Raw genomic sequence first — 115,343 nt, forward strand, 5'->3', positions numbered from 1 at the left:
TTGAATTTGTTCATGACTTTCGTTTGTCTACTCGTCACGCTTACATGATTGTGTTTTCTTAAAGAACTTTTCTCGCTTCAACTTCCGTATCCGCTTTATTCCGATAGGCATTGCGCCCCTCTTTATCGTTTTGTTTTTCCCTTCGTTTCCGTTGGGACTGCAAAGGTAGAAATCTTTTCTGAACTTCCAAAAACTTTTTGAAGTTTTTTTTCTTTTCCCTTTTTTCGATTTCCGCGTTTAAAATAAACTGAGCGGGATTTTAAATCCTGCCAGACTTCTCTTAAACCCTTCTTTTTTCATGGCTCCTTCTCTCGAAGTAACCGTCCCTCCCTTGCGGAGTGGTGCAAAGATAGGGAGTTTACTAACAAACTTCCAAGCCTTTTGTTTATTATTTTTTAATATTAAAGTTAACTAACTGTAACATTGAACGATTCATTTAAGATAGCTATGCTTTAAACCGTCCTATCAGGTAAAATTAACCAATTAAACGGCCAAGCTGCTTGCTATAAATTTCAGTTCGCCCCCTTCCTTAACAAGCAATTTCACCGCTAAAAAAGCAAGCTAAATATATTTTACGACCTTCTTCAATATCATATAAGGTCGTTATCGAAACAAAAAAGGTCCAGACGAATGTCTGGACCTTCCTATATAAAATAATCGAGTAACGATTAATCTTCTTCTTTCGAAGCCAACAATTGATCGTACTCCTCGCGAGAGCCCACGATTAAATTGCTGTATTGACGGATACCTGTACCAGAAGGGATCAAGTGACCAACAATTACGTTTTCTTTCAAACCTAATAAGTTATCACGTTTACCTGCGATAGCAGCCTCGTTCAACACTTTTGTAGTCTCTTGGAAAGAGGCAGCAGAGATGAACGATTTCGTACCCAATGAAGCTCTGGTAATACCTTGCAACAATGGACTTGAAGTAGCCGGAATTGCTTCACGAACTTCAACAAGTTTTAAGTCACGACGTTTCAGACTAGAGTTCTCTTCTCTCAACTTACGTAAAGAAACAATTTGTCCCGGACGTAAATTATTAGAGTCCCCTGCATCAACAACAACTTTCTTGTCAAACAAAGAATCATTTTCTTCCATGAAATCCCATTTGTTAACGGCTTCTTTTTCTAAGAAACGAGTATCTCCTGGATCTTCGATGTTAACTTTTTGCATCATTTGGTGAACGATCGTCTCGAAGTGTTTATCGTTGATCTTCACACCTTGCAGACGGTATACCTCTTGGATACCATTCACAATGTAATGTTGCACTGCTGATGGACCTTTGATCGACAAGATATCCGCAGGAGAGATCGAACCATCTGATAATGGCATACCAGCTTTCACAAAGTCATTATCCTGAACAAGGATATGTTTAGAAAGAGGTACCAAGTATTTCTTGATTTGACCATCACGAGACTCGATAGACATCTCACGGTTACCACGTTTCACACCACCCAATGTTACCACACCGTCGATTTCTGTTACTACAGCAGGGTTAGAAGGGTTACGTGCTTCGAATAACTCCGTTACACGTGGTAGACCACCTGTGATATCTCGCGTTTTACCTGTAGAACGAGGGATTTTAACGAGGATACCACCTTCTTTCACTGTTACACCATTAGCAACTGCAACGTGGGCGCCTACCGGGATATTGTAGGTACGAATAACCTCTCCCGATTTATCAAGAATCTTGATGGATGGGTTTTTCGTTTTATCACGTGTTTCAATAATTACCTTCTCTTTGTGACCAGTTTGCTCATCTGACTCTTCACGGAAGGTAACACCTTCGATAATTGCGTCAAATTCAACTTTACCAGCAAATTCAGAAATAATTACTGCATTATATGGATCCCATTCGACCAATTTATCGCCTTTAGCTACTGTACCGCCATCCTCAACGAACAACTGTGAACCATAAGGGATATTTTGTTGGAATACGATTTTATTATGTGCATCAATGATCTTAACCTCACCAGAACGTCCTAAGACTACCTGATGTGTGCCATTATCGTTTGTTTGAGAAACAGTACGTACGTTTTCAAATTCGATTTTACCATCGTATTTAGAAATGATACTTGAATCAGCAGCAATGTTCGATGCCGTACCACCCACGTGGAATGTACGAAGTGTCAACTGTGTACCTGGCTCACCAATTGATTGAGCGGCGATAACACCCACAGCTTCACCTAACTGAACACGCTTACCTGACGCCAAGTTACGTCCGTAACAACAAGCACAAACACCACGCTTAGACTCACAAGTTAATACCGTACGAATCTCAATTCCTTCGATACCTGCTTTTTCGATAGTTTCGGCAATTTCCTCAGTGATATCTTCATTTGCAGAAACGATCAATTCGTCAGTATCCGGATGAAGAACATCATGCAATGGTGTACGACCCAAAATACGATCGAACAATGGTTCAACAACATCATCATTATCTTTCAATGCTGTTGTATAAATACCACGTAAACCACCACAATCTTGTTCCACAACGATCATATCTTGCGCTACGTCATGTAAACGACGTGTCAAGTAACCCGCATCCGCTGTTTTCAATGCTGTATCGGCAAGACCTTTACGCGCACCGTGGGTAGAGATAAAGTACTCCAATACGGACAAACCTTCTTTAAAGTTTGACAAGATCGGGTTTTCGATAATCTCACCACCAGAAGTACCTGATTTTTGAGGTTTCGCCATCAAACCACGCATACCACATAACTGACGGATCTGCTCTTTCGAACCACGGGCTCCAGAATCCAACATCATGTAAACTGAGTTGAATCCTTGGTTATCATTCGAAAGAATATCCATAACGTGTGCCGTCAATCTGTTGTTGATACGCGTCCAGATATCGATGATTTGGTTGTAACGTTCGTTGTTTGTAATGAAACCCATGTTATAGTTATTCATTACTTCTTCAACCTCGTTAGTTGCTTGTTGAATCAATTCAGCTTTCGCAGCAGGAATGTTCAAATCTTCCAAGTTGAACGAAAGACCACCTTTGAAGGCCGTTTGATATCCCAATTCTTTCATATCATCCAAGAACTGTGCTGCACGGGCCATACCCGTAGTCTTCACAATTTCACCGATGATATTACGCAAAGATTTTTTCGTAAGCAATTCATTGACAAATCCCATTTCGTCAGGAACAACTTGGTTGAAGATCACACGACCTACAGTTGTTTCTAATAAGGTATCAACGATGCTACCATCTTTTTGTCTAACTTTTGTTTTTACTTTAATCCAAGCGTGAAGGTCAATTTGCTTCTCATTTAAAGCGATGATAACCTCTTCAGCCGAATAGAAAGTCATATCTTGACCTCTTACGATGTGATCGCCAGCAGTTCTACGGCCTTTAGTAATATAGTAAAGACCCAATACCATGTCTTGAGATGGCACTGTGATTGGAGAACCATTCGCAGGGTTTAAGATATTGTGCGCACCTAACATTAAGATTTGGGCTTCCAAAACTGCAGCATTACCAAGCGGTAAGTGGACTGCCATCTGGTCACCGTCAAAATCGGCGTTGAACGCTGTACACACTAATGGGTGTAATTGAATAGCTTTACCCTCTACTAATGTAGGTTGGAAAGCCTGAATACCCAAACGGTGAAGCGTAGGTGCACGGTTTAGCAATACAGGGTGACCTTTCAATACATTTTCAAGGATATCCCATACCACAGGATCTTTACGATCAACGATTTTTTTAGCTGATTTTACTGTTTTTACAATACCACGCTCGATCATCTTACGAATGATAAACGGTTTGTAAAGTTCTGCAGCCATATCTTTAGGAAGACCACACTCGTGTAATTTCAAGTGAGGACCTACAACAATTACCGAACGAGCCGAATAATCCACACGCTTACCTAACAAGTTTTGACGGAAACGACCTTGTTTACCTTTCAAAATATCAGATAAAGACTTCAATGCACGGTTACCTTCTGTCTTAACAGCGTTCACTTTACGTGAGTTGTCAAACAAAGAGTCTACCGCTTCTTGAAGCATACGTTTTTCGTTACGTAAGATTACTTCAGGAGCCTTGATTTCGATCAAACGTTTTAGACGGTTGTTACGGATAATCACACGACGATATAAGTCATTCAAATCCGAAGTCGCAAAACGACCACCATCCAAAGGCACTAAAGGACGTAATTCAGGTGGAATGATTGGAACGATTTTCACAATCATCCATTCTGGACGATTCTCGATATTTTCACGTGAACTACGGAAAGCCTCAACCACATGAAGGCGTTTTAACGCTTCATTTTTACGTTGTTGAGAAGTTTCGTTAGCAGCTTGGTGACGTAAATCGTATGACAATTGATCCAAATCAATACGTTTCAACAAATCTTCTAACGCCTCAGCACCCATCTTGGCAACGAATTTTTGAGGATCGTTATCGTCTAAATATTGATTTTCTTTTGGTAAGGTATCTAAAATATCTAAATATTCTTCTTCAGTCAAGAAGTCCATAAAGTTGATACCATCTTCTTCTTTAATACCAGCTTGGATAACCACATAACGTTCGTAGTAAATGATCATATCCAATTTCTTGGTAGGAAGTCCCAATAAATAACCAATTTTATTAGGAAGAGAACGGAAGTACCAGATGTGTGCAACAGGAACAACCAAATTGATGTGTCCCATACGCTCACGACGTACTTTTTTCTCAGTTACTTCAACACCACAACGGTCACATACGATACCTTTATAACGGATACGTTTGTATTTACCACAGTGACATTCGTAGTCCTTCACAGGACCAAAAATGCGCTCACAGAATAAACCGTCACGTTCTGGTTTGTAGGTACGATAGTTAATCGTTTCCGGTTTTGTAACTTCACCACTTGAGCGTTCCAAAATAGTTTCTGGAGAAGCCAAGCTGATCGTAATCGAAGTGAAGTTGCTTTTAATTTTATTATCTTTTTTGTAAGACATACTTATTCAAAAGTTAAAGCTTTATAAAGAAGCTTTGAAGGACTGAGCCCTTCAAAGCCCTATTTGCTTAATTAATCCAATGTGATATCTAGACCCAATCCACGTAACTCGTGTACCAATACGTTGAACGATTCTGGTACCGATGGTGTCGGAAGGTTGTTACCTTTTACGATTGCCTCGTAAGTTTTGGCACGACCAACCACGTCATCCGATTTCACAGTCAAGATTTCTTGAAGGATGTTAGACGCACCGAATGCTTCCAATGCCCAAACCTCCATCTCACCGAAACGTTGACCACCGAATTGCGCTTTACCACCCAGAGGTTGTTGTGTGATCAATGAGTACGGACCGATTGAACGTGCGTGCATTTTATCATCAACCATGTGACCTAATTTCAACATGTAGATTACACCCACTGTCGTCGGTTGATCGAAACGGTCACCTGTCAATCCGTTGTACAAGTATGTACGTCCAGATTTTGGTAGGCCAGCTTTCGCAACCCAATCTTGTACTTGATCCATTTCAGCACCATCAAAGATAGGTGTAGCAAATTTCACACCCAATTTTTGACCTGCCCAACCCAATACGGTTTCGTAGATCTGTCCCAAGTTCATCCGTGAAGGTACCCCTAGTGGGTTCAACACGATATCAACTGGTGTTCCATCTTCTAAGAATGGCATATCCTCATCACGTACGATACGTGCAACGATACCTTTGTTACCGTGACGACCGGCCATCTTATCCCCTACTTTCAACTTACGTTTTTTAGCAACGTAAACTTTAGCCATCTGCACAATTCCTGATGGAAGTTCATCACCGACAGATACTGCGAATTTATCACGTTTGAATGAACCTAACTCTTCATTAATCTTGATATTGTAATTATGAAGAGCCATTTTGATCAACTCGTTTTTATCTTCGTCAGTTGTCCATCCCATTGGGTTGATGTTGTTGTAATCTAATTCAGCCAGGATTTTTTGCGTAAACTTAGCTCCCTTAGCAACCAACAACTCTTTATAGACATTGTATACCCCTTGGCTTGTTTTACCATTCACGACAGTGAATAATTTTTCAACCAAACGATCTTTCAATGATTTAACTGCTCTATCGTGAGCAACCTCTAGTTTCTCTAAAGTTTTACGTTCAACCTCTTTAGACATTTTCTTCGCACGCGAGAATAACTTCGTATCAATAACAACACCTTTTAATGATGGTGGAGTTTTCAATGAAGCATCTTTCACGTCACCAGCTTTGTCACCAAAGATTGCACGTAATAATTTCTCTTCTGGAGAAGGATCTGACTCACCTTTAGGTGTGATTTTACCAATTAAGATATCACCACCACCAACTTCAGCACCGATACGGATAATACCGTTTTCGTCTAAGTCTTTTGTCGCTTCTTCAGATACGTTAGGAATATCAGCTGTTAACTCTTCTTCACCACGTTTTGTATCACGAACTTCAAGTTCGAATTCTTCAATGTGAAGAGAAGTAAACCAGTCTTCTTTCGCTACACGCTCAGAAATTACGATCGCATCCTCAAAGTTATATCCTTGCCAAGGCATGAATGCTACTTTCAAGTTACGACCTAATGCCAATTCACCATTTTCAGTTGCATAACCTTCACATAATACCTGTCCTGGTTCAACTCGTTGACCTTTCTTAACGATAGGTTTCAAGTTCATACATGTATTTTGGTTGGTTTTCTTGAATTTGATCAATTTATACGTTTTGACATCATCATCGAATGATACAAGACGATCATCGTCGTTTCTGTCGTAACGGATTTTGATTTCATCAGCATCTACATATTCTACTACACCATGACCTTCCGCATTGATCAATGTACGTGAATCTTTCGCTACACGACCTTCAAGACCAGTACCTACGATAGGAGCTTGTGGACGCAATACAGGCACGGCCTGACGTTGCATGTTCGATCCCATCAATGCACGGTTGGCATCATCATGTTCCAAGAAAGGAATTAATGAAGCCGCAATAGATGTAATTTGGTTTGGAGCAACGTCCATATAATCAAGCATATTAGGCTCGATAATTGGGAAGTCACCCTCATATCTGGCTTTCACTTTCGCATCTTCGAAATTACCTTTGTCATCATACAAAGCATTCGCTTGTGCGATTGTTTTACCATCTTCATCCTCAGCAGATAAATATACTACTGGCTCGTCAACCACAACAACCCCACCTTTTACCTTACGGTAAGGAGTCTCGATAAATCCTAAGTGGTTAATTTTCGCATGTACAGCCAATGAGGAGATCAAACCGATGTTTGGACCCTCAGGAGTTTCAATTGTACAAAGACGACCGTAGTGTGTATAGTGAACGTCACGAACCTCGAAACCTGCACGCTCACGGGAAAGACCACCTGGACCTAAAGCTGACAAACGACGCTTGTGCGTAATTTCAGCAAGAGGGTTAGTTTGGTCCATGAACTGAGACAACTGGTTTGTACCAAAGAACGAATTGATTACGGACGAAAGTGTACGAGCATTAATCAAATCGGTCGGCGTAAACACCTCATTATCACGAATGTTCATACGCTCACGGATTGTACGGGCCATACGAGATAGACCTACACCAAATTGAGCATATAATTGTTCACCTACAGTACGTACACGACGGTTTGACAAGTGGTCAATATCATCTACTTCAGCTTTAGAGTTGATCAAATTGATCAAATACTTCACAATCGCAATGATATCCTCGCGGGTTAATACTTTCGTATCATCCGGAGTTCCCAACTTCAACTTACGATTGATACGGTAACGACCTACATCACCTAAATCGTAACGTTTGTCAGAGAAGAATAAACGATCGATGATACCACGAGCAGTTTCCTCATCTGGTGGTTCAGCGTTACGCAATTGACGATAGATATGTTCTACCGCTTCTTTTTCTGAGTTGGACGTATCTTTTTGTAAAGTGTTATATATAATAGAATAGTCCGCATTGTTTGATTCATCATCTTTCGCTAAGATAATAGACTTAACGCCAGCTTCGATAATCAAATCAATGTGATCTTCTTCTAGAACAGTTTCACGCTCAAGGATAATTTCGTTACGGTCGATAGATACAACTTCACCTGTATCCTCATCCACGAAATCTTCTACCCATTTTTTCAATACCCTAGCCGCAAGACGACGACCAACATATTTTTTAAGACCAGATTTACTAACTTTTACTTCATCCGCTAAATCGAACAATTCTAAGATATCTTTATCCGAATCGTAACCGATAGCACGCAATAAGGTCGTAACTGGGAATTTCTTTTTACGGTCGATGTACGCATACATGACGTTATTTACGTCAGTTGCAAATTCGATCCAAGATCCTTTGAAAGGAATTACCCTTGCAGAATAAAGTTTAGTACCATTTGTGTGTCTACTTTGACCAAAGAAAACGCCTGGTGAACGGTGTAATTGCGATACGATGACACGCTCTGCACCATTTACCACGAAAGTACCTTTAGGAGTCATATAAGGGATAGTCCCTAAATATACATCCTGAACAATAGTTTCGAAATCTTCGTGTTCTTCATCATTACAAGATAACTTTAACTTAGCCTTTAAAGGAACGCTATAAGTCAAGCCGCGCTCGATACACTCTTGGATATCATAACGTGGTGGATCAATGAAATAATCCAAAAACTCTAGCACAAAAATGTTTCTTGAATCAGAAATAGGGAAGTTTTCCGAGAATACCTTGAACAGCCCTTCCTGATGGCGGTTGTCAGAAGTAGTTTCTAATTGAAAAAACTCCTTGAAAGATTCCAATTGCACATCTAAGAAATCTGGATATTCCAATACTTTCTTACTTGTCGCAAAGTTTATTCTTTCTTGTTGAATATTATTGTTTGCCAAGGGAATATGAATTTTAGTTTTAAAAAAACTGCGCTTACACTTATGCTGTAAACCACCTTTCCACTGTGCCCAGCATATACACAGCATAGTGGCGTATTGATATAAATAGGAATAGACTCTGACGAAAAATCGTCAGAGTCTAAACCTTTTCGGGCTAATTAGTTGAGATTATTTAATCTCAACAACAGCACCAGCTTCTTCTAATTGTTTTTTCAAAGCTTCTGCTTCGTCTTTAGATACACCAGCTTTTAATTCTTTAGGTGCACCGTCAACTAAATCTTTAGCTTCTTTCAAGCCTAATCCAGCTAAATCTTTAACCAATTTAACTACAGCTAATTTTTGACCACCAGCTTCTTTCAAGATAACGTCAAATGAAGTTTTCTCTTCTGCAGCAGCAGCACCACCTTCAGCTGGAGCAGCAGCTACAGCAACAGCAGCAGCAGCAGGCTCGATGCCATACTCGTCTTTTAAGATATCAGCTAATTCTTTAACTTCTTTTACTGTTAAGTTAACTAACTGTTCAGCAAGTTGTTTTAAATCTGCCATTTTATTTTGAATTTTTGAATGTACTTTATAAAAATTGTTAATTAAATTGTAACGAATGTTTCTGTTCTAGAGGATTCGTTAACCTCTTTCTTCTAAAGCCTTTACTAAGCCAGCAACAGTATTTCCTCCAGATTGAAGAGCTGAAATAACATTTTTCGCAGGTGACTGCAATGCAGCGATAACATCAGCGATAAGTTCGTTTTTAGATTTAAGATTAACTAATGCAGTTAATTGATTATCTCCAACGAATGCGGTTTGCTCAATGTAAGCAGCTTTCAATACTGGTTTATCACCAGCTTTGCGAAGCTCTTTGATCAATTTTGCAGGTGCATTTGCAACTTCAGAAAATAACATTGTAGAAGCACCTTTTAGTGTTCCAAAAATATCTTCTTCGTCAACACCAGCTTCGATCAATGCTTTTTTGATCAACGTGTTTTTTACCGCTTTAATTTCGATACCTTGCTCGAAACATTTGCGACGGATGCCATTTATTTTTTCAACTGTTAAATCAGCAGTATCGGTAATGTAAAAGTTACCGTAAGATTTAATCTGTTCGGCCAAAGCTAGAACAATTTCTTGTTTTTCTTCTTTTCTCATGATTAAATACCTGCTACTGATTTAGTCTCAATATGAATACCAGGACTCATAGTTGAGGAAATGTGAATACTCTTAAAGTAAGTTCCTTTAGCTGCAGATGGTTTCAAACGAGCTAGAGTTTGTAATACCTCTAGTGCGTTATCATATATCTTATCTGCATCGAACGACGCTTTACCAATAGAAGTATGGATGATACCGGTTTTGTCAACTTTGAAATCGATCTTACCACCTTTTACATCTGTTACAGCTTTACCAACTTCTGTTGTAACTGTACCAGTTTTAGGGTTAGGCATCAAGTTTCTTGGACCTAAAATACGACCCAATTTACCAACTTTAGCCATAACACTAGGCATAGTAATAATGATATCAACGTCAGTCCAACCACCTTCAATTTTGCTGATGTAATCATCTAAACCTACGTAGTCTGCACCTGCCGCTTTAGCTTCTTCTTCCTTATCAGGAGTACACAAAACTAAAACACGAACAGTTTTACCAGTACCGTGAGGTAATGTTGCAATACCACGAACCATTTGATTTGCTTTACGAGGATCTACGCCCAAACGAACGTCGATATCCACAGAAGCATCAAATTTGGTCAATGAGATTTCTTTAACTAAAGCCGAAGCTTCTTTCAAAGAGTATGCTTTACCAGCTTCAATTTTGGATAGTGCCGCTTTTTGATTTTTTGTTAATCTAGCCACTTTTCTTAAATTGATTTCTTAATTAATTGTTCCAAGGAGCATTACCTGATACAGTAATACCCATACTACGTGCTGTACCAGCCACCATTCTCATAGCAGCCTCTACAGTAAATGCATTTAAATCAGGCATTTTATCTTTAGCGATTGTCTCAACTTGTTCCCAAGTGATAGCCGCAACTTTTTTACGGTTAGGCTCGCCAGATCCACTTTTTAATTTAGCAGCGTCTTTCAACTGAACTGCTACCGGTGGAGTCTTGATGATAAAATCGAATGATTTATCAGCGTAAACTGTAATGACAACAGGTAATACTTGACCTGGTTTGTCTTGCGTACGAGCGTTAAACTGCTTACAGAAATCCATGATATTCACACCTTTAGCACCTAATGCAGGTCCTACTGGAGGTGAAGGATTCGCAGCTCCGCCCTTAACTTGTAATTTTACTAACGCACTGACTTCTTTTGCCATTTTGTTTTGAATTTAATTTTGTTAAATGTCTGTTAGTAAGTTGGAAGCAAATAACGTAACATTCATCGGCCAGGACGTAACACCCCAACCGAGGTGCAAAGTTAATAAGAAGATTTGAATCCTGCAAGTATCTAACTTTTAATTTTTCAGGAATTTATGTTTTTTTTATCCCTACCTAGATCCGACATCCTATTACAAAAAATAATCTTAGCACTTTTCTAAAAATTAAGGCTAAAAAAATCGGTTTTAACGAAGTCACATCAGCTCTACTGCCTTTTAATAATCTTCAACACCTTATCCAATACCGGATCTTTCCCTTTGAATACATCATCAACATTTCGTACAATGGAAACATCCGGCATAACACCCCGTCCAGCTTCGCTTACATGATAATAAGGCTTCACGTCCATTAAGCCAAAGCGCCACCTTAAATGGGAGTTTGGCAGTTTCAGTACAGGAAGAACTCCCGCAACAGTACCACTAGCAGCCCCGCCAGTCTCTTCACCAAAGAAAACAGCACGTTTCCCAACTTTCAGATTTGTAGCAATCAAACTCGCTGCAGAAAAAGTCCCGCCATCGATCAATACAAATAAATCACCGCGATAGCGATTCGCCTTTGATTTTTCAATTTTGCTTCCCGTAAGATGGGTATAATTTATCCCATCTTTGGAAAACGTCTTTGCCCAAGATACTACAGCACTTGGTATAATAAATGGTGATAAAACGGGATAAGACCAGCCTGGCAATCCTTTTACCTGATAAAACGGCAAGTTGAACTTTGAGGTGATCACTGCCGGCTGAACAAACTGGAATTTATCCGCTTCTACCAGATAGCTATATAGTTCACGAACATCGGACAAACGTCCGCCCAGATTGCCACGAAGATCCAAGATCAGGTATTGAACCGAATTAAGCTCCAGTCGATCAAAAATCCTTCTATAGGCTTCTTTTGGACGCCCATAGGAAAAATCGACCACCTTCAATAAAGCAATACTGCTATCGCCTTTGACAGGGAAAGAGAGCTGTTTGCTCATTCTTTTTAGATTGGTATTATAGCCGAATATCTTGCGCTGCTTTTTCGTATCGGACTTCTTTTCGATTTGCTTATCCTTCTTTTCCGAAGGCTTTTTATTCGGTTTTTCCGTAGCCGCATGGTTTGTCCCGACCTTTCCCTTCTGTTCAGGTGCTTCAAATCTTCTGACAACAAACCGCTCATACGTACTATCAGCACAAGAAAACACCACAGCAATAGAATCTCGATACCCCAATTCCAATTGGTAATACCGCGGTAATAAACGTTCAAAAGCCTGATCTATAAATGTTGTATTATACCCATCCGAGGTAAAGCTTGGGCGATATTTTGTGTACAAATTTTGTGGCTGTATCCCTTCAATAGCTAGAATTTTTGAACCGACAATCAGCGTTGAATCTGCCGTTCCATTTTTTGAAAGATACAATGTATTTTCTTGCCAATGAAATCCCAATTGTGAGAAGGGGCCCTTACTTTTTTGGTAACGTACTTTATCCTTACCTTTCGGGTCAAATTTGGAAATAAGTGGGCTTAAGGTCATATGTCCCTGCCGAACTTGAGACAGAACAGCTGCTAATGCCAGCTGAAACTGGTTGGGCAGTAAGGGTTGGCGGATCGTAGAACGGAGGCTATCAAACTTAGTCTTTAATTGATCTTCCCCTATATACAAAAAAAGGTCCGGATGCATTTTCCATAAGTTACGCTCAACATAGTTGATATCTTGCTGCATAGCTTCCACTGCCAGGGGAGTCTCGATAAATCGATTATACTTCTCGACATTTGCACAGCTCAGCAATGTCAGCACATAAAACAATGCGAATAGATAAATACCTAGCCTTTTCATTTATGGTAAGATACAAAAAAAAGCCTTCCAATTTTCATGAAAAGCTTTTCTCTATCGTTAATTACTAATCTTACTCTTTTTCTACTTGCATGTAGTTCAGTTCAAGTGGAGTCTTACGACCGAAGACTTTCACCATGACGATTAATTTCTTTTTATCTTCGTGGACTTCTTCGATCTCTCCAGTAAATCCGTTGAAAGGACCATCGTTTACTTTCACTGTTTCACCCACATAGTAAGGAACGTTAATGGTTTCACCTTGTTCTGCCATTTCATCCACTTTACCTAAGATACGATTCACTTCTGCTTGGCGTAAAGGGACAGCATTACCAGCTTTATCTCCCAAGAAACCAATGACGCTATTGATATTTTTGATGATGTGCTCCAACTCACCGTCAAGAGCTGCTTCCAATAAAACATAACCAGGGTAGTAGTTACGTTCTTTAGCAACTTTCTTTCCATCGCGCATCAAGTAGTATTTTTCCATTGGAATCAACACCTGAGGAATCAAGTGCTCAATACCTAAACGGCTAACTTCGGCATCAATATATTGCTTTACTTTCTTTTCTTTACCACTTACAGCACGAACTACGTACCACTTTAAACCTTGATCTGCCATAAATAAATACGATTGAAAAATTAAGAAGCAATACCGTACAAGAATTCTAACCCTACACTTGAAGCTTTATCCATTACAAAGACAACCAATGCAATAAGAAGAGACGCAACAAGCACAATAACAGCTGAACTTTGTAACTGAGACCATGTAGGCCAAGTCACTTTCTCAGTGATCTCTACATAAGAGTCTTTAAAAAAATCAAGTACTTTTGCCATTTTAGTTTATCTGTTTTTATAAGCACGGGCACCAGGACTCGAACCCAGACCAAAGGTTTTGGAGACCTTCGTTCTACCTTTAAACTATGCCCGTGTATTTCTTATTTTGTGATGCAAATATAGTGTTTTAAACCACTTTCTGCAAATCTTTTTTTACTTTTTTTTATTTTAATCCGATAAATCGCTTATCGAAAAAATAAGCTAATCAACCTCAGTCGATTAGCTTATTCTATGTGATTCTAAATCTTTATTAAAGACTAGATAATTTCAGTTACCTGACCAGCACCTACTGTACGACCACCCTCACGGATAGCGAAACGTAGACCTTTTTCCATTGCAATAGCAGAAATTAATTTCACGCTGATTGTAACGTTATCACCTGGCATAACCATTTCAGTACCTTCTGGTAAAGAGATCTCTCCAGTTACGTCAGTTGTACGGAAATAGAATTGAGGACGGTATTTGTTGAAGAATGGAGTGTGACGACCACCTTCAGCTTTTGACAATACGTAAACCTCAGCTTTGAAATGATCGTGAGGAGTTACTGAACCTGGTTTACAGATAACCATACCACGTTTGATATCAGTTTTCTCAATACCACGTAACAATAAACCTACGTTATCACCAGCCTCACCGTAATCTAAGATTTTACGGAACATCTCAACACCTGTTACTGTAGATTTCAAGTTCTCAGCACCCATACCTAAGATCTCAACTGGATCACCAGAGTTGATTACACCTCTTTCGATACGACCTGTAGCAACTGTACCACGACCTGTGATCGAGAATACGTCTTCTACTGGCATCAAGAAAGGTAAATCAGTCAAACGTGGAGGAATTGGAATGTAGTTATCTACAGCATCCATTAATTCCATGATTTTCTCAACCCACTCAGGCTCACCGTTCAATGCACCTAAAGCAGAACCTTTGATTACAGGGATATCATCACCAGGGAATTCGTAGAATGATAATAACTCACGAACTTCCATTTCAACTAAGTCTAACAACTCAGGGTCATCAACTAAGTCAGTTTTGTTCATGAATACTACTAACGCAGGAACACCTACTTGGCGAGCCAACAAGATGTGCTCACGAGTTTGAGGCATAGGACCATCAGTCGCAGCAACTACGATGATAGCACCGTCCATTTGAGCAGCACCAGTTACCATGTTCTTAACGTAGTCAGCGTGACCTGGACAGTCAACGTGTGCATAGTGACGGTTAGCTGTAGAATATTCTACGTGTGCAGTATTGATTGTGATACCACGCTCTTTTTCTTCAGGAGCAGAGTCAATTGAATCAAATGAACGAGCTTCTGACAAACCTTTATCAGCCAATACTTTAGTGATAGCAGCTGTAGTTGTAGTTTTACCGTGGTCAACGTGACCGATAGTACCAATGTTTAAGTGTGGTTTACTACGGTCAAATTTCTCTTTTGCCATGTTTATGCGAATTAGTAATTATAAATTATTTCTATTTGTTATATACTCTTGCTTAACTTTTACACAAGTACGAGCCAAAGATGGGATTTGAACCCACGACCTCTTCCTTACCAAGGAAGTGCTCTACCCCTGAGCTACTTCGGCTTACTAAAAAACCTTATTTACGTATTAATGCCCCCACCTTTAGATACATTATTATCAAAGAAGATAGAGACTAAATTTAATACTTGAAAAATTTGAGCGGAAGACGAGGTTCGAACTCGCGACCTATAGCTTGGAAGGCTATCGCTCTACCAACTGAGCTACTTCCGCTTAATAATTAGAAACTAGAGTAAATCTAACACCCTAATTAAAATAAAGTGTGGAGGGAGAAGGATTCGAACCTTCGAAGCCGAAGCAACGGATTTACAGTCCGTCCCATTTGACCGCTCTGGAACCCCTCCAGACCTGTAACTTTCGTTACATTTAGAGCCTCTTATCGGAATCGAACCAATGACCTACTGATTACAAGTCAGTTGCTCTACCAGCTGAGCTAAAGAGGCTTCTAATATCTTTATTTAAACTTACATTCTATCAACGTCTGACCAAGTATTTCTACCTTTTCAGCGAGTGCAAATATCGAATTTACTTTTGATTTCTGCAAGTTTATTTTTTATTTTTTTTCATTTAAAGAACTAAGCAAACTTTCGTTGTTTTGAACCGTTGTTCCCTTGTTTGCTGATGCAAAGATAGACACAAAACTCACTTTACAAAAATATTTGTCAAAAAAAAAAGACAGTTTTTGGCAATTATACTGATATGCAGCACAATAATTTTTGATTGCATATTTACCTGTTTTGGTTATTTGGCTAATATACTATCTTTGGGCATGCAAATTTTACCGCAATCACTTTCAAAACTTACCCGATACTCCGTACTATTTACGGTACTTTTAATGGGATCGGCCGAATTGAAAGCTCAAAATATTATTCAAAAATTGAGTAAAAAATTTCTTTCCGCTGAAAGAGATTCTACACGTTCCGGTAGTTTTATGGTTTTACCGGCCGTTGGTTATGCGCAGGAAACGGGCGTTGAATACGGCCTGGCGAGCGCTTATAATTTTTATCTGGACAAATCTGATCCCAAAATCCGCACCTCCACGGTCATGGTCATGGGAACCTTTACATCCAATAGTCAGTCCAATTTCAAACTGCAGACAGATCTTTGGACTAAAAACAACGACTACCATCTGATTAGTGAAATGCGTTACCGTAATTGGCCCTTTAACTATTATGGCGTCGGTATGGACACCTGGAAGGCAGATGAAGAACGCATTGATCAAAAATTATTTCGCGTCAAACTCGAAGCTGAGAAAAAAATCAGCAACAACCTCTATTCGGGCATCAACATTCAATACGACAACTTCACCATTCGTAGCGATAGTGCCGATCGTATTTTCAATCATTCCGATCTTATTGGAAAGCATGGCGGGCAACAGCTACTTGTAGGTATTTCGCAATTGTTTGACAATAGGGATAACGTTTCTTATACAACAAGGGGGTATTATGCTAAATTGCGACTGGCCTATGCTCCAAAGTTATGGACAAGTACTGATTTTACGGGGGCAAACCTCGACGTGGATCTGCGTGGCTTTATTCCCCTGCACAACCAAGTCACACTGGCCCTGCAAGGAATCTTTCGTTCCACATTTGGAAAAACCGTCCCATTTTACAACTACCGTGAGCTCGGTGGAGACATGATGATGCGCGGATATTACCTCGGACGTTACCGGGACAAGAATTACCTTGCCTCCCAAGCTGAACTGCGTTATCGCTTTCATCCACGCTTTGGTATTGTTGGTTTTTCAGGGCTAGGATCAACCTTTTCCAAGGAAAATAGCAGCCGATATGTCGCAAGTTATGGCGGTGGCTTAAGATATTTCTTTAGTCTCGAACACAATAGCAGCATACGCTTTGATTATTCCTTTGGCGAACAAAGACCTGGAGAAAAACGACAATCGGGTTTCTATCTGTCCCTAAGTGAAGCTTTTTAATAAACAAAAGCATCCATAAATATATGGATGCTCTTGTTTATTCTTGCCGAATGACAGCTACCTGTTCCTCTTCGCTCTCCTCTCCTGTATCCTTAAACTTCAGATAAAATATTTAATGCCTTAGGGAACGTGGCCCATGACTGCCTATCGACAGCCAAAAAATGGTCGAAACAGTAGCCTAAAATCGTATCAGAAAATGCTCTTTTCGTTGTTCTTTTCTAAAGTAAACCAACCCAATTCGGTATAGATCTATGGTAACCACAACACGATTATCCTGTTTCAGCTTGTTCCAGTAGGCTTCCCTTTTCGCTGACACATGGGGTTCGTTTATAATCAATAGATCTCGATCGCCAACATTTCCCAAAAAATTCAGGTCAAGATCGTCCAGGTCGATATAATAAATATGTCGGTACGCATAGCTTCCGCATTGGTCCTGCAGAAGACTCTGATAACTTTCGATCGGACGATCGGCCCAATAACTAAAATTGTCGTAAGCGAATGTGTTTAATAACCGATCGATTAATGCATACTTTTTCTGCTCTACCTTGCTTCCGTTTTGAATAGTTTGCGGTAATTCCGAAACGCTCTCCTTGGATGTCTTTTGATAGATCACTTCGTCTACCAATTTATAAACAAAAGGAGAATGGGTCCCATGGCGACTATGGGATACAAAATAATGCCGCCAATACTTAAGCATGTAGTTCATTTCGCTGCAAACATCGCTAAATTTTATGATTTTTCACATGGAACATCAGGTTTAATTCCACTGAATACATACGGTTAAATTAGCTAGGCTACATAATATCTTTAAAACTGGAGAACAAAAACACTCCCTTTTCCTTCCGTACTATTGAGGAAAATAGTACCCTTGTGCAAAAGCATGATCTGTTTACTTAGGGTCAAGCCGACTCCTGTACCCGTCTTCTTTGTTGTAAAAAATGGTGTAAAGATCTGCTCCTGAAGATCGGCAGGAATTCCTGCCCCGTTATCTTCAATCCTAATCTGCACCTTGCCGTCCACTTCAAGAGCAGATAAACTAATATAGGCTTCTTCCCTATTTTTAACCGCATCTATCGCATTCAACATTAAGTTAATAATAACCTGTTCGATCAAATTGACGTCGGCAGATAAAATAAGCCTTGTATTTTTTAGGATAATATCGACATCAATATTTTTCTGGATCAAGGTTGGTTCAAGCAGTTGATAGATATGTTCAAACAGCTGTGAAATTTGAATCGGTGCTAGCTGAGGCTGATCGACTTTATTGATCATGCGATAACTCTTCGCAAAATGCAAAAGTCCTTCGCTACGACGTTTGATGGTGGAAATGCCTGTTTTTAGATCATCAATATCTTCAGTTCCTTTGAAATGGTCCAAACGACCGTTTAAGGTTTCAGCCAGTGAGCTGATCGGAGCAATGGAATTCATAATTTCATGCGTCAGTACGCGCAATAATTTGTGCCATGCCTTTGTCTCAGTTTCATCAATTGCTTCATTGATATTTTGGTATACAACAATGCGAAACAAAGCATCCTGTGTCTCAAAGCTTGAGCTTTGAATCAATAATTTAATCTTCCCTTTACTTGACTGAACGGACTCCATCTGCTGCTGTCCGTTTTCAAGTAACATGGTTTTTTCATAAAGATCATTGTTTTTTTTCTTCAGTCCCGTGATGTTTCCAAGATGTGGCAAATGAAATAGCTGCTTGAAAGCATCATTCACCCACATGACCTTACCGCTATCCATCTCATAAAAGATAATCGCCGAATTCAGCATATTGATCACACGGTCCAGGTATTGATGCTGAATTTCCTGCTTAATACTGATCTCCTTATATGTTTCGTTGATCTGATTAAAGGCAAGGAAAAGCTTTCCTTCTACTGATTTTGTGTTTTTCACCAAAAAACGTCTGGTAAAATCACGGTATTTGACCGCTTCGGAAAATTCAATCAACTGCTTGGCCAAAAAATTATATTGTGCATATAGGTTAAAACCCAGGTAAAGCATCACACAGAAGATCAAAGCCGCCTGTACGTATTCACGTTTTAGTAGAAAATAAGCACTCACAAGAGCAGCTATCAACAGTAATATAATCTTGATCGCATTTAAGATTTTTCCGTGCCTCATCGACTAAATATCATATTTCTCCAAACGTCTATAAAGCGCAGCTCTTGTCAGTCCCAATTCCTTTGCTGCCTTACTGATATTTCCGTTGTAACGCTCAATCGCAGATTTGATTGCTTTACGTTCCAATTCTTCCAAATTTTGACTGCTAGCGCTAGTTTCAACAACGTGGTTATCTACTTGCTGTTCGATCGGTGAGAAGAAAAGGTCATTTCCGGCGATACTAAGCTGATCTGCCATAATAACAGCACGCTCGATGCTGTATTGAAGTTCCCGGACGTTGCCCGGAAAATGATATGCGCACATTTTTTTAACCGCATCCGGTTCAAAGCCTTCAATCCGTTTATTGTATTTTTTCGAATAGATATCGAGAAAATGATCAGCCAATAGCTTGATATCCTCTCCCCGTTCACGCAATGGTGGTACCTGAATTTCCACGGTATTGATCCGATAAATTAAGTCTTTTCGAAAACGGCTTTCATCTGCAAGCTGTTTCAACGGCACATTGGTTGCTGAGATTAAGCGAATATCCACCGGGATCGGTTGATAGGAACCCAACGGTGTCACCTGTCTATTCTGGAGTACGGTCAACAATTTAGCTTGTTGCTGCAAAGAGATATTTCCAATTTCGTCGAGGAACAATGTCCCTCCATTTGCCGCTTCAAATCGCCCTTGACGGTCTTCACGTGCATCCGTAAATGCCCCCTTTTTATAACCGAAAAGCTCACTTTCAAACAATGTTTCTGTCAGCGCCCCAACATCGACCTTGACATAAGTCCGATCTGAACGCAAGGATCTTCGCTGAATGGCTTGAGCAATGAGGTCTTTCCCTGTCCCATTTTCACCTAATATTAAAATATTGGCATCTGTCGGCGCTATTTTCTCCAATTTATATTGCAGTTCGTCCATAACAACAGAGTTACCAATCAAATCAGGACTGTTCGCACTACTGAGCAGGGAACTTTTACTTTTCTTTTCTTTGTTTTTTGATTCAGCAAGCGTGCTTTCGATCGTCGCCAATAAATGCTCATTTTCCCAGGGTTTCACGACAAAATCTGACGCCCCCTGTTTCAGCGATTTTACAGCGAGATCTACAGCTCCATAAGCGGTAATCATAATGACATGTACCTGTGGAAACTTTTCTTTAACCCGGGACAACCAATATAATCCCTCATTACCAGTATTAATTGTACTTTTAAAATTCATATCTAAAAGTACCAGATCATAAGGTGTCTTCTCCAGATGTGCGATTAAGTTCTCCGGATTGGGTTCAACTTGAATATGACTAACTTTAGGTTTAAGCAAGATTCTTGCCGCAGTTAATAAATCCTGGTCATCATCAACGACTAAAATAGATGCTTTTTTCATACTTACTGACTTCATTGAAGATACTAAGATAATTATAAATTCAATGAGCCTGCGTAATAATCATTGATATATTTTTGCAGCAGCCATTCATACTGCTTGACGACCAATTGAATCTGACTGTTGTCGAATTTCGTTTTTGCGGTCAAAAAAATCACTGAATTACTGTTTCCCAATTCGAAAACGACTTTGGCTATGCGAAAAGACTCCGCGTAGTTTTCATTTTGACTACGTAATTGTGTAATCATGTTACTTGCGTTCTGCAAATTAAAAACCGCATTGGACGTCGCCGACCGTAAAACATTTTGTTGGATCTCTTTCTGAAATTTAGCAGCTTGTAGATCTAATTTTGCCAGGCGGACGTTGTTATATACTTGCAAATGATTAAAAATGGGAATTGAGAGATTTAGAGAAATAGATTTTCCCACGTTATTACGCATTTGGGACCAATACGTTCCTTGAATCCCCAATTTTGAATAATTTGATCCTAAGCCAGCGCTCAGACTCAAAGACGGGTAATAGTATGATTTCGCAATCTTAATATCCCGCTCCGCCACTTTTATCCGATAATCCAAAGCTTTAATATCAGGCAATTGGTCGACAGCCATATCATATAACTGCTTCTCATCCAAACGCTGTCCTGTCTCATTTATTCCGATATTGTCCAATTCCCCTAATTGATTTTCCGCCATATTCAATAAGGCCGCCAGTTTCACCCGGCTACTGTATAGTAACTGACGATTATTTTCAATCGTGTTGACATCATTTGCCAGTTGTCCTTTCAAATCAAAATAATCCCCAGGGTTAATTGCGCCTTCCTTATGCATGCTCTCCGCACGTCTGACCTGCTCTCGGGTTACTTCAGTCTGCATTTCGGATTGCCGCAATATATCCTGGGCAGTCAAACTTTGAATATAAGCGGTAATAACATCTAGTTTTAGGTTATTAATCTGCGTATCAAAAGTCAATTTACCAGCTGTCTTTGCATCAGCACGCATCCGAATTTCGTTAAATAGACGAAACCCTCTAAATAACGGCAGGCTGGCTCCCAAAGAAAAATTCCCTGTTGAGTTGTTGGATGAAATATATTGAAGGGTCGAGTTATCCTGCGATCTACCTGAGGTCAGGCTATGTTGTAGGCTCGCATCGACATCGGGAAGTCTATTCGCTTTAGCCTGTGCCAAATTCACCTCGGCACGCTTCACATCGAGTTCATTCTGCAATAAGGTTGGATTGGCCTTTATGGCCAACTGGATACACTCAGCTAAGCTTCGCTTGGCAATTTGTTTATCGTCGACCGCTGCAATTGTTGCTGTCCCCGACACTCTTTCCGTTAGTTGCTGCTCCGTCTGTTGCGCCCCTGCCTTAGCATAACTCAATAAAAAGCATAATGTACTATATATATAAACTCTCTTCATATCCAGTTTTTATTTTCTTGCTGACCATCGCCATGCCAAACAACAAAAACACTAACTATCAAACAGATACAAAAAACATATTTTCAAAAATGTTCATTAATGAACAGTCGGTGTGCGTAGTTGGACAATAAAAATCCACAAGAGTATAAGTAGGAACATGATGGAAATCAAGTTCAGTATTTATTCGTTTATTCAATGGATATACATCGGAGTTTATTCGGTTTTTATTCGCTTTCATCCGAATGAGGTCCGAATAAGGTCCCTATAAAGTCCGTATTAGTTCCGTGTAAATTAAGAGAATTGATATATTTAAATTGAAGATTCTTCTCCGTTGCAACTTAATAAACTATACATAAATCAATGTGTACTCCAATAGAACTAACGTACCTTACCACAACCTGTGGTTATATTTGCTCAAAGCACTTCAGTTGCCACAATAAACAGCGAAAAACTTCCAGTTGTACGTCTTCGTACAAGAAGTGTCCGCTATCGAACACCGAGCGCCAAACAAAACAAAATAAACAACTATAAATCAGTAAATTAAATTATTGGCACAGCTTTCATAGTTACATACAAAATTGATATTAAATTATGGACAGACCTTTAGAAAAGAAGAAGTGGAATAGCAAACGTATCATGACTATTGTGGGGGTTGCTGGCTTAGTTGGCTTAATCAGTGCCAGTTTCTATTTTACCTCCGGCAAAAGCAAACTGAATGTTGAAGCTGACCGCATCTCTATTGTCGAAATAAAAAATGGAAACTTTCAAGAATTTATCCCGATAAATGGCACCGTGCTTCCTATTAGTAGTATATACCTCGATGCTTCTGTTGGCGGACGCGTCGAAGAAAAATTTGTAGAAGACGGGGCTATCTTAAAAAAAGGGGATGCAATCATGCGTCTTTCCAATACCGATCAGGAGCTTACCCTGGTACAACAAGAAACGCAAGTGCTCAATCTATTGACACAGTCACAAATTGCGCAGACCAATGCACAACAAGCATCAATTAACAACCGCAACCAAATGGCTGATGTAGAACAGGCCTATCGGGAAGCGGAGCGGATCTATAATCTAAACAGAAAATTACTTAACGAAAAAGCCATTGGTACACAAGAGTTCGAAAAATCAAAGAACGAATACAACTATCAAAAAGAACGGGTCAACTTGACCAAACAGATCCTGAAACAGGACGAAATCTCCAATGCACAAAAAACCAATCAGGACAAACAAACTTACCAACGCACGCAGAGTGCATTGGAACTGATGAAAAGGAAAATTGGCGACTTGATTGTTAGGGCACCTGTTGACGGGCAATTGACCGCCTTCGATGCAGAGATCGGGCAAAATAAAAACGCCGGGGAACGATTGGGACAAATCGACGTCTTAACAGGATTCAAAGTGCGCGCTGACATCGATGAACATTATATCAACCGTATTTTCCCAGATCTACAAGGGGAGTTTTCTATCGGTGAAAAAACCTACAAACTCCGTATCAAGAAAGTCTATACACAAGTCACCAATGGCCGATTCCAGGTTGACATGGAGTTTATCAATGATGTTCCCAAAGGGATCCGACGTGGACAGACTTTACAAATACGTTTGGCATTAAGCGATGAAACCAAAGCGTTATTGCTGGCAAAAGGCGGTTTTTATCAACAGACCGGTGGTAACTGGATCTTCAAATTGGATAAAAATGGAAGTACAGCATATCGTGTCGATATCCAATTAGGAAGACAAAATCCGGAATATTATGAGGTTATCAAAGGTCTACAACCGGGCGATAAGGTTATCGTATCGAGCTATGAGACCTACGATAAGGTGCAAGAGCTAAATATTAAAAAGTAACATCCTAGCGGTTATCGAGCACATCATATCTCTCGATAACCGCTTTTATCATACGACTTAATTATGATTAAAAACTTTATTAAAACCGCACTTCGCAACCTTTGGAAAACCAAGGGGTACAGCTTTCTTAATATTTTTGGATTGGCGGTCGGTATCGCTGCGGCATCGTTGATTTTTTTATGGGTTGAAAGCCAGTTGGGCTACAACGATAATTTCGCCAACAAAAAGAATATCTATGTTGTCAAATCAAAACAGACTTACGATGGCGCTACTTATGTATTCGAATCGACACCTGGACCATTTGCCCAAAGCGTAGCAAAAGAAATACCCGGTATTAAGCATGCCGTTCGCATGAGCTGGAATTCGCCCATGTTATTTTCTGTAGGAGACAATAATATATTTCAGACAGGGGTATATGCCGATGGCTCCATTGCAGATGTGCTTTCCTTGGATTTCTTGGAGGGTGATCGAAATACCGCCTTCGATCAGGTCAACAATATCGTGTTATCAGAAACAGCTGCCCATAAATTATTTGGTAACCGCCCGGCATTGGGAAAAACCGTCAAAACAAACAATACTGAGCCATTTATTGTTGCAGGGGTAATCAAGGACCTACCCAAAAATAGCAGCTATGATTTTCAATGGCTGATTCCTTTCAAAAAGTTTGAAGCTGGTCAGGATTGGTTGGAAAACTGGGGAAACAATGGCGTACAAACATTGGTTCAGGTCGAAGATAATGCCAATGTTGACCAGATCAACAAACAGATGATGGATTTTGTCAAACGCAAAACCAATGGTGAAGTCACGTTCTCACAAAATTACCTCTATCCAATGGAACGTTGGATTACGTACAACCAATTTGACAATAGCGGAAATGAAATAGAAGGCGGTATTAAAAATATACGTCTATTTACCTTTATTGCTTGGGTTGTTCTATTAATTGCCTGCATCAATTTTATGAATCTCGCAACAGCAAGGTCAGAAAAAAGAGCAAAAGAAGTGGGTATGCGTAAAGTTGTTGGCGCAAGCCGCAAATCTTTAGTGACGCAATTCCTAGGGGAATCGCTCGTATTGGCAACCATCTCTTCCTTGGTAGCCTTGTTGCTGATTTACATCTTTATCGGTCCTTTCAATGCAATGATAGGCCAAGAGCTGAAGGTTAATTTATCGGCACCTTTACACCTCCTTTTTCTGTTGGTAATTACCCTTGCCTGTGGCCTATTTGCAGGTAGCTATCCCGCATTTTTCCTATCCGCATTCAAACCACTAACGACAATTAAAGGTGCGAAGCAAAAAGCCGGAAGCGGAAGTCTTGTACGCAAAGGATTGGTGATTTTACAATATACGGCATCCGTCGTTTTGATTATCTGTACCATTATTATCTACCAACAGATTCAGCACAACAAGAACAGGGATCTCGGATTTGATAAGAGTCAGGTGTTGACAACAGCGCTACAAGGCGATATGGCCAAACATCTCCCACTGATTAAAAATCAATTATTGGCAACAGGAGTTGTGCAAGAGGTCGGTGTCAGTGATATGAGTATACTCAATATCAACTCCAATACGTCCGGTTTTAGCTGGGATGGAAAAGATCCAAATGCTAGTATTTTGATTGGCATGTTACGTTCTGATGAAGGTCTTATTCCAGCTTTGGATCTAAAGCTTTCTGACGGTAGAAACTTCCATCAAAATTTTGTAGGTGATAGCACCTCGGTTATCATCAACGAAGCATTTGCAAAACTGATCAAAAAAGATGGCCTTGTGGCCGGTAGTATCATCAGTTACGGTGAAGAAAAGTTCACCATCGCCGGTGTCGTCAAGAACTTCGTTTATAACAATGTGTATGCCGATCCTGAGCCGATGCTATTTCTACCGATGAATAGAGATAATGGCATCATGACCATCAAGACAAAGGCTGGAGTAGATTTACCAGATGCCATTCAACAAATCGAGAAGGTCATCGTCAAAAATAACCCGGGCTTCCCCTTTGACTATAAATTTTTAGATGATAGTTTCAATAATAAGTTTAAAGCTGAGCTTTTTGTACAGCAACTATCCAGTGTATTTGCACTGATGTCTATCATTATATCCTGCCTAGGCCTGTTTGGTTTAGCCGCCTTTGCAACAGAGCAACGCGCAAAAGAAATCAGTATTCGTAAAGTCCTGGGGGCCTCTGTTTCGGGACTTATCCAAATGCTCAACCGTGAATTTGTTACGCTTATAGCGATCTCCTGTATCATTGCCTTTCCTATTGCATGGATGATTATGAGCAAATGGTTAACCAACTATGCACATCATGTAGAGATTTCCTGGACCATCTTTGTCATCAGTGCTGTAGCAGCAATTGTAATTGCCCTACTGACGATCAGTTCACAGGCATTTAAAGCAGCGATAGCCAATCCGACGAAGACTTTAAGAGATCAATAAACAATTAAATAAACAGAATTTAATAACAGAAATAATAACTGTCCAAGGCAATATCGCCAAGGATCCAAAACATAAAAACCATGAGCACAAAAAATATGATCAAGATCACAAACCTTCAAAAGTATTACCGCACTGAAGAAGTTGAAACCGTCGCATTAAACAACCTAAACATTCATGTCAAAGAGGGCGAGTTTGTTGCCGTAATGGGTCCTTCGGGCTGTGGAAAATCGACTTTACTCAATATTATCGGATTGCTGGATGATTTGGATGAAGGAAGCTATCTGTTCAACGAGATTGAAGTTGCCAAATTCAAAGAACGTGGTCGCTCAGATCTCCGCAAACATAACATTGGTTTTGTATTCCAGAGTTTCAATCTAATCGATGAACTAACAGTATTTGAAAACGTGGAACTTCCACTGGTTTATACCAATGTTCCAGCTGCAGAACGCAAAAAGCGTGTAGAAGAAGTTTTGGAAAAAGTCCAGATCATGCACCGCCGAAATCACTTTCCACAACAGCTCTCCGGAGGTCAGCAACAACGTGTGGCCGTTGCTCGCGCTGTCGTGAATAATCCAAAATTGATTCTTGCCGATGAGCCTACGGGTAACCTCGATTCCAATAATGGTAACGAAGTCATGCAACTCCTGACTGAATTGAACGAAGCCGGCACAACCATCGTCATGGTAACACATAGTGAACACGATGCAAAGTTTTCTGACCGTGTAATCCGCATGCTAGACGGGCAAGTGATTATGGAAACAACTTCGGTATAAAAACACACATATATAACCAAGATATTTATCCTAATAACCTGTAAATGATGAGCACGATTAAATTAATTTTCAGACAACTATGGCGTAACCGTCTTTTCACATTTTTAAATGTATTTGGGCTTGCCATCGGAATAAGTGCCTGTTGGCTTATTTTCCGTATCGTCAATTATGAATTTAGTTTTGATCAGCATCATCCGAAAAGTGAGCAGATTTACAAGGTCCATACCTCCTATGAAGAAAAGGATAAATTAGATCATTTCGATGGTGTTCCCGCACCATTACCGGCATATATTAAGGAAAACTTTGTTAGTGTTGAACTGACTGTACCCATCTTTAAACAATACTTCGAACGTGTCAGCAATATTGGCGGCACGCAGAAAATAGAGTTTGAAGATCAACCCGATATCATCGGTACCACGGGAGACTATTTCAAAATGACACCTTATGTTTGGTTAGCTGGCGACCAAAGGAATATACTAAAAAATAGCCATGAAGTCATCCTGACAGAATCGCGGGCTAAATTGTATTTCCCAAACAGGTCAATAGACCAAATCATAGGACAGACTTTGTCCTATGATAGTACATTATACAATGTCACCGGCATTGTAAAAGATCTAGCCCATCCAAGCAGCTTTTTGGGTAAAGAATTTATCCAGATTCCAGAAAAGGAATGGAATAGCACAAACTGGAACAATTCAAATTCAAATTGGCAGCTCTTTATTAAGGTAAAATCATCGGCTTCCCTTCCTAACCTCATAAAGACAGCCGATAAAAAGGCCTATGAGATGACGCATGCCGAATTTGACAAGTTTGGGTTTAAAATGCATGTAAACACAGTACCTTTAAAAGACTTACATTTTACTTCTTACGCGCAAAATAATGTTAATAAGAAAATAATGTATGGCCTAATCGGCATAGGTATATTTTTGCTTCTACTCGCCTGTGTCAATTACATCAATCTCGCTACCGCCCAAATCCCACAACGCGCGAAAGAGATTGGTATCAGAAAGACATTAGGAGAAAGCCAGAAAAGAATTACAAAGTCCTTTTTGTTGGAAACATTTTGCATTACGGCTTTTTCGGTACTTTTATCATGGCCTTTACTTATTCTCATTCAAACAGTTTTAGCCACTTATATTCCCGATCAGCTCAAGTTGTATCCCGATCCATGGGGAGTATCGCTATTTTTAGCAACACTTACAATCACGATTACCTTAATTTCCTCAGGTTACCCGATTTTACTAACAAACAAAGTCAAGATTGTTGAAGTCATTAAAATCTCAAATGCGCAAAGTCTCAAATTTGGCAATCTTTCTTTTCGGAAAATGCTCATTATATTTCAATTTTTGATTGCTCAGCTGTTTGTTATTTCAACTTGCATCATTGGTCTACAGTTGAAACATGCGCTACAGAATAACTCCGGCTTCGATAAGGATGCGATCATTACCCTACGTTTCCCGAGCAAAAGCTACCAGGACAGTAATGTTGATCCTTTTGTTTTTAAGCAAGCGATTAAGCACATCACAGGTGTAGAGCAGGCTTCCTTGGGGCATCTGCCCATGAGTAACGACCATTGGGGAAATGCCTTGTTTGCGAAAAGTGATACGGGACAGGTACAGGCAGATGTACAAATGAAATTTGTCGACCAAGATAACTTTAAGCTCTATAATTTTAAAATGCTTGCTGGCCGCCCGCTGCAGTTGGCCGATACGAGCACTGGCATCGTGTTAAACTTAGCCACCGTTCAAAAGTTAGGCTTTAAATCTGCTGAAAATGCTGTAGGTAGCTTTGTCACGTACACAGACAAACAGCGGCAGATTGTGGGTGTAACCGACAATTTTCACACAAAAAATCTCCATGCAGCCATTCAACCTGTTGTCATGCTGAGCTCTATTAAAAAATGGGAATTAAACAGACTAAGCGTCAAACTCAATAGTAATTCAACTACCTGGACGGAAACTTTAAAACAGATTGAGAAAGAATGGAAAAAATATTATCCAAAAGCCCCATTCAAATATGATTTCTATGATCAGCAAATCAAAGAACTCTATAGCAGTGATCTAAAATTCTCGAAGATTATCAATCTATTTACATCGACGACAATTCTCATCAGCTGCCTGGGATTGATCGGTCTGGTTACCATCACCACGGTACAACGTACCAAAGAAATTGGTATTCGAAAAGTGTTGGGAAGCACGGTATTGGGGATTATTGGATTATTATCAAAAGATTATATCAAACTTATACTCATTTCTATTTTGATTGCTACCCCAATTGCTTGGTGGGCGATGCACAAATGGTTGGATGATTTTGCGTATAAAATAGAGCTATCCTGGTGGATGTTTATTATTCCGGCTGCCGCAACCTTACTTATTGCATTTTTTACGATGAGCTACCAATCCATAAAAGCGGCACGTGCAAATCCAGTACATAGTTTAAGAGATGAATAAGATGATAAAGAAGCTCATTAATGAACAATACAACTAACACCTGTCCCTATGATAAAGAATTATTTAATAACCGCAATTAGAGAATTAAGGAAAAGAAAATTCTATACCGCTATCAATATATTAGGTCTGTCGGTCAGTCTTACTGCAGCGATATTAATTATTTTTTGGGTACAGGATGAACAGAGCTTTGATAAATTTCACCCAAACTATGAGGCAATATATACCGTAAATTCCCATTTGGATCCAGAACATAACGGCGCAATTTGGGGCATAACTCCCGGTCCTATAGGCAACTATGCCAAAAATGCACCCGACGTAGAATTTGCAACGCGCGTTTCACAGGATTATAATGTTACCTTGGTCAACGATAAGCTGAAACGCCCTGTAACGGATATGAGTATCTATTATGTTGATGGCAGTTTTTTTAATATGTTTCATTTTCCCTTACAAGAGGGCTCGCTTGTAGGTTTTCAGGAAAATTATAAACAGGCACTGGTCACAGCATCAACAGCAGAAAAACTCTTTAGCAGCCAGCAGGCCATTGGAAAGACCTTCCGTTATGGTGCAGATCTGTTCACCGTAGCCGGTATCTTAAAAGATGTTCCACAAAATTCCTCGATGCAATTCAATGTGATCATTCCATTAGGTTATCATGCACAACGGTTTACAAATTGGGGCGGTAATGGAAAATGGAAAACAATCGATGAAGACTTAGGCAATTACAGCTTCGCTACCTACGTCAAAGTAAAACCAACGGCTTCTCCTACCCTCATTGGAAAATTTATCTCGGAGAATTATACCAAAGCCCGCGATGGTGAAAATTCAACCATCTTTGTTTTAGATCCTTTAAAAACCATGCACTTAATCGCCCCGGACGGCAATAAATCGACACTTTGCATGGTGCAAATTTTTGGGATCATTGCAATCTTATTATTGGTTATTGGTGCAGTAAATTATGTCAATTTGAGTACTGCACGGGCATTGGACCGGGCCAAAGATGTTGGCATCCGAAAGATAATCGGTGCTAATCGTCTCCATCTATTCTTACAGTTTATCACCGAAACGGTTGTTGTATTCTTTTGCTCGCTCGTAATAGCTTTCATTCTTATCCTTGTACTTCATACTGGATACAATCAAATTGCACAAAAATCAATCAGCTACTCCTTCCAAAACAGTACAATATGGTTATATATAGGTGTTGCGATTATCGGCACACTAGGCTTATCCAGTATATATCCTGCGATACAACTTTCCTCATTCAATCCCATTCATTCGTTAAAAGGAAAATCAGTTAAAGGAGTTTCCTCAACGACCATGCGTAAAATATTGGTGGTTTTTCAATTTACACTTTCTGTAACACTGATTGTATGCACCTTGGTTATCCGCAATCAACTGGATTTTATCCAAAAGATCAACCTCGGATACGACCGAGATCATGTCATTACACTTGGTCTTCCTGAGGAGGCCTACAAACATATGGACGCCATACAGACCGAACTCAAAAATAACGACGCAATACAAGGAGTCTCTCTTTCAAGTGTTTACAACATGACGGATTTCGGAAATGCCACGGGCGATATAGATTGGCCTGGCAAATCCAAAGACAACAAGCTAATCGTAGCGCAAGCCAAAATTGACAAGGATTTTATTCCGTTAATGAATATACAGTTCGTTGAAGGGAAAAATTTCACAGGCCTGCCAGCGGATTCTTCCGGATATATTATCAACGAGACCTTAGCAAAACAAATGGGGTTAAAGCCGCCATATGTGGGATCCAATATGAGTTTCCACGATTTCCCTGGACAAATTATCGGTGTGGTGAAAGATTTTCACTTCAAATCCATCAAAGATAAAATAGGTCCAATGGTCTTCTGGACGCGCTGGGGATCGGGCACGCTTTATGTAAAAACAAGTACCACAAAAGCCGCTGAGGCTATCAAAGCCTTAGAGAAGGTTTATAACCGCTATCCATCAGACGCTCCTTTCAAATATACTTTCATTGATCAACAATTTGATAGTCTATACAAATCCGAACAGCGTACAGGTTTGTTGTTCAATGTTTTTGCAGGTATTGCCATTTTTATATCTGCTTTAGGTCTGTTTGCATTGGCAACTCACGAAGCGCAAATGCGTATAAAAGAAATCGGCATCCGTAAAGTTCTTGGAGCTAGCACCTTTGGTGTCGTCCGGCTATTGGGAAAAAATTTCGTGCTACTCGTTTCCATTTCCATTCTGATAGCCTGTCCCATAGCGGTTTACCTGATGAAACAATGGTTAAGCAATTTTGCATATAAAACAGATCTAGAGCTGCAAACATTTGTCTTCGGTGGTATTTTGGCCTTGCTGATCGCCATTGTTACCGTCAGCTACCAGGCTGTTCGGGCAGCTTTATCCAATCCCGTAGATAGTTTAAGGGACGAATAAAAACGAATATAAGAAAGTGGATGATTGGCATGTATACACTGGCACTTAAGAAATAAAGCTATGATCAAGAATTATATAAAAATAGCCTGGCGCAATATCCAGAAAAACAGAGGATACTCGACCATCAATATCATTGGCCTTGCAATAGGTTTGGCCTGTTGCCTATTGATCGCAATTTATGTTCAGAACGAACTTTCCTACGATAAATATCACGTAAACAAAGAGCGGATTTACCGCATCGTACACGACTATAAAGATGTTAGCAGCACAGAGCAGCATCAAATCTGGGGCAATGGACCTATTGGTGAAGCTATCAAAGCAGACTTTCCAGAAATCGAGAAAGTTGTTCAATTCTCGGGTCAAACATCTATCCTGCTCAAACAGGGCGATAAAAGATTCCAGGAGGAAAATGTATTTTTCATGGACTCCACTGCATTTGATGTCTTCAGTTGGAAGGTTTTGGCCGGCGATCCTCATACAGCTTTAAAAAATGCCTATTCTGTTGTATTAACAGAAAGTACCGCAAAGAAATATTTCGGAGATCAAAATCCCATTGGCAAGACGCTGGAGGGAGGTTTAGCTGCGGGCCGTGCTGACGCAGATCTATATACTGTAACGGCAGTAATGGCCGATGTACCTGCTAATTCACACTTTACGTTCGATGCATTGCTTTCGATGAGTACATTCCGAAAAGCACGGCCAGACGTATTTAATAAAGAAGGCTGGGATTATGTAGACTTCTACACGTACTTTCTCGCTTCAAAAGACTTTGATCCTGTAAAGTTCGACCAGAAAATACCGGAGTTTCTCAAGCGGCATCTCCCAACAAATGAAAACCCAAATGCAAAATACAATTTCCATATCGAGCCACTTCTGCAAGCTTACATGCACTCGTCTGCAGATCGTCAACCCGGTACCAATGGAAGCTATCAGAATTTATACATATTCAGCATTATTGGCGGATTCATCTTACTGATCGCCTGTGTGAACTTTATGAATCTGGCTACATCTAGGTCAATGGAAAGAGCAAAGGAAGTAGGCGTACGAAAAACCATAGGAGCAAGCAAAAGCAATCTGATCTTTCAGTTTATGTCTGAATCATTGGTTCTTGTATTCGTCAGTAGTATTTTGGCTATACTGCTCGTTATGGCCTTTCTCCCCTTTTTGGAAGCATTCTCGGGCAAACACCTCAATTATTCATCCCTGAAAAATGGGACGACCTGGGCAATATTCCTATTCACTACCATTTTTACGGGACTTCTTGCCGCCAGCTATCCCGCGTTGATTCTAGCAAATTTCAAACCGATTGCAGTACTTAAAGGAAGTTATAGCAACAGCAAAGGTGGTACATTATTACGTCGCGTATTAGTTGTTTTCCAATTTTGCCTTTCTATTGCGCTCATTGCAGGTACAGTCGTCGTCTTTTCTCAACTAGATCAATTACAGCACCGAGATCTTGGATTTCAAAAAGATCAACGGCTTGTGATAGATTATAATTTCGATGATAAGGTAAACAATAACCTGGAAGCGATAAAATCTACACTAGCAAAAGATAAAGATGTTTTGTCTGTCACTGCATCACGTACGGTACCGGGAACATTTTTTCCAAATGCAGGAACAGAAATCATGTCAGCAAACGGAACGATGAGTCAATTCGCTCCTTTCTTATATGAAGTCGATGTTGACTTTATTCCTAATATTGGTCTGCAAATGGCCGCAGGACGTGCCTATTCCAGAGATTTCCCAGCGGATACGGCCCATTCACTTGTTATCAATGAATCTGCTGCAAAACAATGGGGCTATTCAAATCCACAAGATATTATTGGCAAACAATTTCGTCAATGGGGAAGAGAAGGAACGGTTATCGGTGTAGTGAAAGATTTCAATTACCTTTCTTTACACCGTAAGATTGAGCCTTTAGCTTTGCGACTTGAACCAAGCAGCAGCCGGTATTTAACCTTGAATATCCAACATGTAAACCAGCCTGAGACCGTTGCCAGAATCGGCAAGCTGTGGAATGAACTTGTACCAAACCGTCCATTTTTATATAGCTTTCTCGACGACAATTTCAATCGACAATATGAAGCGGATTTTAATTTTAGAAGACTTTTTACAGCCTTCTCCGGACTGGCACTTTTTATTGCCTGTTTAGGTTTATTGGGACTTGTTACGTATACAGCCCAACAGCGTACCAAAGAAATCGGTGTACGGAAAGTTCTCGGTGCATCCATCTATAATTTAATCCTCCTGCTCTCTTCCGACTTCATCAAGTTATTGGCTGTAGCGCTCCTCATCGCGACACCGCTATCTTGGATGGCGATGAAAAAATGGCTTGACAACTTTGCATACCATATTGAACCACAATGGTGGATGTTTGTCTTTGCTGGTTTTGCTACAATCACTATCGCATTAGTAACGGTGAGTTTTCAAACACTCAAGGCTGCCAAGGCAAATCCTGTAGATAGTTTAAGAGACGAATAACAATATAATTTAATCCCATCACGATATTCCAGCTATGAACAACCTCCTATTAAAATCGGCAATTCGACAACTTTGGAAGAATAAACTATTCTCCCTATTAAATATTATTGGACTAGCCATCGGTATTACGTCATGTTGGGTCATATTTAAGATTGTCAATTATGAGTATAGTTTTGAAGCTGGAGTTCCTCAGCTTGAACGAACCTATAGGATCATTTCTCAGTTTAAAAATGATGGCAAGGATAATTACAATGGGGGATTGGCCAAGCCGTTTTATCAGGCCATCCGAAAAGAAATTCCGGGCGTGGAACTGGTCGCTCCAGCATTCAGAAATTATCAAATGGAATCTGTCACAATCAACAAGGGACAAAAAAATCAAAAACTTGTCGAGGACTTTGATGAGGCTGAAGGCAATGTGACGGAGACTACCAGCGACTACTTCAAGCTCGTTGGCTACAAATGGTTAGCAGGTTCACCAGAGAAAGCATTTTCAACTGCCAACGACATCGTATTGACAAAAAAAAGGGCAGCCATTTATTTCCCAAACCAGGCTGTCCAGGGCTTAATCGGCAAAACCATCTTTTATAACGACAGTATACCCAAAACAGTAACTGGCATTGTTGATGACCTTGGCTTCAACACGGAGTTCAATGGCACAGAATTCGTCTTGCTTAAAGAAGAAGTCTACCCACTGAATGTCTGGACGAATACCAATGGTACTGACAGACTTTATATCCGATTAAAAGATGGTGTAAAAGACCTTCCAATCCAGGCAGCTATCAATAAGATCGGACAAAAAAAATGGCAGGAATTCAGCCAGGAAAAAAAACCGAAGTTTGACTACAACCGTAAGGTCGTAGTCATGCCACTAAAAGATTCCCATTTTGCAGTACACATAAAAGAATGGTACGCCGAAAGAACAAGCAAAACCGTTATTTATGGGTTAATTGCCGTAGCTGCTTTTCTGATGCTTTTGGCCTGTATCAACTATATCAATCTTAGTACGGCACAAATACCAGCGCGGAGTAAAGATATTGGTGTCCGTAAAACATTGGGAAGTAGTCAGGGAAAATTGGTTAGCCAAATTATTTTTGAATCGCTTTTAACCATTGCTATTGCACTTGTTTGTTCGGTCTTTCTGACGAAACTGGCCTTTTTCTATTTTCAGGAAATGATTCCGGAGAAAGTAAAGGATTTTACAAGTTCGACGACATCCATGCTGTTTATCGCAATTTTACTGACCGTAACGACTTTAATTTCCTCGGCATATCCTTCTTGGTTAATTAAAAAGGTACAGCCTGTCAACTTATTTCGTGCCGGCAAGCAGTTCCAAATCGGAAAAACACAAATCAACCTTCGGAAAACATTGATTGTATTCCAATTCTTTATTGCTCAATTTTTTACGGTTTCAGCACTCATTATCGGCCAACAACTCTCCTATACCCTCAACAAAGATATGGGATTCGACAAAGATGCTGTTGTTACCTTCGATCTACCTTCCAAGCTCATCAACAAATTTTATGAGGAAAAACTGGATCAAAGTAAGAAACAAACACTCCTACATGAGATCCAAAAAATAAAAGGTGTTTCGGCAGCGTCAATCGGCAGCAAGCCCTTATCAAATAATTATTCATCATCTTGGTTTCATCGACAAGACCCTACGTTAAAAGAGAAAATTTCATCCGATATTTTCTTTAAAAATGCGGATGCGAATTATATCGCTGTCTATGACATGAAGTTAATTGCGGGCACCAATCTACCACAATCCGATACTGTCAATGCTTATATTATTAATGAATCTGCTGTCAAGGCGTTCGGTTTCAATTCGCCTCAAGATGCTATTGGGAAGTCAATTGGTCAAGAAGACAGTACCTTCCCGATCGTTGGCGTTATTAAAGATTTTCATGCCCAGGAATTCTATAAAGAGATCACACCTTTGGCTTTGCGCAGTTTTAGCCGTGGTGCCTATACCTTCAATATAAAACTATCGGGAAACAGCAAAGAATGGAAAACCAGTATTGAAGCGATCAACAAAGTATATACGCAGTTTTTTCCGGAACTCCCCATAGAAATAAAGTTCTACGATGAAACGATTGCGTCACTCTATCAAAAAGAGCAAAATCTGGCCAAATTAATTAACGTGAGTACAATTGTTGCTGTTTTGATCGGTTGTTTGGGCCTCTTTGGGCTGATTACCCTTGCGGCTTTCCAACGCAGCAAAGAGATCGGTATCCGTAAAGTTTTGGGTGCAAGTATTCCAAGTATCTTTCATTTATTGGCTAAAAACTTTGTACAGCTTATTTTAATCAGCATTCTTATTGCCGCACCCTTGACCTGGTGGACCTGTAGCAAGTGGCTGGAAGATTTTTACTACCGCATCGATCTTACGGCAACACCTTTTCTATTAGGCGCTGGGCTAGCACTATCTGCGGCGGTACTGACCATTAGTTTTCAATCGATCAAGGCAGCTATCCAAAATCCCGTAAATAGCTTACGGGACGAATAGCAACACTAGAATATCAAACTGGGGTTAACAAAAAACGAAATAACAATGATTGGAAATTCACTTAAAACAGCCTATCGTTTTTTAAAAAAACATAAGTTGATCACGTTTATCAATATCACCAGTCTCGCGATTGGCATTACGGCGACGCTGGTTATTTTCTTAATGATCCAATACGACTACAGTTTTGATAAACACGTTCCAAATCAAGAACAGGTCTATCGTGTTGTCAATAATGGTGAATTTAAAAATGCCGGTGTTTACGTACCATTGGTTCGTACCATGGAATCGGAATTACCGAACTTAGAAGCAGTAGCCCCCATTTATCGAAGCCATATTCCCAAACTAAAAGTTTCAACCGCGACGGATAAATTCCAAACTTTTCCAAAAGAGCAAAAGATGGCTTTTACCAACAGTCAATACTTCGATATTTTCCCTTCGAAATGGTTGGCTGGAAGTCCTAAGGCTTTGAATTCATCCGGAAATATTATCCTTACACAGAAAACACTAGAAAAGTTTTATGGAAAAGAACTGCCTGCAAATGTAATTGGCAAAACCATCATCTATGCAGATAGTATCCCACTTCAGGTCGCTGGTGTAATCGAAAATCCACAACATAATTCGGATTTTAATTTTGATAGTTTCATCGCTGATGCGACCATCGTCCAAGACAACAACCTAAAGAAGATGTATAGTTGGGAAGCTTGGAACAGCATCTCTGATTCACATCAGGTACTCATCAAGACAAAAGCACACAGCAATCCGCGTCTTCTGGAACGGAATATTGCTAATCTCCTTAAAAAATACAAATACAAAGAAGGTGAAAAAATCAACGATAAACTTGAATTACAAGCCTTATCTGATGTTCATTTCGACACGCGATTTAATTATGAAGCGACTCATCCAGAAGCACTTCGCAACCTCATTTTACTGGCATTCTTCCTGTTAGCCCTAGGGGCGGTAAATTTTATCAATTTATCCACAGCACAATCCATCGAAAGAGCTAAAGAAGTGGGTATTCGCAAGACATTGGGTAGCTCTAAGGCAACATTAATTAAACAATTCTTACTAGAGACATTTCTGATTACCTTATCGGCGACAATACTCGCGGTTTTATTGCTTCCTTTGTTCTTACATGTTTTTGAAGGATTTATTCCCAAAAACTTAAGTTTAGACCGTTTAGACAAAACCGTTATTCTTTTATTCTTATTCGGACAGCTTATCGTGGTCACCATTCTTGCGGGGTTTTATCCAGCTTGGGTATTGACAGGATACGCTCCTGTATTGGCACTCAAAAACCAGCTTGGAAAAAACACCAATCTTTCCCGAAGCGTATGGGTCCGCAAAGCACTGACTATTTTCCAATTTGTCTTAGCTCAGGCTTTTCTGATTTGTGTACTCGTTGTCGTGCGGCAGATCAATTACGTCTCCCATCGAGACATGGGTTTTCAGAAAGACGCGATCGTCAACATCAATATTCCTGGAGCTTTCCAAAATTCTACGAAAGGTCTCGTGCTTAAAAATGAGCTCAAAAAATTGCCGGATATCAAAGCGATTAGTTTTGGGAACATTGCACCCGCGATGAACGGCTGGATGACCACAGGAATCACTTATGATCAGTCGCCAACAAAGGAATCGCTAACATTCGATAGCCGCTCAGGTGATGAAAATTATTTGGAAGTCTATCAAATTCCACTTCTGGCAGGAAGGAATATACGTTTACTGGATTCAACCAGTGAAATGCTGATCAATAGAAAAGGACTTGAGCTACTGCATATCAAAGATCCCCAGGATGCCATTGGTAAAACTTTCGAAAATGGGCAGAATATCATCGTTGGTGTAATGGAGGATTTTGATCTAGCCTCTGCCCGACAGGCGGTTAAACCAGTCTTGTATACAGGCAGTAAGGAAGGATACGTACTCCATATTGCATTGGACCAATCGCATCCCGAAAACTGGAAAAATACCATTGATAAAATAACGGCTAATTATAAATCGGTCTTTCCAGACGACGAACTGGATCTGAAATTTTTGGATGATGTCGTCCAAAATTTCTACACCCAAGAAAAACAGCTTTCTAAGCTTCTATCATGGGCAGTAGGGCTTTCAATCCTGATTGCTGGCCTAGGTTTATTTGGATTAGCCATATTTACGGCAAATCAACGCACAAAGGAAATTGGAATCCGTAAAGTATTGGGGGCATCTGTTTTCCAGATAACCTTTCTACTGCTTCGGAATTTGCTATCATTGGTTGCAATAGCCTGTCTAGTAGCCTTTCCAATTGCTTATTATTTTATGCAGAGCTGGCTCAATGAATTTGTTTATCGAACCACGATAAGTCCCTGGATTTTTGGACTGTCTGCACTGGGCTTGATTGCATTTGCAAGTCTTGTATTATCAACCAAAAGTGTCTTTGCAGCAAAAGCAAATCCGATCAATAGTCTAAGGGATGAATAAATCAGCGGGTAAAAGCAATAAGCGTACTCCTGTGCATAACATATATTAAGAACTTAAAACCCCATAACAATGATAAAGAACTTCATCAAAACCGCGTGGCGAAGTATTTTTTCTAATAAATTCTACAGCGCCATTAATATTTTAGGATTAACAGCAGGAATGGTTGTGGGGATATTCTTATTGCTGTGGATACAAGACGAGTTGTCCTTTGACCGGTTCCATAAAAATCAGCATTCCATCTACAAAATTGGAATAGAAGGAGGAACTGGGATATCAAAACGAATCTTTGGATCCATCATTGCTCCCGTAGGAAGTTTCGCAAAAAAGGAAATTCCTGAAGTCCAGGATGCAGTCCGTATTTTCAAAATTGGAGATGCTGCACTTAAATATAAAGAGAAGAGATTTAATGAAAAGAACTTTGCATTTGTAGACCCCAGTTATTTTACGGTTTTCGATTTTCCACTACTACAGGGCAATTCAAAACAACCCTTCCCCGACAACAATTCCATTGTACTTACGCAACGTACGGCACGTCGGTACTTCGGTGATGAAAATCCAATTGGAAAAACTGTGACATTGGGTATCGAGGACCTTTGTGTTGTATCAGGTGTCATTGCTGATTATCCAGAAAACTCTACTTTTCAATTTCAGGTTCTGCTCCCCATTTCGAGATTTAACGAACAGGCTTACATTAAAAACAAAACGACCTATGATAATAAGACCTTTTTATCTTCCATGGATGAAGATTGGTCCAATTTTTCATTCGAAACTTATCTCCAACTGAGGCCTGATGCAAATCTTGCCACAGTTTCAAAAAAGCTACAGGCGATACACGAAAGGAATAAACCTGAGGATGCCCCTGTCCCCTACGTTACACAAGCACTCGCAAAGGTGCATCTCTACCAAATGGATGGTAGTGATGCAGGAATTGACAATGTTCGAGTTTTTATAGGCGTAGCGATTATGATTCTTGTTATCGCAAGTATTAACTATATCAATCTTTCTACTGCACGGTCGTTGTCGCGCGCAAAAGAAGTGGGGATACGTAAAGTTATCGGCGCTGGTAAAAAGGAACTTTTTTTCCAATTTATATTGGAAACAACCATACTATTTGTCATTGCATCAACATTGGCACTTGCGCTAGTATTTATTGGCCTCCCTTTGTTTAATAATTTCTCGGGGAAGCAGATTTCCCTACAGCTCTTTAATCCTACGTTATGGATAAGCGTACTGCTCATGCTTTTAGGAACACTTGTACTTACAAGTGTATATCCTGCCCTGCTTTTATCGAGATTTGATCCGATTAAAGTACTTAAAGGCCGGTTTACCATAAAAAATTCCAGTGCACGAAAAATACTGGTTGTCCTGCAGTTCACTGTTTCCATCATCCTTATCACTTTAACAATTGTTATCGGTCGCCAATTGGATTTTATAAAACATCAAAATTTAGGCTACGAAAAGGATCATATTATTTCCGTTGCTATGGCACCAAAAATGTCCAAACATTTTGATGCTGTCAAAACCGAACTTCTAAAAAACAAGGATATTGATGATGTTATCCGTCTTGGCCGGGATATGGTTTATGGTGGAGCTTCAACTGGAGACAACGATTGGGAAGGAAAGCCCAGCAAATCCAATCTCTGGTTCAATATGACCTATTCTGATCAATCTGCACTCAACTTTTTTAAGATAAAACTAACACAAGGTCGTAATTTCACAGGCTCCATAGCAGATTCAACACATTTCATTCTTAATGAAACGGCAGTACGGGAAATGGGTTTAAAAGATCCTATTGGCACACGTTTACGCATTCGAACAGTTCCGGGAACTATTATTGGGGTTGTAAAAGATTTTAATTATGCGAGCGCTAGACAAAAGATCGAGCCGATGGTCTTTCAATATAGCCCAAAAGATTGCTGGCAGCTATACATCAAAACAACAACTTCTGGTACAAAATCCGCATTAAACTCCTTGCAACACATCTGGAAAAGTTATTATGATGATATGCCTATGAACTACAGCTTCCTGGACGAAAGCTATCAAAAGCAATATACGAATGAGCAGAAACAAGGCTCTTTATTCAATTTTTTTGCCCTGATCGCCATCGTCATCTCCTGCTTAGGACTCTTAGGACTATGTACCTATACTGCACAAGTTAGGACCAAAGAAATTGGTATCAGAAAGGTCCTTGGCGCAACGGTATTTAGCATTATACAATTATTAAACAAGGAATTTCTACTCTTAGTCATTTTGGCCAATGTCATCGCAATACCAATTGCTGTATATTTCAGTATAAATTGGCTCGATGGTTTTGCCTTTAGAACGACGCTCCCATTCACCATATTTCTATATGCGGCGGGGATAACCATTGCTATTGCATTATTTACGGTGAGTTTCCAATCCATTAAAGCGGCATACGCCAATCCTGTGAAAAGTTTGCACGATGAATAGTTTATATTTGAGAACCAAAAACAACAGCATAAAATGATTCGATTATTCCTAAAAACAGCGCTGAGAAATTTGAAGCGCAGTCCCTTAAACACAACAATAAATATTTTGGGGTTAGCACTGGGGTTTACTGTTGCCCTGATAAGTACATTATGGGTACTGAAACAATTTTCTTTTGATAAGCATTACAGCAATTATCAACATATTTATCAGGTCATGATGACTGGAACCTTCAATGATGAGAAATCTACTGATCGCTCCACCCCTATTCCCTTGGTCAAAACAATCGCGTCTGATTTCAAAAATGAGATGGCAGATGCCACTTTGGTCACCAATATGGAAAGCAACAATCTTAAAGTAGGTGATAAAAAGCTTAATGCACCGGGATTCTATGCCATGGGAAAATTCGCCGAATTATTTTCCCTCGAATCTTTAGAAGGAAATAGTACCACACCGGGCAATCCATCGACCATCATAATTTCCGAATCCTTAGCAAAACGACTGTTCAATCAGACAAGTGTTATCGGGAAAACGCTCCAATTGAATGGTAAAGAACAATATACTGTTCAGGGCGTTTATAAAGATATTCCTGAAAACAACACTTTTTATGGCTTAGATTATGTATTGCCGTTTGTCGATTATCTTGCTAAAGACCAAGGTATTGAAGAAAGCTGGTCCAGCTGTTATTTCAGCACTTTCGCTAAGATCGAAAATGCTGCCTTTGTTCCCGCTTTGGAAAATAAACTAACAAATATCATCAACAAAAAACTGACGGATATAAAACCTGAAATCCTGTTACATCCGATGTCCAAATGGCATTTATACGATTCATTTAAAAATGGAAAGAACGTCGGCGGGCAGATTCAGTATGTATGGATGTTTGTTTGGATAAGCGTATTCATTATTTTATTGGCCAGTATTAATTTTATTAACTTGAGTACGGCGAGAAGCCTGAAAAGAGGAAAAGAAATCGGGGTTTTAAAATCGGTTGGTGTCAACCGCCGGCAGCTTATTGCAGGCTTTCTTGTTGAGTCAATCCTAGCGGTAGCCTGCGCATTTTTGATCGCTGTTCTATTCGCTACATTGCTGTTGCCTTGGGTCAAAACGATTACACACACTTCATTGCATATACCTTTTGCGGATATTCGTTTTTATGGCTATTCTTTATTAGGAATAGGCGTTATAGGGCTTTTAGCGGGTATGTATCCGGCATTATTTCTATCGGCCTTTAATCCTATTCTTGCACTTAAAGGTAAGATCAACAACCGAAAAGGCGGATCAAGAAGTAGAAAGGCAATGGTCATCGTGCAATTTGCGATTTCTATTTTCCTGATGATATCCACTTATCTGGTGATTCAACAACTGCATTATACCAAGGACCGCCCAATAGGTTATAAAGGTTCAAATTTGATAAACATTACTTCATCCAATTCAACTATCGTCAAAAACTTTGATGTCCTTAGAAAAGAGTTGATCGGTCAGCGTTTAGTTAAAGATGCTTCCCTTTCTTCCAACTTTGTCAACCACCTATCCTTAACGGGTGGTGGCTTTAATTGGCAGGGCAATGATACCAGGGACGGTGCGATCATGGGGATCTTCACCGTGGATGAAAACTTTGCTAATACTGTACAATGGAACTTTATAAAAGGACGCAATTTTTCAAAAGATTTCAAAACAGATTCAACAGCTGTTATTCTGAACGAAGCTGCGGCCAAATTTATGGGAGTTACCGACCTAAACAGCAAACAACTTTCACGTGCCGGTATTGATTACCATATCGTGGGTATTATCCAGAACACGCTGTCCGAATCGCCGTTCAAATCCATTACACCGACGGCTTATTTTCTAAAATTTTTACCAAAGAATAAAATCACGCTTCAACTGGATGAAAATCAAGATGTCAAACAAAACCTAAAAGCTATTGCCACAGCATTCAACCGCATAGATCCTGATCTTATTTTTGATTATACCTTTACGGATCAGGAATATGCCAAAGAGTTTCAACAGATGGAAATGATCAAGAGCTTAACCAGTTTATTTACAGGGTTGGCCATACTCATTTCATGTCTTGGTCTCTACGCGCTGGTTTCCTTTCTTACGGAGCAACGATAAAAAGAAATTGGCATTCGTAAAGTATTGGGCGCATCAGAACTTGGCTTGTGGCGACTACTTTCCACAGAATACATTTGGCTCACAGGCATTGGCTTTTTACTCGCAGCCCCTTTAGCCTATCTGCTAATGGAATCATGGCTCGAAGATTATGTCTACCGCATATCAATTACATGGACGGTCTTTGCTATCACAGGCTTAACCGCCCTAATCATCACCTTATTAACCGTTAGTTACCAAGCGATTAAAGCAACATTAGCAAATCCTGTAAAAACCTTAAGAAGCGAATAATACCAATTTGTTCGGGGACGGACACTATACTGTCCGTTTCCGAACATTTAAAACCGCTATAAAAACACAACAAAAACCTAAAAATCAATACATTATATTTATGGCAAACGAATTGAACTACTTGGCTTTGCTATTTTTCGAATAACGGAGCCTTCTACTAAAGCGAGCTAAGTGACAAGAATATAGCCTAATTAACAGTATAAATGCTCATAACCATGTTAAAGAACTATTTTAAAATTGCTTGGCGGAATATCAGAAAAAACAAAGGATTTTCTCTTTTAAATATGTTTGGCCTCAGCATCGGAATAACATGTTTCCTATTGTTGGCAGCGTACATCTATCATGAATCCAGTTATGAGCGTTTCCTTCCCAATGCGGACCGCCTGACTTATATTAGCCTCACCTATAAAGCACCCAATAGCACGGAAGAAGTAAATTCTGCCGTAACACCGACAGGCTTAGCTCCTACGTTGCAGGCTGAATTTCCGGATGTAGAACAGGCAACCAGATTATACGGCTATTCCAAAGGCGGCAAAATAGAATCCAAAGAGGCACTAATAACTGAAAAAGGCCTACTGTATGCTGACCAGAATGTTTTTAAAACTTTAGGTTATACCTTTCTCGAAGGTGATTCACGATCAGCCTTAGTAGAACCAAATCAGATTGTCTTAACAAAAAAACTCGCAGCGAAATATTTCCCCAATCAGTCGGCCATCGGTCAGACACTATCCATTGACAAAGTCAACTGGAAAATCACAGGTATCATCGCAGACTTGCCCACAAATACACAGTTGAACTTCTCTGCGCTCCTTTCCAACAAAGGATTAGAACGCTACAAAGAAATGGCTTGGTCATCTGCAAATGATATAACCATAGCGCTCCTAAAAAACAAAGATCAGGTCGGTTCGATCCAACAGAAATTGGACCAAATGACAAAATCAAAATTCGCCGAAGCAACAAAACAAGGCTATCAATTTCGATTCGTCCTGGAAAAGCTGACCGATATCCATCTTCACTCCAAAGCAGCAGGTACGGGAAACATCACTTATATCTATATTTTATTGGCATTAGGTGCTGCACTTATTATTTTAACCTGCATCAATTTTACAAATTTGGTCTTAGCACATGCGCTTGAACGCAAGAAAGAAATCGGTGTCAAGAAAGTTTTGGGTGCAGCAAAGAAAACGATATTCTTCCAGTTCTTTTTTGAATGTAGCCTGATGGTTTTTCTAGCTGTTGTATTTAGCCTTCTGACTACGGTACTCTTGTTGCCCGTGTTCAGTTCATTTATGGGGGCCGAAATGAAATTAACCATATGGACAGACCCTCGGTTTTATACAATTTTACTTGTTTTCATAGCCTTGCTGACGCTTTTGTCAGGTGGCTGGCCAGCCTATTCAATTGCCAGTTCAAAGCCTATTTCTATTTTCAAGCGAAAATTAACTGAAAAACTACGTGGCCTATCTTTAAGCAAGGTGCTCGTTACTTTTCAATTCAGTATCTCTATATTTTTTATTATCTGTACCTTATTTGCGAGTAGACAGATGGATTTTATCCAGTCTAAGAATACCGGGTTAGATCGCTCTGATATGCTTGTCATCGATGGCCGAGGATGGCAAGATAAAGAAAGGCAGCTATTAAAAGAAAAGTTAATGCAGCTCAACAGTGTCCAGGGGGTTACCGCTTCGTATGACAACCCCGTCAATATCCAAGGTGGCTACAGCATCAGTGAAGTAGAAGGCCAACCCAATGATTTTGATATGAATGTCACTGCAATTCCGATTGAAAAAGATTTCGTATCCGTTTTCCATATTCCATCTGTTGCCGGTGCACCGTTGTCAGACGCGGACATTTTGCGCGCAAAAGACACTATTTCACCAGAATATGGTTTTATAGTGAATACACTTGCTGCATCCGCCATGGGTTTTACTCCTGAACAGGCTATTGGAAAGAAAATCAACTTGAATGGGCGTAAGGGCAGCATCAAACAAGTCGTTGCGAGTTTTAACTTTGCGTCATTACATAACGAAGTCAAACCAATTGTGCTTTTTCCTGAATATGATTATTTCGGTAATATTTTCATTCGACTCAATCCGACGTCGCCTATAAAAGATGCTCTTGCGCAGATAAGAGCTGTCATCAAAGATATTGATTCAAAAAACAGCTTTGAATATCATTTTCTCAATGACGACTATAACAAATTATATCTCAAAGATCAGCAAACAACACGGGTAATGCAGTTATTTTCCATCATTACAATTGCTATCGCTTGTATGGGCCTTTTTGCCCTATCAGCTTATGCTGTACAACAACGCTTTAAAGAGATCGGTATCCGTAAAGTATTAGGTGCTTCAACGATCAAGATTGTCAACATATTGAGTGTTGACTTTATGGCCCTCGTCCTGTGTGCTGTATTGATCAGTGTACCCTTAGGCTGGTATGCCATGCACCGCTGGGTAGAGAATTTTGCTTACCACATCACGCTAGACTGGTGGGTATTTATTGTGGCGGCGATAAGCGCATTATTGGTATCATTTATCACCATTAGTTTTCAAACCATAAAAGCTGCGATTCTAAACCCGGTTGATAGTTTAAGAGATGAGTAATTGTTTTAGTAGCTATTAAAAATAAAGACACCTGATAAATAACAAGCTGGACCTTTAAAATTCAAGTTTTTTCTATTTAGCAATAACCAATACGACAAATATGCTTAAAAATTATATCAAAATAGCATGGCGCAACCTGATGAAAAACAAATCCTTCTCTTTGATTAACATCATCGGATTGGCGATCGGCATGGCCGGAGCATTACTTATAGCACTTTGGTTGCAAAACATGTTAACCATGGACCGCTTTCATGAAAAGGGTGATCGCCTGCATGTATTGAGTAATCGAGACGAATTTCAGGGCGATAAATCAGCTTGGGCCTTCACTCCTAAAATATTAGGTCCCTCCTTGTCCGCCGATTTTCCAGATATAGAAACTTTTACCAGATATAATGAGAGCGGCCAATTTCTAACGACATTCAAGGATAAAAAACTGATCGCAAATACTGTTTTCATCGATCCTGGTTTTTTCAAGATGTTTTCTTTGCCTTTTGTGAAAGGAGAACAGAATATTAGATTTGATAACCCTAAAGGCCTTGTTCTCACAGAAAGCTATGCCAAGGCTTTATTTGGCAGCGAAGATCCTATTGGAAAATCAGTTCGGATAGACTCTGTTAATCAGGTTTCCGTACAGGCGGTACTTAAAGACCTTCCGAGTAATTCAAGTTTCAAATTTGATATTCTCCTACCATTTGAATATGCAAAAATAATTGGTTACGTGGATGATAACTGGAGCAATAATTCATTAACCACCTATGTGCTCCTAAAAAAAGGTGTCTCACTTACCGCGTTTAACAGCAAAATCAGAACCTATCTGAGAGATCATATCAATGCAAGTAATAAGGCTGCCGGTTACCAATCGGCTAGAAATACGGGTGAGATCTTTGCTTTTCCCTATCCCGATTCGTTTCTTTACAATAGCGGAAAAGGAGGAAATTATACGTCCGGACGTATCGATATCGTCAAGCTATTTGCTTGGATTGGTGTATTTATTTTATTGGTGGCAAGCATCAATTTTATGAATTTGAGTACGGCACGTTCCGAACGCCGTGCGAAAGAAGTCGGTGTCCGCAAAGTAATTGGCGCAAATAAGACAAGCCTAATGGCGCAGTTCCTCGTTGAAAGCATATTGATCAGCCTAATCGGCATGGTACTCGCGACGATACTTGTTTTTATTGTCCTGCCATTCTTTAACGAGCTTGTCGGAAAACAGCTTAGCCTATCGTTATTAAACTTACCAACCTGGCTATTTTTAATTGGCTTTGCTTTATTTACAGGTATATTAGCCGGCACCTATCCCGCCTTTTTCCTTTCTTCCTTTCAACCTATCAAAACGTTGAAGGGGAAATTCGTTTCTAAAACGAGGGGTCTTAGTATTCGCTCCATCTTAGTGGTCATTCAATTCAGTCTCGCGATTATATTGATTATCGCAACGGTCATTGTCGCCAAACAAATCCAGTACACTAAACAGCGCGACCGTGGTTATAATGAAAATGGGTTGCTTTATAGCAGTATCAAAGGTGACATAGAAAAGAATTATAAAATTTTACGCGACGAATTACTAGCCAGCAACGCAGTTGTTTCTGTATCAAAAAATATGTCGCCAGTAACCGATTTCTATAGCAATGGCTGGGGATTTACGTCTGGGACACCAACGGAACAGGACAAACGCATTTCCTATAACCGTTTTAGTACCGATGCAGATGCCGTAAAAAATCTAGGCCTAACTCTTATACAGGGGCGGGATATCGATATTTACAAGTTTGCGACAGACAGTACTGCTTTGATTTTAAATGAATCCGCGGTAAAAAGTTTGCACCTCAAAAACCCGGTCAATAGCATTGTGGATGGTGATGGAACAAAATGGACCGTAGTTGGGGTGGTCAAAGATTTCATTATGGGATCGCCATTTGGAGACAATAAACCCATGGTGATATTAGGACCGCAAGCCTGGTTTACAACGATCCATTATCGTTTAAATCCAAACAATGACATCGGAGACAACTTAAAAACGATTGAGTCCATCTTTAAAAAGTTCAACCCAGACTATCCTTTTGAATATCAATTCATTGACAAGACCTACGAAGAAAAATTTAAAGAGACAAAAGCTATAGGTACGCTAGCCATGATCTTTGCAGGATTGACGATCTTTATATCCTGTCTTGGTTTATTGGCATTAATCGCCTATATGGCCGAAACGCGCATGAAAGAAATTGCTGTCCGCAAAGTTCTTGGAGCAAGTGTCACCCAAGTAACTTCTTTACTTTCAATCGATTTTATTAAGCTTGTTGTGGTCGCAATTTTTATCGCCACACCTATCGCTTGGTGGGCCATGGATAAATGGTTACAAGATTACAGCTATCGAATTGAGATACAGTGGTATTACTTTGTCATTGCTGGACTATTGGCTATTCTGATCAGTATGGCCACGATAAGCTATCAAGCAATTAAGGCTGCACTGGGTAATCCTGTCGATAGCTTACGTGAAGAGTAGCTTAAAGTCAAACAACATTTTTTTCGATAGCTTAAAACCAGATAGAAGACTATGAATTCATTCAAACTTGCTCTTCGCAGCATCATTGTCAACCGACAATATACCTGGATCAATATCTTGGGTCTAAGTATTGGGTTCTCCTTGTGTCTTCTTGTATTCGCTCTTGTCATTGAGGAAAATTCGTACGACAAAAGCTGGAAAAATGCGGATCATCTCTTTCGGATTGTCACGATAGATTCAACGGCTGGCCTTGAACGCCAAATGTCCAGGACATTCGTTAATTTAAGTACGGAACTCAAACAAGTATTTCCGGAGATTCAAAATGAGGCTCGGATAGAATCCAGAAAATATTATTTAAAACCGCATGCAAGCTCAGCACAGCCCATAGGCATACAGGTTTTGGAGTCGGAAATAAATATCTTGGATATGTTGACCATCAAGGTTCTCGAAGGCAATCCCAAACAGCTGGTCCAAGGAACAACAAACTTGCTCATCGGCAAAGAATTCAAAGAAAAGTACTTTAAGAACGAAAATGTCATCGGCAAAGTCATCCAAAGTGCCGACCCCTATACCGATAAGCCATCCGATTATATCATCACGGGTGTTATGGATATTCTTCCTTATAATTCAACGCTCAGAGCTTCCGCCATTGCTTTAGTCCCCAAAATATCGATGGAATTAAGCAAAGATGGCTCAGGCTACTACACCGAACAATTTGTACAACTAAAACCCGGGACACCAAGAATAGATCTCGAGCAGAAACTAAATCATTGGTATAAAGGATACCTCAGTCCTAACACAAAACATGTGACTTCATTTCGCCTGCAGCCTATTCAGGATATATATATGGAGCCATTAGGCAGTGCAGATATCAGCGGCAACCAAAAAACAACAAACATATTTGTGGGTGTTGCCGTTTTGGTCTTTATTATTTCCTGTATCAATTTTATTAATATTTACGCTGTAAGAACAGTTAAAAAATTAAGAGCACTTCATATACATAAAGTATTGGGGGCCAGCCGAGCCCAGATGATCAGACGAATGCTGTTAGAAACAATCCTACTGTTTTTTATTTCTGCGTTATGTAGTTTGGTACTTTTTAGACTTGGATTGTCCCAACTGGAACACTTTATAGGCTATGATCTCGCTTATATTAAATCCATACAGCTCCCGTTGCTATTGGCCTTTATGACGACATCAATCGCCCTCGGCCTGCTAATTGGTTTTTATCCTGCATGGCTGATCTCTGGTATTAAGAGTTCAGATGCCTTAAAAAATAAGCTATCAAAAATTCCCCATGCGGAAGTCTTTATCAAAAAAATGCTTATCACTACACAGTTTAGCATTGCCATTATCGTCATCATTGGCCTTATAACAATCAAGTCCCAACTCAGTTATATGCAAGCAGCACCCTTGGGAATGGAAGTCAAAAATGTGCTAAACATCGACTATTTCAATAAGGGTACACAAAATACAAATATAAAAGATCGAATTGGTCAACTTACTGGGGTTGAATCGGTCAGCGTCGCTGCCTGGACGCCGACAATCGGGTCAGGCTACCTTGCCAAGACAATCGTTGACAAGGACGATCCAGGGAAAAATATCCAAGTCAGTTTCATCGGTGGCGATGTCGATTTGCCCAAGACTTTGGGAATCCAGCTGGTTAAAGGTCGATTATTGACTCCTGAAGATTATACGCATGTTGAAATGGATCTGGGAGAAGATGAAGGTATCAATAATGCCCTTGTGACCGAAAGTACGGCAAAAAAGCTTGGGATAAACAAACTCGGTATCCTGTATAAAGACCTTCAAATTATCCCCGTCGGAATCATTAAAGATTTCCATAGTGAGTCTTTTCGTAGCAAAATAGTACCAACAGTAATTTTGGCAAAAGATTTTAACGGAAGCGGCAATATTCTGATAAAAGTAGGGAAAGGACAAGAACAACAAATCTTTCGATCGGTATCTCAAATTATACAAAATACCTATCCTGATAAACACGTTTCCTTCCATTGGATAGATGAGTTGATTGCAAAACAATATGAAAAAGAGAACAAGCAAGTGCAATTATTTATCCTATTCAGTGCATTGACATTGTTGATCTCCGCCTTAGGAATTACAGGATTGATTATGCAAAATCTCGAACAGCGTACTAAAGAAATTGGCATACGCAAAGTACTAGGCGCTACAGTGCTTGACATATCACGTCTCTTTTCAAAAGATTATCTCATCTTATCCACCTTGGCTATTTTTATTGCCAGTCCAATAGCGGGGTATTTTTCAAAAAAATGGCTTGAAGATTATGCGTACAATGTGGGCGTGCAATGGTGGTTCTTTATCCTTGCCGCGCTTGCCATCTTTTTGATCAGCATCATTACTGTCAATTTCCAAACAATACGTGCCGCACTAAACACTCCAGTAGATAGCTTACGAAACGAGTAAATATTCATTTATAGTAATAGAGGGGGCCTCAATATGATCAAGAATAATTTAAAAATAGCATGGAGAAATTTAACCCGCAATTTCTCTACCTCGTTTATCAACATCGTTGGGTTGGCCATGGGCATTGCAACCTGCCTTCTGATCAGCTTATATGTGACCGATGAATTTAGTTTTGATCGTTACAACGAGCATGCAGACCGTATTGTACGTGTTGTTTTCAGAGGAACGGTTAAGGGCGGAACGATCAATGAGGCACATGTAATGCCACCTGTAGCTTCGACGATGAAGTCAGAGCTGCCCGAAGTTGAAGAAACTGCACGACTAAGAATAGGTGGATCGCCTCTATTTGTCGTCAATAATAAAGTTTTCCACGAAGAAAAAATGGCTTTCGTGGATGCTTCTTTCTTCAAAATTTTCACACTCCCTTTTATTAAAGGGAATTTGTCTACAGCTATTTCTTCCCCTAATTCTGCAGTGATATCCGAATCCACCGCCTTAAAATACTTCGGCACAAACGATGTTGTCGGTCGAGACCTCATCATCAAAGACAATACAAATATTCTCAAAATCACTGGCGTAATTAAAGATGTTCCTCAAAACTCCCATTTTCATTTTGATGTATTTACCTCTTTGGATGCACTGGAAGATTCACGTTCAGATTCATGGATGACCTCCGAATACTATACGTATGCGCTTCTTTCAAAAAATGCATCACGTGAAAAGCTCGAAAAAAACTTAGCCACCCTATTCGACAAACATGTTGCCACACAATTTATGGCCGGTTTTGGCATGAGTTACCAAGAATTCAAAAAAACGGGAAATAAGATCGGTCCTTACCTACAACCGCTCACAGATATCCATCTACATTCGAATTTCAACTATGACCTCAGTGTCCCTGGGGATATACGGTACGTTTACATCTTCAGCGCTATTGCACTTTTTATGCTATTGATAGCCACCATTAATTTTATGAATTTATCTACAGCCAGTGGTTTTAAGCGATGTAAGGAAGTTGGCGTACGAAAAGTACTGGGTGCTGACAAGCAAAACCTGATGCGACAATTTATGCTAGAGGGTGTCCTCCTGACTTATATTTCCTTAGGAATAGCTCTGGGAATTGTTTTACTTGCCCTCCCCCTATTTAATCAGATTTCCGGAAAAGAGATTGATATTCAAAAACTTGAAATATCTAAAATCATCCCCATCTTACTAGGTTTTGGTCTAATTGTCGGTCTATTTTCCAGTAGCTATCCCGCGTTATATCTATCCTCATTTAATCCGCTACGGGTATTAAAAGGGAAAATAAGCCGCTCGACTAAAGGCTTTAATTTACGTAGCGGACTTGTTGTATTTCAATTCATCATTTCTGTCGGGCTTATCTTTGGAACCGTGGTTGTTGTTCAGCAGCTGGATTATATGCGTCATATTAAACTTGGATATAACAAGGATAATGTCCTTATTATACCGAGCTGGCCTTTGGGAAAAAACGAAAAGACATATTATAATTTATTGATGCAAGACAGCAGGATCAAGCATGTCTCTCATTCGTCCTATCTTCCTGCTGGAGAAAGCAACAACAACAATTTTTTCATTTATCCAGATGGCAATACTGATCAATGGGTCAAAACAATTCGTTACGATGTTGATGAAGAATATATTCCTGTTATGGGTATGCAACTTAAAGAAGGACGGAATTTCGCAAAAACATTTGGTAATGATAGCCTTTCTGTTATCATCAATGAAACCGCAGCAAAAGATCTGGGTTGGAACAATCATAGCCTTGGTAAAATATTAACCAATAAAGACAACAAAAGCTATCGTGTTATTGGTGTCGTTAAGGATTTCCACTTTCGTTCTTTGCATGAGCAGATCTCTCCGCTTGTGATGGTTCTTAGCGATCAAGCCGGGAGTTTGATTCTTAAAACACAAACAACCGATATGGAGAAGCTCATTCAAAAATTAGCGTCTCTCTATCGTTCCTTTCCGACAGACATTCCATTCAGCTATTCCTTTCTGGATGAGCGATACGCACAAACCTATCAAGCAGAAGTGAAAACGGGTAAGTTACTGAGTATCTTTGCGGGGCTGACTATTTTTGTAGCTTGCCTCGGTTTATTTGGCTTGGCTATTTTTACCGCCAATCAACGCAAAAAGGAAATAGGGATCCGGAAAGTTGTTGGAGCTACAGTTCCCGACATCACACGCATGCTTTCCACTGAATTCGTCAAACTCGTTCTCATTGCCATTGTCATTTCTTCTCCCCTAGCTTGGTGGATGATGCACAAATGGTTAGAAAATTTTGCATACCGTATTGAGATGCAATGGTGGATGTTTGTACTAGCAGGCGCGCTAGCCGTTTTTATTGCTTTAATTACAGTAAGTTCACAAGCGATACGCGCAGCCCTAACAAAACCTGTCGACAGTCTACGTGATGAATAAAATAGACTCGTCTGTTCAGCTATGGACAAAGCACTGTCCGATATCGAACAGCGAGTAAAAGAATCAGGAATGCAATCCGTTAATGATCAACAGGATAATTACTTGGCCAAACATTTGTATTTTTAATTTTTTAAGTAGAGCACAAGCTATCAGCAGCTCCACGACCAAAATAAATTCATATTTTAAGACAATGAACTTTACAAACTTCAAGATTGCTTGGCGAAATATCGGAAAGAAAAAAGTACAAAATCTGATCAATCTAATTGGATTGACCTGCGGTATTACTTTTCTATTACTTGTAGGTGCTTATGTATGGGATGTACATCAAGTGAATAGCAATATCAAAAATATTGATCGGCAATTTTTGTTGCAAAGCAAGTATAAGAAAGAAGGATTTGGTATTGACTTAACTACATTAGGGGCACTCCCCAAAGCTTTACATGAGGAGTATCCCAACCTGGTCTCCAATTATTATCGGATTGATGGGTTGACCGGTATCGTAGCGAACGGAGCAACAATCCATGAAGAAGGCATGTCTCTTGGAGATCCCAGTCTATTGACGATGTTCGGATTCCAGATTTTAGCAGGCAATGCCAATACCGCTTTGAATAATCCCTTTTCAGTAGTCATCAGTGACAAAGCAGCCATAAAATATTTCGGAAATGAGGATGTACTTGGCAAATCGCTACAAATAAAAAATTTCAAGGGTGAAAAACATGATTTTGAAATTACAGCAATCATTAAATCTGATGTCCAAAACGCCATTATGGATCTCACAAAGAATATGCATGCAGACATATTTTTACCGATCATCAACGAGCAATTCTTTGGCCGATCGATAGACAATTGGGATAACCCTTATATTGCCGGTTATATCGAATTGAAACCAGGTGTAAGTGTGGAGCGCGTAGATGCCGCCATCGAAACGCTGGTAAGAAAGAATACCGATAAAGAGTTTTCCAATCAATACAGCCCTAATTTAAAACCATTGAAAACCTATTATTTGGATGACAACCAAGGGGCCGTCCGCAAAATGATACAGACGTTGGTTTGGACTGCCATTTTCATCTTGATCATGGCCATCATCAATTTCATCAATTTTAGTATCGCTCAGCACATTACGCGATTAAAGGAAATCGGTGTTCGCAAGATGATGGGATCATCTCGCATGCAACTTATTAGACAACTGATGACCGAATATATCCTGATTGTGGCCATAGTAGCATTGATCAGTCTTCCAATTTACATCATCACGAGTCCAATCTTCGAACATGTCTTGATGCGTAAGCTACCCTCGTTGGTGGAATTGCCTATTTACTTTTTTGGTTTACTGATTATAATGACGTTGTTCATTGGTCTACTAGCGGGGCTCTATCCAGCCATTAAACTTTCCAATGTCGCGATACTTCCGGCAGTCAAAAGCCAGTTTTCGACGCTGGGGGGCAAACAACTGGTGCGAAAAATTCTTTTGTTTTTTCAATTTGGAGTAGCCTTGCTCCTGCTTGTCTGCACATTGATTATTTCCAAACAGGTGGATCTATTTCTCCATAGCAATCTAGGGTACAACAAAGATTACTTATTAACCGTTCAGGTACCTAGGGATTGGTCCGAAAATGGTGTTCGCAAAATGGAGACTTTACAACAGGAACTCAGCCAACAGCCAGAAGTAAAATCAGTAAGCTTATCTTATGAAACTCCTGGATTGCTGGGGTCCAATATGCAGCCTGCATTCGGGACGACAGACGACAGAGAAATCCAGGTACAACGGATTACAAGTGATAGTCACTTTTTGGAAACTTACGAGATACCGCTAATTGCAGGAACTTTTCTTCCTAAACATTATGCAACGAATGCGGATAATAGACCAGTTGTCATCAACAAGAAGGCTATGGATGATTTTGGCTTTAAAAATGCCGAGCAAGCAATTGGTCAGCAAATAGCAATAAATGATCCTAATTACAAAATCACTATTGTGGGCGTTGCTGAAGATTTTGTAGCCAACTCACTGCATCAGGCATCTCCGCCTATTATCTGGATGGATGTACATGAGAGTCTTCAATATCGATACCTTAGCATTCGATTGAAGCAGGGACCTCTTTCCAATGCAGTACAACAGCTCGAAAAAAAATGGAAAACGTTGCTACCTGATGCACCATTCGAATATAAATTTATGGATGAACGCATCAAAAATCTATATGAAAATGAGCTGCAGCTGCATCGCGCTTCCCAGATTGCTACGTTTGTTTCGCTGCTGATTGTTGTATTGGGACTTACCGGATTAATATCGCTTTCCATCCATCTGCGCAATAAAGAAGTCGGCATTCGTAAAGTACTAGGGGCTTCACTAGCACATTTGATGTTGCTCTTTTCAAAAGAGTACTACGGAATCTTCCTATTTGCTGCGTTTACGACAGTTCCACTGAGTTATCTATTGATGCAATACTGGCTACAAAATTACATCATCCGCGTAGAAATCAATGCATTTACTTACTTGTTACCATTGGGTACATTGATTGGATTGCTGAGTTTATTGGTTGGCATTATTGTATTTCGATCAACTCGGTTTAATCCCGTTGAAAAATTAAGAGATGAATAGAAAAATGAGCGTTGTACCCATCCAGTTGGTGTTCGTTGCGAACAGCTACTGGATGGGTAACTCCTTATTCCTTTAACCTTCATAGCTTTTCGATAGATAAACAAATCCATATTTTGATTCTTTCCGAATAAGTTTAAGCTCATCAGACCGATTGAGCAAATCTTCAAGTATCTTCATCAAGTTTTTAGGTTTTACATATGTATCGAGTATCATACAAACCAATTTATGTATCTCATAAGGACTCCTATTTTTATTAAAATATCCCGTGCCAACCTGCGCTTCGATGATTCTCTTGACCTTCCGAAGCTCATTCAACGTAGAAGGTTCATTTGGATCAAAATTATGGCGGATGTCCATTATCTTAAATTCGATCTCCTGTACCCCTTCTTCAATGGATAATCTATATAAATGGTAAATAACCTCCTCAGCCAATGTATTAACGTGCAACTCATAAGCATACTTTTGCTTGGATAAATTCATCCCTAAAGGCAACATGGCATGTATACTCCCCACTTCTAACACACGACAAAAAATATAGTAATCAATAGCAAGAATCGTTTTAATTTTGAAAGACTCAACTTTGCTTATAAAATCCAGTGCTTTTCCCATTAAAAAAGATACTTCTTCGGGTGAGAGACCATTTGAAATACGCTGTAATATCATCCGATAAAAGAACTGCATTTCCAACGGTTGACAACGATGCTTATACACCCGTTTGAACACTTTAAAATTATTTCTCATTATAGCTCATATAGTTATTCCATACAAAGAAATAGAAATAATTTAAAAATTTAAAACATTTGTATAAATAAAAATAACATTTTGTATATTTATCTATACAAAAAAAAGAGCATACTAAATCATAACTATGACAAAACTAGGTGAATTTTTAGAGAAGAAATCCGTTAATAAATCGCGAATTGCGCGAAAAACGGGTTTAAGTAAGGCAAGAATCAATGAGTTAACGATGACCGAAACGGCCAAATTACGTTTGGATGAAATGTACCTGATCGCATTGGCTATTGATACAGATCCAGCTAAAATGATGTTCGAATTATGTGATCATCTCCAGTTGAAAGAGATTGAAGAGTAAGCAATTCTCTATTTTTCGCCAGTGCCTAGCTCGTCTGTGCGATACTGAACGCCAAACTGTTCGATATCGTACAGACGAGCTTTTCAATTTTAAACCAAGAAACTAATTATCAATACATTAGCAAAATGGCAACGCAATTGATTTCAGCTTAAACGCCTGTTTTGATTATAACTACCAATCATTCAGGCTTAAAAAAAATCTGCTATGATAGGAAATAATCTCAAAATAGCTTGGCGGAATATGGCAAAAAACAAGCTATATTCATTCATCAAGATTGGCGGCTTTGCCTTTAGTATTGCCATCTGTATTCTTATTGTTTTATATATAAAACATGAGACGAGCTATAATAAGTTTTATCCGGCGATGGATAGAGTTTACCGTTTGGTCGTTCAGTTACCTATTGAGCATAAAATCGAGCGCTGGGTTTCACTTTCTGCCCCTGTGGCGCCGACCCTGAAAGCAGAAATCCCGTCCGTTGAGCAAACGGGACGCATTCTACCAAACCCTTTATTCGGTGCGGGCAGTAACCAATTGTCATTAAATAACAGCCCTGATAGCCATTATGATGATGGATTTGTCTATGTCGATCAGTCCATTCTCGACATGTTTCCTATGCCCATGGTTTCGGGCCAGCTGTCCCACGCACTTGACAAGCCCAACACATTGGTAATCACCAGAAGCAAAGCCGAAAAATATTTTAAAAATAATCCAATTGGACAAACGATCTATCTCAACAACAATAAGTCGAAAGCCTATACCATCACTGGGGTAATTGAAGATATGCCCAACAATTCGACCCTTGCCGGTTATAGTTTTTTTATGTCGCTCGCTGGAGAGCCTTTTTATCAAGGTGAACAGACTGCTTGGCTCAATAACAATTATACCGTCTATGTCAAATTAAAACCCAACGTAAATGTTGCACTGGCAGAAAAAGAAATTTCAAAGAATTACTTAGAAATACATTATCTCCCTGAATATCTAAAATCTGGACGTAAACTTAATCCACTTTTCAAGCAGGCAAAAATAACCCTACAGAATGCCCTCGATATGCATCTAAAATCTGCGGATGTAAGCGACGATAAAGTGAGTACATTGAACAGAGGGGATATTCGCATGGTTTGGACCTTCGCAACTATAGCCTTTTTTATTTTGTTCATTGCCTGTATTAACTTCATCAACTTATCGACAGCAAATGCAGCAACAAGAGCAAAAGAAATTGGTATCCGTAAGACTATTGGCTCCTCCAGGAAGCTGCTTATTGGACAATTTCTTGTTGAAGCAATCTGTTATAGTGTACTGTCACTGATTATCGGGCTCTTTCTAAGCTGGCTACTACTACCCGTATTCAACCAACTAGCCAACAAATCCTTGACCATTCCCTGGATAGCGGCATACTTCTTTCCTTCTCTTTTGGCGGCTATATTGGTGATCGGCGTCCTTGCCGGAATCTACCCAGCATTGTACCTATCCAAATTTAAACCAATCACTGCACTGAAAAATAACGTCATTGGTGCCAAATCTTCGCTTTTTAGGAATAGTTTGGTTGTCTTTCAATTCGCAACCTCAATAATCCTTATCGTTGGCGCATTGGTGACCAATAAACAGATAAACTACATATTAGACAAAGATCTGGGATTTGACAAGGACCAAGTTGTTGTGCTTCGCGGAATTGGAACATTATCGAAACAGCTTCCAAGTTTAAAAAATGAGCTAAAAAGCCTCCCAGATGTTGCTTCAGTTTCCCTGAGTGATTTTCTCCCTGTACCCATCGATGGTGCCAAACGAAATGGCAATCCGTTCTGGATTGATGGTAGAAGAGATCTCGATATGGCTACACAGGGCCAATTTTGGGAAATCGATCAGGATTATCTGAGCACATTCGGTCTTCATTTAAATAAAGGACGAAATTTTGATCCCACGAGAGCCACCGATAGCAGTTCGGCTATTATCAATCAAAAGTTGGCCGACGAACTTCAATTAAAGAATCCCATTGGTGCAAAAATCACCAATGGCAATACCTGGACGATCATTGGCGTAGTAGATGATTTTATTTTTGAGTCGTTGAAGGAGAAGGGGTATGCAGGACTTTGTATGACATTACAAGGCAATCCTTCCCTACTCTCTATTAAGGTAAAATCGCAAAATCTCAAAGAGACAATCGCTGATATCACAGCAGTATGGGACAAATTTGCACCAAATCAACAAATTAACTACAGCTTTTTGGACGAAGGTTTCGAGGCCCTTTATCAAGATGTGGAACGGACCAAGAATATATTTACTTGTTTCGCTCTTGTTGCCATTTTTGTCGCTGCACTCGGGCTTTTCGGCCTTGCAACTTATGTGACACAACAACGAACCAAAGAAATTGGCGTACGTAAGGTACTTGGAGCCAGTGCGATCAGATTACTCCGATTATTGTCTGGAGATTTTATAAAATTGGTGTTTGTAGCCTTGGTCATTGCCACACCTGTTGCGTGGTGGGCAATGAACCAATGGCTTACTGATTTTAACTATCGAATCGAAATAAATTGGCTATACTTCATTCTTGCAGGTATGAGTGCCATTTTAATTGCTTTAGGCACAATCAGCTATCAGACTTGGAAAGCCATTCGCGCCAATCCGGTGGATAGCCTGCGTGATGAATAAATACAAAAACTGTAAAAGAACTTTATTATGATAGGAAATAATTTAAAGATCGCTTGGCGAAATATGGCCAACAACAAACTTTACTCGATCATCAAGATCGGCGGGTTCGCTTTTAGTATTGCCATTTGCATTCTTATTATACTGTACATTCGCCATGAAACCAGTTATGACAAAATGTATCCCGACATGGACCGTGTTTTCCGTCTTATCGTTTCGGCACCCGATGGTGATAAAGTGAGGCAAACCTTTGCCTTTCCTGCCCCAGCAGCTAAAACCTTGCAAGAGGAAATCCCAAGTGTAGAATTAGCCGGCCGCATTTTACCCAATACCTTATTTGGTGCCGGAAGCAATCTATTTACGGTAAATGGCCGCGCAGAGAATTACCTTGATAAAGGATTTGTTTATGTCGATCAGTCCATTTTGGAAATATTTCCACTTCCGGTCGTACAAGGACAGCTATCACATGCGCTGGACAAACCCAATGCGATAGTCATTACCAAAAGTAGGGCTGAGAAATATTTCAAAGGAAATGCTGTAGGGCAGACGATCTATCTCAACAATAATAAAAGTATTTTATATAACATAACGGCTGTCATCGATGATGTTCCGAACAATTCCAGCCTCTATGGTTATGATTATTTTATATCCCTTGCAGGCGAACCATTTTACCCGGGTGAACAAAACAATTGGGGCGCAACAAATTACATTACCTATGTAAAACTGAAGGAGAATGCAGCTATTGCCAACGCACAGGGTAGCATTTCAAAAAACTATATTCAGGACCATTATATTCTGATTAATAAAAAAAATGGAATAAAAATATCGCCCGAAATGATGCAGTCAACCGTCTTACTTCAAAACGCCCTCGATATGCACCTGCGTTCTAAGAATGTGTCGGAATATGGCATGGCTACGCAATATCAAGGTGATATTAAGATGGTCTGGATATTTGCTGGCATCGCATTTTTTATTTTATTGATCGCTTGTATTAACTTCATCAACCTATCCACAGCGAATGCAGCAACGCGGGCAAAAGAAATCGGAATTCGCAAAACCATTGGATCCAATCGAAAGACACTGATTATCCAATTTATGACCGAAGCGATATGTTACAGTCTTATTTCACTTCTTATAGGGTTATTATTAGCCTTCCTGTTATTACCACTATTTAACAATCTAGCCAACAAAGCGCTGTTTATACCGTGGACAGTGTGGTACTTTGTGCCTTCGCTGATTTTGAGCATGTTGTTCATCGGTATCCTCGCTGGCTTATACCCAGCGTTCTATTTATCAGGATTTCAGCCGATCAACGCATTAAAAAGCAAATCGGTTACGAATCCTAAATCTTCATTATTGCGCAATGGACTGGTTATTTTCCAGTTTGCAACATCTATTATATTGATCATCAGCGCACTCATTGCAAATCAGCAAATCAGTTTTATGCTTAATAAAGACATTGGCTTTGATAAGGATCAGGTCATTGTACTTCGTGGTGTAACGGGAATTGCCTCCCAGGCGAAAGAATTAAAAAATGAATTAAAAGCCATTCCAACAGTTCGTGATGTCTCTATTGGCGACTATTTACCGGTTCAATTGGATGGTGCAAAAAGAAATGGAAATCTTTTTTGGGCCAAAGGCAAGGAAGATCTTGAATTAGGTGAAGGTGGGCAATTCTGGAATATCGACGAAAGCTACCTTTCCACTTTTGGTCTGAAGCTAATAGCCGGCCGAAACTTCGATCCACATATCGCATCGGATAGTACAGGTGCTATTGTTAACAAAAGAATGCTTGCTGATTTAGGCATCAAAGGAAATCCCATTGGTACACAAATTACTAACGGCAGGACATGGACCATTATCGGTGTCGTCGATAATTTTATCTTTGAATCAATGAAAGATGAGGGCTACTATCCCGTTTGCATGACCCTTGCCAATAGCCCTTCCATGCTTTCGATCAAGACCAAATCGACGGACATGTCCAAAACATTAGCCGACATTAATACTGTTTGGAATAAGTTTTCTCCGAATCAAAAAATCGACTACAATTTCCTTGATGCCGGCTTCGCTGACCTCTATCAGGATGTCCAACGGACTAAAAATATCTTCAGCTGCTTTGCCTTTGTAGCCATTTTTGTTGCCGCTCTGGGACTTTTTGGACTAGCAACATATGTGACCCAGCAACGTACCAAAGAAATTGGTGTCCGTAAGGTCCTCGGGGCAAGTTCCATCCGATTACTCAAATTACTCTCCGGAGATTTCATAAAATTGGTCTTTGTAGCCTTGATTATTGCTACACCTGTTGCATGGTGGGCAATGAATCAATGGCTGGCGGATTTCAATTATCGCATAGAAATCAATTGGTTCTACTTTGTTCTGGCAGGAATAAGTGCAATCTTAGTTGCTTTTGGGACGATTAGTTATCAAACTTGGAAAGTCGTCCGTGCCAATCCGGTCGATAGTTTAAGGGATGAATAAAGTCAGAAGATCTTAAAAATTGGTGTTTGTTGCCTTGGTAATTGCCTGCCTGTTGCGTGGTGGTCATTGAACCAATAGCTTAGGGGAATGAATGTTCGATTCTGGACGTAAACTGTTCGAAATCGAACATTCAAAAACAAAACAAAAACACGATAAGTTATTTATAATAAAACTATTACGACACTGGCAAGGGGATTGTAATTTTAATTGAGTGAAATAGTTCTACTTGGTTTAAGCATACCTATCCAGCGTAAGATGACAAAAAATGATTTCAAACTAGCTTGGCGTAAACTCTTAAAAAACAAAGGATTTACTCTTCTAAATATAATTGGATTGACCTTGGGTTTTACCGGTTTTATCCTTTCCTATCAATACATCAATCGAGAGACCAGTTACGATAAATGGAATCCACATTACAAGGATATCTACCAAATTGGCCTTGAAGCAGAAGGTGCATTTACGGACGAAACTTCACCTTCTCTGGCTCCATTGCTAAAACAGAATTTACCTGATATCGTCTATGCAGGTCGAAAAATAGTTTACAATTATGGAAGTTATCCCCTTTTTGGTGAAAAAACAGTCCTTATTAAAAATGCTGCACTGATTGACTCCTCAGCCGCACGAATCTTTCAAATCGAAAATGCGACCGGACCGCTCTACAAAAACAAGGATCAAAAGGATGCGACCATGGTCAAAAGCCATATTGCCGAACAACTATTCAAAAAAGAAGACTTAAATTTTGACAATCCCCATTCGATTCCAGCTCTAAGTCTACAAATTGGAATGAAGGAAACAATCTACGGTACCATCAAAAAGCAAGGTCTGTCCATGATTGACTACGATCTCCTTTTTATCCGTGAACCACAGGATCTCTTCGCCAATAATAATCCTTTTTTGTATCAAACTTATATTCAAGTACGTCCCGGTACGGATATCACGAAGTTGACCAATCGCATCAACGCGCTTTACCAGAAAGAAATTGCACCGAAAGATAAAATCCGCTCCTCCAGTTATGCCAAAGGGAGGATCTACCTAGACCCACTGTCCAACCTTCACCTTCGGCCAAAAACAGGAAGTAACACGGCTTATATCATCACGTGGATTATTGGTATTCTCTCCGTTTTGATCCTCTTACTCGCCTCTGCCAATTTTGCCAATATGATTATGGCACAAGCGGATCAACGCATTAAGGAACTCGCGCTCAAAAAAATATTGGGAAGCTCACGTTGGGCTATCGTCAGGCAATTGGTACTGGAAGTATTTATTCTGACTTTCAGTGCTGCAATTCTAAGTTTCGTTGCTTTGGCCCTCACAGGAAATATCCTCCAAAAATGGTTCAATGATGATCTTAAGGGCTATATTCTGCGTTCAGAAACAATCGTCCAACTTGCTATTGCCGTACTATTGACAACAGTTCTATCGGCAATATACCCAGCTATCGTACTCTCTGGCTTCAAATCCGTTAATCTCCTTAAAGGTGGACTGACTTCCATTCTCAAAAAGGGCACATTTCGAAACGCACTACTAACTTTTCAGATCAGTATGGCCATTTTATTTATATCGGGCATGCTGGTTATTAGGGCACAGCTAAATTATATGCAGCAGGCGGATAAAGGATTTGAACCTGCACAGGTTGTTAATTTCAAAGGTGTCGGTATGTATTACGACAATAAAATCGATGGTTCCTATCAACAACTAAAACGTCGGTTAGAGAATGATCCAAGTATTGCCTCAGTTGCATCAGCGACAAATATTCCAGGGGAAGGCGAACAACCTCCCAAAATGGATTTTTCCTATGCTCAAAAAAACGTTTCATTTGCACATGTCGGTATTGATCCTGGATATTTCAAGACGCTAAATATCTCCAGTATACAAGGAAACACCACTGTTTCAATAGATCAACTGCTTCACGATTCCTTGGCCAACTATGCGGTCATCAACGAATCTGCAGCCAAAAATTTAGGACTCGAAAACCCGATAGGTGCTAAAATCAAAGGCTGTGATGTCACCTTTGAAATTGTTGGCCTAGTCAAAGATAGTAAAGCTTATGGCTTTGAAAATGTAGTTCAGCCGAGCCTATATTCATTTAAAAACGAATGTGGTACTATGCGCTTTCAGACAACCCTCATGGTCAAAACAAAACCGGGAATGGTTGATCAGGCCATCAATACAGTCAAAGCAGAATGGTTGAAAAATCCCTCCGCAAAAGATCTGCCTCTTGATTATTCTTTTATGGATGAGCAATATGCTTTACAGCACAAAAAACAGCACGAATTGCAGACTGCATTTAATAGTTTCACAAGCCTTTCGGTTATCATCGCGGCCTTAGGGCTATTTAGTATGGCGGCGTATCAGGCGGCATTACGAAAAAAGGAAATGAGCATCCGCAAAGTACTGGGGGCCTCGGTACAATTGCTCTTTATTCAATTGAACAAACCATTTTTAAAGCTCTTTTTAGTCGGGATCGGCATAGCCCTTCCAATAGCCTATCTACTCATGAATAAATGGCTTTCCAATTTCGCCTATCATATTCAGCTGTCCTGGTGGTCGTTTTTGATCCCAATATTTTGCATATTTATCCTCATATTGGTTTCCATCAGCTTCCAATCTATAAAAGTCGCAAAAACAAATCCAATAGATAGCCTGCGCGATGAATAAAAGATAATTTGAGCGGTAAAGGGCCCTATTCCCCAGTCGAACAGTAATTATGATGACTAATAAAAATATAAAACAAGAATATCTAAGATCTCAATACTAAAAAATGATACAATTAAAAAATTTATTCAAGTGGTATAACGTAGGTGGTACACGCTCATTCGTCCTTAAAGATGTAAGTCTCGATATTGCTGAAGGTGATTTTATCTCCATCATGGGGCCATCAGGGTCTGGAAAATCAACTTTATTAAATATTATCGGTATGCTTGATGAACCTGATGAGGGTGAATATATCTTTATGGGCGAGAATGTATTGGAAATGAAAGCAAAGAAAAGAACGCAACTATATCAATCCCACATAGGCTATGTATTTCAAGCTTATCATCTCCTGGATGAATTGACCGTGTATGAAAATATCGAAACACCCTTGATCTATAAAGACATTTCAAGCAAAGAAAGAAAAGCTATTGTTGCCGATATGCTTGATCGCTTTGGCATTGTCGGGAAGAAGGATCTCTTCCCGGCCCAGCTATCCGGTGGTCAGCAACAGATTGTCGGTATAGCGCGTGCATTGGCGGGATCACCGAAGTTATTGCTGGCCGATGAGCCTACGGGTAACTTAAATTCCAAACAAGGCGAAGAAATCATGGATTTATTCAAACAGCTCAACGATGATGGCGTTACAATCATACAAGTAACCCATTCTGAAAAAAATGCCGAATACGGTAAAAGAGTTGTCAATATGCTGGATGGTCAGCTCAAATAATTGTATGCCAATTTAACCTGGATAATCCCTACGCAGTACATCAATGACGGTAGGGATTTTTTTAGCTCATATCTCGAATCAATTCTTTAACTTCGTTATGATGAATGAGAGAGAGTTGAAATCGCTAATATCCCTGTTGGACGACACCGACCAACAGATTATTCAGGAAGTGGAGCACCAGTTAAAAAGCCAAGGTCCTGAGATTGTACCCTATTTGGAAAAATTTTGGGAGTCCAGCTTCGATCCTCACATACAGGGTCGATTAGAGAATATTATCCATGAAATTCAATTTGATCAGACCAAAAACGAATTACAGATTTGGAACCTGAGTAACTCATTCAATCTACTGGAAGGATTAATTATCCTCAATAATTATCAATATCCTTCTTATGAGGATCATAAGATTGTTTTAGCGATAGAAGACCTCAAAACTGAGGTATGGCGCGGTTTGCATTACGACATGAGCCCGCTGGAAAAAGTGAACCTGATGAATCATGTTCTTTTTGGCTCCTTCGGCCTAACAGGAAATACAAAGGATTATCATCATCCACAGAATTCCTATATTGGTCAAGTACTCGATACCAAACAGGGGAATCCCTTAACCCTATCCTGCATTTACAGTATCATTGCACAAAAATTGGACATTCCGATCTACGGTATTAATTTACCAAAGCATTTTGTATTGGCGTATATGGATTCGGATGAAGAAGGGAATGAAAATGTGCTGTTTTACATCAATGCCTTTAATCGTGGGCAGGTTATGCAAAAAAGCGATGTAAATTCATTTTTGAAGCAACTGAACCTCAATCCGGATAGAGAATTCACCTATCCCTGCGATAATGTGACCATCCTTAAACGAGCTTTGCGAAACTTGATGTCTGCCTACGAGGAACATGAAAGTTCAAACAAGCAACAGGAAATCAAAGCGCTTTTCCAGTTGCTTGCTTAAACTGCACGTTAGAAAATATTAGCTTCACGAGCATCTAAAAAGATATAATTCGGCGTCAAAGAGCCATAGGTTTTCGCTGCAATATCGGGTTTTATATTGCCTTCACCTAGCAATGGAAAACGCGAAATTGTACGATTCGTTAGATCAGAAACATAAAAGAATTTCCCTTGTTCTGTACGATCATCAATGGCTATCCCCCAAGGTTTTACTAAACCTGTATTAGCCCCACCGATGACGTAATCAGGCGCCACAGTTTTGTCCGTGCCTCCACTAAATAAGGTTTTTGGATCTTTGAAAAATAGCACTTCACTACCGGAAGTTACCGCCAACAAACCCTTTTTGGGTGCATAGGACACCGAGCCTAATCCCGTTTTACCATTGATATATACTTTCATCACTGGCGTAAATCTAGTGGAAGCTACAATGGTATCGCGAGGACGGTCGATGAGTTCTTGTTTGAGTTGAGAATATACAGCAAAACCACTTCTATTTTCTGTTCCTTCATTATTAAAACCAATCAGCACCAATTTCTCATTACTATCACTTGTATTGCTATTCAATAAAGTCAGTGAACTCGGAACCAGGTTCCCAAGGTTAATCTGTTTGTCAATGATTGGTGCTCCACCTTTTGATCCCACTTTTCCACTTGGTGTACTTATCGCATATAACATGGAATTACCTACTCCGCGATTTGTAACCGCCAAAAGAAATGGTGTTGTTACAGATCCAGATGTACCATTTTGTTGGGCATACGTATAATAGGCCAATCCCCTAACATTCGTAAAACCGCGGTATCCAATAGCACCTGCATTACCGGGAATTCCATAGATCTCATTGGCAAATGGAATCACCTGAAGAAAGGTATCCTGTGCCGTAACACTCGCCTGAAAGATAGCCCGGGCAGCAGCATCAAAAAGAATTGGTCCGCCCCCTTTTGCCGGAGAAAGATATTGATAGATATTATCTAAATTGGTCGTATCAGCCGGATCGATAATCATCATGTTTTTAAGCGCAGAATTGTTCTGGTCGTAATCCGAGAAAGAAACATATAATCTAGAGATCAAAGTAGCCCCCGTTCGTACAGGCTCATCATCCAGTTTCTTGCAAGAAGTAAAACCTATTACACTGGCAACGAATAGGATAATACAGGATTGAAACGAAAATTTCATATATTTTTTATTAAAAATAGCGTATTGCGTTAAACATACAAATCTACTAATATATGCAGAATATCAATGAATTTATATGATTCTTTTAGGGGCAAACCCGTATAAGTAAAACGGAATATTTGTCAATCCGCTACTTTTTGATTAAAATTGCCTTTGTTTTTGTTAGCACATACGATTATGGAAAATAAGGAATTTGTAAGGGAGACGTTGACATTACCGGGAGAGGGCAAAAAATTACTTTTACACTCCTGCTGTGCTCCGTGTTCTGGAGAAGTGATGGAAGCACTCATTGCTTCGGATATCGATTTTACAATCTATTTTTACAATCCCAATATTCATCCCCGCAAAGAATATGATTTACGCAAAGACGAGAACATCCGATTTGCGGAAAAACATAATATCCCTTTTATTGATGCGGACTACGATGTTGATCATTGGTTTGATTTGGCCAAAGGGATGGAGCAAGAGCCTGAAAGAGGCATCCGTTGCACGATGTGTTTTGATATGCGTTTTGAAAAAACGGCTGAGTATGCGGCTGCCAATGGCTTTGATGTGATTTCAAGTTCGCTGGGTATCTCCCGTTGGAAAAACATGGAGCAGATCAATGATTGTGGTTTACGTGCTGCCTCCCGCCATGAAGGGATGGAGTATTGGACTTTCAACTGGCGTAAGAAAGGTGGTTCTGCCCGTATGCTTGAAGTCTCCAAAAAGGAGAAATTCTATATGCAGGAATATTGCGGCTGTGCTTATTCGCTACGCGATACCAACAAATGGCGTATGGCAAATGGGCGCGAAAAGATAGAGTTAGGCAAAAATTATTATGAATAAGTCCTGTTACTGGTGTATATGAAGCTTTGCTTCGGAATATTTGAAAAAATATTTCTATCCTAATGATTTTATACATACCTTTGCAGGCTCAAATGCAAGATTGTGAAACATCTAAAACAATACAGAATTCCCTTTTCGGGGCTCAACGCTGGAAAGCACAATTTTGAGTTTGACATTAATAAAAAGTTCTTTGACTGCTACGAACATTCGATTGTAAAAGATGGCAATCTGAAAGCAGAAGTTGAATTGCAAAAACAAGAAAATCTTTTGATTTTGCATTTTGATATCCAAGGCGAAATTCAATTGACTTGTGATACCTGCTTAAAAGAGTTTATGTCACCGATTTCAATTCAAGAACGAATATTAGTCAAATTCACGGATGAAGATTGGACAGATAATACCGAAGAGGTGTTGATCTTATCCAAAAGCGACCATGAGTTGGATATAGCTGAGTTATTATACGAATACATTAATTTAGCTGTTCCCTATATCGTAAAATGTGAAGAGCAGGGACAAGGTATACAATGTGATCCTGAGATGCTCGCGTTATTTACAAGCGAGCCTGATTCAGAGGAACAAAAAGAAGAAGAAATTATCGACCCACGTTGGGAAGCATTGAGAAATATTAAAAATAACTAAAACAAGAATACGAGATGGCACATCCAAAACGTAAAACTTCTAAATCAAGAAGAGACAAAAGAAGAACACATTATAAAGCTGAAGCTCCAAGCTTGACAGTATGTAAAGAAACTGGCGCAGTTCATTTACCTCACCGTGCATATACTGTAGACGGAAACTTGTACTACAACGGTAAATTGATCATTGAAAATACAGCTGTTGTCTAAGGTAAACCTTTCATAACACCAAAACATCCCAGACAAGCACTATTTTAGAAATTTGCTTTACTTTGGGATGTTTTTTGCGTATTATTGATTTACTAAATAATAACGGATGAAGATTGGTTTAGATATTTTAGGAGGAGATTATGCTCCTAAAGCAACGATAACAGGTGCTATTGAAGCACAAAAACAGCTTACTGGAGACCAAAAAATAGTCCTTTTTGGTAAAACTGAAGAGACTAAACAATTAATCAATCAAGCCGGGGGAAATTCATCTGACTTTGAATATGTGGAGGCTCCAGAAGTCATTGCAATGGGTGAACATCCAACCAAAGCAATAACTCAAAAACCCAACTCAAGTATTGCGAAGGGATTTGAATATTTAAAAAACAAAGAAATTGACTCATTCGCTTCTGCTGGTAATACTGGCGCCATGCTTGTGGGCTCAATGTTTAGCGTTAAAGCTATCCCAGGCGTATTACGCCCTGCAATAGCATCCATTGTTCCCAAATTAAAATCAGGCTTCGGAATCTTATTGGACGTCGGCGCTAATGCAGACTGTAAACCAGAGATGTTGAACCAATTTGCAATCTTGGGAAGTGTCTTTGCCGAACATGTGTTTAATGTATCCAACCCCAAAGTGGGATTATTGAATATCGGAGAAGAAGAAGAAAAAGGAAACATCCTAACAACCTCTACCTACCCCCTACTTAAAGCCAACGACAAGATTAACTTTATCGGAAATGCAGAAGGCCGTGACCTGTTCAGTGACCATGCCGACGTTTACGTCTGTGATGGATTTACAGGCAACGTCGTCTTGAAACTCGCAGAATCATTTTATGTAGTGACGTTGAAAAAAGGTTTTAAAGATGATTTCTTCGACCGATTCAACTACGAGCAGTACGGCGGTAGCCCGATCTTGGGAGTTAATGCTCCTGTCATTATTGGCCATGGTATTTCGACACCTGAGGCCATTAAAAATATGGTTTTATTTTCAAGAGATATGATCGAGTCTAAGTTCATTGACAGCATCAGATCTATTTTCAATTAGAGTATTTATGTCAAAGATTCACGCCGCAATCACGGCTGTAAATGGTTACGTTCCGGATTATATCCTTACTAACAAAGAATTGGAAACAATGGTCGACACCAACGACGAATGGATTGTTTCCAGAACGGGAATCAAAGAGCGTCGCATCTTAAAAGGTGAAGGTCTTGCTACTTCAGATCTTGCTGTACCTGCAGTGCAAGGTTTATTGAAAAAAAGAGGTATAGCTGCTACAGATATTGACCTTATTATCTTTTGTACAAGCACACCAGATATGCTGTTCCCTGCGACTGCAAATATTCTGGCCGATAAAATCGGAGCTACAAATGCATGGGGATTTGATCTTCAGGCGGCTTGTTCAGGTTTCTTGTTCGGTCTGAATACAGGAACACAATTTATCACTGCTGGCACTCATAAAAAAGTCCTTGTTATCGGTGCCGATAAAATGTCTTCGGTCATCAATTACCAAGACCGCAATACCTGTATCCTATTTGGTGATGGTTGTGGCTGTGTATTATTGGAGCCAAATGAAGAAGGCATGGGTATACAAGATGCTATTTTAAAAACCGATGGTTCCGGAGGACAGTTTTTGAATATCAAAGGTGGGGGTTCGCTGAATCCGGCGTCGCATGCAACTGTAGATGCAGGATTACATTACGCTTACCAAGAAGGTCGTACGGTGTTTAAATTTGCAGTAACCAATATGGCTGATGTAGCACATGAGGTTATGGTCAAAAATAACTTAAAGTCAGAAGATATTGCTTGGTTGGTGCCTCATCAGGCCAACAAACGTATTATTGATGCAACGGCAGAACGTGTGGGGCTTCCGGAAGAAAAAGTGATGGTGAACATTCAAAAATATGGAAATACCACCAGTGGTACTATTCCTTTATGCTTGTGGGAATGGGAATCTCAATTGAAGAAAGGAGATAATCTTATCCTTGCTGCTTTCGGTGGAGGTTTCACTTGGGGATCCATCTATTTAAAATGGGCGTATTAGTTGTCCATTTTATGGTATAATTTATTACTTTTGACAGTTAGAATTTTTTAGAAACAAACAAAACCTAGAATACTATGGGTATGGATATCAAACAAATTCAGGACTTGATTAAATTCGTTTCAAAATCAGGTGTGAATGAAGTCTCAATTGAAGAGCAAGATTTTAAAATTACAATAAAAACAAATCAAGAGCCTACGTACGTAACAGCTACTGTTCCTGCTGTTGCTCCAATTGCTGCTCCTCAAGTTGCACAAGCAGCGGCACCAGCTCCAATAGCTAGCCCTGCAGCACCAGCCGCAAGCGCTGAAGCAAACTTGATCACAATCAAATCACCAATGATCGGTACATTTTACCGTTCGGCTGGACCTGGTAAACCATCTTTCGTCAATGTTGGTGATGATATCAATACCGGTTCTGTACTATGCATCATTGAAGCAATGAAATTATTCAACGAAATTGAATCTGAAGTTTCAGGTAAAATCGTTAAGATTTTGGTAGAAGATGCTCAACCTGTTGAGTTCGACCAACCATTATTCTTAGTTGAGCCTAAGTAATTTACAATTACGTAAATGAATACATGTAGCCTCCAAAGGGCTACATTTTTTGCAAACTTCATAATTCAAGACAATGTTCAAAAAAATATTAATTGCAAATAGAGGCGAGATTGCCCTGCGCATTATCCGTACCTGTCGTGAAATGGGTATTAAAAGTGTTGCAGTATATTCGACTGCCGATCGCGATAGTTTACACGTAAGATTTGCGGATGAAGCAGTTTGTATTGGTCCTCCACCGAGTAGAGACTCTTACTTAAACATTCCGAATATTATTTCTGCAGCTGAATTAACAAATGCAGATGCGATTCACCCAGGATATGGTTTCTTGTCGGAAAATGCTCGTTTCTCAGCTATCTGTGCAGAGTACGGTATCAAATTTATTGGTGCAACTGCAGAGCAGATCGAGAAAATGGGTGATAAATCCCGTGCAAAAGATACCATGAAAAAAGCTGGTGTTCCTACTGTTCCAGGATCCGATGGTTTGATCTCAAACGTAAAAGAAGGTATTACCTTAGCCAATGAAATCGGCTACCCAGTTATCATCAAGGCTACAGCCGGTGGTGGTGGCCGTGGTATGCGCATCATTTGGAAAGACGAAGAGTTTGAACCAGCTTGGGATTCTGCGCGTGTCGAATCTGCGGCTGCGTTCGGTAACGACGGTATCTACCTTGAAAAATATGTAGAGGAACCGCGTCATATCGAATTCCAAATTGTGGGTGACCAATTCGGTACAGTATGTCATCTATCTGAACGTGACTGTTCGATCCAACGTCGTCATCAAAAATTGATTGAAGAATCGCCATCACCTTTTATGACTCCCGAATTGAGAGCTGAAATGGGAGAGGCTGCTGTTAAAGGTGCTAAAGCTGTAAACTATGAAGGTGCTGGTACAATCGAATTCTTGGTTGACAAACACCGCAACTTCTACTTTATGGAAATGAACACACGTATCCAAGTAGAACACCCGGTAACGGAAGAAGTCATCAACTTTGATCTGATCAAAGAACAAATTAAGGTGGCCGCAGGAATTCCGATCTCCGGAAAAAACTACGAACCAGGAATGCATGCGATCGAATGTCGTATCAATGCGGAGGATCCTTTTAACAATTTCCGTCCTTCACCAGGTAAAATCACCAACTTCCACTCACCAGGTGGACATGGTGTACGTGTAGATACACACGTTTATTCTGGTTACTCAATTCCGCCAAACTATGATTCTATGATTGCTAAATTGATCACCGTTGCGCAAACACGTGAGGAAGCAATTTGTACTATGGAACGTGCATTGAGTGAATTCGTCATTGAAGGGATCAAAACAACCATTCCTTTGCATTTGAGATTGATGCGCGACCCTAACTTTAGAGCAGGCAATTTCACGACAAAGTTTATGGAAACTTTCGACCTAACGGAATATCCTGCGGAAGATTAAATAAAATTATCTTTACATACATAAAAAATACCATTCTTTACAATAAGAATGGTATTTTTGTTTCCAAACAATTTTTATGAGTACACCTAATTCGAAAGATCTAATACAAGCTATTAAAGATAAAGGGAAGAATATAGAAGCGGAAATGTCTTTTTTTGACCACCTTGAGGTTTTAAGATGGCATTTGGTCCGTTCAGCAATTGCGATCTGTATCTTTGCAGGTATTGCCTTTACATTCTACGATTTCGTATTCAACGATATCATCATGGGGCCAAAGAATTTAAATTTTTGGACCTATCGCATGATGTGTAAGGCAGCAGATGCTTTCAATTTAGCAGACTTCTGTGTCAAGAAAATTCCTTTTAATATCATCAATACCGAACTAGCAGGTCAATTTATGCTTCAGATAAACTCCTGTTTATTGATGGCTTTGATGATGGGATTCCCCTACCTCCTTTTTGAAATTTGGTTATTTGTAAAACCAGCACTGACCGATGTGGAAAGACGGTCTGCACGCGGGTTTGTTTTTTACTCTTCTTTATTGTTTATTTTAGGAGCACTCTTCGGATACTACATCGTTGTACCCTTATCCATCAACTTTCTAGCCAACGTATCCCTAAGTGATGAGATCGTGAACCAGATTACCATTGATAACTACCTTTCTACGATAGCAACGTTAACATTGGGCTGTGGAATTGTTTTCCTACTCCCGATACTGGTATTTATTCTCTCGAAAATAGGCATTATGACCCCTGAATTTATGCGGGCCAGCCGTCGTTATGCAACTGTAATTATTTTAGTGATAGCAGCTATCATTACACCGTCTGCAGATATCATCACCATGTTGACCGTTGCAGCACCAATGTTCTTATTATATGAGATAAGTATCATGGTTTCGGCCGATGTCAAAAGAAAAAAATTAGCACAAGAAAAATAAAATAACAATAAAATGAGCAGCGTAAAGAAAATTGCGATTGGAAGTGACCATGCCGGCTTTGAATACAAAACAGCTTTGGTAAGTTTTCTAAATGAACTGGGTTATGAGGTAACAGATTTTGGAACAAATTCCCCAGATTCAGTGGATTATCCGGATTTCGCACACCCAGTTGCATCAGCGGTAGAAAACAAAGAAGCTGATGCCGGAGTCTTAATTTGTGGAAGTGCAAATGGTGTTGCTATCACAGCCAATAAACACCAAAATATCCGTGCTGCTATCTGTTGGTTAGAGGAAATTTCGGCTTTAGCCCGTCAGCATAATGATGCGAACGTCGTATGTATACCTGCACGTTTTATCGACCTTGACCTCGCTAAAAAGATCGTCAACACATTTATAAACACGGAATTCGAAGGTGGGCGTCACGCTAACCGCGTAAACAAAATAGCTTGTAGCTGTTAGGTAAATTAACATATTTTAAGAAGCGGATGAAAAGCAAATTACACTTTTCATCCGCTTTTTTTTATATATTGTGCAGATAACGACACCTGTTATATCAATCAAGGAGATGATACGCAGCTGATCTGGTTAATTAAATTACAAAATAAGGTACTGAAAGTCACACTAGTAAAAAATAAACAATGAAGAAAATATACAACCTGCTTTGGATAGCATGCGCTCTGATGAGCTGTGCAAATGCACAGGACATAAACAGTAAATATGCCGATGAAATCACGGTAGAATCTACCCAGAAGCATCTGCGCACTTTAGCTTCTGTCGATTTTGAAGGCCGAGGAACCGGCCAAAAAGGCGGACGTCTGGCAGCAGAATATATTGCCAATGAATTTAAAAAATATGGACTTAGTGCACCTGTCAACGGATCCTATTTCCAACCCCTGCAACTAATTCGCAACAGCTTTAAAGTAAAGCAATTTAGTATTAACGACAGGCCCTTCCAGCATGGTAAGGACATTTTCGTCATTGGCAACAACGAGAACAAATTCTTCGAAAGCAATGAAATCGTGTTTATTGGTTATGGCATAGATGAACCCAAGTATTCGGATATCTCGGGCTTGGATCTCCACAATAAGATCGTTATGTTGATCAATGAGAATGAGCCAACAGATGAGAAAGGAAATTCATGGATTAGCAGCAAAAAGACTGCGTCGGACTGGGCAACAACCCGAAATAAAAAAGTCAAAGAGATCCTTAAACACAATCCCAAAATGGTACTAGCGATCAATAGTCAGCTGTCCCAACTTTTGGAGGATGCGGGAGACCGTGCTATTGAGGGCCGTTACAATTTGGCGGTGGACCAACCAGCGCCGGAAAAGTCGCCAATGATCCCTGTAGTCAACATTACAGACCATGCCGCAAATTATATACTAAACCTGGCGAGAACTAACCTTGCTACTGTTGTTGCAAAGATTAATCGTACGGGAAAACCTAATTCCTTTGTTATTTCAACAAATTTTAAAGCTGAGTTTGGCACCAATGCGGCTGCTTTAGCTGATCCAAACATTCTTGGCTATCTGGAAGGAACAGATAAAAAAGACGAAATCGTTGTGATCGGAGGCCACTACGACCACGATGGAATGGATTCCAAAGGCAATATCTTCTTTGGGGCCGATGACAATGCCTCGGGCACAACAGCCGTCCTTGAGTTGGCACGCGCTTTTTCGAAAGCTAAATCAACAGGAAATGGCCCACGTCGCAGCATTTTGTTCATCACCTATGCTGCAGAAGAAAAAGGTTTACTAGGTTCCAAGTTCTATACAGAAAATCCGATATTTCCATTGAAAAACACCGTTGCTTGCATCAATATCGATATGATCGGCCGTGTCGACGACAAGCATCTCAAAGGCAATCATGATTATATCCACGCTATCGGTTCAGATAAATTGAGCTCCGAGTTATATGAGATCAATAAAAATGAGAATGAAAAACATACGAAACTGGAGATTGACTATATGTATGACAATCCAAAGGATCCTATGCGTTTGTACTATAGATCCGATCATTATAACTTTGCCAAGAAAGGTATTCCTTCTGTCTTTTATTTTTCGGGCCTGCATCCGGACTACCACACGCCTGCAGATACCTATGACAAGATCGACTTTCCATTAATGGTAAAACGCGAAAAGCTCGCATTTTACACGGCATGGCAAATAGCCAATAGGGAAAATCGCCTGGTCATCGACAGTAATAAAGAGTAAGGTCAAATTATCGGCTTTATCAAGGATTATTTTGTACAATACAAAAAGCAAGTAAATGATTGTTTACTTGCTTTTTTTATGTACTAAAATGACCTTTAGCATAAACCTTTTATTCACAATTATTGTTATCTTTAATACAAAACAAGTATAATTTATGGCTTTTGTAGATTACTATAAAGTGCTTGGCATTGATAAAACAGCTTCTGCTGATGACATCAAAAAAGCATATCGAAAACTAGCCCGTAAATACCACCCTGATGTCAACCCCAATGACAATGAGGCCAAACAACGATTTCAGGAGATTAATGAGGCAAATGAAGTATTATCCGATCCCGAAAAGCGCAAAAAATATGACCAATACGGTGAACATTGGCAACATGGAGAGGAGTATGAAAAAGCGCAACAACAATACCGTCAGTCACAATCTAACGGAGGAAATCCATTCGGCGCTGGAGGAAATCCATTTGGTGGTGGCGGTTCCCATGAGTACACTGGAAACTTTGATGATGGGCAATTCTCTGATTTCTTCGAACAGATGTTTGGTAGCAGACGCGGAGGAGGCCGCCAAAGTACATTCCGCGGCCAGGACCTTAATGCGGAGCTCAGCTTAACCTTACAAGAAGCTTACACGACACATCAACAGACCTTCAATATCAATGGAAAAAGTATCCGCATCACGATTCATGCTGGCGTGGAGGATGGTCAAAAGATCAAACTGAAAGGTTATGGCGGAGAGGGCATCAACGGTGGCCCAAAAGGAGATCTCTATATCACCATCAACATCACGCCTGATGCCCGTTTTAAACGTCAGGGGGATGACTTATACACAACACTTGATATAGACCTCTATACAGCTATTTTAGGCGGTGAAGCAACTTTAGATACATTCGGCGGCAAAGTTAAACTGAAGATTAAAGCCGAAAGTCAAAATGGTGCAAAAATGCGACTTAAAGGAAAAGGATTCCCCTTGTATCGCAAAGAAGGTGAATTTGGCGATCTGTATGTCACATTGAATATTCAAATGCCCAATAATCTGTCTGCCGAAGAAAAGGCCTTGTTCCAACAGTTGAAGGATTTAAAACACTAATCTTATGGAAACGACACTCATTAAAGTCATCGACTTCTGCCAGTCCAGAAAGGTTGAAACAACATTCCTGCAAACCATGGAGGAATACGGACTCATACATATTGTCATTCAACAGGAAGAACAATATATTGATGAAGAAGAGCTCCAAAAATTGGAACGCTTTTCAAATCTCTACTATGATCTTGAAGTAAATCCTGCCGGAATTCAGGTTGCCAGTCACCTATTGGAGAAAGTTGAACAGCTCCAAAATGAAATTTCACATTTAAAGAATAAATTGAAAGCCCTGGATTATTGATCCAAGGCTTTCAATTTATTTCGTTAGAATTCGACATCCCGCTCTGTATTCACCTTGGTCTGCCAAACAATCTTGTCTTGCAATGTGGTATATAGAATTTCATAATCCCCTTTACAAGTCACAAAGGACCCATAAAAATCACCAGGCTTCATCACGCGGTAAACAACCAGTTTTCGTTCTCCGCCAACTTCACCATAAGCTTTCATTAACATGTAACCTGTTTTATTCACCTTTTCTTCCGGAATTTTATAATCTAAATGCGAACGGCTACTACCATCATCAGGACATAAAATCTCTGTGCGGCTCGGGGTAAATTTATAACGATCGCGATACATAGCAACATTAGACATCACTACATCCTTCGCCCACGCGATATCGGTAAAATCCTCCGGGAAGAGAAAGATCAGCGACACCATTTTCTCTTGCCAAAGGCGCCCGTTAAATGGAATTACAAAATGAAGCAGCTTTTGTCCCTTAAAAGTTGTAGTCGTATAAAAATATCGTCCTTCCTTATTTTGCTCCCGTTGAAAAGAACTTAAATCAAGTAGGTGATTTTTTTTCCCTTTTACATTTGGCGAGTTGTTGACTACAGCAAGCATGTCATACTGATATTTTCCTTCCAGATGTCCAGAAAACAAAACCTGATACGCGGTATCTGAATAGCGTAAATGGCGTAATACACGACGAAATCGATTGTTAACCTGCTTTGCATTAATCGGATTAGTCTTACCTTGCCAATTTTTATCCTCCATAATATCATCCCCGAGGAATACGGTAAGCTCTTTGTTAATATTAACAAAATACTCATCACCTTGTACAGCAAAACCGTTGGGAACCACTTTATAGGACTTACAGGAAGAAAGCATGGCCAAAACCACAATAAAATAGAAAATTTGAATGAATCTGCTCTGCATATTTATGATCTAATCTTTACTTCTTTAGATTTAAACGAATCGGCAATGTGTAAGCCACGCGTACCGGTTTACCGTTAACTAATCCCGGTTTCCATTTTTTCGCACCTTTTAGGAGCTCCAATGCCGCCTCTTTGGTTCCATAACCAAGATCTTTTTTTACATCAACATGGGATAAACTGCCATCCTTTTCGACAATAAAAGCCACTTCAACAATGCCATTAACCTCCCGTTTAATTGCTGCTTCCGGAAAAACAAAATTATCGCCTACCCAGATCATAAAAGATCGCATTCCCCCAATAGGTGTTGGTTGCACCTCAACTTTATCAAAAGTTACTAAATCGGACTGAAAATCCAATGAAAGATTCCAGCGGTCGCTCTCATCTTCCGTCCTTATCGATTTTACTTCCTTGAGTTGTTTTTCCGTCTCTTCACCAGATTCAGCGCCCGGGAATGAATGAGATGACATTCGCACCTTTCTGCCCAATGTGTCAGTTTCCTCCCAATAGTACGTCGTTTTTCCGCCAACGGTAACGGGTAAGGAAAGCAGCGATCGAACGACTTTCCCATTGACGATTGCAGGTTTCCATTTCCCACTTGCTTTTACAGCATTTTCCACAGCGGATGCCAGGCCATAGCCCAAATCATTCTTAGCCTTTATATGGCTCAACTCACCATTTTTCTCCACGATGGCCGAGATGACAATTACCCCGATCACATTATTTTTGATTGCTTCATCACTCACGTGGATTCTACTGCCCAATCCCATGACATACTTTTTCATTCCTCCAACTGGAATAGCCATGATCTCAGGATCTTTGTAGACCTTACTGTCTTCATTTACCTGTCCATTTTTTAGCTCCTCAGACTGGCTCGGCAATGTCTGCTCATCAGTCACAGTTAAGCCATTAACGCTTTCTTCTACATCCGCTACCATAGCCTTGGCCCTACTCGTATTAAAGACCAACGTAGACCCCGCTACCACCAATAACATGGGCAGCACAATCACATATAACAAGCGTTGTCTTTGTACAGATTTATCTTTAAATAACATCGTGATGCGCTGCTTTAAAAAAGAATGATTGGAAAACTCATGTGAAAAAGCCAATTGATCTGTACGTAATGCATGAGCAACCAGCATTTCTGCATAAGCCACTTTATCGGTCGAGCAAATTTCATCTACAATATATTCGTGTTGAAACCTTATTTCCTTTTGAAAGAAATACACAACAGGATTGAACCAATTGAAAATTTTAAGTAGCTCAATCAACAGTAAATCATAGGAATGTCCCTGCTCAGCATGAACCTGCTCATGCCATGCAATATTCTTCTTGTTTTTAATCGATTTTCCAATCACAACCCGATTAAAAAAAGAAAAACTCAGGTACTCAGGAGAAGAACGCAATACCCGAACAAGTTGCTTGATCCGTATCGCCAAGAAAAAAAAGGCGATTCCCGCTCCTATCCAATAGATCTTGGCAAGAATATCCAACAAAAAAAGAGGTTTTTTTTCGATCGGGCTCCCGATTTCGACATCCATATATGTTCCTAAGTCGACCTGTGGAATATGATTGGAAATCATTTCCGTCTTGGGTAATTCAATAAAAATACCCACAGGAGCTAATAAGGAAAATACAACCATTCCAATCAAATAGATCCGGTTCCATTGAAAAAAAGTAAGTTTTCTAAAAATCAGTTTGTAGAGCACAAAACTGATAATCAATGAAATATTGACAATCAATAAGTAAATCATAATCAAAAAGTTTATAAAAGGGTATTGGTTGTTATTTATTACGTTCGATGATCGATAAGATGTCATCAAGTTCTTTGATGTCCAGCCTATTCTCTTCCAAAAAATAAGAGAGCATACGCTTGGGCGAATTGTCAAAATAATTCGTTAATAACTTACCTGTGATACCTTTCTTATATTCCTCTTTTGAAATCTTTGGTAAATATTGATGACTTTTACCAAAAGATTCATGCCTTACAAAGCCCTTTGTTTCGAGAATACGAACGATGGTCGAGACCGTGTTATAGGCCGGTTTCGGCTCCGGAAGTCGATCAATAATTTCTTTGACAAAGCCACGGCCCATCTCCCAGAGCTCTTGCATAATCTGCTCCTCGGCTTTCGTTAACTCTTTAAAATCCTCCATAACTTCTCAGGAATAAAATAAATACCAGAATAATAAATCAATACACAAGTTATAACTAAAATCATAGTTTTACAACTAATAAATTAGTTTAAAATACAAAATACTGATAATTAAACAATTAATTTAAAACAACACGTGATATTATCATCTTTATTCGTCGAAATTCTTTTTCCTTGAAGCTTTCAATTGAGACTGTTGTTTCTTTCGATCCAGTCTTTTTAGCACACTCGAATACGGAGTTTTAGTTTTTTTACGGGGTTTTGCTGGCACAAGTGCGCCTTCCACTATACGCTTAAAGCGATCGATTGCGATTTCTTTATTACGGATCTGCGACCGATCAATATCGCACTCCAATTGCAGTATTCCTTCTTTATTGATACGGTTTGCCAACGCGTTGAAAATCATTGCTTTTTCTTCAACAGAAGCAGCTGTGGATAGCGCAACATCCCACTGCAACAATACTTTCGATGACACCTTGTTTACATGTTGTCCACCTGCTCCACCCGATCTGGAAAACTTAAACGTAAGTTCTCCTATTACTCCTTCTAAATTCATTTATTTTTAAATGCTTCTTCTATTTTTTCCATCTTTTTTAATAGAAAGCTCAATTTTTCCACTTGATCCCGTTGTACTTCGACAAGTTCTTGTTCTTTGCGGATAATGAGATGATCTATTTTCTCATGCAATTCCCTGATTTCGAGTTCAGCCTTTAAGTTGACCATATAGTCATTTCTTGCACGTTCACGATCCTTATCTTCCTGTCTGTTTTGACTCATCATAATAACTGGAGCTTGCAAAGCAGCTACGCAGGACAAAATCAGGTTCAGTAAAATAAAGGGATAAGGATCAAAGCCTTTATTATTTAACCAAAAGATATTGGCCGCAATCCAGACAATCAAAAATAAGACAAAGGAAATAATAAAGGTCCAGCTTCCGCCAAACTCAGCCACTTTATCGGCAACCCGGTCTCCTACGCTGACTGGCTCCATATTATCTCCATCCAAACTTGCGCTGATCACTTTATTTTCCTTAAAACTGTTGATGACCTGCTGATCCAATTGACTTAACTGTCCAGACTCATCTTTCAGAAATTCGGCGATATAAGTTTCTTTAAATCGTGTCAACTCACTTGCGGCGATATACTTGTCCTTACTAAAACCTGGATATTCCTTTTTTATCAGCTTAAAAATGGGTTGTCGGATTGAAGCCCCCAAAATACGTTGTTCCGAAGGAAATTGCTGTCCTGAAATATCACTTATAAAGTTATCCATATACCGATTTAATATCTATTTAAAGATAGTGCTTTTTAACCAATCAAAAAATTCACAAAACTATGGCAATTGGTTTTTGTTATTTTACGCATAAATAGACGAAATTTGCAACACAAAATTCAGGAATAAGCATCTTCAATTTACCTTATTATCATAAAGTAAAATAAGAGGGCAATTGTCAAGCTAAAGAACTTCGTCGGTGCCACATGAATGAATAGCGTTTGTATGTAATGGACATTGCGAGTCTTGAACAACGACAATCAAAGTACTAACACGAGGTTCCCGGGAACCTTTTAACAAAAAATAAACAGCGTTTATAACGGGGATGCCGTTAAAATATGCGCTCAGACATAATTACGCAGATGAAAATAGGAATTGTTTGTTATCCCACCTTTGGTGGAAGTGGTGTAGTTGCAACCGAACTAGGAAAGGCCTTGGCCGCAAATGGACATGAGATTCATTTTATAACCTATCGACAACCTGCACGTCTGGATTTCTTTTCTGAAAACCTATACTATCATGAGGTAGCTGTTTCGCAGTATCCTCTTTTTGATTTTCTACCCTATGAATCTGCGTTAGCCAGCAAACTGGTTGATGTTGTTCGCTTCGAAAAGTTGGATTTGATCCACGTCCACTATGCCATTCCACATGCATCAGCGGCATTTATGGCCAAACAGATCTTACTCACTACCTACGGCATTAATATTCCTGTCGTGACGACTTTACACGGGACGGATATTACATTGGTTGGCAAAGACAAGAGTTTTAGTCCGGTCGTAACATTCTCCATCAATCAGTCCGATGGCGTAACCGCTGTATCACAGAATCTGAAAGATCAGACGCTTCAATATTTTGATATTACGCGCGATATCAAAGTGATTCCCAACTTTATTGACCTCGACAGATTTAGCAATAAAGATCGGTCACATTTCAAAAAAGCCATTGCCCCCGGCAATGAGCGTATATTGGTCCATACGTCTAACTTTAGAAAAGTCAAAAATACAGAAGATGTCATCCGTATTTTTAAGAAAGTACATGATGTTATCCCTTCCAAATTATTGATGGTAGGTGACGGCCCTGAGCGTCGAAATGCAGAAGAGCTATCCAGAGAACTTGATGTATGCAAGGACGTCCGTTTCTTGGGGAAACAGGATGCAGTGGAAGAAATACTGTCTGTATCAGATCTATTTCTGATGCCTTCAAGTTCGGAAAGTTTCGGTCTTGCGGCCTTAGAAGCCATGGCTTGTCAAGTTCCAGTTATCTCTTCCAATACTGGAGGGTTACCTGAGCTGAATGAAAACGGCGTCACTGGATTTCTCAGTGCTGTTGGTGATGTTGAAGATATGGCAAAGAATGCGATTTATATCTTGGAAGATGGAGAGCGCTTAGAAAAATTTAAGGAAGCGGCATTAAATCATGCGAAAAAATTCCAATTGTCCAATATTATGCCTTTATATGAACAGTATTACGGAGAAGTCATTAATCAAACAATAAAAGCACAATAAATATTATTTTAGGCTTAAGGGATAAAAAAAATATTTTATCTTTGACCTTTGGAAAATTTCCAAAAAAACAATTATGAAATACAAACGTATCTTATTAAAACTTAGCGGTGAATCCTTAATGGGTGACCAAAGCTACGGTATCGATATTAACCGTGTATCACAATACGCTAATGATATCAAAGAACTTCACGATCAAGGTTTAGAAATTGCAATTGTTATCGGTGGCGGTAATATATATCGTGGTCTAAGCGCCGAAAAATCAGGCATGGACCGTGTTCAAGCAGACTATATGGGCATGCTTGCCACAGTCATCAACAGCATGGCACTTCAAGATGCGCTTGAGAAAGTTGGGAAAAAGACACGTTTGCTTACTGCGATCAAAATGGAGCAAATCTGCGAACCATTTATTCGCAGAAGAGCTGTACGCCATTTGGAAAAAGGCCGTATTGTTATTTTCGGAGCTGGTACAGGAAACCCTTATTTCACAACGGATACCGCTGCATCTTTGCGTGCAATCGAAATCAATGCGGATGCCGTATTGAAAGGAACCCGTGTGGATGGTATTTACACCGCAGATCCTGAAAAAGATCCTACTGCAACAAAATTTGAAGAAATATCATTCACAGAGGTTTATGAGAAAGGATTAAATGTTATGGATATGACAGCCTTTACCCTTTGTCAAGAAAACAAATTACCGATCATCGTATTTGATATGAACAAACCAGGCAACTTATTGAAACTTGCTAATGGTGAACATGTCGGAACTGTGGTCAAATAATTTAAATCTGTAAAAAACGTAATCTTATATGAACGAACTAATTTCAATTGAATTGGACGATTGTAAAGACAAGATGTCCAAAGCAGTTGCTCACACCGAATCCGAATTAACTAAAATTCGTGCGGGTAAAGCTTCTCCATCGATGTTAGATGGAATTTCAGTAGACTATTATGGTAGCGCCACTCCACTTTCACAAGTGGCCAACATCAATACAACTGATGCACGGACTATTGTTATCCAACCTTGGGAAAAATCGCTCATCAACGCAATTGAAAAAGCTATCACTGACGCTAACCTAGGAATCAACCCACAGAATGACGGTATCGTTATTCGTCTGAATATTCCTCCTTTAACAGAAGAAAGAAGACGTGATTTGGTTAAGAAAGTAAAAGAAGAAACTGAAAGAGGCCGTATTGGTGTACGTAATATCCGTAAAGATGTCAACGAATCCATCAAAAAATTAAAAAATGACGGCGCTTCTGAAGATGAAATCAAAACTGCTGAAGGTGAAGTTCAAAAATTAACAGATGCATTCATTGTAAAAGTTGATAAATTGGCTGAACTGAAAGAAAAAGATATCATGACTGTTTAAGTTTTCCTACTTGAATAGAAAAAAGGTCTGAAAAATATTCAGACCTTTTTTATTGGTGTGAAGAACTCCGCACTCCTCCCCTAAAAGGAACTCTTCCCAACCTACAAGACATTGACCTTCCAAAAATTTTATGGGTTAAGATTCAGCATACACTTCAAAAATATTCCCTGTTGTACCATTGATTTCTGAACAAATAATTGTACATTGTACACTAACAAGTAATCAATTATATGATGAACAATTCTCGTCGTCAATTTTTAAAGCAAGCTGGAATAGGTCTTTCGGCAGCTTATCTGGTGCCCAACTTTATATCTTGTCAAAATAAAGCCGGTGCAATCAGCGACAATCCATTACAGAATATAGGCGTACAGCTGTATTCCATTCGCGATTTAATGGATAAAGATCCGAAAGGATCTTTGGAACAAATTGCCAAAATTGGGTATAAACATGTTGAGCTCTATGGGATAGACGCCACAGCCAAGCAGTTCTGGAAATTGCCTTACAAAGAGTTGAAGAAAATATTGGATGATAACGGTCTAAAAACACATTCAGGCCATTACGATATGTCCAAATACCTCAGTAAAGCGCATACCGACAAAGAAGATCTTGCGGCTTATTTTGATGCAGCAAAAGAACTTGGCCAAGAATATGTAATTGCTCCTGTAACACCGATGTTTGATCTGAATGCATTGAAAAAAGATGATTATCTCTATGCTGCCGAGCAATTGAATAAAGCTGGTGAACAGGCTAAAAAATTGGGTCTAAAAGTTGCCTACCACAACCATTTCTGGGAATTTAGGGATCTGGGCAATAATACGACCGGTGAAGAGGTGATGTTAGCATTCACTGAACCTGATTTGGTCGATTTTGAATTAGACCTTTTCTGGGCAGAGAAAGCGGGTAAAAACCCGATAGCCTTGTTTGAAAAATTCCCCAACCGTTTTAAACTATGGCATGTCAAAGATATGGATAAAACAAAATCCAATCCCATTGAATGGCCCAAAGATGGAAAATTGCCGATTGAGCAAATCTTCAATGACATCAAGTATACCGAAGTGGGGACCGGAAGCATCAACTTCCTTGAAATCGTCAAAGAAAAGAATAAAGCCGGACTTAAATATGCATTTGTCGAGCAAGACAATATCTATATGCCAAATAAGATCGAAAGTCTCAAAAAAAGTTACGATTATGTTCAGGCAAATCTTACAAAATAAAAAAAGGNNCCTTTTTTTATTTTGTAAGATTGTCAGCTTAGAATTCGGTATCTTCGACCTCTACTGCGGTCTCGATTACTTTTCTCGCCAACTCTTCTTTAAATTCGATGATATTCTTGCTGATTGTTTCATCATGTGTACCCAGAATCTGAGCTGCCAATATACCTGCATTCTTCGCCGCATTTAAAGCGACAGTTGCTACAGGAATACCATTGGGCATCTGAAGGATAGAAAGTACCGAGTCCCATCCATCAATGGAATTTGATGATTTTACAGGCACGCCTATTACAGGTAAATGTGTAATTGAAGCGACCATTCCAGGCAAATGCGCCGCACCACCCGCTCCAGCAATAATAACTTTCAAACCACGAAATGCTGCATTTTTGGCATAATCAAACATACGTTGTGGTGTACGATGTGCTGATACGATCGTTACCTCAAATTCCACCCCAAGGGTTTTGAGCACATCTATCGCATCCTGCATAACAGGAAGATCTGATTTGCTTCCCATGATAATGCCTACCTGGGCCTTATTATTGACTGACATAGTATTGTTTAAGCTTTAACTTTTAATATTTCTTGTACTTTTCTTGCATTGGAGATCGCTTTCTCCCGGTCATCATTGATAATACAAACATGGCCCATCTTACGGAATGGCTTCGTATATTTCTTTCCATATAAATGGATATATACGCCTTCCATTGCCAGCACCTCTTCTACACCCTCGTATTTGGCCAATCCTTCATAGCCAGGTTCACCTAACAGGTTAATCATAACGGCGTTCGTTCTGCATCTGGTATCACCTAACGGTAGATTGAAGATAGCTCTTAAATGCTGTGCAAATTGCGACACATAATTACCTTCTATGGTCTGGTGACCACTATTATGCGGACGCGGAGCCAATTCATTGACCAGAATATCACCATTTTTCGTTAGGAACATCTCTACAGCCAATATACCCACGATCTGCAGATCATCGGCAATCTTTTTTGCTATAGCCTCTGCGCGTTGTTGGATCTCTACACCATACAAAGACGGCGCAATCAAAAATTCCACCAAGTTAGCCTGAGGATTAAATTCCATCTCTACCATTGGAAATGTAGACACCTCACCTTTATCATTCCGGGCAACAATGACCGCAATTTCTTTTTCAAAATCTACCCATTCTTCAATTAAGCTGGGTTCTTCGAAAGCATCTTGTATATCTTGTTGGTTAACAATCTTCTTTACCCCTTTCCCATCGTATCCATCCTTACGCAATTTCTGGATATAGGGTAAGTTTAACGAGGCATTCACTAAATTATCTTTATTGGATATCAATTGAAATGCCGAAGTGGGGATATCATTTTGTTTAAAAAATTGCTTTTGCAGACCTTTATCTTGAATCAGACGAATGATACGTGATTGTGGGTACACGATAACGCCCTCGCCTTCCAGTTTCTCTAAAGCATCTACATTCACCTTCTCAATCTCGATCGTGATCATGTCCAAATCCTTACCGAAATTATAGACCGTTTCAAAATCGCCCAATGAACCACATTCAAATTTATTGCACAACTTGCGACAAGGAGCATTCTTATCCGGGTCCAATACATGAACATTTACATTGTAATTAATGGCTTCCTGGATGAGCATTCTTCCCAGTTGACCACCGCCAAGAATACCCAATTGCAATTCACCATAAAAATCTTTTGCCATAATTGATTTAAAATCTTATAAAATTTATCTTTTAAGCTTTTCCGCTGAACAATTGCTCACCCAACAAGCTTTCTTTGTCTATCTTTTTTTGCAACTCAATAAAAGCACCAATTAATGCCTCGGGACGTGGCGGACAGCCCTGGACATAAACATCCACAGGGATCACTCGATCTACCCCTTTGACCACATGATAACCATGCTGCCAATATGGACCGCCACAGTTGGAGCAAGAGCCCATCGAGATAACATATTTAGGATCGGGCATCTGTTCATATAGTTTCTTGATACGATCGGCCATCTTAAAAGTAACCGTTCCAGCAATAATGATCACGTCGGATTGCCGTGGAGAAGGCCTTGGGAATACGCCCATCCGGTCTAAATCATACGTTGAAGCCATTGCCCCCATCATTTCAATGGCACAGCAAGCAATACCAAAGCTCATGGGCCACATTGAAGACAACCTTGCCCAATTCAGCAAATCATCTAATTTGGCAACAATAACACCATTATTCTGCAATTGACTATCTAAACTCATGCTTACTCAGTTTTTTTAAATCGAGGTTTAAAGGCTGGTTTCGGCGTCGACACGTGTTCATCTGTCGTCGTTTTGTGCGCGACAGCATCTTCTACAATCCGTGCATAATCACGCACCTGATACGTCCTGCTATTCAGGCCTGCATAGGCACTATCCGGGATAGCCACAGGAACTTTAGGTAAGGACACATTCGGTTTAACCCATTCCAAATCGCCCTTTTTCCAGACAAAAACCAATCCTAAAATTAAAATGCCAATGAACATAGCCATTTCAATCATGGTAAACCACCCCCATCTTCCATCTGCCGCAATATATTCGGACTGTCCAAATACAGTGGCCCATGGAAAAATAAAAATAAGCTCTACATCAAAAAGTAAAAATACAAGGGCAATAACATAGAATCGTGGATTAAACTGAACCCAAGAAGAACCAATGGGATCCTCTCCACATTCGTAAGTACCAGATTTGATGGGATTATTCTTTTTCGGAGAGATTAAACGTGCTAGAAAAATGGTCGCACAGACTAACAGCGCCCCTATCAGCAGAATGATAAGGATTTTGCCGTATTCCGATAATTGCGCGGGGTCATCCATAATAATTACAAATTTAACAAATATTTCGTTTACTCGGGTGAGGAACTTGAAATTACGAATTATTTCTTTAAAAACAGTTCGAATTTTAAGGCACTAATGCCCCGTATCCGGTCTGCAAGCAGTCCCCAATTCATCTGGTGCAGCACTTAGCAGCAACCGAAAATTAATCGAAAGAGCAATGCCATGTTCAAAACTTTCATGACTTTGCAGACACCAACAGCAATGAAAGCGGACTGAAGGTTCTTTCTGGCCAATAAGATCAGACATTTTCAGAAAAAAAAGAGGGCATCGTATAAAACGATGCCCTTCTTATGATGTAACTATTCTCCAAAAATTACATTTTTCCTGGCATTTTGGGCATATTACGCATCAATTTAGCCGCCATCGCCGGATTAGACATCTGCTTCATGACTTTACGCATATCACCAAATTGTTTCAATAACTTATTCACTTCATTAATATCAGTACCTGATCCCTTGGCAATACGTAAACGACGTTTTTGATCAATGACATCTGGGTTTTCGCGTTCAAAAGGTGTCATGGAATCGATAATCGCTTCAATGGGTTTGAAAGCATTGTCATCGACTTCAATATCTTTCATTGCTTTCCCAACGCCAGGGATCATTCCCATGAGGTCTTTCATATTACCCATTTTCTTGATTTGTTGAATCTGGGATTTAAAATCGTTGAAATCGAATTTATTCTTACGGATTTTCTTTTGGAGCTCTGCGGCTTGCTTCTCGTCAAACTGTTGCTGTGCACGTTCCACTAAGGATACCACGTCACCCATACCCAAAATACGAGAGGCCATACGATCAGGGTGGAATACATCCAATGCATCCATCTTTTCACCTATACCAATAAACTTGATAGGCTTATTAACGACAGATTTAATCGATAAAGCTGCACCACCGCGTGTATCACCATCCAACTTAGTCAATACTACACCTGTAAAGTCCAGACGGTCGTTGAACGTCTTAGCTGTATTCACGGCATCTTGACCAGTCATTGAATCCACAACAAATAGGATTTCGTCTGGCTTTGTCGCCTCTTTAACTGCTGTAATCTCCACCATTAAAGGCTCATCGATGGCCAAACGACCGGCTGTATCGATGATTACGACATTATTTCCATTGCGTTTTGCTTCTTCCACACCGGCTTTGGCAATCGCAATAGGATCGTTAGATTCACGATTCACATACACTGGTACGCCCACTTGTTCGGCAAGCACTTCCAATTGATCGATCGCTGCAGGGCGGTAAACGTCACCAGCCACCAACAATGGTTTTTTATTCTTTTTATCTTTAAGGTACAAGGCCAACTTACCGGAGAAAGTTGTTTTACCAGCACCATTCAAACCCGCAATTAGAATGACTGTTGGATTTTTTCCAGTCTCAAGCTCCGTAACAGATCCGCCCATCAAAGCTGTCAACTCATCGTTCATGATCTTCGTCAACAATTGGCCTGGGGAAATACTTGTCAGTACATTTTCGCCTAAAGCTTTTTGTTTAACATCGTCGGTAAAAGTTTTGGCAGTTTTATAATTCACATCGGCATCCAACAACGCTTTGCGAATTTCTTTCATCGTTTCTGCAACGTTGATCTCGGTAATACTACCCTGTCCTTTTAATACTTTAAAGGCCCTATCTAACTTATCTTGAAGATTTGAAAACATAAAATCTGAATCTTATTCTATATAAACAGCAAAGTTAAAAAAATTGTCTATAGTAACCTCATTAACACCCCATAAAAAATGCGACTATGAAAAATAATCGCATTTTTGTAGGATAAAGTTACAATATCCGTATTTAATCACTTCTACGGCCACCGAATAAAATAGACGCATAATACAAAAGTGTTACCAACGCACTTAACGCCGCTACGACATAAGTCATCGCTGCCCATTTCAAAGCATCTTTCGCACCGTCATGTTCTTCGCCATTATAGGTTACACCAGCATGGTTTAACCATTCCAGTGCGCGGTTCGACGCATCAAACTCTACGGGCAAGGTGATAAAAGAAAACAGGGTCGTAATAGCCAAAGCCCCCACTCCAACAGCTAAAAGCCAGGGGTTACCCCCTTTGGAAAAAGCAAATAGCATAACACCCAGCATCAATACCCATGATGTCATTTTAGAGGCCACATTTACCATCGGAACCATTGCCGAACGGAATCCCAACCATTTATAGGCTTTGGCGTGCTGTACAGCATGACCACATTCGTGCGCCGCTACTGCTGCAGCTGCAACACTGCGGCCACTGTAAACTTCAGGACTTAAATTTACGGTTTTATCTGACGGATTATAGTGATCTCCCAAGCGATCTGGAATAGACACTACCTTTACATCATATATACCGTTATCATTTAACATTTTTTGCGCAATCTCAGCTCCAGACATCCCATTGCTCAAAGGCATTTCGGCGTATTTCTTAAATTTGTTTTTGAATCTTGTTTGGACAATCAGGCTTACCACCATTATTCCAATAAATAAAATCAAGTACATAGCTATTCAATCGTTTTATTTTATTATATGACTATCAAACCTTATTCCAATCGTCGAAAAAAGGCATATGCATGAATTTCTAAGATAAAAAAAGTCTTTGACCTGACAAAAAGAACAGGTTCTTCTGATCTCCACATGACATAATTGCCAGATCATTTGGGCAGATAACTCCATTTTCAGCTTCGTACAGTGAAACACCTGCGCTATTTAACAAGAATCCAAGATGTAGTCTCATCGGTGAGTATTGGAGATGCGTTTTATTTCAAGTTCGATCAGGGAGCTTATTATTGAAGCAAATGGCTTTTGAAAACACGATGCTCAACGGATTGTAGCCTTGCTATACTATTAAGACAAAGATGAGAAACTAAGACAAAAGACGAGAAACTACAAAAGCGTCGAGACTTCCTATGGCTTCAATTAGGAATGCAAATAAAAAGGGGCATTAAAAAATGCCCCCTTTATTATAAATAGCCCATTTGCAGGGTAAGATCAGTACCTTCAATCATTTTACGTAAATTGCTCAATGCGTAGCGCATCCTCCCTAAAGCAGTATTGATACTTACTTCGGTTATCTCCGCAATATCTTTAAAACTCATATCACAAAAGTGACGCATAATAAGCACTTCTTTTTGATCGTCCGGAAGCTTTTGAATCATTTTTTTAAGGTCGACATCAACCTGCTGTTTGAGCATTTTTGACTCTGCGCTTTCATCACTAAATTCGAGCACCTCAAAAATATCAAACCCGTCGGCATTCACAATATTCGGAGCACGTTTTGCTTTTCTAAAAAAGTCAACAATCATATTGTGCGCTATACGTATAGCCCAAGGTAAAAATTTACCTTCTTCATTATATTTACCGGATTTTAAGGTGTTGATGATTTTTATGAAAGTCTCCTGGAAAATATCTTCAGCAAGATATTCATCTTTTACTTTCATATATATGGAAGTATATATTTTCGATTTATATCGATTCAACAATGCCTCTAGACCGGACTCTTGGCCGCCGACATACATTTGGATCAACTCTTGATCGCTTTTACTTTTTAAAAGTCTCATACGTCACTTACTTTTTTAGCAGTTCGCAAATAAATTATCAGTTCTGTGTTAAAATGTAAATGTTTGCCGTATAAACTATCCTTTCTTATTGTAAAACAATCAATTAATCTAAAACCAAATTACCGTAAAATAAATGAGTAATCAAATTATTACAATTTATTTTAAGATTTTTTAACATTTAAAAATAAGTTATCTACCTCATAATTCCAAAATAAAGGTTCTTCGACCACAGTACGCCCCTTCAGACAAGATGGAATAACAACCTCGAACAGCTCCAAAATAACAAGTTTTAAAGTTATTACTTCATACGGACTTTATAGGGAGCTAATAGGGATCTTATAGGGACCTCATTCGGATGAATACCTATAAAATCCGTTTAAAGTCCGTATAAGATTGTTGTTAAGTTCGTCTAAAAAGTTAAGTTGATACGAGACTGTAACGGAACTATTCTTTCTAAAATAGCAGTAGAAAAAAAGACGGGATAAAAAAAGCGGAACCACCGCATCGGTAATTCCGCTTTTTCTATTCCTATGGAAAAAGTCTTATTTATACAATGGGAACTCAGCCATCATTGCTTTTACTTTACCATGGATCAAATCCAGTTGCGCATCATTAGATGCATTTTTCAATGCCTCATCGATCAATTCACCGATTTGAATAATTTCATTCTCTTTAATACCACGTGTAGTGATTGCAGCAGTACCAAAACGTACACCTGAAGTCACAAAAGGAGAACGTGTATCGAAAGGAACCATATTTTTATTTGTTGTGATACCCGCTTTACCCAATACAGCTTCGGCTTCTTTACCAGAAATATCTTTATTGCGTAGATCCACCAACATCAAGTGATTGTCTGTACCACCAGAGATGATCTTATAATCTCTTTCTACAAAGAATTGCGCCAATGCAGCTGCATTTTTCTTTACCTGAACGATATATTCCATATACTCATCGGATAAAGCCTCACCATAAGCGATTGCTTTAGCAGCGATTGTATGTTCTAAAGGACCACCTTGTGTACCTGGGAATACAGCTAAATCCAATAATTGTGTGATTGTACGGATTTCACCTTTAGGTGTTTTGATACCCCATGGATTTTCAAAATCTTTACCGACCATGATCATACCACCACGAGGGCCACGAAGCGTTTTGTGCGTCGTTGTTGTAACAATATGGCAATGTGGAAGTGGATCATTCAATAAACCACGCGCGATTAAACCTGCAGGGTGAGAAATATCTGCCATCACAATAGCACCAATTTCGTCTGCAACTTTACGGATGCGTGCGTAATCCCAATCACGAGAATAAGCAGAAGCACCACAGATAATCATCTTTGGTTTTTCACGAAGCGCTGTTTCTTCCAATTGCTCATAGTCAATTAAACCAGTGTCTTCTTTTACACCATAAAATAATGGTTGATAGATCTTACCCGATAAGTTCGCTGGCGAACCGTGTGTCAAGTGACCACCGTGAGATAAATCAAGACCTAAAATTTTGTCGCCAGGTTTGATTGTCGCCAAAAAAACAGCCGCATTTGCTTGAGCACCAGAGTGAGGCTGAACATTTACCCATTCTGCGCCAAATAATTGTTTTGCACGGTCAATTGCGATGGTTTCGATCTCATCCACAACTTCACAACCTCCATAGTAACGTTTTCCTGGGAGGCCTTCTGCATATTTATTTGTCAACACTGAACCAGCAGCTTCCATCACTTGTTTTGAAACAAAGTTCTCTGAAGCAATTAATTCAATACCTTCTTCTTGGCGTTTAAGCTCATCAGCTATTAAATTAAAAATGGCTTGATCTCTTTCCATTGTTTTTAAATGTTGTAAAGTAAATTTTGTAGTTTATTTTAATGCCTCAAAGATAGCATATTCCATAAAGAATATCGACAAAAAGCCATATTTTATTAAATGTTCTTAGAAAAACAGCCTTATTAATGCGAATTACCTAATTAGGTCGGGATCATTTTATGGTACTATCGGACAAAATAAGCGGACAAAGAATTGAATGTTTCGAAAATGTCAAAAAATCCAGGTCAAGCAATTTGCCGTTAAAAAAATGTATTTTTGTATTGGATTGGCTAAAACACTATTAAAATGAGTACAGAACATACAGCAGTTGCTCCTGTTTCTTTAACAGAGGGGGCAATCAAGGAACTAAATAAATTAAAGGATCAACAAGAAATCTCTGATGATTTTGGTTTACGTGTCGGTGTTGAAGGCGGCGGTTGCTCCGGTATGAGTTATATCTTGGGCTTTGACCAGAAAAAGGACGGCGATAACGAATACGAAATTCAAGGAATCCGCATCTTTATGAACAAAGCACATGGCCTATATCTTGCCGGAATGGAAATCGACTTCAAATCAGGACTCGATGCAAGGGGCTTCACATTTAATAACCCTAATGCAACAAGTACCTGCGGATGTGGAAGCAGTTTTTCAGCATAACTGAATTTCAGTACGAATGAAATAAGAAAGGGACTGCCATAGGTAGTCCCTTTGTCGTAGTAGACACCACACTCATTTTTTGTTGGTTGATCGAGGAGAGATTTCAAAAAGTTCGACCTCGATTTAATGAGATTAGCACAACAAAGCCCTCTTTCATTTTCCATCATAAATCACTAAATTAGCGACCTTTATAAAAGAAGCATACAACAGTCTGATGTACAAAGAATATAAGCAGTTAAATTTACCCGAGATAGGTAAAGAGATTTTGACCCGTTGGGAACAGGAAAAAATATTCGAAAAAAGTATCAATAATCGTCCTGAAAGCAAGACCTATACATTTTTTGAAGGTCCGCCTTCTGCAAATGGCATGCCCGGGATTCACCACGTGATGGCACGTACGATTAAGGATATTTTCTGTCGTTACAAGACTTTGAAAGGTTACCAAGTGAAAAGAAAAGGCGGCTGGGATACCCATGGCCTGCCCATTGAACTTGCTGTCGAAAAAGCTCTTGGAATCACAAAAGAGGATATCGGCAAAAAGATTACCGTAGAACAATATAATGACGCTTGTCGCAAGGAGGTAATGAAATATACCGATGTATGGAATGACCTAACCACCAAAATGGGGTATTGGGTTGACCTTGAACATCCTTATATTACTTACAAGAATGAATACATCGAAACCTTATGGTATTTATTGAAAGAACTTTACAAAAAAGGTCTTTTGTACAAGGGTTATACGATACAGCCTTACTCTCCGGCAGCAGGTACGGGATTGAGTTCACATGAACTTAACCAGCCCGGCACCTATAAAGATGTGAAAGATACCACCATCGTTGCAGAATTTAGACTGATCAAAAGTCAGCTTCATCCAGCTATAGAAAAATTAGTTGACGACGATGCGGAGGATGTTGCATTCATTGCCTGGACCACCACACCATGGACTTTACCATCCAACACAGCTCTGGTTGTAGGCAAGAAAATAAATTATGTGAAGATCCGAACGTTCAATAAATATACCGGTGCGCCTGTATCCGTCGTATTAGCGAAAGATCTGATCAGCAAACATTTTAAAGCAGAAGGCGAAAATGCATCCTTCCAAGACTATAAATTGGGCGACAAAGTAATTCCTTGGGAGCTTGCAGCAGAATTTGTGGGCGAAGAGCTTGTTGGCTTGCGTTATGAGCAATTGTTGCCTTATATCACCAGCGAGGATTTACAAGAAAATGCTTTCCGCGTTATTCCAGGCGACTTTGTTACGACCGAGGATGGTACGGGTATCGTCCATGCAGCCCCTACGTATGGTGCGGATGACTTTCGTGTCGCAAAAGAACATGGCGTACCGGGCATCTTGGTAAAAGATGAAAACGGAAAAGAGGTTCCTACTGTGGACCGTACGGGACGTTTTGTAAGTGAAATCACCGATTTTGCCGGAAGATTTGTCAAAGAGGAATATTACAGTGCAGAGGAACGTTCAAAAGAAGATTTCAAACCCACAGACGTGTTGATCTCTATCAAACTAAAAGAGGACAACAAAGCTTTTGATGTCAAAAAATATGAGCACACCTATCCACATTGTTGGCGTACAGACAAACCTGTTCTTTACTATCCGCTAGACAGCTGGTTTATCCGCACCACAGCAGTGAAAGAAGATTTGGTTGCCTTAAATAAAACCATCAACTGGAAACCTGAAGCAACCGGTACTGGACGCTTTGGAAACTGGTTGGAAAACCTGGTAGACTGGAACCTTTCGCGTTCACGTTATTGGGGAACTCCACTTCCTATCTGGCGCTCAGAAGACGAAAATGAAGAGGTTTGTATCGGTTCCTTACCTGAATTAAAGTCTTTATTGGAAGCTTCTTTGACCTCCGACATTCTGTCTGAGGATGAAAAAGCGAAAAATAAAGCTTACTTGGATAAATTCGATACCGAACAATTGGACCTTCACCGTCCCTATGTAGACGATATCGTCTTGGTTTCTGATGCCGGACAAAAGTTATTCCGCGAACCTGACTTGATCGACGTTTGGTTTGATTCGGGTGCCATGCCCTATGCACAATGGGGACTGGATCACGAAAAATTAGCCAAAGGGGAACAATTTCCTTTTAAAGCTGGATTCGATCATGCATACCCGGCAGACTTTATTGCTGAAGGGGTTGATCAAACACGGGGCTGGTTTTTCACCTTACATGCGATTTCTACGATGATGTACAAATCGGTTTCCTTCAAAAACGTCGTTTCCAATGGCCTGGTATTGGATAAAAATGGAAATAAGATGTCCAAACGCCTGGGCAACGGTGTGGATCCATTCTCGACGATCGATCAATACAGTGCCGATGCAACACGCTGGTACATGATCAGCAATGCCGCTCCATGGGACAACCTTAAATTCAATATGGAAGGGTTGGATGAAGTCCGTCGTAAATTCTTTGGTACTTTATATAATACCTATGCTTTTTTTGCATTGTATGCCAATATCGATAAGTTCTCCTATGCAGAATCCGATATTGCGTTGGAGAAACGTCCTGAAATTGATCGTTGGATTATCTCCTTGTTAAATTCGTTGACCAAGGAAGTAGACGAATACTTGGCGGATTACGAGCCTACAAAAGCAGCGCGTGCTATTCAAAACTTTGTTGATGAACATCTCAGCAACTGGTATGTCCGTCTTTGCCGTCGTCGCTTCTGGAAAGGAGATTATACAGAAGACAAAATTTCGGCCTATCAGACACTTTATACATGTCTTGATACGATTGCGAAATTGATGTCGCCAATATCACCTTTCTTCTCGGACAGGTTATTCCTGGATTTGAATGCAGCAACGAATAAGGAACAAGTTGAATCTGTTCACTTGGCGAATTTCCCGGTTTACAATGAAAGTCTAGTCGACAAAGATCTGGAAGAACGTATGGCGTTAGCGCAGGACATCTCGTCTTTGACACTTTCCTTGCGTAAGAAAACCTCCATCAACGTACGTCAACCATTAAACAAAATTTTGGTTCCGGTACTTGATAGTGCCTTCCAGGAAAAGGTAGAAAAAGTAAAAGATCTGATACTTTCGGAGACGAATATCAAAGATATCGAGTTTATTACGGACACCACTGGTATCATTAAGAAAAAAATAAAACCAAATTTTAAAGCTCTTGGCGCGAAAGTTGGTAAGGATATGAAGTTAGTTTCTTCGTCTATCCAATCGTTGACTATAGATCAAATAAGTTCATTGGAATCAACAGGCGAATTGGCCCTAGCAGGCACGCCATATACGATTCTATTGAGCGATGTAGAAATTATAGCAGAAGACGTCGAGGGATGGCAGGTAGCGAACCTAGGTAAATTGACCGTAGCATTAGATGTACATATCACCGAAGAATTGAAAAAAGAAGGTTTGTCAAGAGAATTGATCAACCGCCTACAAAATCTAAGGAAGGATAAAGGATTAGAAGTAACTGATAGAATTAACGTAAAGTTAACAGCTGCTTCAGAAGTGGTCAATGCTGCCAACGAAAATTTATCGTATATTTGCACCGAAATTCTGGCCGATTCATTGGTATTTGAAGATTCACTAACTGAAGGAGAGACCATCGAGATCGATGGCAAAGAACTTAAGGCATTAATCCAAAAAAATTAAATTATGGCAAACAACAACGAGAAAACACGCTATAGCGATTCAGAATTACAAGAATTCAAAGATATTATCTTGGACAAGCTTAGAATAGCAAAAGAAGAGCTTTCCTCGTTGACCGCAACGCTAAATAACAGTAATGCAAATGGTACCGACGATACTGCTGGAACGTACAAGACATTGGAAGACGGTTCAGCTACTTTGGAAAAAGAGCAAACAAATCAATTGGCTGCTCGTCAAAAGAAATTTATCGACAACCTAGAAGCGGCGTTAGTGCGCATCGAGAACAAAACGTATGGTATCTGTAGAGAAACAGGGAAACTGATTCAAAAAGAACGTTTGAAAGCTGTTCCACATACAACGTTGAGCATCGAAGCGAAAAACAAACAATATTAATTTTAGGCATTAAATATATGGTCTTTGTTTAGGCAAAGACCATTTTTATAACACAATGAAGGGTTATACGAAACCGATCGCGCTTATTGTCGCGATACTTTTAATAGACCAATTGTCGAAGATCTGGGTTAAGTTATCCATGACAATCGGACAAAGCCACCATGTATTGGGCAAATTTTTCCAGATTCATTTTATTGAAAACAATGGAATGGCCTATGGGATGGAATTTGGCGGTGATTATGGAAAATTATTTTTGACGGTATTTCGTATTTTAGCCGTAGCGGGTATTGGATACGGCCTGCATTACATGATCAAAAATAAGTACAACCGGGGTTTCATCTTAAATGTTGCCTTAATTCTTGCCGGTGCACTTGGAAATATCATCGATTCTGCTTTTTACGGTGTCATCTTTAGTGAAAGCACCTGGTATGATAAAGCGAGTTTGTTTCCAGCAGGTGGTGGTTATTCTTCCTTCCTACACGGGAAAGTAGTCGATATGCTTTATTTCCCATTGATTCAAGGTAACTTCCCTTCTTGGGTGCCCTTTTGGGGTGGTGAAGAGTTTCTCTTTTTCCGACCTGTATTCAACATTGCAGACTCGGCGATTTCTGTTGGGGTGGTTTTAATCCTGTTATTTCAAAAACGGTATTTCAAAACCGAAAAAGAAGAAAAATCCAGCATACACAGCGAAATCGTTGAAGATTAACGAAATATTCCTTAAAAGCCTTGTTAATCGCAAGGCTTTTATTTTTTTTACATATAACCCAATACAACTTCTAAACTCTACTATTCGCATGAAAAACATTAGTCTACTTCTGACACTTTGCTGCCTACTAGGAATCCAAATAGCACAGGCGCAGCAGATCGAAGTTTCCAACTTAAAGAAACATATTTATTACCTCGCTGACGACAAAATGCAAGGACGAGGAACGGGCAGTAAGGAAGTCTTTAAAGCTGCAGATTATATTGAAAAGGAATTCAAAAAATACAAACTTGAGCCTAAAGGTGAAAAAGGCTACCGCCAATCCTTCAAAGCCAAAGTCTGGAAAGTAAAAGTTGCAGACAGCATTCGCAATGCAGATAATATCATTGGATTTCTTGACAATGGTGCCGACTTAACAGTTGTTATAGGCGCACATTACGATCACCTGGGAACAGGTCGTCAAGGAAGCTCAAAGGATTCTTTAGGAGTAGGCAAAATCCATAACGGAGCCGACGATAATGCCTCTGGTACCGCTGGTTTATTGGAGCTCGCACGTTACTTTAGCAGCAACAAGGAAAAAGAACCTTACAACCTATTATTTATCGCTTTCGGGGCAGAAGAATTGGGATTAGTAGGTTCCAAATATTTTACGGAACACCCTACGCTCCCATTGGAGAAAATCACAGCCATGCTGAATATGGATATGATTGGCCGTTATAATCCCAGCAATGGCCTTGCTGTAATCGGCTATGGAACAAGCAGTCAATGGCCGGCTATATTCAAAGATGTTCAAGCACCTATAAAATTTAATCTTAGTAAGGATGGTAATGGCGGATCTGACCAAACTTCATTCTACAAAAAGAATATACCGGTGTTATTTTTCCATACTGGTGGACACCCAGACTACCATATGCCGACCGATGATGCCGATAAAATTGATTACAATGCTTTAAAAGCCATTTTAGATCTAGAAAAAACAGTGGTTGAAAATATCATGAAACAATCCAGTAAAATGGACTTTATATGGACCAACTAAAACAAAAAAAGCGGATTTGTCTTTAACAGCAAGTGATAATCTAGCTTTTTATATGCTCAAATGCTATAACAGAGATTAGTCAACGAGTTTGTAGACATACACGAATAAACTAAACAGCGCACTTAAGTCCCTGCAAACGAGTCTTTATAAACGGGTGCTTGGATATCATTTAATTATTGTTGATGAAAAAAATACTAGTGACAGGATCCAATGGATTCCTCGGCCAAAAAGTCGTTGATTTACTTGCTAAAAATGACCAATATGATGTTGTTGCCATTTCGAAGGGTCCAAATCGCAACCCGAATCAAGTGAATTATACTTTCTATCAAGTAGATCTATCGGATCGGGAAAAACTGACAGATTTTTTAGCTGCACAAACTTTTGATGCAATTGTACATACAGCAGCCATGACAAGTGTGGAAGCTTGTGAAGCAGATCAAGCCGCATGTCAATCGCTTAACGTCGATCTTGTGGCCTATCTTGCCTCCTATTGTACTACACATCAGACTCAACTGGTCCACTTATCTACGGACTTTGTATTTGATGGCAAAAAAAATACGCCTTATGATGAAACAGATCTCCCCAATCCACAAAGTGAATATGGGAAAAGTAAATATGCTTCCGAACAAGTGCTTGCACAATCGGGCTGTCATTATGCTATCCTTCGCACAATATTAGTCTATGGGATCAATGCTGACCCCAATCATTCGAATCTCGTATTATGGGCCAAAAGTAAGTTGTCACAAAATGAACCTATAAAAGTAGTCAATGACCAATGGAGAATGCCTACCTTTGTGGATGATTTAGCTTATGCTTGCCAACTCGCTATTGACCGAGAAGCACAGGGAATATTTCATATTTCAGGAGCAGAGCTTATGTCGATCAATGAGGCTGTCTACAAAATTGCAGACTTCTGGCAACTAGACAAAGGATTGATTTCGGAGATCAGCGCTGCCAGCATTGGACAGGCAGAAAACAGGCCACGGCAGACAGGCTTTGACCTGACTAGATCTAACGCTGAATTGGGTTATGTGCCGACGTCATTTACGGATGCTTTGGCAATCATAGATCATCAATTCAAAACGTTTGGACGATAATGACAAATAATGATATGATAGAGAAATTTGCGCGAGAGTCATACACAGAGATGAACGAATTGGTATTACCCAACGATACCAATACATTTGGAAATTTGATGGGTGGCCGTTTATTGTATTGGATGGATATCTGTTCGGCTATTGCTGCTCAAAAACACTGTAGCAATGTCGTCGTCACAGTATCTGTTGATAATGTATCTTTTAAGCGCTCCATTAAACTGGGTGAGGTCGTCACGATACAAGCTCAAGTAACACGTGCGTTTAATAGTTCTTTGGAAGTACGCATGGAAATTTTCGCATCTAATTTACCGGAAGGCACCCGTGTAAAAACCAACGAAGCTTATTATACCTTTGTTGCTGTTGATGCGGATAACAACCCCAAAGCTGTGCCGGTACTAATTCCTGAAACAGACATAGAACACAAAGCTTACGAAGATGCATTACAACGAAGAGAGCTGCGTCTTATTCTCGCGGGGAAATTAAAGCCTGAAAATGCAAAAAAATTAAAAGCGCTGGTCAGTCTTTTTAGCCAAAAGAATTAATACCTAATTTTTATGGCTTACATACCGTGCAAATAATAAAAAAGGGAAAACAGCTTGTTTTCCCTTTTTTGTTATATCCCCATACACTGGGTTTATTTATTTGCGGTAGTTTACTCGTTGCCGAGCGCTAAAATCCGATCAAACTCCTCCGGCTTCAAAGGCATCACAGACAGACGCCCCTGTCTGACCAAAGCGATATCCTGCAACTGCGCATCAGCCTTAATGGTTTCCAACGTAACGGATTTCTTCAGCGTCTCTACAGGTGCCAGATCCACAACGACCCAACGCTCGTCATCTGTTGTCGGATCCTGATAAAATTCCTTGACGACTTTGGCCACGCCGACAACTTCTTTTCCTTCATTGCTATGGTAGAACAGGACCAAATCACCTTCTTTCATAGCTTTGATATTATTCCTAGCTTGGTAATTACGAACACCATCCCAAAATGTACGGCCATCTTTATTAAATTGTTCCCAGCTATATTTAAATGGTTCAGATTTTACTAAGAAGTATTGCATGGTCAAATTTCTGTTAAGCGTTTAAAACTATTGTTGTGGCATTAAAACTTCCATTTTATCTGCAAAATGCGCACAGTAATCACGCAAGTCGCCAATAACCTTTTCTGCCATTGGATCACCGCCTGAAGAACGGATAAAGGAGTCGCCCAATGTTTGAAGTGTTTCGTAGAAAAAACGTTTCATCTCATCGTAAGGCATATCTTTAGTCCAAAGATCGATACGCATTGAATTTTTATAATGTGAATCCCATAGGGCTAAAAACATGGCTTTTGCAGGTAATTCCTCCGCATTATTTCCATCTGTAGACGACCACATGATATTTTCAGGCACGTTGTTTTCATCTAACGCTACCTGTAATTTTATTTCAGCTTTTTTCATTTTAATATTATTGAGCTATTTTTATTGAGCTATGTTTTTTGAAACAGAGACTATATTTGTCATCGATTTACAACCTAACTCGTCTTTATTTTTAAATTTTACCTTTTACCCAAAGGTAACTTTAACAATTAAACTGGTGACACAAACGACTATCAAAAATGCCAATTGTAATAACCACATTTTTTTATTTGGCTTTACAAAGACCCTAAATACAATATCAATGACGGTCAATATCAACAACAATAGGATAAATGCACCCCATGTAAATAAGGCCTTTTCATCATTGGGGTTTTCCATAACAAACCAGGCAACAAGGCATGCACTAGCGATATTTAGTGGTGTAAAGCGCACAATAAATTAACGTTTTTTAAAATTACGATTTGCTCCCCCCGATTTTCCACCTGCAGATTTACTTTTACTTTTTGCTCTTGGTTTAAATCCCGAAGCTCGTTGTGCCTCGCGCACTTCTTTCTGTTTGATAACGTATTTTTTCTCGTGAAAAGCACCTTGGAAATCAGGATCATCTTTTCGCTTTTGATTATCAATCTCGCGCGCAATATCCTGTTTTTCATGAAAAGGTGTTTTCTCGATAAAGACATCCTCTGGGAGTGCGTGCACAGGGATACTTTGCTTGATCAATTTTTCGATTTTGCGAACATAATATTTCTCGGCCTCATTACAGAACGTGATGGCGTCCCCCTCATTGAACGCTCGCCCGGTACGTCCAATACGATGTACGTAATCTTCAATAACAATAGGTACTTCAAAGTTGATCACATGGCTTACATTAGAAACATCAAGTCCTCGCGCCGCCACATCCGTTGCGACCAAAATCCGGATATTTCCTTCCTTAAATGCATTAATAGAATTGATGCGCGTGTTCTGGCCTTTATTGGCATGAATAACACGAACCTCATCTTTACCATATTTGCGTTCCAAAAAGTGGAAAACATTATCTGCTACCTGCTTTGTTTTACAGAAAACAATCAATCGGCTAAACGCTTCATCATCTTTTAGGAGATGTTGAAGTAAATTCAATTTTGTCTTTTGGTTGGGAACGATATAGAGCGCCTGGCTTACCGTCTTCGCTGGTGTAGCTTGTTCGGACACTTCAATAACCGTCGGAAATGCTAAGAAATCGCCTGCAATTTTGCGGACAAGCTCACTCATTGTTGCTGAGAACAGTAAGTTCTGCCGTTTGCGTGGCACAATTTCAAGCACGCGATGGATCTTACTGATAAAGCCCATATCCATCATCTTATCGGCCTCATCTAAGACCAAAAATTTAAGTGACTTAACGCCAATATGTCCTTCTAGGTACAGGTCCAAAAATCGACCCGGAGTTGCAACGATAATATCCACTCCTTTTTCGAGTGCTTCTATTTGAGTTTTTGGCCCTAATCCACCATAAAGTACCACTGAACGCAAATCAAGATAAGTAGAAAACAGTTTAATATTTTCTTCGATTTGCATGGCCAATTCCCTCGTTGGTGTCAAAATCAACGCACGCGCATCATTTCCCTGAGCATACTTAAGCTTCATCAGCATGGGCAAAACGAACGCCGCCGTTTTTCCAGTTCCAGTCTGAGCGATACCCATCACATCCTGACCGGCCAATATTGGCGTAATTGCCTTTTCCTGGATCTCTGTCGGTTGTTGATACCCCGCCTCCGCTATCGCATTTAAGATCTGTTTATTGAATTTAAAATTTTCAAATGATTGCTGCATCTTGCAAAGATAAGGAAAAGAGTCCATTTGACTTTCCTTGACAACCAATACGGTACACATTTACTTTCAATTGACATAAAAATTGGCAAAAAGCATATTATAAAGTCTAATATTTTGGTTTTTAAGAGAATTAAAGCATTTTTGTACTGTATAAACAAACTTTTTATCAGGTTGATATGAAAAAATTATGGATGTGTTTGTTGTTCATCACAACAAGCTTTGCTGCATTTGCCGATGAGGGAATGTGGTTTTTAATGTATCTAAAGCGTCTGAATGAGTCAGATATGCAGAAAAAAGGACTTCGCTTAAGTGCCGAAGAAATCTACAGCATTAACCACTCTAGCTTAAAGGATGCAATCGTACAATTCAATGGTGGCTGCACCGCTGAGATCGTTTCTGATCAAGGATTGGTATTCACCAACCATCACTGTGGATATGGTGCTATTGCGGAACTTTCTACACCCGAAAATGATCATTTAACAAATGGTTTCTGGGCCAAATCCAAAAATGAAGAGTTAAAACCTAAGTCTCTATCGGTTCGCTTTTTTGTGCGTATGGATGATGTTTCAAAACGAATCTTAGGTTTGGTCAACAACAACATGTCTGAAGATGAACGTAAAAAGATCATCGCTGCTGAGACTGCTAAAATCCAAAAGGAAAATAGCGAAAATGGCAAGTATGTGGTTGAAGTAAAATCGTTCTACCAAGGCAATGAGTACTATTATTTTGTATACCAAGATTACAATGACGTTCGGTTGGTGGGCACGCCTCCAAATAGCATCGGTAAATTTGGTGGTGATACCGATAACTGGGAATGGCCCCGTCATACCGGAGATTTCTCGATTTTCCGCGTATATGCTGATAAAAATGGTAATCCCGCAGAGTATGCACAAGATAATGTTCCTTTGAAACCGAAACATTTCCTACCTGTCAGCTTAAAAGGTGTTCAAGAAGGAGATTTTGCAATGATCTTAGGATATCCAGGTCGCACCAATCGTTGGATGCCTTCTGGTGGCATCAACCAAAATGTTAAATTCGCTTATCCAGCTTGGGTAGAAGCTTCTAAAACAGGTATGGATGCCATGAAAAAATTCATGGACCAAGACCAGGCAGTCAAATTGAACTACGCTTCGAAATACTCTCAAGTAGCGAATTACTGGAAAAACCGTCAAGGAATGATTGACGCTTTGACATTACATAAAACGGCGGAAGCGAAAGCAAAAGACGAAGCTAAATTTGACAAATGGGCAAATAAAGCTGCTAACAAAGCAGAGTACGGTGATGTCATCAAAACAATCAACGAATTTTATGCTTCGACAAACGAGAAAGCTAGACATGACAATTATTTAATGGGCATGCTGCGTTCTAGCGCAATGGCAGCGTTACCGTATACAATCGGATCCGGTTTAGAAGTTTATGCTGCTGGAGATGAAGCAAGAAGAAATGCTATTCTTCCTCGTTTAAAGTCGGCCATCGATGCAGGTTATGAAAAAATGTATATGCCGCTTGAAGAGCAGGTATTGATTGACGAATTGAATCTTTACGCTAAAAAAGCAGGAAATATTGCACCATATATTGCAGAATTGGCGGCTAAAAACAATGGCGATTTTACGGGGTATGTCAAAGAATCTGTGAAGAACAGCATCTTCGCTTCAGCGGAACGTTTGAACAATTATCTGGCTACCCCTAACGCTGAAATCTTAGCCAATGATCCATTGTATAAACTTTCTTCGGCCCTACTTAACAGATACCGTCAAGTAGATCCTAGCTGGAAAGCACAAGACGACAAATTTGAAGGTGCTTATCGCAAATATGTTGCTGGTGTATTGGCTTCTAATCCAAAAGGTAAATTCTATCCGGATGCGAACAGTACTTTACGTTTAACTTACGGCTCGATCAAAGGCTTACCACAAGACCCGCGTAACGATGCTGACAAGAACTTTTACACGACGTTAAAAGGTACTATTGCAAAATACAAAAAGGGCGACGAGGAGTTTGATTTGCCACAGCGTTTGATGGATCTGTACAATAATAAGGACTATGGCCGCTATGCGGACAAAAAAGGACATTTACCAGTAAACTTCCTAAGTGACAATGACATAACAGGCGGAAACTCAGGTTCACCAGTGATAAATGGCAACGGTGAATTAATTGGCCTAGCTTTTGATGGTAACATTGAAGCAATGGCTGGCGATGTGATCTTCGACCATAAGCTACAACGTACAATTTCAGTTGATATCCGTTATGTATTATTTATCATCGATAAATTTGCAGGTGCAACTAACATTATTGACGAACTTAAGATTGTTGAATAGTTTTTTTTAAGCTTTTTCGATAAAAAAAAACGAAATTTATTTTCTATTTGATTCGTTTTTGTATATTTAAGGAGTGTTTAGGAAAAACCATAAAAACTAAAATTATAATTATAAAAAAATGGAAAACTACGTAAAATTAAAAGAGTTAGTAGCTTCTATCGAAGCTGATGCAGACAAGTTCTTCAACAATGGTAATTCTGCAGCTGGTACACGTGTACGTAAAGGATTACAAGAAATCAAAACCTTAGCACAAGAACTTCGTAACGAAGTTACTGCTAAGAAAAACGACGGAAAATAGTTTTTTTTCGAAGTTAGACATAAAAAGGGCCTTTCAAATGAAAGGCCTTTTTTGTTGGCTTTTACAGAAATGTACAGGCCATCACCAAATTATAAATCTTAATACCCAGGTAATCACCGAAAGAGGACTTCAGTTTATCATAAACCTGCTGCCTGGTCAAGGGTTTATCTTTCTTTTTCAACAATGTTGCCGATGAAGGATTTACAGCGCCCAATTCCACCTTTGTCGCAAACATATTGTAATGTAGTTCTGGAACGGCCAAACCAAGGATCATCCCCGGTAATCCATTAAAGGCCGAAGGACCTCCTGAAACAGGGATTTGATCCGTATAAAAAGCAACGGCATAGATGGAATCCAATACAAGTCCATTGGCCCTGCGGCAGGGATAACCTGCAATTTCACGGTACTCATTCGTAATTTTCCACTTGATCTTCAATGTCGAATCCGCCACGACAACCCTTTCCCCACCTAACTCAAAGACAGAATTAAAGGCTTTACTTTTCAGATTCTGATAGCCACTTATCCCCGACTCAAAAATTCCAGAGCGCATCAAGCCACTAACAACGTCCAAATACTCTTCAGCAATATGCTCATAGAGCACCTCATCATTGGAGAAGGTCAGTTTCTTTTTCAACACCTGATTTTCGGGAATCTGCCCCATCATTTCTTTGATGGAGTTTCGTGTATCCTCGTCTTTTGCATAAGTTGCATAGCGTTTGAGGAGGTTTTTAAGAAACACAGTCTTGTCATACGTAATTGTTCCTTGTGTAGGAAAATAAGCATATTGTCCAACAGCTGTAGCTCCCCAGAAAAAGAACAGCAATAGGACGAGTAAATTTTTGATATCTTTCATTTTATTTCGATTTTACGAGCATTTTATTTATTTCCCAAGTGAGCTTAACCATATAATATCTACTGATTGTATTGTATCGGCGTTCGGTCAGTAGTGTTCCATTTTGACTTCTGTCAAAACCCACATTCTGTTTGAAGAGGTCATTAACCATAAAGGTCAATTCGAGCTTTTCATCTTTTCGGATTTTTTTTGACAATGCAGGGCTCAGCACAAATCGTTCAAATTTTTTACTGTACACCGCCGTGGGTGCCTGATACGTATAGCTAAAATCTGCCCGCACAATAAATTTAGCCGGAAGAAAATACTTTAGGTTTCCTTCAGATGAAAACGTAAATCCCTTACTATCTTCCATTGCACCGATGGAATTGTCTTGTATAAGATATCCTGGAGACAATTCAATACCAAAGTCCAAGCCTTTGGTGGTCGATCGCTGTAGACTATAATTGATCGCATAACGCTGCACTTTGGCATTCGCCAAAACAGTATTGACATAGTTATAATTGTTGCTGAAAGATACCGATGGACCGCCACCATGTCTCAATTGAATTTTTTTCCATAATTTGCCGTAATACATTGGCCTGATGCTAATTTGATTATTGCTGTTATGATTCAAATTTCCCCAGACAAATGTCGTCTTGCCCAATGAATCAATCGTTGTATTTTGCACCAAAGCATTGTTGGTACGTGATGCACTCAAAAATATACCTATAAACTTATCTTCCAACACGGAATACGTTCTAAAGCTTAGATTCAAATTATTGGTGTAGGAGGGTTTCAAATTTTCATTACCTAGATATTCATTCAAAGGGTCCAAATTCGACCGGAGTGGCTGGATCTGATTCAAAGAAGGCAAACCATTGGTACCCTGATATTCCAGATTGATCGATTTATTTTTTTGTATTTCATAATTAACATTAGCCACCGGATTATAGACAAAAAAAGATCGTGAGAGTCTCGAATTTTCCATCCGGTTTAACTGTGACAGATTACTGTTTTCGAACTTATTCGAGACATTAATCACTAGCTTTTCCAGGGGTTTATAATTAATTGCGAAATTATAGGTGTTTTTTATCGTTTTATATAAGAAATCATTGCTATACAAACTATCTAGCCTATCAAAAGTACCGGTATGCTGATTTTTATCGAAAGATCTAACTGCGTTGTTATTTCTGTTGAGATTCAATCCATATTCAAAAGAAAGGATCATCTTTTTTGAAATCGGTTCGGAATAAGCGAATTCACCGCCCGTGGAAAAAGAGCTGTTTTTCACAAATTTCTTCTGGTCGAGAGTCGAATCTCTTTCAGCATTCCCTTCTTTGTAAAATTTGAGTTTAGAAAACAAATCTTGCTCACCATCCTGTTTATTACCTGATGTAAAATAGTTGAATGATAACGAACGGCCTTTCTTTTTAAAACGTCTTACATAGAGTGCTGAGGCATTATACTGTTCTGACTTAGAATCGTTCGTAAACTTCCGCATGTTATTGTTGATCTTTTGATCAAATTGATTTACAGTAGTTGATTGTGTCTCTGAAGAACTATTATCATGTCTTTTGTTTGCACCTGCCCAGACCGTTAAATCCGACATGGAATCGACCTTAAATTCATATTTCAAACCAATATTATGCTTTCTGTTCTCATTTGACGCCAATGTGCTGCTATTGCTAGTCAATATCGTGTCGCGTGCCGCATTGCGCGTAAACACACTGCGATCCAGATCAACATCAGATCGGATATGCTTATAGTCGATCCGCCAAGCATGTTTTTTGTTAGCGGTTTTATCCGAATATAAAAATCCTGTATTCAAGGATTTGGGAATACCTTCGCCATTAAAATTATCACCGCCATCGTAATCTCCCCCCATACTATTCACTTCATCATAGCTGAGACCGGTCTTCCCGGTATTGCTTGCAATCAAATAAGCCGAAGCTTTAAACGATTGATTAAAATAGTTCAAAAAGCCCTGTCCAGCGTAGAATTTATCGCTACCTCCACCGACATCAACTTTTCCGAATATTCCGCGTCTAGCTTCCTCTTTTAGTTTCACGTTGATTGTCTGTGTACGTTCACCGTCATCAATTCCTGTTTTCTCAGCCTTATCAGACTTCTTTTCATAAACCTGAATTTTATCAACCATATCAGAACGAATATTCCGGCTTACTAAAATGGGATCGTCACCAAAGAACTCTTCCCCGTCAACAAGCATTTTCTTCACTGTTTTTCCTTGGGCAGTAATTTTTCCAGAGGCATCGACGGTAATCCCAGGTAAGACTTTCAACAAATCTTCAACTTTGGCGTTCTTTTCCACTTTAAAACTTCCAGCATCATATTCCGTTGTGTCCCCCTTGATACTAATGGGCACCCGTCCCATTACAATGACTTCCTCCAGCAAGGTTGCGCTGCTGGTCATTCCAATAGATAGGTTATTGTAATGCTGCCCTGGCAAGATCTCCGCGTAATATTCACCATACTTCGGATAGGTTACAATGATAAAATATTGTCCCGTATCTGGTCGCTCAAGAGAGAACTTACCTTGTTCATCTGAACGGGTAAAATTGGTCAAAATAGAATCTTTGGCAGTTAACAACATAATTGTTGCATTATGCAGCTTAAGCTGATCCTTTACATCACTGATTTTTCCTTCAATTCGCGATTGAGCATGAACTATTCCGCAGAAACAGAATAAAAGAAGTAAAAGTAGTTGCCCCACTCTTTTCATAATATGGTTTTGGATAGTATATAATTATATAAATAATAAAATTCGTGCACAAAACTAATATTTTGTTTCAGTTAATTTCAGTTTATCCCAAAAAAAATACAAGCAATAAAAAGGTATTAAAAAATAAAACAAACAATTGACTAACAATGTAATACAAACTAAAAACCATAAAAAAAGCTCTTCTTTTGAAGAGCTTTTTTATCTAAACAGTTAGAAATATGCAACATATTGTATAAACAGCATGCTGTGATCTTTATAAATTGCCAAGTTCCATAATAAATTGAACAGTTTCTTTATTCATGTGTTGAGACAGCACACTTGTAATCTGATCTGTCATGGCCTTTCTTGTCATTCGTTTGACTTTGGTATTCTCGAATTTCTTTTTGTCCATCACTACGGTGTTGCTGAGTTCAACTTTTGTTGCAAAATAGGAAACGTGCTGACTAGGTACAACCAAGCCTAAAATCATTCCGGGGAGACCATTGATGGACTCTGGGCCACCACTGATCGGAATTTCATTGCAGTAATATCCAATGACATAAATGGAATCCGGTGTAATACCATTGGCTCTCCTGCAATTGTACCCAGCGATCTCACGGTATTCATCGGTGATTTTCCATTTGATACGCTTCATGGAATCCTGAACAATAATTTTTTCACCTACAATATCATTGTATCTCAAAAAAGATCGGTTGGACATATTTGAAAGTGTGGATGCATCAAAGTCTAGCGCAAGCATCATAATATACTGCTTAATCTCCGCATCCAGGCTCTCGTCTTTTACCGACTCAAACAAAGTCTCCGTGGTATTAAATTTCATAGACTTCTTTAACACGGCACTTTCTGGTAATCTCGGTATTATACGCTCAAAAAATTGTTTTGAGTTATCATCGGCTTTAGCGATGAATTTTTTACTTACGATATTCTTCATATACATCGTCTTATCGTAGGAAATAGTTCCCGATCGACCAAACAACGTATACTGTGCTTTAAGACCAAAGGCTGAACAACAGAAGAAGAGAAAAAAGATATATTTTAACATTGTATTTCGCTTAATATTTTATAAAAACATTTTTGTAAAATCCCATGATAGTTTAAGCATATAATATCTGCGTATCGTATCATATCGACGTTGCGTAAAGACAGAAGTCGATGCCGAACGACTAAAGCCCTTGTTTTGGTTAAGAACATCATTGATCATAAAATCCAACACCAACGATTCATTTTTCAAGAATTTCTTGCTTACACCCGGATGCAACAAAAACTGCTCAAACTTCTCATCAAAAGCTTTGGTCGCTGCCTCATAGGAGTAGGTATAATTCGTGTAAACCTTAAATGTTTTGTTGAAGAAATACTCCACACTTCCGTTGGAAGCGAATACGAAACCATTGCTATTGGTATTGCGTTCCAAACTTGATTTCATCAAACGATATTGTGGACTAAAGTTCAGGTCAAAATTTAAACCTGTCTTGGTATCTCTTTTAAAATTATACGTAAAATTAAAGTTCGTCGTATTTACTTTATTCAATTGGTGATTGAACATGTTATAGTTGTCACTCATATTCACATAAAACTGTGGCGAGTTGGACAAGCCAAGTTTTTTGCTCAACTTGAAATAAACTCCAGACCATACGTTCAGCGAAGTATTTGTCTTACCATCAACATTATTCCAAGTATATGTATTGATTCCTTTTAGTGTATCGATATTCTGCGTAATCGGATTCTTTTCGGTAGAAATATTACCGCCGACATACACGTAATTCCCGGTCAACACACGGAACGAATTATAATTCAGATTCAATGAATTTCTAAAAGAAGGTTTTAGGTTTTCATTTCCCAAATAGCGATTAATCTGGTCTGAGTTGTCTAATATCGGTTGGATCTGGCTCAAAGAAGGCAATTGATTTTTACCGGTATAATTCATCCATAACCCCTTAGTTTTTGTAAAGGAATAGCCTGCACTTACATTTGGATTGTAAGTAAAGTAACTTCTTGTAATCCCCTCGCTTGTATAGTTATTGAACTGTTTCAATTTGTCATTATTGAAATTATTAGCCACCGTGAACTTAAATTTTTCAGTTGTATGGACTATAGCCAATTTGTACCTATTGCTGCTTCTATCAAAATCATAGTTATTACTGAAACGACGATCCAATTGCGTGTAATTTCCCTCTCCATCCTTATTGAAAGACTCCACGATGGAACTACTATTACTTTGCTCAATTCCAGTTCCCACAACAAGGTTCCAAATTTTGGACAAAGGTTCGGTATAGGAAATTGAAGCGCTTAGCACATCACTTGTATTGTTACGTACCTTACTTTGATCTGTAGTTGAATCTGTTTTTAAGCTATAATTTCTCAGGTCAGAATTTAAATGCCCAGTACCTTTCATTTCATTTCTTTTCCATTGACCATCAAATGTAAAAGAACGTCCCTTTTTCTTGAATTTATGGGTAAAATAGGTACTCAAGTTGAACTCGTTGATATTATTTTTCACCAATTCCCTTGTATTCTCGGCAATGGTTGTGTCTGCGTTTTGGCCAAACTGATAAGCTTCACGTTTGTTATCTGACCAAAGATTCTTTCTTGATGCTCCACCTCGTATGGTTAGGAGATTTAACGAATCTAATTTCAGGTCATATTTCAGATTCGCACGATGCTGGTCATTTTCGGAATCTATATTCTTCACCGATTTGTTATTGATCAAACCTGTTGTAATCGTCTCATCATTTCCATCACTCCTCAATCTTCCGTATTTATAGTTAATGTTGACTGTATGTTTATCTTTATCAAATTTATCCGAGAAGTTAACGCCCGAATTTATGGCTTTAGGTACACCAATAACTCCTTGTCCAGAAAAAGGATCCGTAAAATTAGACCAG

85 protein-coding genes and 5 tRNA genes (1 of these 90 running past the window's edge) are annotated in these 115,343 nt (G+C 39.5%); 48 read left to right on the forward strand and 42 right to left on the reverse strand.

Going from position 1 to position 115,343, the window contains the following annotated elements; all coding sequences use genetic code 11:
• Positions 1–668 precede the first annotated feature (668 nt).
• The 15 genes from rpoC to B4Z90_RS16275 all read right to left on the reverse strand — a co-directional run bounded on the left by rpoC (position 669) and on the right by B4Z90_RS16275 (position 15,826).
• On the reverse strand, positions 669–4,946 hold the full coding sequence (rpoC, locus tag B4Z90_RS16205; protein ID WP_070566328.1) for a DNA-directed RNA polymerase subunit beta': 4,278 nt from the start codon (positions 4,944–4,946) through the stop codon (positions 669–671).
• 71 nt (positions 4,947–5,017) lie between these two features.
• A complete protein-coding gene (gene rpoB / locus B4Z90_RS16210) occupies positions 5,018–8,827 on the reverse strand; it encodes a DNA-directed RNA polymerase subunit beta (RefSeq protein WP_115049452.1) in 3,810 nt (1,269 codons plus the stop codon).
• A 168-nt stretch (positions 8,828–8,995) separates the two neighbouring features.
• Positions 8,996–9,373, reverse strand: coding sequence for a 50S ribosomal protein L7/L12 (gene rplL / locus B4Z90_RS16215; RefSeq protein ID WP_002992785.1), 378 nt, complete (start codon positions 9,371–9,373; stop codon positions 8,996–8,998).
• Positions 9,374–9,451: 78 nt separating this feature from the next.
• Entirely contained in the window at positions 9,452–9,970 is a 519-nt protein-coding gene (rplJ, locus tag B4Z90_RS16220; protein ID WP_070566325.1) for a 50S ribosomal protein L10, read from the reverse strand.
• Positions 9,971–9,972: 2 nt separating this feature from the next.
• Positions 9,973–10,671, reverse strand: a complete 699-nt coding sequence (gene rplA, locus B4Z90_RS16225) for a 50S ribosomal protein L1 (RefSeq protein WP_046672240.1) — start codon at positions 10,669–10,671, stop codon at positions 9,973–9,975.
• 22 nt (positions 10,672–10,693) lie between these two features.
• Positions 10,694–11,137 carry a 50S ribosomal protein L11 gene (gene rplK, locus B4Z90_RS16230; RefSeq protein ID WP_028072660.1) on the reverse strand — a complete coding sequence of 148 codons (444 nt, stop codon included), beginning with the start codon at positions 11,135–11,137 and terminating at the stop codon, positions 10,694–10,696.
• Between the two features lie 266 nt (positions 11,138–11,403).
• Positions 11,404–13,011: a S41 family peptidase gene (locus tag B4Z90_RS16235; RefSeq protein WP_286802769.1), complete on the reverse strand. Its 1,608-nt coding sequence runs from the start codon at positions 13,009–13,011 to the stop codon at positions 11,404–11,406.
• Positions 13,012–13,081: 70 nt separating this feature from the next.
• Positions 13,082–13,627, reverse strand: a complete 546-nt coding sequence (gene nusG / locus B4Z90_RS16240) for a transcription termination/antitermination protein NusG (RefSeq protein ID WP_046672242.1) — start codon at positions 13,625–13,627, stop codon at positions 13,082–13,084.
• A gap of 20 nt (positions 13,628–13,647) precedes the next feature.
• Positions 13,648–13,842, reverse strand: coding sequence for a preprotein translocase subunit SecE (gene secE, locus B4Z90_RS16245; protein WP_028072657.1), 195 nt, complete (start codon positions 13,840–13,842; stop codon positions 13,648–13,650).
• Between the two features lie 23 nt (positions 13,843–13,865).
• Positions 13,866–13,936: transfer RNA gene (locus B4Z90_RS16250), tRNA-Trp, on the reverse strand.
• A 163-nt stretch (positions 13,937–14,099) separates the two neighbouring features.
• Positions 14,100–15,284: an elongation factor Tu gene (gene tuf / locus B4Z90_RS16255; RefSeq protein ID WP_075991174.1), complete on the reverse strand. Its 1,185-nt coding sequence runs from the start codon at positions 15,282–15,284 to the stop codon at positions 14,100–14,102.
• 72 nt (positions 15,285–15,356) lie between these two features.
• Positions 15,357–15,428 (reverse strand) — tRNA-Thr (locus tag B4Z90_RS16260).
• A 95-nt stretch (positions 15,429–15,523) separates the two neighbouring features.
• Positions 15,524–15,596 (reverse strand) — tRNA-Gly (locus B4Z90_RS16265).
• 50 nt (positions 15,597–15,646) lie between these two features.
• Positions 15,647–15,727, reverse strand: a tRNA-Tyr gene (locus B4Z90_RS16270).
• A gap of 26 nt (positions 15,728–15,753) precedes the next feature.
• A tRNA-Thr gene (locus B4Z90_RS16275) sits at positions 15,754–15,826 on the reverse strand.
• A gap of 326 nt (positions 15,827–16,152) precedes the next feature.
• Here B4Z90_RS16275 and B4Z90_RS16280 point away from each other — a divergent pair.
• On the forward strand, positions 16,153–17,316 hold the full coding sequence (locus B4Z90_RS16280) for a BamA/TamA family outer membrane protein (protein WP_286767379.1): 1,164 nt from the start codon (positions 16,153–16,155) through the stop codon (positions 17,314–17,316).
• Between the two features lie 178 nt (positions 17,317–17,494).
• Here B4Z90_RS16280 and B4Z90_RS16285 read toward each other — a convergent pair whose 3' ends face one another.
• From B4Z90_RS16285 to B4Z90_RS16300, 4 genes are all read right to left on the reverse strand, one after another.
• Complete coding sequence (locus B4Z90_RS16285; protein WP_286752375.1) at positions 17,495–18,013, reverse strand: hypothetical protein; 519 nt, start codon at positions 18,011–18,013, stop codon at positions 17,495–17,497.
• Positions 18,014–18,123: 110 nt separating this feature from the next.
• On the reverse strand, positions 18,124–19,443 hold the full coding sequence (locus B4Z90_RS16290) for a sensor histidine kinase (protein ID WP_286752374.1): 1,320 nt from the start codon (positions 19,441–19,443) through the stop codon (positions 18,124–18,126).
• Between the two features lie 3 nt (positions 19,444–19,446).
• Positions 19,447–20,823, reverse strand: a complete 1,377-nt coding sequence (locus B4Z90_RS16295) for a sigma-54-dependent transcriptional regulator (protein ID WP_286767377.1) — start codon at positions 20,821–20,823, stop codon at positions 19,447–19,449.
• A gap of 17 nt (positions 20,824–20,840) precedes the next feature.
• On the reverse strand, positions 20,841–22,223 hold the full coding sequence (locus B4Z90_RS16300) for a TolC family protein (protein WP_112373732.1): 1,383 nt from the start codon (positions 22,221–22,223) through the stop codon (positions 20,841–20,843).
• Positions 22,224–22,814: 591 nt separating this feature from the next.
• On the opposite strand from B4Z90_RS16300, the gene B4Z90_RS16305 reads away from it, so the two are divergent.
• From B4Z90_RS16305 to B4Z90_RS16380, 16 genes are all read left to right on the forward strand, one after another.
• Complete coding sequence (locus B4Z90_RS16305) at positions 22,815–24,068, forward strand: efflux RND transporter periplasmic adaptor subunit (protein WP_112373733.1); 1,254 nt, start codon at positions 22,815–22,817, stop codon at positions 24,066–24,068.
• A gap of 63 nt (positions 24,069–24,131) precedes the next feature.
• Entirely contained in the window at positions 24,132–26,498 is a 2,367-nt protein-coding gene (locus tag B4Z90_RS16310; protein ID WP_286770539.1) for an ABC transporter permease, read from the forward strand.
• 95 nt (positions 26,499–26,593) lie between these two features.
• Positions 26,594–27,271: an ABC transporter ATP-binding protein gene (locus B4Z90_RS16315; RefSeq protein WP_046672289.1), complete on the forward strand. Its 678-nt coding sequence runs from the start codon at positions 26,594–26,596 to the stop codon at positions 27,269–27,271.
• Between the two features lie 44 nt (positions 27,272–27,315).
• Complete coding sequence (locus B4Z90_RS16320; RefSeq protein ID WP_286802770.1) at positions 27,316–29,721, forward strand: ABC transporter permease; 2,406 nt, start codon at positions 27,316–27,318, stop codon at positions 29,719–29,721.
• A 48-nt stretch (positions 29,722–29,769) separates the two neighbouring features.
• Positions 29,770–32,145 carry an ABC transporter permease gene (locus tag B4Z90_RS16325; protein WP_286802772.1) on the forward strand — a complete coding sequence of 792 codons (2,376 nt, stop codon included), beginning with the start codon at positions 29,770–29,772 and terminating at the stop codon, positions 32,143–32,145.
• Between the two features lie 60 nt (positions 32,146–32,205).
• Entirely contained in the window at positions 32,206–34,626 is a 2,421-nt protein-coding gene (locus B4Z90_RS16330) for an ABC transporter permease (RefSeq protein WP_286802773.1), read from the forward strand.
• A 34-nt stretch (positions 34,627–34,660) separates the two neighbouring features.
• A complete protein-coding gene (locus B4Z90_RS16335; RefSeq protein WP_115047347.1) occupies positions 34,661–37,132 on the forward strand; it encodes an ABC transporter permease in 2,472 nt (823 codons plus the stop codon).
• 45 nt (positions 37,133–37,177) lie between these two features.
• Positions 37,178–39,586 (forward strand): ABC transporter permease, encoded by a 2,409-nt coding sequence (locus B4Z90_RS16340; protein WP_286709818.1) that lies wholly within the window; start codon positions 37,178–37,180, stop codon positions 39,584–39,586.
• Between the two features lie 69 nt (positions 39,587–39,655).
• Positions 39,656–42,037: an ABC transporter permease gene (locus tag B4Z90_RS16345; RefSeq protein ID WP_286802775.1), complete on the forward strand. Its 2,382-nt coding sequence runs from the start codon at positions 39,656–39,658 to the stop codon at positions 42,035–42,037.
• A gap of 33 nt (positions 42,038–42,070) precedes the next feature.
• Positions 42,071–44,146: an ABC transporter permease gene (locus B4Z90_RS16350; RefSeq protein WP_286802776.1), complete on the forward strand. Its 2,076-nt coding sequence runs from the start codon at positions 42,071–42,073 to the stop codon at positions 44,144–44,146.
• A gap of 12 nt (positions 44,147–44,158) precedes the next feature.
• Positions 44,159–44,434, forward strand: coding sequence for an ABC transporter permease (locus tag B4Z90_RS16355; protein ID WP_286802825.1), 276 nt, complete (start codon positions 44,159–44,161; stop codon positions 44,432–44,434).
• Between the two features lie 215 nt (positions 44,435–44,649).
• The gene (locus tag B4Z90_RS16360; RefSeq protein WP_286802778.1) at positions 44,650–47,040 is read left to right on the forward strand and encodes an ABC transporter permease; all 2,391 of its coding nucleotides are present in this window, start codon (positions 44,650–44,652) and stop codon (positions 47,038–47,040) included.
• A 100-nt stretch (positions 47,041–47,140) separates the two neighbouring features.
• Positions 47,141–49,534, forward strand: a complete 2,394-nt coding sequence (locus B4Z90_RS16365; RefSeq protein WP_286802780.1) for an ABC transporter permease — start codon at positions 47,141–47,143, stop codon at positions 49,532–49,534.
• Between the two features lie 51 nt (positions 49,535–49,585).
• Positions 49,586–51,976: an ABC transporter permease gene (locus tag B4Z90_RS16370; RefSeq protein WP_286802781.1), complete on the forward strand. Its 2,391-nt coding sequence runs from the start codon at positions 49,586–49,588 to the stop codon at positions 51,974–51,976.
• A 33-nt stretch (positions 51,977–52,009) separates the two neighbouring features.
• Positions 52,010–54,415: an ABC transporter permease gene (locus B4Z90_RS16375; RefSeq protein ID WP_286802783.1), complete on the forward strand. Its 2,406-nt coding sequence runs from the start codon at positions 52,010–52,012 to the stop codon at positions 54,413–54,415.
• Between the two features lie 190 nt (positions 54,416–54,605).
• On the forward strand, positions 54,606–57,011 hold the full coding sequence (locus B4Z90_RS16380; protein WP_286802785.1) for an ABC transporter permease: 2,406 nt from the start codon (positions 54,606–54,608) through the stop codon (positions 57,009–57,011).
• 72 nt (positions 57,012–57,083) lie between these two features.
• Here the strand turns inward: B4Z90_RS16380 and B4Z90_RS16385 are convergent, their stop codons facing one another.
• Positions 57,084–57,752 carry a hypothetical protein gene (locus tag B4Z90_RS16385; protein WP_159332743.1) on the reverse strand — a complete coding sequence of 223 codons (669 nt, stop codon included), beginning with the start codon at positions 57,750–57,752 and terminating at the stop codon, positions 57,084–57,086.
• A gap of 127 nt (positions 57,753–57,879) precedes the next feature.
• Here B4Z90_RS16385 and B4Z90_RS16390 point away from each other — a divergent pair, with 127 nt between their 5' ends.
• From B4Z90_RS16390 to B4Z90_RS16415, 6 genes are all read left to right on the forward strand, one after another.
• A complete protein-coding gene (locus tag B4Z90_RS16390) occupies positions 57,880–58,104 on the forward strand; it encodes a helix-turn-helix domain-containing protein (protein WP_070566237.1) in 225 nt (74 codons plus the stop codon).
• A 204-nt stretch (positions 58,105–58,308) separates the two neighbouring features.
• The gene (locus B4Z90_RS16395) at positions 58,309–60,750 is read left to right on the forward strand and encodes an ABC transporter permease (RefSeq protein WP_286802787.1); all 2,442 of its coding nucleotides are present in this window, start codon (positions 58,309–58,311) and stop codon (positions 60,748–60,750) included.
• 27 nt (positions 60,751–60,777) lie between these two features.
• Positions 60,778–63,225 carry an ABC transporter permease gene (locus B4Z90_RS16400; protein WP_286802788.1) on the forward strand — a complete coding sequence of 816 codons (2,448 nt, stop codon included), beginning with the start codon at positions 60,778–60,780 and terminating at the stop codon, positions 63,223–63,225.
• A 255-nt stretch (positions 63,226–63,480) separates the two neighbouring features.
• The gene (locus tag B4Z90_RS16405) at positions 63,481–65,883 is read left to right on the forward strand and encodes an ABC transporter permease (protein ID WP_286802790.1); all 2,403 of its coding nucleotides are present in this window, start codon (positions 63,481–63,483) and stop codon (positions 65,881–65,883) included.
• Positions 65,884–65,986: 103 nt separating this feature from the next.
• Positions 65,987–66,646, forward strand: coding sequence for an ABC transporter ATP-binding protein (locus B4Z90_RS16410; RefSeq protein ID WP_046672265.1), 660 nt, complete (start codon positions 65,987–65,989; stop codon positions 66,644–66,646).
• 97 nt (positions 66,647–66,743) lie between these two features.
• Entirely contained in the window at positions 66,744–67,595 is an 852-nt protein-coding gene (locus B4Z90_RS16415; RefSeq protein ID WP_312194325.1) for a transglutaminase-like domain-containing protein, read from the forward strand.
• 8 nt (positions 67,596–67,603) lie between these two features.
• On the opposite strand, the gene B4Z90_RS16420 is transcribed toward B4Z90_RS16415, so the two are convergent.
• The gene (locus B4Z90_RS16420; protein ID WP_070566229.1) at positions 67,604–68,764 is read right to left on the reverse strand and encodes a hypothetical protein; all 1,161 of its coding nucleotides are present in this window, start codon (positions 68,762–68,764) and stop codon (positions 67,604–67,606) included.
• 177 nt (positions 68,765–68,941) lie between these two features.
• Here B4Z90_RS16420 and B4Z90_RS16425 point away from each other — a divergent pair, with 177 nt between their 5' ends.
• From B4Z90_RS16425 to B4Z90_RS16480, 12 genes are all read left to right on the forward strand, one after another.
• The gene (locus tag B4Z90_RS16425) at positions 68,942–69,592 is read left to right on the forward strand and encodes an epoxyqueuosine reductase QueH (RefSeq protein WP_070566227.1); all 651 of its coding nucleotides are present in this window, start codon (positions 68,942–68,944) and stop codon (positions 69,590–69,592) included.
• A gap of 102 nt (positions 69,593–69,694) precedes the next feature.
• A complete protein-coding gene (locus tag B4Z90_RS16430; RefSeq protein WP_046672268.1) occupies positions 69,695–70,231 on the forward strand; it encodes a YceD family protein in 537 nt (178 codons plus the stop codon).
• 14 nt (positions 70,232–70,245) lie between these two features.
• Entirely contained in the window at positions 70,246–70,437 is a 192-nt protein-coding gene (rpmF, locus tag B4Z90_RS16435; RefSeq protein ID WP_046672269.1) for a 50S ribosomal protein L32, read from the forward strand.
• A gap of 106 nt (positions 70,438–70,543) precedes the next feature.
• A complete protein-coding gene (gene plsX, locus B4Z90_RS16440) occupies positions 70,544–71,482 on the forward strand; it encodes a phosphate acyltransferase PlsX (protein WP_046672270.1) in 939 nt (312 codons plus the stop codon).
• Between the two features lie 7 nt (positions 71,483–71,489).
• Positions 71,490–72,479, forward strand: a complete 990-nt coding sequence (locus B4Z90_RS16445) for a beta-ketoacyl-ACP synthase III (RefSeq protein ID WP_046672271.1) — start codon at positions 71,490–71,492, stop codon at positions 72,477–72,479.
• A gap of 74 nt (positions 72,480–72,553) precedes the next feature.
• Complete coding sequence (accB, locus tag B4Z90_RS16450; RefSeq protein WP_112373755.1) at positions 72,554–73,033, forward strand: acetyl-CoA carboxylase biotin carboxyl carrier protein; 480 nt, start codon at positions 72,554–72,556, stop codon at positions 73,031–73,033.
• A gap of 73 nt (positions 73,034–73,106) precedes the next feature.
• A complete protein-coding gene (gene accC / locus B4Z90_RS16455) occupies positions 73,107–74,462 on the forward strand; it encodes an acetyl-CoA carboxylase biotin carboxylase subunit (protein ID WP_046672273.1) in 1,356 nt (451 codons plus the stop codon).
• Between the two features lie 76 nt (positions 74,463–74,538).
• Complete coding sequence (gene tatC / locus B4Z90_RS16460) at positions 74,539–75,399, forward strand: twin-arginine translocase subunit TatC (RefSeq protein WP_070566223.1); 861 nt, start codon at positions 74,539–74,541, stop codon at positions 75,397–75,399.
• A 12-nt stretch (positions 75,400–75,411) separates the two neighbouring features.
• Positions 75,412–75,858 carry a ribose 5-phosphate isomerase B gene (gene rpiB, locus B4Z90_RS16465; protein WP_046672275.1) on the forward strand — a complete coding sequence of 149 codons (447 nt, stop codon included), beginning with the start codon at positions 75,412–75,414 and terminating at the stop codon, positions 75,856–75,858.
• 179 nt (positions 75,859–76,037) lie between these two features.
• Positions 76,038–77,612 (forward strand): M28 family peptidase, encoded by a 1,575-nt coding sequence (locus tag B4Z90_RS16470; protein WP_286802792.1) that lies wholly within the window; start codon positions 76,038–76,040, stop codon positions 77,610–77,612.
• 154 nt (positions 77,613–77,766) lie between these two features.
• Entirely contained in the window at positions 77,767–78,699 is a 933-nt protein-coding gene (locus tag B4Z90_RS16475) for a J domain-containing protein (RefSeq protein ID WP_286802794.1), read from the forward strand.
• Between the two features lie 4 nt (positions 78,700–78,703).
• Complete coding sequence (locus tag B4Z90_RS16480) at positions 78,704–78,994, forward strand: chaperone modulator CbpM (RefSeq protein ID WP_046672278.1); 291 nt, start codon at positions 78,704–78,706, stop codon at positions 78,992–78,994.
• A 23-nt stretch (positions 78,995–79,017) separates the two neighbouring features.
• Here the strand turns inward: B4Z90_RS16480 and B4Z90_RS16485 are convergent, their stop codons facing one another.
• The 5 genes from B4Z90_RS16485 to B4Z90_RS16505 form a co-directional block, all read right to left on the reverse strand.
• Positions 79,018–79,908 carry a hypothetical protein gene (locus B4Z90_RS16485; protein ID WP_286802796.1) on the reverse strand — a complete coding sequence of 297 codons (891 nt, stop codon included), beginning with the start codon at positions 79,906–79,908 and terminating at the stop codon, positions 79,018–79,020.
• A 16-nt stretch (positions 79,909–79,924) separates the two neighbouring features.
• The gene (locus tag B4Z90_RS16490; RefSeq protein ID WP_286802797.1) at positions 79,925–81,658 is read right to left on the reverse strand and encodes an energy transducer TonB; all 1,734 of its coding nucleotides are present in this window, start codon (positions 81,656–81,658) and stop codon (positions 79,925–79,927) included.
• 31 nt (positions 81,659–81,689) lie between these two features.
• Complete coding sequence (locus B4Z90_RS16495) at positions 81,690–82,058, reverse strand: BlaI/MecI/CopY family transcriptional regulator (RefSeq protein ID WP_046672281.1); 369 nt, start codon at positions 82,056–82,058, stop codon at positions 81,690–81,692.
• Positions 82,059–82,208: 150 nt separating this feature from the next.
• Complete coding sequence (arfB, locus tag B4Z90_RS16500; RefSeq protein WP_070566211.1) at positions 82,209–82,613, reverse strand: alternative ribosome rescue aminoacyl-tRNA hydrolase ArfB; 405 nt, start codon at positions 82,611–82,613, stop codon at positions 82,209–82,211.
• Entirely contained in the window at positions 82,610–83,329 is a 720-nt protein-coding gene (locus B4Z90_RS16505) for a DUF1003 domain-containing protein (protein ID WP_070566208.1), read from the reverse strand. Before B4Z90_RS16505 ends, arfB begins: the two co-directional genes overlap by 4 nt.
• A gap of 362 nt (positions 83,330–83,691) precedes the next feature.
• On the opposite strand from B4Z90_RS16505, the gene bshA reads away from it, so the two are divergent.
• From bshA to B4Z90_RS16525, 4 genes are all read left to right on the forward strand, one after another.
• Positions 83,692–84,834 carry an N-acetyl-alpha-D-glucosaminyl L-malate synthase BshA gene (gene bshA / locus B4Z90_RS16510; RefSeq protein WP_046672291.1) on the forward strand — a complete coding sequence of 381 codons (1,143 nt, stop codon included), beginning with the start codon at positions 83,692–83,694 and terminating at the stop codon, positions 84,832–84,834.
• A gap of 73 nt (positions 84,835–84,907) precedes the next feature.
• Complete coding sequence (pyrH, locus tag B4Z90_RS16515) at positions 84,908–85,612, forward strand: UMP kinase (protein ID WP_046672284.1); 705 nt, start codon at positions 84,908–84,910, stop codon at positions 85,610–85,612.
• 28 nt (positions 85,613–85,640) lie between these two features.
• On the forward strand, positions 85,641–86,204 hold the full coding sequence (gene frr / locus B4Z90_RS16520) for a ribosome recycling factor (protein WP_070566206.1): 564 nt from the start codon (positions 85,641–85,643) through the stop codon (positions 86,202–86,204).
• Between the two features lie 230 nt (positions 86,205–86,434).
• A complete protein-coding gene (locus B4Z90_RS16525; protein WP_239468802.1) occupies positions 86,435–87,418 on the forward strand; it encodes a sugar phosphate isomerase/epimerase family protein in 984 nt (327 codons plus the stop codon).
• 37 nt (positions 87,419–87,455) lie between these two features.
• Here B4Z90_RS16525 and purE read toward each other — a convergent pair whose 3' ends face one another.
• The 8 genes from purE to glyA all read right to left on the reverse strand — a co-directional run bounded on the left by purE (position 87,456) and on the right by glyA (position 95,620).
• A complete protein-coding gene (gene purE, locus B4Z90_RS16530) occupies positions 87,456–87,965 on the reverse strand; it encodes a 5-(carboxyamino)imidazole ribonucleotide mutase (RefSeq protein ID WP_046674039.1) in 510 nt (169 codons plus the stop codon).
• Between the two features lie 8 nt (positions 87,966–87,973).
• Positions 87,974–89,116: a 5-(carboxyamino)imidazole ribonucleotide synthase gene (locus B4Z90_RS16535; RefSeq protein ID WP_286752351.1), complete on the reverse strand. Its 1,143-nt coding sequence runs from the start codon at positions 89,114–89,116 to the stop codon at positions 87,974–87,976.
• Between the two features lie 31 nt (positions 89,117–89,147).
• Positions 89,148–89,651: an NADH-quinone oxidoreductase subunit B gene (locus tag B4Z90_RS16540; RefSeq protein WP_046674041.1), complete on the reverse strand. Its 504-nt coding sequence runs from the start codon at positions 89,649–89,651 to the stop codon at positions 89,148–89,150.
• 2 nt (positions 89,652–89,653) lie between these two features.
• Positions 89,654–90,244, reverse strand: a complete 591-nt coding sequence (locus B4Z90_RS16545) for an NADH-quinone oxidoreductase subunit A (RefSeq protein WP_286802798.1) — start codon at positions 90,242–90,244, stop codon at positions 89,654–89,656.
• Between the two features lie 334 nt (positions 90,245–90,578).
• Positions 90,579–91,919: a signal recognition particle protein gene (ffh, locus tag B4Z90_RS16550; protein WP_286802800.1), complete on the reverse strand. Its 1,341-nt coding sequence runs from the start codon at positions 91,917–91,919 to the stop codon at positions 90,579–90,581.
• Between the two features lie 133 nt (positions 91,920–92,052).
• Positions 92,053–92,748, reverse strand: coding sequence for a zinc metallopeptidase (locus B4Z90_RS16555; protein ID WP_070562330.1), 696 nt, complete (start codon positions 92,746–92,748; stop codon positions 92,053–92,055).
• A gap of 461 nt (positions 92,749–93,209) precedes the next feature.
• Positions 93,210–93,806: an RNA polymerase sigma factor gene (locus tag B4Z90_RS16560; RefSeq protein ID WP_046674045.1), complete on the reverse strand. Its 597-nt coding sequence runs from the start codon at positions 93,804–93,806 to the stop codon at positions 93,210–93,212.
• Between the two features lie 542 nt (positions 93,807–94,348).
• The gene (gene glyA / locus B4Z90_RS16565) at positions 94,349–95,620 is read right to left on the reverse strand and encodes a serine hydroxymethyltransferase (protein ID WP_046674046.1); all 1,272 of its coding nucleotides are present in this window, start codon (positions 95,618–95,620) and stop codon (positions 94,349–94,351) included.
• Positions 95,621–95,905: 285 nt separating this feature from the next.
• On the opposite strand from glyA, the gene B4Z90_RS16570 reads away from it, so the two are divergent.
• The 7 genes from B4Z90_RS16570 to B4Z90_RS16600 all read left to right on the forward strand — a co-directional run bounded on the left by B4Z90_RS16570 (position 95,906) and on the right by B4Z90_RS16600 (position 103,652).
• Entirely contained in the window at positions 95,906–96,256 is a 351-nt protein-coding gene (locus B4Z90_RS16570) for a HesB/IscA family protein (protein ID WP_046674047.1), read from the forward strand.
• A gap of 214 nt (positions 96,257–96,470) precedes the next feature.
• Positions 96,471–99,884: an isoleucine--tRNA ligase gene (gene ileS / locus B4Z90_RS16575; RefSeq protein WP_204990946.1), complete on the forward strand. Its 3,414-nt coding sequence runs from the start codon at positions 96,471–96,473 to the stop codon at positions 99,882–99,884.
• Between the two features lie 3 nt (positions 99,885–99,887).
• Complete coding sequence (locus tag B4Z90_RS16580) at positions 99,888–100,274, forward strand: TraR/DksA family transcriptional regulator (protein WP_046674049.1); 387 nt, start codon at positions 99,888–99,890, stop codon at positions 100,272–100,274.
• Positions 100,275–100,329: 55 nt separating this feature from the next.
• Entirely contained in the window at positions 100,330–100,980 is a 651-nt protein-coding gene (locus tag B4Z90_RS16585) for a lipoprotein signal peptidase (protein ID WP_070562322.1), read from the forward strand.
• An 88-nt stretch (positions 100,981–101,068) separates the two neighbouring features.
• Positions 101,069–102,013: a M20/M25/M40 family metallo-hydrolase gene (locus B4Z90_RS16590; protein WP_112373766.1), complete on the forward strand. Its 945-nt coding sequence runs from the start codon at positions 101,069–101,071 to the stop codon at positions 102,011–102,013.
• A gap of 182 nt (positions 102,014–102,195) precedes the next feature.
• On the forward strand, positions 102,196–103,110 hold the full coding sequence (locus B4Z90_RS16595; protein WP_286802802.1) for an SDR family oxidoreductase: 915 nt from the start codon (positions 102,196–102,198) through the stop codon (positions 103,108–103,110).
• A gap of 14 nt (positions 103,111–103,124) precedes the next feature.
• A complete protein-coding gene (locus B4Z90_RS16600; protein WP_046674180.1) occupies positions 103,125–103,652 on the forward strand; it encodes an acyl-CoA thioesterase in 528 nt (175 codons plus the stop codon).
• Between the two features lie 110 nt (positions 103,653–103,762).
• On the opposite strand, the gene B4Z90_RS16605 is transcribed toward B4Z90_RS16600, so the two are convergent.
• From B4Z90_RS16605 to B4Z90_RS16620, 4 genes are all read right to left on the reverse strand, one after another.
• Complete coding sequence (locus B4Z90_RS16605; protein ID WP_112373768.1) at positions 103,763–104,170, reverse strand: EVE domain-containing protein; 408 nt, start codon at positions 104,168–104,170, stop codon at positions 103,763–103,765.
• Positions 104,171–104,197: 27 nt separating this feature from the next.
• Positions 104,198–104,548 (reverse strand): gliding motility protein GldC, encoded by a 351-nt coding sequence (gldC, locus tag B4Z90_RS16610; RefSeq protein WP_046674054.1) that lies wholly within the window; start codon positions 104,546–104,548, stop codon positions 104,198–104,200.
• 105 nt (positions 104,549–104,653) lie between these two features.
• Entirely contained in the window at positions 104,654–104,899 is a 246-nt protein-coding gene (locus tag B4Z90_RS16615; RefSeq protein ID WP_286710152.1) for a hypothetical protein, read from the reverse strand.
• A 6-nt stretch (positions 104,900–104,905) separates the two neighbouring features.
• Positions 104,906–106,276 carry a DEAD/DEAH box helicase gene (locus tag B4Z90_RS16620; RefSeq protein WP_070562365.1) on the reverse strand — a complete coding sequence of 457 codons (1,371 nt, stop codon included), beginning with the start codon at positions 106,274–106,276 and terminating at the stop codon, positions 104,906–104,908.
• Between the two features lie 176 nt (positions 106,277–106,452).
• On the opposite strand from B4Z90_RS16620, the gene B4Z90_RS16625 reads away from it, so the two are divergent.
• Positions 106,453–108,591: a S46 family peptidase gene (locus tag B4Z90_RS16625; protein WP_286802803.1), complete on the forward strand. Its 2,139-nt coding sequence runs from the start codon at positions 106,453–106,455 to the stop codon at positions 108,589–108,591.
• A gap of 118 nt (positions 108,592–108,709) precedes the next feature.
• The gene (locus B4Z90_RS16630; RefSeq protein ID WP_070562307.1) at positions 108,710–108,889 is read left to right on the forward strand and encodes a histone H1; all 180 of its coding nucleotides are present in this window, start codon (positions 108,710–108,712) and stop codon (positions 108,887–108,889) included.
• Between the two features lie 61 nt (positions 108,890–108,950).
• Here the strand turns inward: B4Z90_RS16630 and B4Z90_RS16635 are convergent, their stop codons facing one another.
• From B4Z90_RS16635 to B4Z90_RS16650, 4 genes are all read right to left on the reverse strand, one after another.
• Positions 108,951–109,742: a GLPGLI family protein gene (locus tag B4Z90_RS16635; protein WP_286802805.1), complete on the reverse strand. Its 792-nt coding sequence runs from the start codon at positions 109,740–109,742 to the stop codon at positions 108,951–108,953.
• Position 109,743: 1 nt separating this feature from the next.
• The gene (locus B4Z90_RS16640) at positions 109,744–112,461 is read right to left on the reverse strand and encodes an outer membrane beta-barrel protein (RefSeq protein WP_286802807.1); all 2,718 of its coding nucleotides are present in this window, start codon (positions 112,459–112,461) and stop codon (positions 109,744–109,746) included.
• 253 nt (positions 112,462–112,714) lie between these two features.
• Positions 112,715–113,503 (reverse strand): GLPGLI family protein, encoded by a 789-nt coding sequence (locus B4Z90_RS16645; protein WP_070562299.1) that lies wholly within the window; start codon positions 113,501–113,503, stop codon positions 112,715–112,717.
• An 18-nt stretch (positions 113,504–113,521) separates the two neighbouring features.
• On the reverse strand, positions 113,522–115,343 hold the 3' portion of the coding sequence (locus B4Z90_RS16650; protein ID WP_201639732.1) for an outer membrane beta-barrel protein. Its footprint extends 902 nt past the window's final position; only the last 1,822 of its 2,724 coding nucleotides appear in the window; its start codon lies off the right edge, out of view; it ends in the stop codon at positions 113,522–113,524.

The sequence above is a fragment of the Sphingobacterium sp. UBA5639 genome (genome assembly GCF_002421245.1).
Classification (GTDB): domain Bacteria; phylum Bacteroidota; class Bacteroidia; order Sphingobacteriales; family Sphingobacteriaceae; genus Sphingobacterium; species Sphingobacterium multivorum.

What these genes read in the sequence shown, in the direction of transcription:
- rpoC (WP_070566328.1), bottom strand. Translation starts at nt 4,946, where the DNA reads ATGTCTTACAAAAAAGATAATAAAATTAAAAGCAACTTCACTTCGATT.
- rplL (WP_002992785.1), bottom strand. Translation starts at nt 9,373, where the DNA reads ATGGCAGATTTAAAACAACTTGCTGAACAGTTAGTTAACTTAACAGTA.
- rplJ (WP_070566325.1), bottom strand. Translation starts at nt 9,970, where the DNA reads ATGAGAAAAGAAGAAAAACAAGAAATTGTTCTAGCTTTGGCCGAACAG.
- rplK (WP_028072660.1), bottom strand. Translation starts at nt 11,137, where the DNA reads ATGGCAAAAGAAGTCAGTGCGTTAGTAAAATTACAAGTTAAGGGCGGA.
- B4Z90_RS16235 (WP_286802769.1), bottom strand. Translation starts at nt 13,011, where the DNA reads ATGAAAAGGCTAGGTATTTATCTATTCGCATTGTTTTATGTGCTGACA.
- nusG (WP_046672242.1), bottom strand. Translation starts at nt 13,627, where the DNA reads ATGGCAGATCAAGGTTTAAAGTGGTACGTAGTTCGTGCTGTAAGTGGT.
- secE (WP_028072657.1), bottom strand. Translation starts at nt 13,842, where the DNA reads ATGGCAAAAGTACTTGATTTTTTTAAAGACTCTTATGTAGAGATCACT.
- tuf (WP_075991174.1), bottom strand. Translation starts at nt 15,284, where the DNA reads ATGGCAAAAGAGAAATTTGACCGTAGTAAACCACACTTAAACATTGGT.
- B4Z90_RS16280 (WP_286767379.1), top strand. Translation starts at nt 16,153, where the DNA reads ATGCAAATTTTACCGCAATCACTTTCAAAACTTACCCGATACTCCGTA.
- B4Z90_RS16285 (WP_286752375.1), bottom strand. Translation starts at nt 18,013, where the DNA reads ATGCTTAAGTATTGGCGGCATTATTTTGTATCCCATAGTCGCCATGGG.
- B4Z90_RS16290 (WP_286752374.1), bottom strand. Translation starts at nt 19,443, where the DNA reads ATGAGGCACGGAAAAATCTTAAATGCGATCAAGATTATATTACTGTTG.
- B4Z90_RS16295 (WP_286767377.1), bottom strand. Translation starts at nt 20,823, where the DNA reads ATGAAGTCAGTAAGTATGAAAAAAGCATCTATTTTAGTCGTTGATGAT.
- B4Z90_RS16300 (WP_112373732.1), bottom strand. Translation starts at nt 22,223, where the DNA reads ATGAAGAGAGTTTATATATATAGTACATTATGCTTTTTATTGAGTTAT.
- B4Z90_RS16305 (WP_112373733.1), top strand. Translation starts at nt 22,815, where the DNA reads ATGGACAGACCTTTAGAAAAGAAGAAGTGGAATAGCAAACGTATCATG.
- B4Z90_RS16310 (WP_286770539.1), top strand. Translation starts at nt 24,132, where the DNA reads ATGATTAAAAACTTTATTAAAACCGCACTTCGCAACCTTTGGAAAACC.
- B4Z90_RS16315 (WP_046672289.1), top strand. Translation starts at nt 26,594, where the DNA reads ATGATCAAGATCACAAACCTTCAAAAGTATTACCGCACTGAAGAAGTT.
- B4Z90_RS16320 (WP_286802770.1), top strand. Translation starts at nt 27,316, where the DNA reads ATGATGAGCACGATTAAATTAATTTTCAGACAACTATGGCGTAACCGT.
- B4Z90_RS16325 (WP_286802772.1), top strand. Translation starts at nt 29,770, where the DNA reads ATGATAAAGAATTATTTAATAACCGCAATTAGAGAATTAAGGAAAAGA.
- B4Z90_RS16330 (WP_286802773.1), top strand. Translation starts at nt 32,206, where the DNA reads ATGATCAAGAATTATATAAAAATAGCCTGGCGCAATATCCAGAAAAAC.
- B4Z90_RS16335 (WP_115047347.1), top strand. Translation starts at nt 34,661, where the DNA reads ATGAACAACCTCCTATTAAAATCGGCAATTCGACAACTTTGGAAGAAT.
- B4Z90_RS16340 (WP_286709818.1), top strand. Translation starts at nt 37,178, where the DNA reads ATGATTGGAAATTCACTTAAAACAGCCTATCGTTTTTTAAAAAAACAT.
- B4Z90_RS16345 (WP_286802775.1), top strand. Translation starts at nt 39,656, where the DNA reads ATGATAAAGAACTTCATCAAAACCGCGTGGCGAAGTATTTTTTCTAAT.
- B4Z90_RS16350 (WP_286802776.1), top strand. Translation starts at nt 42,071, where the DNA reads ATGATTCGATTATTCCTAAAAACAGCGCTGAGAAATTTGAAGCGCAGT.
- B4Z90_RS16360 (WP_286802778.1), top strand. Translation starts at nt 44,650, where the DNA reads ATGTTAAAGAACTATTTTAAAATTGCTTGGCGGAATATCAGAAAAAAC.
- B4Z90_RS16365 (WP_286802780.1), top strand. Translation starts at nt 47,141, where the DNA reads ATGCTTAAAAATTATATCAAAATAGCATGGCGCAACCTGATGAAAAAC.
- B4Z90_RS16370 (WP_286802781.1), top strand. Translation starts at nt 49,586, where the DNA reads ATGAATTCATTCAAACTTGCTCTTCGCAGCATCATTGTCAACCGACAA.
- B4Z90_RS16375 (WP_286802783.1), top strand. Translation starts at nt 52,010, where the DNA reads ATGATCAAGAATAATTTAAAAATAGCATGGAGAAATTTAACCCGCAAT.
- B4Z90_RS16380 (WP_286802785.1), top strand. Translation starts at nt 54,606, where the DNA reads ATGAACTTTACAAACTTCAAGATTGCTTGGCGAAATATCGGAAAGAAA.
- B4Z90_RS16385 (WP_159332743.1), bottom strand. Translation starts at nt 57,752, where the DNA reads ATGAGAAATAATTTTAAAGTGTTCAAACGGGTGTATAAGCATCGTTGT.
- B4Z90_RS16390 (WP_070566237.1), top strand. Translation starts at nt 57,880, where the DNA reads ATGACAAAACTAGGTGAATTTTTAGAGAAGAAATCCGTTAATAAATCG.
- B4Z90_RS16395 (WP_286802787.1), top strand. Translation starts at nt 58,309, where the DNA reads ATGATAGGAAATAATCTCAAAATAGCTTGGCGGAATATGGCAAAAAAC.
- B4Z90_RS16400 (WP_286802788.1), top strand. Translation starts at nt 60,778, where the DNA reads ATGATAGGAAATAATTTAAAGATCGCTTGGCGAAATATGGCCAACAAC.
- B4Z90_RS16405 (WP_286802790.1), top strand. Translation starts at nt 63,481, where the DNA reads ATGACAAAAAATGATTTCAAACTAGCTTGGCGTAAACTCTTAAAAAAC.
- B4Z90_RS16410 (WP_046672265.1), top strand. Translation starts at nt 65,987, where the DNA reads ATGATACAATTAAAAAATTTATTCAAGTGGTATAACGTAGGTGGTACA.
- B4Z90_RS16415 (WP_312194325.1), top strand. Translation starts at nt 66,744, where the DNA reads ATGATGAATGAGAGAGAGTTGAAATCGCTAATATCCCTGTTGGACGAC.
- B4Z90_RS16420 (WP_070566229.1), bottom strand. Translation starts at nt 68,764, where the DNA reads ATGAAATTTTCGTTTCAATCCTGTATTATCCTATTCGTTGCCAGTGTA.
- B4Z90_RS16425 (WP_070566227.1), top strand. Translation starts at nt 68,942, where the DNA reads ATGGAAAATAAGGAATTTGTAAGGGAGACGTTGACATTACCGGGAGAG.
- rpmF (WP_046672269.1), top strand. Translation starts at nt 70,246, where the DNA reads ATGGCACATCCAAAACGTAAAACTTCTAAATCAAGAAGAGACAAAAGA.
- plsX (WP_046672270.1), top strand. Translation starts at nt 70,544, where the DNA reads ATGAAGATTGGTTTAGATATTTTAGGAGGAGATTATGCTCCTAAAGCA.
- B4Z90_RS16445 (WP_046672271.1), top strand. Translation starts at nt 71,490, where the DNA reads ATGTCAAAGATTCACGCCGCAATCACGGCTGTAAATGGTTACGTTCCG.
- accB (WP_112373755.1), top strand. Translation starts at nt 72,554, where the DNA reads ATGGGTATGGATATCAAACAAATTCAGGACTTGATTAAATTCGTTTCA.
- accC (WP_046672273.1), top strand. Translation starts at nt 73,107, where the DNA reads ATGTTCAAAAAAATATTAATTGCAAATAGAGGCGAGATTGCCCTGCGC.
- tatC (WP_070566223.1), top strand. Translation starts at nt 74,539, where the DNA reads ATGAGTACACCTAATTCGAAAGATCTAATACAAGCTATTAAAGATAAA.
- rpiB (WP_046672275.1), top strand. Translation starts at nt 75,412, where the DNA reads ATGAGCAGCGTAAAGAAAATTGCGATTGGAAGTGACCATGCCGGCTTT.
- B4Z90_RS16470 (WP_286802792.1), top strand. Translation starts at nt 76,038, where the DNA reads ATGAAGAAAATATACAACCTGCTTTGGATAGCATGCGCTCTGATGAGC.
- B4Z90_RS16475 (WP_286802794.1), top strand. Translation starts at nt 77,767, where the DNA reads ATGGCTTTTGTAGATTACTATAAAGTGCTTGGCATTGATAAAACAGCT.
- B4Z90_RS16480 (WP_046672278.1), top strand. Translation starts at nt 78,704, where the DNA reads ATGGAAACGACACTCATTAAAGTCATCGACTTCTGCCAGTCCAGAAAG.
- B4Z90_RS16485 (WP_286802796.1), bottom strand. Translation starts at nt 79,908, where the DNA reads ATGCAGAGCAGATTCATTCAAATTTTCTATTTTATTGTGGTTTTGGCC.
- B4Z90_RS16490 (WP_286802797.1), bottom strand. Translation starts at nt 81,658, where the DNA reads ATGATTTACTTATTGATTGTCAATATTTCATTGATTATCAGTTTTGTG.
- B4Z90_RS16495 (WP_046672281.1), bottom strand. Translation starts at nt 82,058, where the DNA reads ATGGAGGATTTTAAAGAGTTAACGAAAGCCGAGGAGCAGATTATGCAA.
- arfB (WP_070566211.1), bottom strand. Translation starts at nt 82,613, where the DNA reads ATGAATTTAGAAGGAGTAATAGGAGAACTTACGTTTAAGTTTTCCAGA.
- B4Z90_RS16505 (WP_070566208.1), bottom strand. Translation starts at nt 83,329, where the DNA reads ATGGATAACTTTATAAGTGATATTTCAGGACAGCAATTTCCTTCGGAA.
- bshA (WP_046672291.1), top strand. Translation starts at nt 83,692, where the DNA reads ATGAAAATAGGAATTGTTTGTTATCCCACCTTTGGTGGAAGTGGTGTA.
- pyrH (WP_046672284.1), top strand. Translation starts at nt 84,908, where the DNA reads ATGAAATACAAACGTATCTTATTAAAACTTAGCGGTGAATCCTTAATG.
- frr (WP_070566206.1), top strand. Translation starts at nt 85,641, where the DNA reads ATGAACGAACTAATTTCAATTGAATTGGACGATTGTAAAGACAAGATG.
- B4Z90_RS16525 (WP_239468802.1), top strand. Translation starts at nt 86,435, where the DNA reads ATGATGAACAATTCTCGTCGTCAATTTTTAAAGCAAGCTGGAATAGGT.
- purE (WP_046674039.1), bottom strand. Translation starts at nt 87,965, where the DNA reads ATGTCAGTCAATAATAAGGCCCAGGTAGGCATTATCATGGGAAGCAAA.
- B4Z90_RS16535 (WP_286752351.1), bottom strand. Translation starts at nt 89,116, where the DNA reads ATGGCAAAAGATTTTTATGGTGAATTGCAATTGGGTATTCTTGGCGGT.
- B4Z90_RS16540 (WP_046674041.1), bottom strand. Translation starts at nt 89,651, where the DNA reads ATGAGTTTAGATAGTCAATTGCAGAATAATGGTGTTATTGTTGCCAAA.
- B4Z90_RS16545 (WP_286802798.1), bottom strand. Translation starts at nt 90,244, where the DNA reads ATGGATGACCCCGCGCAATTATCGGAATACGGCAAAATCCTTATCATT.
- ffh (WP_286802800.1), bottom strand. Translation starts at nt 91,919, where the DNA reads ATGTTTTCAAATCTTCAAGATAAGTTAGATAGGGCCTTTAAAGTATTA.
- B4Z90_RS16555 (WP_070562330.1), bottom strand. Translation starts at nt 92,748, where the DNA reads ATGTACTTGATTTTATTTATTGGAATAATGGTGGTAAGCCTGATTGTC.
- B4Z90_RS16560 (WP_046674045.1), bottom strand. Translation starts at nt 93,806, where the DNA reads ATGAGACTTTTAAAAAGTAAAAGCGATCAAGAGTTGATCCAAATGTAT.
- glyA (WP_046674046.1), bottom strand. Translation starts at nt 95,620, where the DNA reads ATGGAAAGAGATCAAGCCATTTTTAATTTAATAGCTGATGAGCTTAAA.
- B4Z90_RS16570 (WP_046674047.1), top strand. Translation starts at nt 95,906, where the DNA reads ATGAGTACAGAACATACAGCAGTTGCTCCTGTTTCTTTAACAGAGGGG.
- ileS (WP_204990946.1), top strand. Translation starts at nt 96,471, where the DNA reads ATGTACAAAGAATATAAGCAGTTAAATTTACCCGAGATAGGTAAAGAG.
- B4Z90_RS16580 (WP_046674049.1), top strand. Translation starts at nt 99,888, where the DNA reads ATGGCAAACAACAACGAGAAAACACGCTATAGCGATTCAGAATTACAA.
- B4Z90_RS16585 (WP_070562322.1), top strand. Translation starts at nt 100,330, where the DNA reads ATGAAGGGTTATACGAAACCGATCGCGCTTATTGTCGCGATACTTTTA.
- B4Z90_RS16590 (WP_112373766.1), top strand. Translation starts at nt 101,069, where the DNA reads ATGAAAAACATTAGTCTACTTCTGACACTTTGCTGCCTACTAGGAATC.
- B4Z90_RS16595 (WP_286802802.1), top strand. Translation starts at nt 102,196, where the DNA reads ATGAAAAAAATACTAGTGACAGGATCCAATGGATTCCTCGGCCAAAAA.
- B4Z90_RS16600 (WP_046674180.1), top strand. Translation starts at nt 103,125, where the DNA reads ATGATAGAGAAATTTGCGCGAGAGTCATACACAGAGATGAACGAATTG.
- B4Z90_RS16605 (WP_112373768.1), bottom strand. Translation starts at nt 104,170, where the DNA reads ATGCAATACTTCTTAGTAAAATCTGAACCATTTAAATATAGCTGGGAA.
- gldC (WP_046674054.1), bottom strand. Translation starts at nt 104,548, where the DNA reads ATGAAAAAAGCTGAAATAAAATTACAGGTAGCGTTAGATGAAAACAAC.
- B4Z90_RS16620 (WP_070562365.1), bottom strand. Translation starts at nt 106,276, where the DNA reads ATGCAGCAATCATTTGAAAATTTTAAATTCAATAAACAGATCTTAAAT.
- B4Z90_RS16625 (WP_286802803.1), top strand. Translation starts at nt 106,453, where the DNA reads ATGAAAAAATTATGGATGTGTTTGTTGTTCATCACAACAAGCTTTGCT.
- B4Z90_RS16630 (WP_070562307.1), top strand. Translation starts at nt 108,710, where the DNA reads ATGGAAAACTACGTAAAATTAAAAGAGTTAGTAGCTTCTATCGAAGCT.
- B4Z90_RS16635 (WP_286802805.1), bottom strand. Translation starts at nt 109,742, where the DNA reads ATGAAAGATATCAAAAATTTACTCGTCCTATTGCTGTTCTTTTTCTGG.
- B4Z90_RS16640 (WP_286802807.1), bottom strand. Translation starts at nt 112,461, where the DNA reads ATGAAAAGAGTGGGGCAACTACTTTTACTTCTTTTATTCTGTTTCTGC.
- B4Z90_RS16645 (WP_070562299.1), bottom strand. Translation starts at nt 113,503, where the DNA reads ATGTTAAAATATATCTTTTTTCTCTTCTTCTGTTGTTCAGCCTTTGGT.